This is a genomic window from Arthrobacter sp. PM3 (genome assembly GCF_003352915.1).
Taxonomy (GTDB): domain Bacteria; phylum Actinomycetota; class Actinomycetes; order Actinomycetales; family Micrococcaceae; genus Arthrobacter.
Map to the genome: position 1 here is coordinate 1,977,655 of NZ_CP022314.1, position 113,739 is coordinate 2,091,393.

A 113,739-nucleotide genomic window follows, 5' to 3' on the forward strand; every position below is an offset into this window, starting at 1 on the left:
CGCTCCACATGACGGAGTACATGGCGAGTTCGGCACCGGTCGGGCGGCGGCCCAGGACCTTGACGATTTCGTCGAACTCGTTCTGCTTCAGGCCGAGTTCGGCCCAGGGGAGTTCGGTGTCCGGGGTCTTGGCCGCGTTCTCGACGGTGTCGATGTTGAACTTCTTGGCCTCGGTGGTCGAGGCCGCTGAGGTCTCGGTCATTTGCTTGCTCCCACGATTTGGTTCAGGACAGAGGTGAAGAAGCCGAGCCCCTCGGTGCCGGAGCCGTCCTCCGGGCCGAAGCCGCTCTCCACGGCGTGCTCGGGGTGCGGCATGAGGCCCACGACGTTGCCGGCGGCGTTGGAGATGCCGGCGATGTCGCGGCGCGAGCCGTTCGGGTTGAAACCGACGTAGCGGAACACCACGCGGCCTTCAGCCTCCAGGGCATCCAGGGTCTTCTCGTCGGCGATGTACTGGCCGTCCTGGTTTTTCAGCGGCACAGTGATTTCCTGGCCGGCGGCGTAGTCGTTGGTCCACGCCGTGGTGTTGTTCTCGACCCGGAGGACCTGGTCGCGGCACAGGAATTTCAGGTGGTCGTTCTTGATCATCGAGCCGGGCAGCAGGTGCGACTCGGTCAGGATCTGGAAGCCGTTGCAGATGCCGAGCACGGGGAGCTTCGCGTCCGAGTTGGCGGCGTCGATCACCTTCGCCATGAGCGGCGCGAAGCGTGAGATGGCACCGGCACGGAGGTAGTCACCGTAGGAGAAGCCGCCGGGAACCACGACGGCGTCGACGTCGCCCAGGGTGGTGTCGGCGTGCCAGAGTGCCACCGGAGTGGCGCCGGCCAGGCGCACGGCGCGGGCCGCGTCGCGGTCATCCAGGGTGCCGGGGAAGGTGATGACGCCGATCTTCGCGCCGGCGAGCTTGGGGCTCGCCGCGACGGCAACAGCCTCGCCGATCAGGGGGAGTTCAGTCATCTCAGGCCTCAACGACCTCGACGTTGACGACGTCCTCGATGACCGGGTTGGATAGCAGCGTCTCCGCGGCGTCGCGGGCCTGGGCCAGGATTTCCTCGGTCACCTCGCCGTCGACCGTGAGTTCAAAACGCTTGCCTTGGCGGACAGAGCTGAAAGCGGTGAAACCCAGCCGGGGCAGCGCACCGACGATGGCCTTCCCCTGCGGGTCCAGAATCTCGGGCTTGGGCATGACGTCGACAACGATCCGGGGCATCCGGCAACTCCTGTGCGTGAGCATTGGGTAAGGGCGCAGCGGAGTGGTGCCGTCTCACGCCGGTCTGATGCCGTCAGCGACTTCGTAAATACGGGAAGAGGTCACAGGCAGGGGTGATCGGGCGCTCCGCGAGCTTGCATGGCCTATTCTACCGGCCCCGGAGCGTGCCGCCGCATTCGGCCCGGATGTGTGAACGCCCGGGGTTCCGGCAAGGGGATCCGCGGCAGCCGCCGGACCGGGCAGATAGCGCTGTCCAGGGCACCCGCAAGGGCCCCAGCGAGGGCCGGGACAGGGCCCCGGAGCGCGACGCCGGACAGGCGGCGCGGGCGGCGGGCTGCGGCCTATGGTCCGGCGCGGCCGCGGGTCAGTAGGATGTGCGCATGGCTGAGAAACCGAAATCCGTCCTGTTGCCTGTTGTTGCCGTCGCAGTGTTTGCCGGGCTGGGCCGGATGGTGGTGCAGAAGATCAGGGCCGACCGGGCCGCGAAACAGACAAAGGTCGCCGGGCCGCTGGATGAGAAGACGCGCGCCTGGATCTCCGAGGTGGTCCGGACCCCGCGCCAGTAGAGCCTGTGGATCCGTCGACGGAGCCGCCGCCACCTCCATCGACGCAGTTCAGGCGCGTCGTCGACGCATCATGTCGCGTTGCATGACAAATTTTAAATACCTCCTTGTGTTCTATGTCATATCAGGCTCTCGGTCTGTACTGTATGAATCGGCTGGTATCCGTCGGGGCAGCCCGGGCGATCGCCCGGTGCGGCCCCGCCAGTCCGCTGGGCCCGGTATCGAAGCCGGGCCGTTCCTTTACGAAAGGTTCAATCACTCGTGACATCACCAGGAAAGAGCTTCCTTCGAAGCGGGGGACTCCGGAGGGCAGCGGCGCTGACCCTGGGCTTGCCGGTTCTTCTGTCCACCATCGCAATCGCGCCCGCCCACGCGGCCCCGGCGCAGGGCGCGGCCACGGCCGGCGTCGCACAGAAGAATATTGATCCGAACAACTACAGGGACGGCCGCTACATTGTGGTCCTGGCAGAAAAGCCGTCCGCAACATACGACGGCGGGACTGCCGGACTGCCGGCCACCAAGCCGGCGCCGGGCAAGAAGCTGGACGCCAACAGGGCTGAAGTCAAGCAGTACAAGGCGCACCTGGAACAAAAGCAGTCCGAGGTGGCCGGCCAGCAGGGTGTCACCATGCAGCGCCAGTACACCGCCGCCATCAACGGGTTCAGCGCCAAACTGACGGCGGACCAGGCCCTCAAGCTGGCCAGGGACCCCTCCGTCCTGGTGGTGGCACCGGACACGCAGAACGCGCCGGACTACTCCAGCACCGATTTCCTGAAGCTGAGCGGCGCCAACGGCACGTGGAACACCAAGTTCGGCGGTCAGGACGCGGCCGGCAAGGGTGTCGTGGTGGGTGTCATCGACACCGGCTACACCCCCTCCAGCGCGTTCTTCGCCGGTGACGAGGTCAAGCCGCTCACCGGAGACCCCGTCGTCGGCGTGCCCTACCGCACCGCGGACGGCAAGATTGAAATGCTCAAGGCCGACGGCGAGCTCTTCAAGGGCGACTGCCAGGCCGGCACCGATTTTGACGGCACCGCCTGCAACTCCAAAGTCCTGAGCGCCCGCTACTTCGGCGACGCCTTTGCCGCCACCGTGCCGGAGTCCGACTGGGCTCCGGGCGAGCGGCTGTCGCCCGTCGACGCCGCCAGCCACGGCACGCACACCGCCAGCACCGCCGCCGGAAACGCCAATGTCGAGGCCGTCGTCGACGGCCGGAGCTTCGGCAAGACCAGCGGGGTGGCGCCCGCGGCGAAGCTGTCCATCTACAAGGTCTGCTGGGAGGACAACGACCCCAACAGCGGCGGCTGCTACTCCTCCGCGTCCATCGACGCCATCAACCAGGCCATCCTGGACGGCGTGGATGTCCTGAACTACTCGATCTCCGGCGCCACGGACACCACCACGGACCCCGTATCCCTGGCGTTCCTGTCCGCAGCCTCCGCCGGGATCTTCGTCGCCGCCTCCGCGGGCAACTCCGGCCCCACCGCCAGCACCGTGAACCATGGGGCGCCGTGGATGACGACGGTCGCCGCCAGCAGCTTCTCCCAGGAACTGCAGGGAACCGCCGAATTCTCCGACGGCAGCAAGTACCGCGGCGCCAGCATCATGAACACCCAGGTCTCCAACGCCGGCGTCGTGCTGGCGGCCAACGTCGGCGCGGCCGGCAGCACCAACCCGGCGCTGTGCGGCAACGGCTCGCTGGACCCGGCCAAGATTGCCGGCAAGGTGGTGGTCTGTGACCGCGGAGTCGTGGACCGAGTCGAAAAGAGCGCCGAGGTCAAACGCGGCGGCGGCGTCGGCATGATCCTGGTCAACCTGAGCAATTCCTCGCTGGACACGGACAAGCACTCGGTCCCCACGGTCCACGTGAACCCGCCCGCCACCGAGGCCATCAAGGCCAAGGTCGCCGCCAACCCGGCCATCACGGTGTCACTGGTCAACAAGGACACCACCGGGCTGCCCCTCGAGGCGCAGCCGCAGATTGCCGGCTTCTCCTCCCGGGGCCCGCTGCTGGCCACCGGCTCTGACCTGCTGAAGCCCGACGTCGCCGCTCCCGGCGTGGCCGTCCTGGCCGGTGTTTCACCGATCGGCACCGGCGGGGACGACTTCGGCTTCCTGTCGGGAACCTCCATGGCCTCCCCGCACGTGGCAGGCTTCGGCGCGCTGATCCTGGCCAAGAACCCGACGTGGTCCCCGGCGACGGTCAAGTCCGCGATGATGACCACCACCAGTGACGTCAAGAACGCCGACGGCTCGAAGAACACGGACGTCTTCGCCACCGGCGCAGGCCAGGTGGACCCGGCCCGTGTGCTTGATCCCGGCCTCGTCTACGACGCCAACATCGAGGACTACCTCTCGTTCATCCAGGGCACCGGCATCGATCTTGGCATTCCGGGCCTGGCCACCACCAAGCCGCGGGACATGAACCTGCCCTCCTTCGCCCTGGGCAACCTGGCCGGGAAGATCGAGGTCACCCGCACGGTGACCGCCCTGACGCCGGGCGTGTACAAGGCAAAGTTCGATGTTCCCGGCATCAAGGTCAGCGTGACCCCGGCCGCCCTGAACTTCAACGCCGCCGGCGAGAAGCGCACGTTCAAGGTCTCCTTCGAGAACCAGGGCGCGCCGCTGGGCAAGTTCGCGACCGGGTCCCTGACCTGGCAGGGCGCCAACAAGACCGTCACGTCCCCGATCGCGGTCCGCCCGCAGTCGGTCGTGGCCGCGCACGACGTCGCGTTCACGTCGAAGGGCGGCACCGGCTCGGGCGCCATCAAGGTCCTCTCCGGCACGAACTCGCCGGTCCAGATGACCCTCGACGGACTGTCGAAGGCGGATTCCACCGCCGTCGAACTGGTCCCGGGGCCGTTCACCGGTGCGGAGGACGCCTCTAACGTCATCAAGACCGTCAACGTTCCGGCCGGGGCGCCGCTGGCCAAGTTCTCGGTCATCTCCTCAGACCCGGGCGCCGACTTCGACATGTACGTCATGACCCCCGACGGCCCGCTGACGGTTGCGACGTCGTCGGCCAGTGAATCCGTGTCCATCCCCAACCCGACTGCGGGTGACTACACGATCTACGTGAACCTGTACGCCAGCCCGAACAATCGGCCCACGAAGGCCTCCGTTGACGCTGCCGTGCTGGGCAAGACGGCCGGGAAGTCCTCGCTGAACCCGAACCCGCTGAAGCTGGCCAACGGCAAGGCCGGCAGTGTCACGCTGAACTGGTCCGGACTGGAACCGGGTTCCTACATCGGCCGGGTGACCTTTGCCGGGGCCAGCGATCCCACGTTCGTCAGCGTGCTCGTGACTCCGGCTGGGGGCGTCGTGGTCCCGCCGACCGCCGAGGACCAGGACAGCAACCCCGGTCCCGGTGACAGCGAAGACGGCGGCAATGACAAGGGCAAGAAGGTGAAGAAGGAGAAGGGCAAGATCCAGAACGAAGATCTGGGCTTCTCCCCGGACAACGCCATCTAGGCGGCATCCGGCACCGGCAACGGCAATGGCCGGCGGTTCACACCGCCGGCCATTTGCCATTTAAGCCCCTGCCGGCACTCCGCGGCGCGGACCTAGACGGCGCCGGTGGAACCCGCGCTGCCGCCGAGCAGCGGCGCCATGGAGTGCCAGCGTGCGATCTCACAGCCGTCGGTCCGGCTGAACCGGCAGTTGACCTCGCGGCCCAAGTACGTGCCGGTCACGACGGCGGTCTGCGGGCCGCCGTACTGCTGCGTGCACAGCGGCGGCGGCCCGGGCTTGGGGAAGAAGATGGCCTCGCCGTGGCGCCGGACCGCGTCGAGCGCGGCGGCCGGATCGGGAACCGTGGAGGCGGGGGAGGAGGTGCCGTCGCCGGCCTGCAGCCGGAAGGTGTACTCCGGGCCGCCGGGAGTCTCGGTCAGGCGGATGGTGAGGTCGACGTCGTACTGCGGATCGGCGGTGCCCGTCATGTGGATCCCTTCGCGCTGTTGTCCGGAGGCAGGTTCCGGGCCGCGGCGGCCAGCAGGGGCGCCAGCTCCTGCAACAGGCGCTGCCGGAGCTCCTGCGACTCGGCCGCGAAGGCCCGCTGGTATTCAACGTACTCGGCTTTGCCCTCCGGCGTCTCGATCCGGATGGCTGGATAGCCCCATTCCGCGAGGTCGTAGGGCGAGGCCTGCATGTCCATGGCCCGGATCCGCCAGGACAGTTCGAAGCAGTCCATGACGAGCTCGCTGGGCAGCAGCGGAGAAAGTTTGTAGGCCCACTTGTAGACGTCCATGTTGGCGTGCAGGCAGCCGGGCTGCTCCATGGTCCGCTGGTTCTCCCGACTGGGGACCAGGCTGTTCAGCGGCACCGCGTCCGGGGTGTAGAACCGGAAGGCATCAAAGTGCGAGCACCGGATCCGGTTCTCCTCTACGACCTCGTCGGTGCGCCCGGCCCCCAGCCGCAGCTGCAGGTATTCGTGCCGGAGTTCGAACTTGTCCTGGCGGTAGACCATGGCCCACTCGTGCAGCCCGAAGCAGCCGAACTGGGCCGGCCGCGCCGCGGTCCCGGACAGGATGATGCCGGCGAACTGCAGTGCCTCCCGGCGGTCCCGGAGGAAGGCCTCGACGTCGACCGTCACCGCCGGCAGGTCCGCCGGCAGCCCGGCGGCGGCGCGTTCGCCGTCGTCGGCCGCGCGGTAGTACTTCCAGCCGGTCCGCGCCGCCGCCTCGGCGCCGGAGAGCACGACGCCGGCGCCCGGGTGCCAGCGCAGCAGCTGGCCCGGCTTCTGGGTGTAGTAGGTGAAGAGGAAGTCCTCCACCGGGTGCTTCCGCCCGGCCGAGCGGCGTTCAAGGTAGGGGTCGGCGTAGCGGCGGACACGCTGCTGATGGGCTGCCTGGCGCGGCAGCCACTCGTCCTGCGGGAGATGCAAGGTTCTAGCTCGCCCCTGCCGAGGAGCCCAGGACATCCTTGGCGGCGTTCCATGCGGCGATTTCACAGCCGTCCTTCTTGCTGTAGCTCGCCTGGACCGCCTTGCCGTCCACGACGCCGGTGATGGTCGCCGTTTCCGGGCCGCCGTACTGCTGGGTGCAGACCCGGTCCTTGCCGGCCGGGACGGGGGCGAGGATGGCCGGGTTCTTCTTGATGGCCGCGCAGGCCGCAGCCGGATTGGGATGCTGGCTTTCGGCTGCGGGTACCCCGTTTTGGCAGACCAGCGTGAAGCTGGTGGCCGGGCCGGTTTCGGTCGGCTTGATCATGATCGCGAGCTCGGCGTTGCCCTGGCCCGGTCCGGACGGCAAGGGCGTCGCGGACGGTGACGGTGCCGCCGCCGTCGTCTCGGTGTCCGGCGACGGCGACCCGCTCGGGACCCCGGGTGAGGTGCTCGTGGAGGTGGCCGACGTCGAACTTCCTGTGGGGGAGGGGGAGGGGCCGCCGTTCGGCGTGCAAGCGGCCAGTCCGGCCACGGCCATCAGCGCGGCCGTCAGAACTAGTGCCGGGTGGCCCGATTGCGTGCGCATCAGCAATCCTCCTCTGTTTCGCCCAGTCTACCGCCGGGGCGCATCTTCCGACCCGGGCCGTGTGGCCGCGATCAGGTCCATCATGGACGCGTGCAGCCGGCCGACCTCTTCGCGGGTCAGCCCCAGCCGCGCCATCATGATCCCAGGGACGGCGGTGGCCTGCTCCCGGAGGGCGGCTCCGCGCGGAGTCAGCCGGACATCCAGGGTGCGCTCGTTGCCCTCCATCCGCTGGCGCGTGATGAATCCGGCGGTCTCGAGCCGGCGCAGCAGCGGCGAGATGGTGGCCGGTTCCTGGGCCAGGGCGTCGCTGATGTCACGGACGGACCGCGGGCTGGCTTCCCAGAGGCACAGCATGACGAGGTACTGCGGGTGGGTCAGGCCGAGTTTGTCCAGGACGGGCTTGTAGGCGCCCACGACGCTTCGGGAGGCTACGGTCAGCGCGAAGCACAGCTGCTGTTCCAGGAGGAGGTCGTCCTGCGCAGCCCGGGAGTCCGGGGATTCCGGGGCTCCGTTTACCGGGCGTGCTGCCTGGGCTCCGGGAGTTTGTTCGGTCACATCGGCTCCTTCCAAAGGTTAGTGCACTAATGATTAGCGTACACTGGGATGAGTGTCTTGTTCCCCAGGAAAGGATAGCCATGGCCAAGGAGAATGCCGCCGAGAGGTTCATGCGGGCCACCGGGAAGCTGCGGGCCATTTTCGGCCCGGCCAACCGCAGTGAGCTCGGCCATGAGATGACGGAGCAGAACCGGCGGCTGCTGGCGATGCGGCAGGCCGAGACCGAGCAGTGGGAGACCGTCCACCGGCCCGACGGCAGCACCTATGTGGTGCCCCGCAACCCGGAGGACAAGTCGCTGCGCTAGCCGCGATGCCCCGCATTTCCGCCCGGGCCATTTGCCGCCGTCGGGCGTAAAATGAGGGCACTGACACACCGTTGTGCAGCATCCTGAACCACCCGCGACGAAGAAAGGGGGTGGGACAAGTGACACGTGCAGTAAAAGCTTTCATGGATAAGACCGACAAGCTTCGGCTCCTGTTCGGACCCGCGAACCGGGGCGACACCGCGGCGCCTGTGGTTCACCGCCATGACGATTTCGAGCACGCCTCGGAAGATGACCTGGCAGGCTTCGAAGTCGAGACGGACTCGCACGGGCACCACTACGCTGTCCGGAAGACGGACCTCGGGAAAGAGGCGGTCTGACGGCCGCGCCCCGGCCCCGGACGTGGCGAACCAACGGCACGAAAAAGGGAGCGGCTCACGCCGCTCCCTTTTTAGTGCCGTTTTTGGTGGCTGCCGCTTAGCGGCCGGTGCCGCCGTAGACAGTGGCCTCGTCCTCGCTGTCCAGGTCGAAGGCCTTGTGGATGGCGCGGACGGCGTCGTCGAGCAGGTCGGCGTGGGTGACCACCGAGATGCGGATCTCCGAGGTGGAGATCATGTTGATGTTGATGCCGGCCTCGGAGAGGGCCGCGAAGAAGCGCGCGGACACGCCCGGGTGCGAACGCATGCCGGCGCCGATCAGCGACAGCTTGCCGATCTTTTCGTTGTATTCGATACTCTCAAAGCCGATCCGGTCCTGCGCGGCGTGCAGCGCGGCCAGGGCCTCGGCACCCTCGACGATCGGGAGGGTGAAGGAGATGTCGGTCCGGCCCGTGCCGTGGGTGGAGACGTTCTGGACGATCATGTCGATGTTGGAGTGCGCATCCGCGATCACCTGGAAGATCGCCGCAGCCTTGCCGGGGATGTCCGGGACGCCGACCACCGTGACTTTGGCTTCGGAACGGTCGTGTGCAACACCGGAGATGATTGGCTGCTCCAAGGCAACTCCCTCTTGGGTCGTGATCTTGTCATCGGCGCCGGGCAGGACCCAGGTGCCTTCATTCTGGCTGAACGAGGAACGGACGTGCAACGGGACCCCGAAGCGGCGGGCGTACTCGACGCAGCGCAGGTGCAGGATTTTGGCGCCCGAGGCCGCCAGTTCCAGCATTTCCTCGCTGGAGATGCGGTCGATCTTCTTCGCGGACGGGACGACCCGCGGGTCGGCCGTGTAGACGCCGTCGACGTCGGTGAAGATCTCGCACACATCGGCGTCCAGTGCCGCCGCGAGGGCCACCGCCGTCGTGTCCGAACCGCCGCGGCCGAGCGTCGTGATCTCGTTGGTGGTGCGGCTCATGCCCTGGAAGCCGGCGACGATCGCGATGTGCCCCTTGTCCAGGGCGGTGCGGATGCGGTGCGGGTCGACGTCGATGATGCGGGCTTTGCCGTGGATGCCGTCGGTGATCATGCCGGCCTGGGAGCCGGTGAACGACTGGGCCGAGGCGCCGAACTTGTTGATGGCCATGGCCAGCAGCGCCATGGAGATGCGTTCGCCGGCAGAAAGGAGCATGTCCATTTCGCGGGCCGGGGCGGAATCGGTCACCTGGCCGGCGAGGTCGAGGAGCTCATCAGTGGTGTCACCCATGGCGGAGACGACCACCACCACTTCATCGCCGGCGTTGTGGGCATCCACAACCCGCCGGGCGACGCGCTTGATGCCTTCTGCGTCCGCCACCGAGGAGCCGCCAAACTTCTTCACGACAAGGTGCTTGGTGGTGGCGGCCGTGACGGGCAGCGTCTGCGGCTGCGATCCGGGCTGGACTTCGGTCGTGGGCAAACTCATTCGCGCACCCTCACTGGATCATCGGGGTTCTGGGCCAGGCAACCAAACGGCGCGACGGCGTAACTTCTCAGCCCAGTTTATCGCCGCGCACCCTGCACCGCTGAATTGTGACCGAATGGCAGACACCCCGCTGCTCCCTCCTCACGGGACATGCTCATTTTTGGCGGTGACGAGTGGGCATAGGGGTGCTATGTCCAGTGGTGGGGCCCGCCGCGGGGCATGTCCCGTGGGCTGGCTGGGACGGTCCGTGGGACATGCTCATTTTTGGCGGTGACGGGTGGGCATAGGGGTGCTATGTCCAGTGCTGGGGCCCGCCGCTGAGCATGTCCCGTGGGCTGGGCAGGGCCTCGATGCTAGTGCGGTGCGACCACGGCAAATTCCATGGTCCGGTCCTTCAGCTCAGCGCGTTCCGCCGTCCCTCGAAAGCCCTCCCCAGGGTGACTTCGTCGGCGTATTCCAGGTCCCCGCCGACCGGCAGACCGGACGCAAGCCGGGTGACGGCGACCCCGATCGACTTGAGCATCCGGGCCAGGTAGGTGGCCGTCGCCTCACCCTCGAGGTTGGGGTCGGTGGCGATGATGATTTCCTGGATGGCGCCGTCGTTGAGCCGGATGAGCAGTTCACGGATCCGGAGCTGTTCCGGCCCGACACCGGCGATCGGGTTAATCGCGCCCCCGAGGACGTGGTACCTGCCCCGGAACGACCGTGTGCGTTCCACCGCCAGCACGTCCTTGGACTCTTCCACGACACAGATCACGGAGGGATCCCGGCGCGGGTCACGGCAGATGTTGCACAGGTCCTGCTCCGTTACGTTTCCGCAGACACTGCAGAATTTGACCCGCTCCTTGACGGTGGTGATGGCGTCGACGAGCCGCTTCATGTCCTGCGGATCGGCCTCAAGGATGTGGAAGGCCAGCCGCTGGGCAGATTTAGGTCCGACGCCGGGTAGGCGCCCGAGCTCGTCGATCAGCTCTTGAACCGCACCTTCGTACACAATGTCCTCGTTCGTTTGGGGTGGGGCCGGGGCCAGCCGGCAGGAGGTGGGCTAGAAGCGTGGCGGCAGCGGGCTTCCGTCCAAGGACCGCTCTTCAACGAGTTTTCCGCCGAGAATGCGCTCGACGGCGGCCCGGCCGAAAACGCCCGACTCCTCGATCGTTTCGTCGTCGGCGCTCGGAACGTCCTGGACATAGGCGGCAGCCGCGGCAGCCGCCCGGGCGGGGGCTTTGGCCCGGCCGGCCTCGGCTTCCGGACTGTTGGACAGCCGCTGATACAGGCTCTGCCTGCCGGTCGTCGCGGCGGCTTCGGCAACCGCCGTCGCCTGAACCGCATTCGCCTGAACCGGGGGCGCTGCCGGGGCGGCAACGGCCGAAGACTGCGGGACAGCCCGCGCACCGGCCGGTGCCGCGGCAGGCTCAAGGCGGCCGACGTGCTCCGCCGCCGTCCCCGACGGGCCGGACACGACGCCGGCGTACTCCGGGATCTGGGCCGCGGCCGGCTCGTAGTGCACGGGTGCCGGCTGGGGCTCCGGCGCCGGCGGCGCAGGATCCGGCGTGCCGTACCGGCCGACGTTGGATTCCTTGCCGACCGTCCAGATGCCGGGCGACTCTTCGATGGCGCGCGCCCACGGGTCGGCGGGTGCGTCCGGGCCTTCGGGGGACCTGCGGGCGGCGGAACCGCCGTCGCCGGATCCTGCCGGGGCAGGGGACTTTCGCGCCGGGGCGGGGGCTGCTGGCTCGGCGCGCCGCGGGATGGGGGCCGGGGACGGGTCCCAGTCCATGGGCGGCTCTTCGTCCAGCGGCGGGGCATCCTCATCCAGGGGCGGGCCCCAGTCATCATCGGGGTAGGCGTAGGAACCTGTCTGTTCCGCAGGGCCGTCCGACGGTGTGGGCCGGGACGGTGCGGGTGGGGACACAAGCGGCTGGGGTGCCGCGGGCTGGCGTTCCGCGGTCTGCCCGCCCCGGGCCGGGGGCTCGGCGTCAAAGTCGGGGGCACGGTGCTCCACTGCGGGCGGGGCGCTGGTCGCCGGAGCTCCGGGTTCGGCGGAGGCGGGGGCGGGCGGCCTCACGGTCGAGGCGGCGTCCGGAACGTGCGCCCGGGCCGGGGCCTCGGGCGGGACTGCACCAGTGTGTGCCGCCGGCGGTGCGGCAGCGGCCGGAGCCAGCCCCCAGGCGACGTCGGCAGAGGACGCCGGGATTTCCCGGCTAGCGGGCGCTTTTGGGTTTGGCTCAGCGCTCGCTGCACTGCTGTTGCCGCCGGCGACGGCGCGGATCTGGCAGTCGATGCCGATCGTTTTGTGGATGGCCTGCCGGAGGTTGTCGGCGTGGTCGGCCCGCCCGAAGGCGCCCGCCAGCCCGGCCGTGGTGAATGCGAGCGTCAGGACGTGGTCCTCGAAGTGGCCGACCTGGGCGTTGGGCTCCACGAGCGCCCACGTGCTGCGCTTGATCTTGGTCAGCGTCTGCAGGATGTCGGGCCAGGCACGGCGCAGGACCTCGACGTCGGCTCCGGAACCCGACACCGGGGCGGGGGCGGCGGTGGCAGGGGTTGCGGCTGGAGCGACGGCGGCCGGGGCGGGCTCGGACCGCACGGGGGCGGACGGGGAAAGTTCGGGCGCAGCGGGTGCGGCCGGCTCGGCGGCCCGGGCCGCGGCCGGCGCGGGACCGGGCTCGCGCTTGCCGGCCGCCGGCTCGTCGACGGGCCAGTCGCTCGTGCTGAGCCGCGGCGCTGTCAGCGGTTCCCTGACGGGTTCGGCCTGCCGCGCCGGCTCGGCCTGCCGCGCCGGCTCGGGCTGCCGCGCAGGCTCGGGGGACGCAACCGGCTGCGGAGCCGGCGGCTGATCGGCCTGCGCCGGCGAGGGGTGGGCGGCCGCAGCGGCCCCGGCAGGGGGAGCTCCGACGTCGTTCCCGGCATAGTTAAGGCGCCGCTCGACGCGGTCGATCCGGGCGGCGATGCCGCGCTCGGTCTGTTCGGAGCTGGGCAGCAGGATGCGGGCGCACAGGAGCTCCAGGTGCAGGCGCGGCGAGGTGGCACCGGTCATGTCGGTGAGGGCGGTGTTGGTGACGTCCGCGGCGCGGGAGAGCTCGGCCGCGCCGAGGTTGTGGGCCTGGTTCTGCATCCGGGCGATCTGGTCCGCCGGCATGCCGCGCAGGATGGACTGGGCGCTCTCGGGCATCGCCTGGACGATGATGAGGTCGCGGAAGCGCTCCAGAAGGTCCTCGACAAAGCGGCGGGGGTCGTGGCCGGTCTGGATGACACGGTCCACGGCACGGAAGACTGTGGCGGCGTCGGACGCGGCGACGGCTTCGACGACGTCGTCCAGCAGGGACGCGTGCGTGTAGCCCAAGAGGGCGACCGCGAGCTCGTAGTCCAGGCCGTTCGGGCCGGCGCCGGCCATGAGCTGGTCCAGCACAGAGAGGGAGTCGCGGACCGAACCTCCGCCGGCGCGGATGACGAGCGAGAGCACGCCGGGGGCGACGGGGACGTTCTCCTGGGTGCAGAGCAGCTCCAGGTACGCCATCAGCGGCTCCGGCGGCACCAACCGGAAGGGGTAGTGGTGTGTGCGGGAACGGATGGTGCCGATCACCTTGTCCGGCTCCGTCGTGGCGAAGATGAACTTGATGTGCTCCGGCGGCTCTTCGACGATCTTGAGCAGGGCGTTGAAACCGGCCGAAGTGACCATGTGGGCTTCGTCGATGATGAAGATCTTGTACCGGTCCCGGACCGGGGCGTAGGTGGCGCGCTCGCGGAGGTCGCGGGCGTCGTCCACGCCGCCGTGGCTGGCGGCGTCGATCTCGATCACGTCGAGGGAGCCGGCGCCGCCGCGGGCGAGTTCGACACAGCTCGGGCACTTGCCGCAGGCGGTGTCCGTGGGGCCCTCGGCGCAGTTCAGGCACCGGGCCAGGATGCGGGCGGAGGTGGTTTTGCCGCAGCCGCGGGGGCCGGAAAAAAGGTACGCGTGGTTGACGCGGTTCTTGCGCAGGGCCGTCATGAGGGGCTGGGTGACGTGCTCCTGCCCGATGACGTCCGCGAAGGAATCGGGGCGGTATCTACGGTAGAGGGCAGTAGTAACAGTCACAGATAAACCCTACCAATCGGCACAGACATAAAAGACCCCTCATGCACCCGCCAGAGCCCGTTTACCCTTGCTACCTTCCGGTCCTGGGGGAGTTCAACAGGATGACGCCACATGAGGGGCCGTCAGCAAGTTTACCCGACGTTTGGGTGTGCCCCGAATCGGTCCGGTTCCCGCCTGCCCCCGGCGGGGGACATGCTCATTTTTCGCGGCGGCGGATGGGCAGATTGGGCCTATGTCCAGTCCTTGTGCGGAGCGTGGGGCATGTCCCCTGTGGGAGGGGTCCCGCGGGCGCGGGCATCGTGGAGCATGCTCATTTTTCGCGGGCACGGAGGGACAGATTGGGACTATGTCCAGTCCTTGTGCGGAGCGGGGGGCATGTCCCCCGGAGAAGCCCCGGTCCGGGGGGCGGAGGGGCCAATTGGGCGAAGCCGGAAAGTTCAGGTATTCTAGTATCTGCTTTTGATTCAGAAGCAACTGGAGAATTCGCCTAGCGGCCTATGGCGCACGCCTGGAACGCGTGTTGGGTTAACGCCCTCGGGGGTTCAAATCCCCCATTCTCCGCGGTTGGCCCCGGTCCTCGGACCGGGGCCTTTTTGCGTCCCGCCGGCACTGTCCTCCCGGCGCTGGCCTCCGGGGCTCTATGCCACGGCGGCCACCCTGCCCCGGCGGCCAGTGCAGCAAAGGCGGCCACCCTGCCCCGGCGGCCAGTGCAGCCACGGCGGCCACCCTGCCCCGGCGGCCAGTGCAGCAACGGCGGCCATGGCAAGCGTGGCGGCCCCCGTCACCCGGACGTCCCGCCCGGTTCAGGCCGCGTAGCCCAGGCGGCGCAGACGCGTCCGTGCCGCCTGTTCGCTGGGCCCCGTCCGGCCCAGGGCAAGATGCACGATGCCCAGGGTCACCCGGGTTGCCAGCCTCACCGGCAACCGGACCGGGCCCAGCCGCGCCGTCCGGAGGCCGAGCAGTTCGCGGTACCGGGGTTCGAGACTTGCCACGGCGGCCGCGAACAGCACCCGGTATCCGGGTCGGAGTGCCGGGTGGAGGGGCGGGTCCCGGATGAACGCCACTGTTTCGGCGACTCGCTCGTCATAGCGCAGTTCGCCGTCGCAGTACCAGCGGTCCAGTTGCTGCCGCATTTCTGCCTCGCTCAACGGCGGGGAGTCCACACCCATGAGCCGGCCGGCCTGCGCCCACTCGCGGACATAGGCGTCCGGTCCGCCCGGAATCGGCCGTCCCCACAGTTTGTGGGCGGAGAGGAAGGCATCGGTGAAGGCAATGTGGACCCAGCGCACCAGCTCGGGATCATTGGCCGCGTACTCGCGCCTGACGCCATGACCGTCCACGAATTCTCCCCGGACCCTCTCGTGGAGCCGCAGCACCCAGCCCGACGCGGCGCGGGCTGCCTCGGTGGAACCGTAGGAAACGGTGAAGATCCAGCGGATGGTGCCCGCCAGTCGGCCCAGCGGATCTTCGCGGAATCGGGAGTGATCATGCACCCCGGCCAGCGCTCCGGGATGGAGCGACTGCATCAGCAGGGCCCGGATTCCCGCCACGATGGTTGGCATGTCCCCGTGGACGGCCCAGACCGCCGAGCCCGGCAGGTGATAGCCGGCGTCGTCCCCCTCGGCCAGGCGCGGCACCCACTCCGGCACGGCGTCGCGCGTCCCGGTAAACGTCTGTTTGAGTTCGGACTGCCATTCCCTGAGGACATTGCGCATCCTCCATTCTTACCCGGCTCCCGGGTACCAGGCACCTGCAATTCCGGGGCGGACTACTGGGCCGTCACCGGTGCATTACTGGGGTCACCCCCGGTTCTCGCTCAAGGGCCGCAAAAGGGGCTCGACGGCGGTTCACAGGGCCGCCGGACTGTGGTCACATAGGGGGATGGGTCCGTGCGGATTGGGGTCTGGCGGACATGTATTGCTGGGAGTCACATCGTGGGAAAACACTGGGGAAACTCAACGAGTGAGCAGTCAACCGGGGCGCGGACCATAGCCGTGCGCTGCGTTTCTGGCGGTCTGTGCCTGTCCCTGGCCGTGCTGACGTTCGGCGGCTTTCAGGGCCTGAGCTCAAGCGCGGGCAGGAGTGCGGCCGAGGCGCGGCCCGCCAGCGGCGCCGTCGGACCGCAAACCCTGGATCCTCAAGCTTCGCCGGCACCGGCCGCAGCCTCCGTGACCGCCGGTGCCTTCACAGCCGATGCCCTGGCGCTCCTGGCTTTCAGCCGGACCACCGTCGACACGGCGACCAGGGACGGGGTCGGGGGAGAACTCAACGTCGCCTCGGCTAGCCTGCGCCGGCCCGCGGCGGGGTTCCTCATGGCCCCGCTGGAAACGTTGGTGCCCTCCTCTCCGTTCGGGCTGCGGACCAGTCCCTTGACGGGCCTGGCCGGTGAATTCCACTGGGGCCAGGACTTCGCCGCCGCCTGCGGAACCCGGGTCTACGCCGCCGACGCGGGTGTGGTGCGGGCCGTCGGGTGGCACCCGTGGGGCGGTGGCAACCGGGTGGAGATTGACCACGGCAATGGCCTGATCACCACGTACAACCACCTGGAGGCAAGTGCGGTCAAGAAGGGCGACTCCGTCCGGGTGGGGGAGGTCATTGCCCGGGTGGGCACCACCGGGTCCTCTACCGGCTGCCACCTTCATTTCGAAACGATTCTCAACGGTGCCCACACCGATCCGCGGAACTGGACCTTCATCCCCATCAAGCAGGTGGACCAGCTTGGTCCGATTGAAATGACCAGCTACGCGCCCGACGCCGGCAAGGCCTCGAACACGGGGATCGGCTGGGCGATTCCCGTCCGCGAGGATCTGACCCACGTGGTGGCCGGCGGTGTTCAGGAAAAGCCTGCGGCGGAGGCGGCCAAGCCCACCGCGAGCCCCTCGGCGGCAGCAACGGAAGCAGCCGCCGGCAAACCCCCGTCCACGGCCGAGCCAACGCCGACACCTACGCCCACGCCAACGCCGTCGGCAACGACCAAACCAAAGCCGACGCCGACGCCGACCCCCACGCCGACGGGTACGTCGTCGGCCAAGCCGACACCGACGGGAACGGCGACGCCGACGGGAACGGCGACACCGACGCCGACCCCCACCCCGACGGGTACAGCGTCGGCCAAGCCGACGCCGACACCTACGCCAACCGCCACCCCGACGCAGAAGACGACAGCCTCGGCCACGGGATCGGCGCCTGCCATGGTTGCGCCTCGCGCGACCTCCGCCACGGCGTCCGCCTCCGCGCGCGCTACCGAGGCCGCCAGCACGACGTCGGCACCCTTGGCCCCGGCTCCCGTCACCGTGCCGGCTGCGCCGACAGTCACCGCGACGACCAAAGCCAAAACCCCACCGACGGCCACTGCGACGCCCACCGCCACGCCGAGCCGTTAGCCGCGGCCGCTAGTCAATAGCCGAGACGACGCCGGCCCGGGCGCCGCGTCGTCACGGCCCCAACCGCCGGACAGCGGGTGCGAACCAATCCGCGGGCGCGTCGGTGCCGAAGCACGGGAGTGACCACTTCCGGACCCGGATTCGGACCACCGACGACTGCGAGGACTCAGCCATGGCCGCCCTGCACTCCATCCCCCTGACGCTCATTGACGGCACCGAAACCGACTTCGGCCGCTTCAAGGGGGAGGTGGTCCTGGTGGTGAACGTGGCATCACAATGCGGGTTTACGCCCCAGTACGCGGGGCTCGAGGCGCTGCACACCAAATTCCGGGACCAGGGATTCCAGGTCCTCGGCGTGCCGTGCAACCAGTTCGCGGGCCAGGAGCCCGGGGCCGACGTCGAGATTGCCGAATTCTGCCAGCGCAACTTCGGCGTCACGTTCCCGCTGACCGCCAAGGCCAACGTCCGGGGCAGGAACCAGCACCCGCTCTATGCCGAGCTCACCAAATTCAGGAACGGCATGCTGCCGGGCCTGGTGAAGTGGAACTTTGAGAAGTTCCTCGTGAACCGCGACGGCGCGGTCATCGCCAGGTTTTCCCCGACCGTGGCGCCGGACGCCCCGGAGATCATTGAGGCTGTCCAGGCCGCCCTGTCATGATTTGGCAGCGTTGCCGGCTTTAGTCCCCCTAGCCCCCTATCCCTCGGCATGCTCGCCGTCTAGACTGGCCGGACCCTCCAACATTCCGGGCATACCCACGGCAGAGCCATGTTTGGCACCCGCCGGACGGCAGTGCGGCCAAGGTATTCCTGCGGAGGGCGCATCAAAGAACTTCGTCAATCACATTGGGGGCCCGCCACGGGCCGTGAAAGCAGGAGGAAATCGATGACAGGGAACAAAGCCGTTGCCTACAAGGGGCCGGGCAAAGTCGAGCTGATCGACATTGACTACCCCACCTTTGAACTTAAGGACGGCCCGGGCGTCAACCCCGCCAACGTCGGCCGGCAGGTGCGCCATGGCGTAATCCTCAAAACCGTCGCCACGAATATCTGCGGCTCGGACCAGCACATGGTGCGGGGGCGCACCACGGCTCCCGCTGACCTGGTGCTGGGCCACGAGATCACCGGCGAGGTGGTCGAAGTGGGGCCCGATGTTGAATTCATCAAGGTGGGGGACATCTGCTCCGTCCCGTTCAACATCGCCTGCGGACGCTGCCGCAACTGCAAGGAGCGCAAGACCGGCATCTGCCTGAACGTGAACCCGGACCGGCCGGGCAGCGCCTACGGCTACGTGGACATGGGCGGCTGGGTGGGCGGCCAGGCCAACTATGTTCTGGTGCCCTATGCCGACTGGAACCTGCTGAAGTTCCCGGACAAGGACCAGGCCCTGGAAAAGATGATGGACCTGACCATGCTCTCGGACATCTTCCCGACCGGATTCCACGGCGCGGTTACCGCCGGCGTCGGCGTCGGCTCCACGGTGTACGTGGCCGGTGCAGGCCCGGTTGGTCTGGCCGCGGCGACCAGCGCCCAGCTCCTTGGGGCCGCCGTCGTAATTGTCGGTGACATGAACACGGACCGCCTGGCCCAGGCGCGCAGCTTCGGCTGCGAGACCATCGACCTGAACAAGGGCGGCCCGGCCGAGCAGATCGAGCAGATCCTCGGCGTCCCGGAAGTCGACTGCGGCGTGGACGCGGTGGGATTCGAGGCCAGGGGCCACGGTGCCGGAGCCCACGAGGCCCCGGCTACCGTCCTGAACTCCCTGATGGACGTCACGGCCGCCGGCGGTGCCCTGGGCATTCCCGGGCTCTACGTCACCGGTGACCCGGGCGGCGTGGACGAGGCCGCCAAGAAGGGCTCGCTCTCGCTGAGCCTCGGAACGGGCTGGGCAAAGTCGCTTAGTTTCACCACGGGGCAGTGTCCGGTCATGAAGTACAACCGGGGGCTGATGATGGCCATCCTCCATGACAAGGTGCACATCGCCAAGAACGTCAATGCCAAGGCCATCAGCCTGGAGGACGCACCGAAGGGTTACGCCGACTTCGACGCCGGTGCGGCCTCGAAGTTCGTGCTCAACCCGAACGGCTACCTGAGCTAGCCGCCGCCGGGAACCCGGCGGCCCCGGATTCCGGTGATCTACCGGGGTCCGGGGATTCCGCCGGGCGGACCGCCCCTTACATGCCGGACCAGGCATGTGAGGGGCGGCCCTCCGTTAAGCTGCGATTCCCCAATCTGCGTGACCGAGTTTTTACATTGTTTGCCTAATGTCTGGTTGGATAGTCCTTACTGAGAGGGACACTGGAGGGACCGCCTCCACCCAACCAAGAAGGCAGCAATGGAGCGCATCGAGGCCGAGCACCCCCGGCCACGTCATTTCCTACTTCATCTGAGCGACCCCCACCTGCTGGGAGGTCCGCAACCCTTGTACGGCGTCGTTGACAGCGAAGCCCTGCTCCGGCAGCTCTTCGAGGAGGTCCACGCCTCAGGTGCCCGCCCCGAAGCCGTGATTTTCACCGGCGACCTGGCCGACCTCGGCGAACCGGAAGCGTATGCCAAGCTTCGTGCCATCGTGGAGCCGGCGTGCAGGGCACTGGGGGCCAAGGTGATCTGGGCGATGGGCAATCACGACGACCGGGCCAACTTCCGGGCCGGGCTCCTGGACCAGCCGGATAACGACGCCCCGGTGGATCACAGCTACTTCGTCAACGGGCTGCGCATCATCACGCTCGACACGTCCGTGCCCGGCTTCCACCACGGCGAGCTGAGCCAGGGCCAGCTGGACTGGCTCGCGGCCGAACTCGCCACCCCGGCGCCGGACGGAACGATCCTGGCCCTGCACCACCCGCCGGTTCCGTCCGTGCTGGACCTGGCCGTGCTCGTGGAACTCAGGAATCAGTCCGCGCTCGCCGGGGTCCTGCGCAATTCCGACGTCCGCGCCATCCTGGGCGGCCATCTGCACTACTCGACCACGGCAACGTTTGCCGGCATCCCCGTCTCCGTGGCATCGGCCACGTGTTACACCCAGGACCTGAACGTTCCCGTCGGCGGCACCCGCGGCCGTGACGGCGGCCAGGCGTTCAACCTGGTCCACGTGTACGAGCACACAATCGTGCACTCCGTGGTGCTGCTCGGGGACACCCCCGCGGTCGGCGAGCTCGTCTCGGCGGAGGAGGTCCAGCGCCGGCTCTCCGCTGCCGGTATCTCCATCCCGGTGCAGGCCCGGCCCGAGGCGCCGTCCCGGACGGCGGCGCACCGCCGGTACACCACCCTGAACTAACCCACCCTTAACTGAGTCACCGCGCACAGAGCCGCCGCGCACTGAGCCGCCCTGAACGGCCGGGCCGCTGTCCGGCTACGTCTCCCAGGGCGCCTTGATGGGGTAGTACTTCTCCAGGAAAGCCGTGACCAGTTCGGCCCGTTCCTCCGCCGGGACCTCGGGGAAGCTGCCGTCGTTGAGGCAGAAGAAGTCCATGTTCCGCTTGGCCAGGAGCTTGGGCAGGTAGTTCAGCCCGGCCCGGGCCGTGGTGTCGACATACTTCACCTTGGCCGCGGTCTGGGTAACGGCCCGGCCGGTCAGCAGGGCGTAGTAGTGGTAGAAGGAGTTGGTCACGGAGATGTTGTCCGCGGCCCGGAACGTGCTCGCCGCTGTCTTGGCGAACTCGGCCGGGAACTCCTGCTCCATCTGTTCGACCACGCTGCGCCGCAGCGGAGCCGCCGTGTGCTCCAGGTGCCGGGTGGTGATGCGGCCGAACCGGTTCCACAGCAGCTTGCGGTTAACCCTGGCGGCGTTCTCGAAGCCGCTGCGTTCGGCGTCGTTGTCGCCCAGGCCGATCCGCGTCTCGGCCTCGATGAACTTCGTAATGCCGCCCGGCGTGAAGAACATGTCCGGCCCGACGGCCCGGCCGAAAAACATGTCGTCATTGGAATACAGGAAGTGCTCTGACAGCCCCTCGATGTGGTGCAGCTGGCACTCCACCGCCTGCGAATTGTGCGTCGGCAGCACCGAGGGGTCGGCGAAGAACTCTTCGCTGCGCACAATCGTGACGGCCGGGTGGTCAGCCAGCCAGGCCGGCGCGGGCGAGTCGGTGGCGATGAAGATCCGGCGGATCCACGGCGCGAACATGTACACCGAGCGCAGCGCGTACTTGAGCTCGTTGATCTGGCGGAAGCGGGCCTCGTGGTCGTCGCCCTCGCCCACGGTGACGCCGGCCATGCGGGCGCGGCGTGCCGCAATGTATTCGGGGGAGCTGCCGTCCACCCAGGAGAACACGAGATCGATGTCGAAGCTGATGTCGCTGGCATGGTCCGCGAACATGTTCTCGATAGTGGGCCACGTGTGGCCGTAGCGTTCCACCGTGCCGCGCACGGCATCCTGGGCGAGCATGGTGCGGCGCGTCAGGGAGTTCTCGATCGGCAGGATCAGCTGGTCGCCCTCGAAGCTCCACAGTTCCAGCTGGACACCGGCGGACGCGCCGAACTCGAAGCCGCCCTCCGGCTCCACACGGGGGCGGTACAGCCGGAAGATCCGGGCCTGGCGGTTCGGCGACAGCTCGCCGTCGGCCACGAGCACCGAGGACTTCTTCTTCGCGTCCACGCTCATGGAGTAGAACGGCTCGTTGCGGCACGCCTCCACGAGCGCGTCGCGGAGTTCCTTGCGGTGTTTCCAGTCCACGGCAATGACGGGCCGGTCATTGTTGCCGCGGACCAGCAGGTACCCCAGGCCCGCGCCGGCCAGGACAGAACGCAGGAACAGCAGGTCCTCGACCATGGCCTGATACGGCGTGCGGTCCTCGTTGATCAGCGCGTAGCGGCCGCGGTGGCGGACAACGTCCGGGCGGCTCCGGAATCTGGCGACGGCGGCTGCCGACGTGATCTCGGCATGGGCGTCCTCGGAGGCCTGGCTGCCATAGTAAATCTCGTCCTGGATCGCTGCGTCGGTGATGTCGGGTCTCCCGTTTCTTGGTATGCGCTGATGTCTACTTGCATGATAACGCGGCGCTCAAAATCGCCGCCGAATCCTGCCCGCACCCCGCATGTGTGGGCCCGCCGGCCGGGCCGGCGGAACCGGGGCTCAGCCGGCGACGGCGGCGCGCCAGTGGCGCAGGAAGGCGGCGCCGGCGTCGTCGTGGATCACGTCCTCGCCGAGTCCCAGATCGGCAGCGGTAAGAACATCGTAGGGTTTCACCGGGATGCCGTCCGCGGGCCGGACGTCCACGTGCTTCACGGCGTGATCGTTGTGGTGCAGCCAGTCGGCCATGGCGTAGTCGGTGCGGGAATCGCCCACCGTGCGCCAGGCCTGCGGCGTGATGCCCTGCGCGGCCAGCAGCTCCACCGCCCGGCTTGCGCCCAGATCCTTGCCCAGCCGCACCGACTCGATATCCGTGGAAATGATGGTCGGATCAACGCGGAAGTCGATCTGGTCATCCGAATCGGGCACGTGGTGGTCCAGCCGCACCACGCCGAGGCCGTGCCGGACCATGATGTCCATGGCGTCGGCGTCGAAGAGTTCCTGCTCGGCGAGGTAGTCCGCGCTGGCGACGGCGATGTGCTGCTCCACGGAGACCATGGCGCGCTTGGTTTCGTCGTAGAACATGTGGGCGGAGTAGTCCTCGGCGACCAGGCGGCGGACGTCGTTGCCGAACGCCTGCGGGATGGCGAGCTCGTGGTCGACATGGACCGGGCCGGGGCCTTCCGCCGTGAAGCTGAACCAGACGGCGCCCTTCTCGCAAATGGCGTGGACGACGACGCCGGCGGGCATGCCGGCGGCGATCATCGGCTCCATGACCTGCTCGCGGATGAACGCGTCCGACCGTCCGGTGTTGAAGATGACCGGGACGCCGCTGGCGGCGAGGGCCAGCAGGTCGGCGATGATCCCGGGCTGCACGTCGCGGGTGACCGGGCTGGCGACGGGACCGTCGACGTCGAGCAGCAGCGCGAGCACGGGAGAAGACGGCGACGGAACACGGGAAATCTCGGGTGAAGTCATACCGCTATTCTGTCAGCCGGAGCCAGGCTTTGCGCGGACAACGGCGAAGATCGGCGCCCCGGCCCCCGGATGTGACGGACACCGGCGCACCGTGCGACAAATGGTTACCTTTTGGCCACAACCGCACGCCGGCGGCGGTCTGCGATTCCTTTGGGCGTCCGAGTTCCCTAGGCTGGCATGGTGATATTCAAAGCTGTGGGCGAGGGACGCCCGTACCCCGACCATGGTTACAACACGCCCAAAGACTGGGCGGCCCTGCCGCCGCGCCCCGTGCGGCTGGACGAGCTCGTGACCACGAAACGCACCCTGGACCTTGACGCCCTGCTGGCCGAGGACTCCACCTTCTTCGGCGACCTCTTTCCCCACGTCGTGGAATACCGCGGCGTGCTGTACCTGGAAGACGGCCTGCACCGGGCAGTGCGCACCGCGCTGCACCAGCGCACCGCAATCCACGCCCGGGTCCTCGTGATAAATGGCTAAGAAGCCGGCCGACTCGACGGTCCTGCACGGGCACCGCGTCATCAGCGGCTCTGAACTGCGGGCCAACTTCGTGGACGAGGACGCCACGGAGGAGCACCCCGCCCGGCTGCGCCGCAGAATCCTGCACGGTGTGGTCCTGGTGGTGCTGGTGGGCCTGATCGTGGCGGCTATCGTGGTGGCCCTGGCCATCATGAACGGCCAGATCAAGGTCCCGACGTCGGAACGGAGCAAGGCGCCCGTGTCCCTGTGTCCGACGGCCGTGTACGACTACACGCCGCCGGAAAAGATCAACCTCAACGTCTACAACTCCACGAGCAAGCCTGGTCTGGCCCGGAGCGTGGCCAACGAGTTCGCCGCGCGCAAGTTCATCGTGGGTGCCGTGGGCAACACGACCACCAGTTATCGCGGTGTGGCGCTCGTCGTCTCCGGCGCCGCCGGCCAGTCGGCCGCCTTCAGCGTCCAGCGCAATCTGCCTGGCTCCGACTATGTCCAGGACAGCCGCACGGACCCGAGCGTGGATGTCATCCTGACCGGCGACTTCAAGGAACTGGTCAAACCCGAACTCGTGGACCAGACGCCGGGCCAGCTCAGCTGCCCCCGGGAGGACCGGCGCATCGTCGACGAGTCTACGATTCCCGTCAACCCGGAGGCAACGCCGGCCGCGCCGGCGGCGACGCCGCCCGCGCCCTAAGCGGCGGGTAACCCTCGACGCCGCCCGCGCCCTAAGCGTTGACGCGGACGGGCCGGCCGGCGTCGTCGAACCTGGCCCCGGCGCCGAGCTGGATGAACCGCACCGTGCGCGCCAGCCGCGCCCCGGCCTCGGCATCATGGCCGGATCCGTCGCCCCGGGCCGCGCTGGAGGAGAGCGTGCCGTGGATCAGCTGGGCGAGCTGGGCGATGTCCGACTCCGGCAGGTAGCCCTGGGCCATGCCGTCGCGCAGGATCCCCTGCAGGAGGACGCTGAGTTCGCCCACGTGGTCGGCGAGCTTGGCGAACGACGACGGCGAGAGCACCGCCCCCATGGCCGGCCCCGGCGGCAGGTGGCGGCGGCTGAGGTCCTCCACCTGGGCCCGGACGTAGAGCGCCAGCCGGTCCACCGGGTTCTCCAGCGCATCCAGCGATTCGCGCAGGTCCACCAGGAACCGCTCGGTCTCGTCCAGGGCGTAGGCGATGAGGAGTTCTTCGATGTCCGCGTAGTAGTTGTACACGGCGGTCCGGCCGATCCTGGCGTGGCGGGCGACGTCGGTCATGGTCAGGCCCGGCAGCCCGTGGGTGAAGAGGAGTTCCCCGAACGCGGTCAGAATGCGGCGCTGGGTCTCGGCGCGTTGTGCGGCGTTACTGGCGGCCGAAATCCTGGGCATACGGACACTTTAGCGTGATCTGTCACTAAATCGTGGAAGTGACGACGGCGCCACGGGCCGCGGCGTGCGTGCTGCCCACTCTGCGTGCCTGCCTACTCGTAGACGGTCGGGATCGCGGGCTCGCCGGGCTGCAGCCGGTCCACGGACCGGGGCAGCTCCGCCATGGACGCCGTATGCCGTTCCCTGGCCCGGGCCACCGCGGCCGGCCCGGTCCAGCCGGGCAGGACTTCGCCGTCCTTCATGAACTGCTGCAGGAGGGGCCGGGTGTTCCTGCCGGTGGCGGGCGGGTGGCCGACGCCGAGGACCTCGTGGGTGGCGGTGCCGCGCTCATCGAGGCGCCGGACCGCGAATTTGCGGCCGCCCACATTGATCTTGTCCTTGGAGGTCTTCGCCACGGCAACGGGTTCGCCGGCGTCGTTGGCCCGGCTGACCAGCTTGTAGACCATGCCGGCGGTGGGCGCCCCGGACCCGGTCACCAGTGCCGTGCCGATGCCGTACGAGTCGGCCGGGGCGGACCGGAGCGCGGCGACCGAATACTCGTCCAGGTCCGAGGTCACCACGATCCTGGTGTGCTCGTTGCCAAGGCTGTCCAGCAGGTCGCGGACCCACCGCGCCTGGGCCACGAGGTCGCCGGAATCCAGCCGGACCGCCCCGAGTTTTGCCCCGGCGAGGTCGACGGCGGTACGCACTGCCGCTTCGACGTCGTACGTGTCCACGAGCAGCGTGGTGTCCGGCCCCAGCGAGGCCAGCTGCGCCGCGAAGGCGTCCCGTTCGGAGTCATGGACCAGGGTGAAGGAATGGGCCGCGGTGCCGACGGTCCGCAGCCGGTAGCGCCGGCCGGCGGCGAGGTTGGACGTGCCGGCGAACCCGGCGATGACGGCGGCGCGGGCCGCGGCGGCGGCCGCTTCCTCATGCGTACGGCGCGACCCCATCTCAATGCACGGCCGGCCGGCGGCGGCACTGATCATCCGGGACGCCGCCGAGGCGATGGCGCTGTCATGATTCAGCACGGACAGGACATAGGTCTCCAGGACGCAGGCCTCGGCAAACGTCGACTCCACGATCAGCACCGGCGAGTGCGGGAAGTAGGCCTCGCCCTCCGGGTAGCCCCAGATGTCGCCGGAGAACCGGAATGCGGCCAGGTGCTCGAGGACGTCGTCGCGGACCACGCCGGTGCCGGCCAGGAAATCGAGGTCGTCCCGGTCGAAGCGGAAGCCGGCGATGCCCTCAAGGAGCCGGCCGGTGCCGGCCACGATCCCGTACCGGCGCCCTGCAGGCAGCCCGCGGGCAAAGGCCTGGAAGACGGACCTGCGCTGTGCCGCCCCGGAATGGAGAGCCGCCTGGAACATCGTCAGCTCATAGTGGTCGGTAAACAGGGAGGTCCGGCATCCGTCCGGCCCGGCCGAAGTGTCCATGCTTCACTCTAGGCCGGGCGGGCGGCAAAGGGGCCCCGGGCTCCGACGCCGACTTCGCGGGAAGCGACCGAACTCGCCGGAAGCTTCCGGCGATCCCCGGCGTTTCCGGCGAGTTCGACGACGGCCGGGTTCAGACGGGGCAGCTGTCGGGGCCGCACGTGCCGGCGGCGTCCGCGGCCGCGTTCTCGCCGGCGCCCACCATGACGAGCGGGTTGCTTTCCTGCCAGGCCTGCTCGAGGGCCGCGGTGAAGGTTTCCGCCGGCTGCGCGCCGGAGAGCCCGAACTTGCGGTCGATCACGAAGAACGGGACGCCGCTGATGCCCAGGGCCCGGGCCTCCGCGAAGTCGTTCCGGACGGCGTCGGCGTAGGCGTCCGTGCTGAACAGCTCCGCCAGGTCCGCGGCGTCGAGCCCGAGGTCCAGCCCCAGGGCGGTCAGGTATTCCTGGCTGCCGATGTCCTTGCCGTGTTCGAAGTGGTCGCTGAGCAGGCGTTCCTTGGCTGCGTCCTGCTTGCCGTGGGCGGCGGCGAGGTGGATCAGCCGGTGGGCTGTGAAGCTGTTGGCCACTACGACGGCGTCGAACCGGTAGTTCAGCCCCTCGTCTTTGGCCTGGGCCGCCACGTGCTCGAACATTTGCGAGACCTGCCCCGGGGCCAGGCCCTTGCGGGTGCTCAGGTAGTCCAGTTCGGTGCCGTCATAGTGTTCCGGGAGCGTGGGGTCCAGCTGGTAGCTGCGCCACTGCACCTGAACGGAATCGCGGTGCGGGAAGGCTGCGAGGGCGGTTTCGAAACGGCGTTTGCCGATGTAGCACCAGGGGCAGGCGACGTCGGACCAGATCTCAATCTTCATGCCGGCAACAACCGCGGTTCCGCCGGGTCCATTCCCCGGCCGGACTGTCGTTTTGCTCACGTCCCGGCGGAGGGCCGGGCTGCCGTCACCGCGGCGGGAAGGCGAGTTCCATGACGAAGTCGTGCTCCACGGTGCTGCCCAGCTGGAACGACTTGGTGCCGACCCGCTCAAAACCGCTCTTCTCATAGAAGCGGATGGCCTTGGCGTTCTGGCTGTTCACGCCGAGCCACACCCCGGCTGCGCCCCTGGCGGCCGCATGCTCCAGCGAGGCGCGCATCAGCCGGCCGGCGGCCCCCTGCCCGTGGTGCCCCGGGTGGACGTAGCACTTGCTGAGTTCCGTAGCGGGAACGGCGGAGAGCACGGAGACGACGTCGGGGTCGGCCGCCGGTTTGGCAATCAGCATCGTGTACCCGTTCAGCTGTCCGCCGTCGTCGAGCACCAGAATGGTGATGGACGGATCGGCCAGGTATTCGGCGAACCTGGCTTCGCTGAGCGTCCGTTCCAGGTGCGCGGCGATGTCCGCGGCGGACGACGACGGCGGGCAGGCCAGCGGGAAGGTGACGGCCGCGAGGTCCGCCAGCGGTCCGGCGTCGTCAGGTGTTGCGGTCCGGATCAGGTGCGTCATACCTAAAACCCTAGCCAGTGCACCCGGCGCTAACCCGAGCCCGGCCCGAGGTGGCGCCGGATGGCCTCGACCACCAGCCGGTGGTCGTCGTCGGAGGACAGCCCGGAGGCCGTCACGGCGGCGACGACGCCGGCGTTCCGGACCCGGACGGGGAAGGAACCGCCGGCCAGCGTGTAGTCGGCCGGCGCCAGCCAGCCGCCCTGCGTGGGGTCGAAGTTCTTGGCGGCGAACTCCGCGGCAAGCAGCGCCGTGCTGTGTTCGAAGCGCAGGGTGGTGGCCGCCTTGCGGCGGATCCATTCCTCCTGGTCGGCGGTGGCGCCGGGCAGGACACAGCGGAAGAGGACCAGGTTGTGCCGCCGGATATCAATGGCCACCGGATAAGCCGCTTCGATGGCCCGGGACGCGATGAGCGAGCCGAGGCGCCAAGCGTCCTGATGGTCAAAGGCCGGGAAGACCAGCTGGTCCTCGTGCTGCCGGAGTTCGGCGATGCGTGGCGAGTCGCTCATTACGCACCCGCCGTATCGGCCGCGTAGCTGAGCCCGATCTGCCGGCGGATCTCATCCATGGCAGCCATGATCGCGACCGTTTCCTCGGGTGGCAGGATGGTCCCCGCCGTTTCGCCGGCCGCAACCATCCGCTCGAGCTCGGCGGCCTGGTATTGCATGCCGCGGCTGTTCACGGGCTGCTCGAAGCGTTCCACCACGGTGCCATCCACGGCGAACACCGTGAAGGGGACGGGGTTGTACCACGTGTGTTCGATGTCGATCCAGCCCTTGGTGCCGATCACGAGTGCCCGGTTGGCGCTGGCGGCGTCGAGTTCGCAGTCGACCAGCGCCTGCGCGCCGTCCGCGTAGTCGAAGATTGCGGCCGTTTGGCGGTCGACGCCGGTGGCGGTCATGGACGCGCTTGCGCGGATCGCAGACGGGGTGCCCAGGATGTCGAACGCGAAGGAGATGGGGTAGATGCCAAGATCCAGCAGGGCTCCGCCGCCGAGCGCGGGGTCGTTGAGCCGGTGGGCGGGGTCGGTGGGGAGGCTCTGGTTGTGGCTGGCGACCACCTTGCGGACCTCTCCGATGGTCCCGGCTTCGATGATCTCGCGGATGCGGATCATGTGCGGCAGGAAGCGGGTCCACATGGCCTCGAGCGCTACGAGCCCCCTCGAAGACGCGAGGTTAACGATTTCCTGCGCTTCACGGGCGTTCATTGTGAACGACTTCTCCACCAGGACGTGTTTTCCCGCGTTGAGGGCCAGTGATGCATTCGCATGGTGGAAGGGGTGCGGGGTGGCGATGTACACGACGTCTACATCCGGATCGGCAACGAGCTCTTCATAGCTGCCGTGCGCCGTCGCGATGCCGTATTTTTCCGCGAAGGCTGTGCTCGATTCAAGGGACCGGGAACCCACGGCCTGCACCGTGAACCCGTTTTCGAGGAGGTCCTGGGTCTGCAGGCCGGCGATGAACCCGGTACCGAGGATTCCCCAGCGGATCGTTCCTTCAGAGGTGCCATTGTTGAGGGCCACGCGTTAGTCCTTTGCCGGGTTGGTGCGCGGGTACGCCACGAACGCGAAGCGCGTCGAGTCCGGCGACCAGCTGTTGACGTTCAGTGTGCCCTGCCCGCCGAACAGCGGCCAGGTGTGCACCGTGCGGGTCCAGTCGCCCGTTGAGACAAGCACGACGTCGACCGGCAGGTCCGCGGGGTGGCCCAGCGTGCCGGCGGGGAAACGGATGTAGCTGGCCAGCTGACCATCGGGGGACAGGTGCGGGAACCAGTCCACGGTGTCGCTGTCGAGGAGCTGTTCGAAGCCGGTCCCGTCGACGCGCAGGCGGCCGAGCTGGGCATGGCCCGGGGCAGAGGAGAAGGATTCCGTGTTCAGGTACAGCCATTTCCCATCGGGGGAATACTCCGGCCCGTCGCAGTGGCCGCGTCCGACGTCGACGGCGGCGGCAGCACCGCCGTCGGACGCTATGGTCATGAGCCTGCCGGGCTGCGTGAAGTCGCCGGCTTCGATGCCCACATAGGCCAGTTCCCGGCCGTCCGGGCTCACGCCGTGGAGGAAATGGAAGGAGCCGTCGTCCCCGGTGATGCGTTCGGCGTGGCCGCCGGACAGCGCAGCCCGGTAGATGTGGCCGTCGTTGGCGGAGAGGAAGATGGTTTCGCCGTCGGGTGCGAGGACGTGGTCGTTGTTGAGGTCCGGGACGCCGGTGAGCGGGATCTGGCTGATGCTCCGCCCGGCTAGCTCGAACCGCCAGAGCTTCCCGTCTCCGTTGAGGATCAGGGCCGCGCCGTCGGCGGTCCAGTTGGGTGCCTCCAGCAGCAGTTCATCGGTGCTGTAGACCAGTTCGGACTCGCCTGTCACCGATGCGATCCACACTTCGCAGCGCTGGCCCGGGCTCAGTGTCCGGTTCACTGCGTGTCCTCCGCGGATCCTGCCGGGAGTTCCTTGATCCGGATGTTCCGCCACCGGCATTGGGCTCCGACGCCCCAGCGGGCTTCGCCGAACATGGCGTCGTTGTCGTGCACTTCGAGGGCGATGTGCCCGCGGTCGCCGAGGACACCCAGGACATCCGCGGGGTTGTAGTTCGGCGAGTCCAGTGTGGCGGTGTCCAGTTCGGCGATCTTGAGGCCGTTGATCCACGTGGTGATCACCGGCAGGGCGCCGACGCAGCGGATGCGCAGTTCGTTCCAGTCGTCCCAGCGCCAGACGTTGAGGAAGTCCTCGACGTCGGCCGCGTGACTGAGGCGCCGGCGCTTCTCCTCCGTGACGGGTTCAGCGGACGTCGCAGGGTCGTCGGCAACCAGCCCCACCGGCCGGCCGCCGGCGTCCCGGGCGGCATCGACCGCGAACGGCACGGCCGAGAAGCTCGCCAGCCCGTTGCCGAAGAAGCCGCCGATACCGCCGGAGGGCCGGTGGTCCACAAGGACCTGGAAGCCCTCCCAGCTGTCCTTCTTCCGGCGGAGCATGACGCCGGTGTCCGCCGGCCAGTCCGGGCGCATTTCCAGCACGAGTTCGAAGTCGCCGAACGCCTGGTCGCTGACCAGGTAACCGCCGTACCCGCTGCCGGGGGCGTCCTGCTCGCCGACCAGGACGCCGTCCTCGACGAACCACCGGGCCGGGTGCTGTTCCGGGTCCACCGGGCGTTCCAGGCCGAGGCGGTCGAAATGCTCCAGCACAGACGGCCCGCCCGGATACAGCGTGCCGTAGACGCGCGGGGCGGCGTGCCAGCCGGCCAGGCTGGCGCCGTCGAACAGGGGGGTAAAACCGTCGGCGGAGGACGCGCCGGGCGTCGTGGCGGCGTCGTCCAGCGGCGGGCTCCCGGCGGTCCGGGTCGTGTGGGCCATGGCCGTCTCCTACTGTTTGAAGGCGGCGTCGAAGGAGGTGTTCGAGGCCGGGAAGTCGTACTTCTTGAGGTTGGCGAGGGCTTCGGGGGCGCCGTGGAGGCGGTCCATGCCGGCGTCTTCCCATTCGATCGAGATGGGCCCGGTGTAGCCGATCGCGGTGAGGGCGCGGAAGGACGCTTCCCAGGGGACGTCGCCGCGGCCGGCGGAGACGAAGTCCCAGCCGCGGCGGGGGTCGCCCCAGGGCAGGTGGGAGCCCAGGACGGTGTTCCGGCCGGTCTGGCGGACCTTGGTGTCCTTGCAGTCGACGTGGTAGATCCGGTCCTTGAAGTCCCAGATGAAGGAGACCGGGTCGATGCCCTGCCACATCATGTGGGAAGGGTCCCAGTTCAGGCCGAACGCTTCGCGGTGGCCGATCGCGTCGAGGGCGCGGACGGTGGTCCAGTAGTCGTAGGCGATCTCGGACGGGTGGACTTCGTGGGCGAAGCGGACGCCGCATTCGTCGAAGACGTCCAGGATGGGGTTCCAGCGGTCGGCGAAGTCCTGGTAGCCGGCGTCGATGACTTTTTCCGGGACGGGCGGGAACATCGCGACGTACTGCCAGATGGAGGAGCCGGTGAACCCGACGACGGTGTCTACGCCGAGGGCACGGGCGAGGCGGGCGGTGTGTTTCATTTCCTCGGCGGCGCGGCGCCGGACGCCTTCGGGGTCGCCGTCGCCCCAGACCTTGGCCCCGACGATCGCTTCGTGGCGGAAGTCGATGGGGTCATCGCAGACGGCCTGGCCTTTGAGGTGGTTGGAGATGGCCCAGACCTTGAGGTTGTATTTGTCGAGGATGGCGAGTTTGTTCTCGACGTAGCCGGGTTCGTCCCAGCGCCAGGCGTCCAGGTGGTCCCCGGAGACGGCGATTTCCAGGCCGTCGTAGCCCCAGCCGGAGGCGAGGCGGGCGACTTCCTCGAAGGGGAGGTCGGCCCACTGGCCGGTGAACAGGGTGTACGGGCGGGGCATGGTCAGGCTCCTTCGACAGCGGTCTGGGTAGTGGGGGCGGAGGGGGTCAGCTGGATGACGGAGCTTTTGGCGGCCGCGCTTTCCTCGACAGCGGCGAGGATCCGCTGGACGCTCAGGCCGTCCTCGAACGACGGCGAGGGCTGGGTGCCGTTCCGGATGGCGGTGAGGAAATCCCGGATTTCGTGGGTGAAGGTGTGTTCCCAGCCAAGGGTATGGCCCTGCGGCCACCACGCCTCGAGGTACGGGTGCTCGGGTTCGTTGACCAGGATCCGGCGGAAGCCCTGTTCCCGGACCGGGACGGTGGCGTCGAGGAAGCCGAGTTCGTTCAGGGCTTCGAGGTCGAACAGAATGGAGCCTTTGTCACCGTAGATCTCCAGCTTGAGCGAGTTCTTCTGCCCGGTGGCCACGCGGGAGACCTCCACCGAGGCGATGGCCCCGGAGGTGAGCGTGAGCGTGGCCCAGGCGGCGTCGTCGACCGTCACTTCTTCCAGCCCGGCGGCGCCGGGGCGGTGCGGGGTGAAGGTGTGCAGCCGGCCGGAGACTTCGGTGACCTGGTCGCCGAGGAGGAACAGGACCTGGTCGATGGCGTGGGAGGCGATGTCGCCCAGGGCTCCGGACCCGGCGGTGTCCTTGTTCAGCCGCCATGTCATGGGCGAGTCGGGGTCCACGAGCCAGTCCTGCAGGTAGGCGGCGCGGACGTGCCGGACGGTCCCGAGCCGGCCCTCGGCGATCAGTTCGCGGGCCAGGGCCAGGGCCGGGACGCGGCGGTAGTTGAAGCCGATCATCGACTGCACGCCTGCGCCCCGGGCGGTGCGGGCGGCGGCGGCCATGGCTTCGGCTTCGGCGAGGGTGTTGGCCAGGGGTTTCTCCACCAGGACGTGCTTGCCGGCGGCCAGGGCCGCGACGGCGATCTCGGCGTGCATCCAGCCGGGGGCGCAGATGTCGACGATGTGGATGTCGTCCCTGGCGATCACCGCGCGCCAGTCCGTGGCGGACTCGGCCCAGCCGTACTTCGCGGCCGCGTCGGCCACGGCGGCCGCGTCCCGGCCGACGAGGACCTTCTGCTCGAAGGCCGGGACGTCGAAGAAACTGGCCACGTTCCGCCACGCGTTCGAGTGGGCCTTGCCCATGAACGCATAGCCGATCATGGCCACGCCCAACGGGGAACCGGCCGGCGGGCCGGGGGTGGTTTCGGAGGAGGTCATGGCTGTTCCTAGAGGGTGGAAGCGGTGGGGTCCCAGTCCTCGGGGAGGGCTGCGGAGGCAGGGGCTGAGCTTTCCACGTCGATGAAGGTGCCGGAATCGATGGATTCGGAGATCGAGACCATGGTGTCCAGGACGTGGTAGGCGAGGTTGCCGGTGGCGCGGTGCGGGACGCCGGCGCGGATGGAACGTGCCATGTCCAGTACGCCCATGCCGCGGCCCTGGCTGGGGCCGGTGGCCGGGATGACGGTCCAGTCCTCGTCGCCGGCGCGCCAGAGCTTGATGTCGCCGTCGAAGTAGTTCGGATCCGGCAGCGAGAGGGTGGCCTCGGTGCCGGTGATCTCCACGAAGCCCATCCGCAGGCGCGGGGACTCGAACGAGAAGACGCTGTGGGAGGATGCGCCGGATTCGAACTGGGCCATGGCGGAGACGTGGGTGGGGACCTCGACGGTGAATTCCTCGCCGGCCTTGGGCCCGGAACCAATCACCCGGACCTCCTTGGCCTTGGACCCGGTGGCGGCCACCTTGCGGACCGACCCGAACGTCTGGACCAAGGCGGTCAGGTAATAAGGGCCCATGTCGAACAGGGGCCCGGCACCGTACTGGAACAGGAACGCGGGGTTGGGGTGCCAGGACTCCGGCCCGGGAGTCTGGAACGTGGTCATGGCGGTCAGCGGGGTGCCGATGTCGCCGCGTTCGATGATCCGCCGCGCGGTCTGCAGCCCGGCGCCCAGGAACGTGTCCGGGGCCGTGCCGAGGCGGATGCCCGCGGCGTCGGCCGTCTTCAGCAGGCCCAGGCCCGATTCGCGGTCCAGGGAGAACGGCTTTTCGGTCCAGACGTGCTTGCCGGCGTTGACGGCGGCCGTGGCCACCTCCACGTGGGCGGCGGGGATGGTCAGGTTGACGATGATCTCGACGTCGGGGTGGTTCAGCGCCTTCTCCACCCCGCCCCATTCCGGGATGCCGTATTCCTTCGCGCGTGCCTCGGCCGCGTCCTCGAAGAGGTCGGCGATGACGTGGACTTTCAGGTCCGGGAAGACGGTGAGGTTGTCCAGGTACTGCTTGCTGATGTTGCCGGCGCCGATGACGGCGACGCCCACCGGCCCGCGGCCGGTTCCCTGCGCGGCGCTCATGCGTTCACGGCCTGGGCGCTGGCGGAACCGGCCTGCAGGTAGGCCAGGGACTGGGTGATGCCGTCAAAGATGTCGCCGGAGTAGTCGTCGAACTCCACGACGCCGACTTCCAGGGAACCGGCCGCGTTGATGACGTCCCACACGGGGATGTTTCCCTGCCCTGCCGGTTGCTGGGCCTTGGTGTCCGTGCTGACAGGGCCGTCCTTGATGTGGATGAACTTGACCCGGTCACCCAGGCGCTGGAGCAACTGCACCGGGTCCTGGCCGCCGACGGCTGCCCAGTACGTGTCCACTTCCAGGACGAGCTCGGGGTCCAGGAGGGTCTCGAAGTATTCCAGCGCTGTCTGGCCGTCGATGCTGGACTCCAGTTCCCAGGCATGGTTGTGGTAGCCGACGCGGATGCCGTACCCGGCGCCCTTCCTGGCGGCGGCGTTCAGCTTCGCGGCCGTGGCCTGGATGTCCTCGGCGGACTGCCAGTGCTCGGCGGGAAGGTAGGGGTCGATGACCGTGCCGATGCCCAGCTCCCGGGCCGCGGCGAAGATCTCATCCTGGTCCGCACTCAGCAGCGGGGCGTGCCCGGACGGGGCGGTGAGCCCGTTCTCCTTCAGGGCCGCACCCAGCTCCTTGGCGGTGGCCACGAAGTTGTACGGCTCAACCTGGGTGAAGCCGATCCCGGCGACCTTTTTGATGGTGCCGGGCAGGTCCTCGGCGATGGCGTTGCGGAGCGTGTACAGCTGGAGCGAGTAAGACATGGGGTTCCTTTACGGGAGTGGGTGGTTCGAGGGTTCGGAGTTAGCGGCCGGCGAGGGATCCGCCGATGCCGCCGACGCTGAAGTACTTGTTGAGGGTGGCGAAGACGATGATGGGCGGGAGCATCATGATCACGGCGAGGGCCATGACCCCGGACCAGTCTGTCTGGTTCTGTTGGAAGAAGGACTGGACGCCCATGGGGAGGGTGAAGATTTCGTTGGAGCGCAGGAAGACGATGGCGACGAGGTAGTCGTTCCAGGCCAGGAGGAAGGCGAAGATCGCGGTGGAGAGCACGCCGGGCAGGCTGTTGCGCAGCACGACTTTGGTGAAGGAGCCGAAGACGGAGCAGCCGTCGATCCAGGCGGCCTCTTCGAGGCTGATCGGGATGGAGTCGAAGTAGGCGGCCATCATCCAGGTCGCTACGGTCATGGTGGAGCCGACGTAGATGATGGTCAGGCCCATGAGGTTGTCCACGAGGCCCATGTTCGCGAAGAGGATGAACAGGGGCACCACGGAGGTGATGATGGGCAGGGACTGCATGACGAACAACAGCAGCGAATAGCCGGAGACGGCCTTGGACCGGCCGCGGGAGAGGACGTAGCCGGCCGGTGCGGCAACGGCCACCGATACCACCACCGTGGCGAGGGTGGTGATGAGGCTGTTCTGCAGCCAGATGGCGGCGAGGGTCTGCGAGAAGACGTTGGAGATGTTCTCGAAGGTCAGGCCGGTGGCGGTGCTGTTGGGCGCGGGGGTCAGGGCGAGGATGACGGTGACCATGATGGGCACCAGGACGATCGCGGTGATGGCCAGGATGGCGGTGAAGCGCCACCAGCGTCCGCGCATGCCGGCGTCGGAGAGGGCCCTGCGGGGTCTGCCGGTCGTGGCGACGCCGAGGGCGGGGCCGGAGTCCGGGTGGGCGTGGAGGACTGTGCTCATTATTCGACGCTCGACTTTCGGATCTGGCGGTACAGGATGACCGAGATGACCACGAGGGTGATGGTCATGAGGAAGGCGATGGCGACGCCGGGCCCGGTGGCGAAGTCCTGGAAGACGGTGCGGTAGGCCAGGACCACCAGCGACGTTGTGGCATTAACCGGCCCGCCGCCGGTGAGCAGGTAGATGGTGGGGAAGTCATTGACGCAGAAGATCGTCATGAGGATCCAGGAGATGTAGGTGGACCGGGCGATCAGTGGCAGGGTGATCTGGCTGAACTGCTGGAACCGGGTGGCGCCGTCCATGCTGGCGGCCTCGTAGACGGTGGTGTCCACGGACGCCAGGGCTGCCGAAGTCATCATCATCATGAAGGGGAAGCTGACCCACACCTTGAACACCATAACGGTGACTTGGGCGAGGGCGGGGTCGGCCAGGAACAGCGGGGTGCCGAGGCCCAGGCTGCGGAAGATGGACGGGATGAGGCTGTCCGGGGTTGCCACGAGCCAGTTCCAGGCGGTGGAGGACACCACGATCGGCACCACCCACGGCAGCAGCAGCAGGACCTTGAACATGCCCCCCGCGGGGATCTTGGTGCGCAGCAGCAGGGCCAGGCCCAGGCCCACGGCCCAAGACCCGAAGACACCGACGATCGTGAACCACAGGGTGAACTGGGCGGCCTTCCAGAATGCCGGAGAGGACAGGACGGTGGCGAAGTTCTCGAGCCCGACGAAGTTCCCGGTCTCCAGCAGGTTGCCGTCGTGGGTGGCCTGGACGCCGGCGTAGACCAGCGGGTAGCCGTGGATGAGGACGAGGAGGATCACCGAGGGGATCAGGAGCCAGAAGAACGTCCGGGTGGCCTGTGCCGAGAGCTTGCTCTTGCGGTTCAGGTTCTTGGGGCTCTGGTCCTTGCGGTTCAGGGACCCGCCCCCGGGCCCGCCGGGGGCCAGGCCCCGGCGGGCCCGGGCCAGGCCGGACTGCGTGGTAGTGGTTGACATGGCCTGTCGCCTGCTACTTCTTCAGAACAGACTCGAGGCCGGACTGGAACGCCTGCAGGGCCGTCTTGGCGTCAGACTTGCCGGTAATGATCGTCTGGCTGAACTGGTTAAGCGCCTGTCCGCCGTCAAGCGCGGCAAGGTTGGCGTTCAGGGTGCTCCCCTGGGAGGCAAACGTCTTGGCGATGGGCTGCCAGTCCTTGACGATCTTGACGTTGTTGGGGTCGTCCGCGAACTCGGGAATCTCAGTAATCGACTTGAAGACCGGCAGCGCGGACATCAGCTTCTTCTGCCACAGCTGCTTGAGCTGGCCCAGGTAGTACACCAGGAACTCTTCGGAAGCGGCCTGGGACGGGGTATTGGTGTACATCATGATGTTGTTCGGGAAGACGATGGTGGCTTTGTCACCGTGCGGGCCGGTCAGCGGATCAGCGACGAGAAGATCTCCCGAGGTGTCGCCCACGCGCTGGGGAACATTTGCCTGGAAGAGGCCGAAACCTGCTTTGCCGTCCTTCCACTGCGCCGACATGTTGTCGGTGGTGTAGCTGACAGCAGCAGGATCGACAATGCCGTTGGACACCAGTTCAAGGACGAACTCCATGGCCTCGACGTTGCGGTCGTTGAGGAGGTCCAGCTCGCCGTTCTTGTTGAAGACGCCGCCGCCGTTGTTGACCATCATCATGATCATTGAGTGGTTGGCGTAGTTGTTTCCTGCGCCAGCGCCGGTGGTAAAGCCGAAGGCGCCGACCTTCTTCAGGGCTTTGCCAGCTTCCAGGAGGGACGGCCAGTCCGTAGGCAGTGCCACGTTGGCCTTTTCGAAGAGCGACTTGCGGTACCAGAAGACGCGCATGTCCAGCTGCCACGGCACGGCCACGTAACCCTTGTCGGACTTGAACGGGTCCAGCACGCCCGGCAGGAAGTCGTCGAACTGGCCGTTCTTCTTGAGCGCGTCAATGACCTTGTCCGCGTACGCGATCTGTCCCTGCTGCTCGAACTGGAACGCCTGGAAGCCGCCGCCGGTAGAGACGGCCGGGCCGGTCTTGGACGCGATGGCGGAGGAGAACGTCTGGTAGAAGTTGTTCCACTGGATGGTCTGGTAGGTGGCCTTGCTGTTGGTGGCCCCGGAAAAGCCTTCCGCGAGCTTCTTGGCGGCGTCGTTGTAGGCGGGGGTGGCCCACGGCATATCCCAGAACTTGATGGTGCCGCTGCCTCCGCCGGCCTGGGAAGCGGAGCCTCCACCGCAGGCGGCCAGGAGCGGTGCGCTGGCAGCGGCAGCGGCGAAGCCCAGGAATCCACGGCGGGAGAATGCGGTGGAGGTTACAGAGGACTTAATCGTCACGATAAATTCCTTTCACGACCGGTCGGCTGTGCGGACCGGTCTTCTCGACAGTGAGTTGATGCGGAAGTTCCTGCTGGTGGTGCTGGTGGTGCTGGTAACGCGGGTCAGTCTTGAAGGTCAGTGACCAGGGCGGTCAGGGCGGCGAAACGGTCAAGATCGGGCAGGGCGGCCCCGGAATCGATGGCCGCGCGAAGCCGCGTCCAGCTGTGCCGGTGGGCTGATTCGAAGATGCTGGGCAGCGTCGTGGCGCCGGCCGCCGTGACCGAGCGGATTTCCGCGGGCCAGGCCGCGGACGCGTCCGGCAGGGTGATGTCGGCCCGGCCGGGCCGGGTGAGGATGGAGACGGCCGCCGTTGCCGGGAGCGCCGAGGTGGTGATCCCGTGCAGGGCCGCGGGGGCGCCGCCGGGGAGCTGGCCGGCCAGGGTGTAGCCGCCGGCGTTGCGCTGGATGATCCGCAGCCCGGTCAGCTGCACGCCGCAGGCCGCCACGGCCCCCAGATGCCGGGTCAGCAGGACCTCGGGGACGGTGCCCGGGGCGGCGTAGGCCACGGAGTCGAGTAGCACGGCGTCGGCCAGGGCGTCGGCGATGACGTTCCGGGCGGCGTCCTGCGAGTCGCCGAGGGCCGGGTTTGGCGCCCAGGTGTGGTCAAGGACGACGGCGGCGCCGGCGCCGGCAGCCGCGGCGGCCAGGACGGCCGGGTCTTCGGCTACCGGATCGAGGACGACGACGCCGCGGACACCGCCGCGGATCGCGTCGGCGGCGCGGACGGTCCAGCCGGCGTGCCCGGCGATGGCGGCGACGTCCGGCGAGCCGGCGGCCGGGGCGAACGAGACGGGAAGCGAGGCCACGACGGCGGCGACGGTGCCGGCCGTCCCGGCGTCGGTCTGGACGAGAAGCGCGGTCATGCCCGGGTCTCCTGGGGGGCCTTTGCCCCGCGGGCGGCGCTGCCGGCGGAAGCGGCGGCAGCGGCGATCGCGAGGGCGAATTCGAGATCATGGATGAGGGTTTCGGCGTCGGGGGCCGTCTCGGTGCCGCGGGCGATGCCGGCGAGCCGGCGCCATTCGCCCTCGTAGCCGTTGTGGCCGTAGGGGCCCAGCACCGTGGTGCTGTGCTGCGTCCGGATCCGGGCCGTCGCCGAACCGGCATGCACGTAGGACGGGGTGAAATCGATGCTGAGGGCGGCGTCGTCGCCAATCGCCTCGAAGGTCCAGGACGGTTCCCACGTGCCGTTCATCGCGGCCCGGAGTTCGATCGTGGTGGCGCCGGCCCGGAGCGAGATGACGTAGCCGAACGGCTCCACGGTTTCGGCGTGGAGGACCGCAACGTCGGCGAAGTCCGGGGTGAACCTGCGGACCAGGGGGAGGTCGTGGATGGCCAGGCCCATGACCCCGCCGGTCAGCATGGCCCTGACAGCCTCGCCGTCGGTGGTGTCCCGCGCCGGCGGGGGAGTGCGGCCCACGATCTCGGTCGCGAAGTCCTCGAAGCGGGGGTTGGGCGGCAGGACGATCGAGGACCGGACGGTGTGGACCTGCGCCGGCAGGGTGCCCCAGGCGGCTTCCGCCGCGAGCCAGCCCGGATCAAAGGTGTGCATGGCGCCGACGATGATCGGCACCCCGGTTTCGGCGGAGACGGCGGAGATCGCGGCGGCTTCCTCGCCGTTCATGGCAAACGGCTTCTCGCACAGGACGGCTTTCTTGCCGGCGCGGCAGGCGGCGATCACCTGAGCGGCATGGAACTGGTGCGGGCTGCAGATCGCCACGATCTCCACCGCGGGATCGGCCAGCAGTTCCTCCATGCTGGTGCCGAAGCGCGCCCCGACCCGGGCAGCCACGGATTCGGCGACCGCCGGATCCACGTCCATGACGTGGCGTACTTCCAGGATGTCCCGCAGCCGGGCAAGCGAGGGCAGGTGGATTGCCTGCGTGACGGGACCCGCCCCCAGGATCCCCACTCCCACCGGTGCGGTCGCCTCGTGTTCTTGGCTGGACAAGTTCGTTCATACTCCTTCGTAGTCCCTGAACCGTCCAGCGACAGCGGGGCTGTTTGGGTCGGTGATGTGGCTCACACCCCAAGCTAGACACACTTTTGTCGAGCGTCAAGCAAAAGTTGAAAACTACGTTTCAATCTTTCCGCAGGGTGACATGCAGAAGAACTTCGTGCTATCACTTACACATGAGTGCACCCACCGGTACCGAGACCGCAGCCCCAGAGGCCGGCGGCAGCCTGTCCCGCGCCGGTGACCTCTTCCAGCTCCTCCGCGACGGCAAGGCCCGGACCCGCGCCGAACTGGCCCTCTCCACGGGTCTGGCCCGGTCGACCGTCGCCTCGCGCATCGACGCGCTGATGCTCTCCGGGCTTGTTGGCCCCGCGGGCGAGGCGAGCTCCAGCGGCGGCAGGCCGCCGTCGCGCTTTGCGTTCAACCCGGCCGCCCGCGTGGTCCTGGCGGTGGACGTCGGGGCCACGCACCTCATCATCGCCGTCACGGACCTCAGCGGAACGGTGCTCGCCGAGCGCCGGCTGGCGCAGGACGTCGCCGCCGGTCCCGTGGTGGTCCTGGACCGTGTCATCGAGGAGGGCCTGAAGCTCCTGGCCGAGGCCGGCCGCGCGACTGCCGACCTGGCCGGCGCCGGGATCGGGCTTCCGGGGCCGGTGGAGCACGCCACCGGCATGCCGGTGAAGCCGCCGATCATGCCCGGCTGGGACGGGTTCGACGTCGTCCGCCACGTCCAGCGGTCCTTCCCGGTTCCGGTCCTGGTGGATAACGACGTGAACATCATGGCGCTGGGCGAGCGTACGGCCCACTGGCCAGAGGACGAGAACTTCCTGTTCATCAAGGTGGCCACCGGCATCGGCGCGGGCATCATCAGCAGCGGCGAGCTCCAGCGCGGGGCCAACGGAACCGCCGGCGACCTCGGCCACGTCCGGGTCCCTCGCGGCGATGACGTGCTGTGCCGGTGCGGGAACTACGGCTGCCTCGAGGCCCTCGCATCGGGGCCCGCCGTCGCCAAGGCCCTGACGCAGCAAGGCCTGCCGGCGCACGACGGCGGAGATGTCCTGCGCCTTGTCGCCGAGGGGAACCTGCAGGCGATCCAGGCGCTGCGGCAGGCCGGCCGCGACCTCGGCGACGTCCTCTCCACGGTGGTCAACCTGCTGAACCCGTCGGTGATCGTGATCGGCGGAAGCCTCGGCCAGGCCGGGGAGCATCTGATGGCCGGGGTCCGGGAAGTGGTCTACCGGCGCTCGCTGCCGCTGGCCACGACCCACTTGCGGATCGGGTTGTCCCGGGCCGGGGACCAGGCGGCCATCCTCGGCGCCAGCCAGATGGTCACCCAGCACGTCCTCTCGCCCGCCGTGATTGAGGCGACCCTGCAGGCCACGGGCTAGGCTGTTCCTGTCGTCTCGGCCTCGCGCCAGCGTCACATTCCCGGGGTGCTGCAGTGGCCCGTGATAGCAATGGGACTGATGAAACCATATTTCTGCCCGGTTCCCGAGCCACGGCCCACCTCATGAGCGACCCCGCCCGGGCACCGCGCGGCTGGCTCCTCATGCTCGCGATCGGGCTTATCGCCCTGAACATGCGCGGCCCGCTCGTGGCCGTGGCCCCGGTGGTCGCGCAGATGCAGGCGGACCTCGGCTTCACGCCGGTGGAACTGGGATTCCTGACCGGCATCCCGGTCCTGTGCTTTGCCCTCGCCGCGCCGCTGGCCTCCCTGGCCGGCCGCAAGCTGGGCCCCGAATTCGCGATCACGCTGACCCTGCTCGGTGTGCTCCTGGGCGTCGTGGTCCGCTCGGCAGGCGGGGGCGCGCTCGTCATGCTGGGCACCGTGATCCTTGGCGTCGCCATCACGATCGGCAACATCGTGGTGCCGCTGATCATCCGCCGCGACTTCACCCCCGGCCGCCAAGGCGCGGCGATGGGCACCTACACCGCGGCGCTGAACATTGGGTCATTCCTGACCTCCATGGTGTCCGCGCCGCTGGCCGAACTGCTGGGTTGGCGGCCCGCGATTGCCGCGAGCGGGCTCTTCGCGGTGTCGGCCGGCGCCGTCTGGGTGATCGCCGTCGGCCGGCGGGCGGCGTTCATTCCGACGGCCGTCCCGGCGGCGGACCCGGGACGCCCGGGAGGCAAGCTCACCTCACGGTGGATCACCGCGGCCCTGACCTTCGGGTTCGCCGGGCAGGCGTTCTCCTACTACGGCGTCACCGCCTGGCTGCCGAGCCTGCTCGCGGACGAACTCGGCATGGCGCCCTCGGCCGCCGGAGCGGGGTCCTCGCTCTTCCAGATCCTGGCAATCGTCGGCGGACTCGGCGTCCCGCTGGCGGCCCGTTTCGCCAGTACGACGGCGGTCGGCCTCACCCTGGGGCTGCTGTGGCTCACCGTGCCCCTGGGCCTGCTGTTCGCGCCGGAACTGTGGTGGCTGTGGTGCTCGCTCGGCGGGGTGGCCCAGGGCGGCGGCATCACGCTGATCTTCCTCGCCATCATCCGGCTGGCCCGGGACCAGGCGTCTGCGGCCCGGATGTCCGCCGTCGTCCAGGGCACCGGGTACTCGTTCGGCGCGGTGGCGCCGACCCTCCTGGGCTACGTGCACGGGGTCACCGGCGCCTGGACCGGGCCGCTGCTGCTGATCCTCGGCTCCGTGGCCGCCTTCATCCTGGGCACCTCGCTCTCGCTGAGCCGCGTGCCCAAACCGCGCTAGGCGAGGATTTCGCCGGGGCCATACTCGACGGCGGCGCCGTCGGCGGGCTCTGGGATCGTAGGTGTCACGCCGACATTGGGTTCTCGTATTCCATGAACCACTCAGCATCCTCATCGGCCGTCAACAGCTCGGTTCCCCACAACTCAACGATGAGGTCCCGCTGCGCACCAGTCAACCGCCGAAGACGCCGACGGTGAAGCCCGAACATCGCAACCCTATCGGCCCGCGCAGACTCAAGTAGCGCCAGAAATTCACTGGACCGGCGCGGGTACTTGGTGAACAGCGTCACAGCCATCTTGTCGCTGTGCTCGTACAGCCCCTCCTTGCCTGTCACAACCAAATAGGCCCAGTAAAGGTAGAACTCCGTAGCCGTAGACAGCTCAACCTCGAGAATGTCTCCAAAAGCCGTACCAGCATGCCTGGACTCAAGGTCCGACATCATCTCCCGAACGGTGCCCGTGTCCATGAGGTAAGGAGTGATGGTAGGCATCGCGGCCCCTGAGAGCCCCGAAGCCCGATCCGCTGCCCCGAACAATCCGAAAGATGCTTCTATCAAGGCACGTTGAGCCTTGGAAGCGGGGCGCCGGATCGTCTTGATCGCGGTCTCGGTAAAGAAATCACTGACTAGGGTGCGGTGTATGAAGTGGTTTTTAGCGTCCAGCACAAGGTAGTAGCGGGAGGCCAGATTGGCCGCCACTACTAGCTTCAGGAGTTGCTGACCGTGCCAGCCCTGCGGGTCGTTATCGGGCAGTAGGTCGATTGCTGGCACATACTCGATCTTCGCCGCCAGCTCGGACGAGATCCTGGTCTCAACGTTGGATCTTAGGAACGCCTCGACCGCAGCATTGTCCTGACCGTTCAAGACAACGATGTACCGGCCAATATTCTCGTGGTCCAGAAGACGGTCCACCGAAATAATCTGAAGGACAGCAAGCCGCGCATCGCCCTCGAACGTCACAGTCACAAGGTCAACATCACTGGGTTCAAGGTGCACCGCCAAAGACTAACAGAGACTTATCCGCCTCTTCCGGGGTACGGCGAGGCGAGGCCTCCTGCAGTCAGCTCGGTGCGGAGACGCCCGACCAAGTAGGCACTCGCGCGCGCCCACGTAGGGGTCAAGTAGTGCCACGGACCGGGCACAGGCAGCCCCCTAAAAGTCGAGTAGGCGCCACTCGGGTGCCCTTGGACCCCCGCTCTTACGCTCCTGAGTACTGGGTTAGTCAAATCAATGTACTGATCAGAAACGGGTCTCAGCCATGCGTGATCAAACAAAACCACGGGGTTTCTACGCCCATTTTCCGGGCCGTCGGCGCCGTCAACGTATGGCTGGGGCGGCTCGCCTCCGGCACCACCGGCCTGGCAAAAGCCCCATAACTTCGTCCCCGCAACGCCTGCGGTCGCGGGGCGCCTGGGCAGCCTCAATAACAATGTCCCTCGCATTCGCAGGGCTGTGCACCAGCGGGATTGCCGCAGCCGACGTGGGCACGATCGCCAACGACTCCCTGCGGACGGGCTGGGATCGCGACGAGACCGTTCTCTCGCCGTCATCTGTGGCATCCTCGAACTTCGGTCGGCTATTCTCCGCCACCGTGGACGGGCAGGTTTACGCCCAGCCGTTGGTGGTCGGGGGCACCGTGGTTGCCGCGACTGAGAACAACGCGGTTTACGGGCTGGACAGCGAGACGGGCGCGGCCAAGTGGACGCGCAAGCTCGGGCCGGCGTGGCCAGCGTCCACCGTGAACTGCGGTGACCTGACGCCCAATATCGGAGTTACTTCCACCCCGGTCTATGACCCGGCATCGAAGAGCATCTTCCTGCTGGCGAAGACGAATGACGGAGCCAGTAAGCAGTTCCCGCACTGGTACATGCACAAACTGGATGTGGCGACCGGCGCGGAGAGGCCAGGGTTCCCCGTCACAATCCAAGGCTCCCCGACAAATGACCCCGGCCGTCCGTTCAACCCAATGACGGCGATGCAGCGCCCGGGGTTGCTGCTCTTGGACGGCGTGGTTTATGCAGGGTTCGCCAGCCACTGCGACTACACCCCCTTCGTCGGCTATGTCGTCGGCGTATCGACAGCCGGCAAGCAGACGACGATGTGGGCGACAGAGTCAGGGAACGCCAACGCGGAGGGCGGCATTTGGCAGTCCGGCGGGGGACTCGTCTCCGACGGCCCCGGTCAGATCCTGCTGGCGACCGGCAACGGCATCTCCCCGAGTCCCGGCCCGGGCTCGAAGCCTCCCACCACCCTGGCCGAGGCTGTGGTCCGGCTCCGGGTGGGCACCGACGGCAACCTGAAGCCAACGGACTTCTTCAGTCCGGCCGACAACGCCAGGCTGAACCGCAACGACGCCGACCTGGGAGCCGGAGCCCCCCTCGCGATTCCCGACGGCTACGGCACAGCGAGGTACCCCCATCTGATGGCGCAAGTCGGCAAAGACGGCCGGGTCTACCTGTTGGACCGGGACAACCTGGGCGGCATGGCGCAGGGGCCCGGTGGTACCGATGCCGTTCTCGACATAGCCGGTCCGTACAACGGGGTGTGGGGCAAGCCTGCGTTCTTTGGGAGCAGTAGCGGCGGCTATATCTACGTCGTAGAGAGCAACGGATACCTTCGGGCGTTCAAGTTGGTGACTAGCGCCGCGGGTAGCGTCAGCCTCGCCGCCGTCGGGACCTCCGCCGGAACATTCGGGTTCAGCTCCGGTTCGCCTGTGGTGACGTCATCCGGCAAAGACGGGTCCTCCGCCCTTGTCTGGGTGGTCTATGTCAGCGGAGGAACGGGCGCGGGTGCGGAACTGCGGGCCTACAAGGCAATCCCGGACAGCACGGGCCAGCTCAAAGAGGTTTTCAGCGCCCCCCTGGGGATCGGCGCCAAGTTCTCCTCGGTGGCAACCGATAAGGGCCGTGTGTACGTCGGCACCCGCGACGGGCACGTGCTCGGGTTCGGCGCCCCAACAACGGCGGCAGTAGGAGCTAAGGACACCGATCTGGGCTACACCAAGGTGGGTACCGCTGCAGCCGGAACCATTACAGTCACCGCATCCCGGACCGTGACGATTAGTTCCATCACCACAGGTGCACCGTTTAAGATTGGAACCTCGCTGACGCTGCCTCGGAAGGTGTCTAAAGGCGGAAGTCTCGCGGTCCCTGTGACGTTCTCGCCCGCAGCAGCCGGACAGGTTGACGGCACGCTGACCGTCAAGACCACGGACGGGGAGACCGTCCTCCTCGGCGTCCACGCCGTTGGTACGAAGGACGGCCTGGGCGCGACCCCGGCCCTGATCCAATACACCGATGTGCCAACGAAGACAACCAGCCGGCAGACGATCAACATCGTCAACACCGGCACAACCGCCGTCAAGCTCACCCGCGTCACCCTCCCAGTCGACGCGGCGCTGAAAGTGGATGCAAGCACGGTGCCGGTCGTGGGCCAGACGATCCAACCCCTCGGCTCAGTGCCGGTGTCCCTGACCTTCAGCCCTACAACGGCTAAGCCGGTGACCGACTCTCTAGCGGTCGTCAGCGACCGCGGCGGGGTGACCGTCAAAATTACCGCGACGGCGATCTCCGGAACAGCGCACCTGGAGGTGCCGCGCACTCTGGACTTTGGCGATGTCCCCGTCGGGACATCGGTTACCCGGGTTTTTCCGATCAAGAACACCGGAAACATCCCGATGACCATAACTAAGGCGAAAGCGCCGCAGGGGGTCTTCTCCACGGCAACTCCCATTTCCGAGGGCTTAAAGGTCCCTGCCGGTGAGACTGCCTACCAGACAGTGACCTTTGCGCCGTCGGCCGTTGGGCAAGCCGGGACGAGCGAGACCTTTTACCTGGTCACCGCCGATGACGGCCAGGCCGCCCAGAAAGTCATGCTCACAGGGAGGGGCACCGACGACCCCATCGCCGCCTACGGGTGGAAGATCAATGCCGGCCGCCCGGGGACGATCCTGGGCCGGATGCTGACCTCCGAGTACCCCGTGGCGGGAGGGAAGTGCCAGGACTACAACGGGGGCATGATCTGCTGGTCAGCCAAGACCGGGGCCCATGCAGTGCTCGGTGAGATCAGCAAACGCTACAGGGCCGCCGGCGGTCCGGCCGGCGTCCTGGGCTTCCCCATTTCCGACCAGAAAGCTTCACCGGACAAAGTAGGCCGTTACAGTGATTTCGCCGGCTCGGGCGGATCTTCGATCTACTACTCCCCGACCACCGGAGCGCACTTTGTTCTGGGCTCGATCCGGTCCAAATGGATGGCACTGGGTGCGGAGACCGGGCCGCTGGGGTATCCGACCACCGATGAGAAGCGCGCGCCCGACGGGAGGGGACGGTACAACCATTTCTCCGGTGCCGGCGGGGCATCGATCTACTGGACGCCAACTACAAAGGCGCACTCGGTGACAGGGGCGGTCCGAACCAAGTGGGCGTCGCTGGGCTGGGAGACGGGCCTGGGCTATCCGACCACCGACACGACGACTTCGGCCGACAAGGTGGGGAAGTACAACCACTTCTCAGGTAAGGATGGAAGCTCGATCTTCTGGTCACCTAAGACCGGCGCGCACTCCGTCATGGGATCAATACGAGCCAAGTGGGCGTCGCTGGGCTGGGAGACAGGTCTGCTGGGTTATCCGATCACGGATGAGAAGCGCGCGCCCGACGGGCGGGGGCGGTACAACCATTTCTCCGGTGCCGGCGGGGCATCGATCTACTGGACGAACCGTACCGGGGCGCACTCGGTGTACGGTGCGATCCGTTCGAAGTGGGCGTCGCTCGGCTGGGAGACGAGTCGGCTGGGGTACCCCACGAGGGACTCGTACACGGTATCCGTCGGCCGGGCAACGGATTTTCAGCGTGGACGGCTGACGTGGCATGCCGCTGCCAGGAAAGTCACCGGGTAGCTGAAGCGCCGGACAACAATTGAGGCCCATGTTTACCGAAAACATGGGCCTCAACCTTCATCCCGACGCCGTTGTCGAGCTGCAGGGTGTTCCGTTGCTGGGCTGCCACCCGGATCTCGGGCTGCCTGTTGCGAAGGGCGGGCAGCCCAGCGGACGGAGTTCTTTCGTTATGCCGCGACGAGCGCGGGGTCCTCGCTGGGGGTGTCGGCGCCGTCGCGCGCTTCATGCAGGAAGCGGTCGTAGGCCGGCAGCGTCAGGAACGCCGGGAACTCGTTGCTGAGCGTGACCTCCTCGAAGATGTCCCGCGCATCGGCGAAACGGTCCCCCTCGAAGCGCTCCAGCTTGGCGAATTCCTCGTCCAGCATGTCCTCCACCCACTCGCGGGTGACCACGTCGCCGTGGTCCGTGATGGCCCGGGAGAAGATCCACTGCCACAGCTGGGAGCGGGAGATCTCCGCTGTGGCGGCGTCCTCCATGAGGTTGTGGATGGCCACCGCGCCGTTGCCGCGCAGCCAGGACTCGATGTAGCGGATGCCCACCTCGATGTTGTTCCGCACGCCCTGCTCGGTGATGGTTCCCGTGGTCGATGAGAGGTCGATCAGGGCCCGGTCATCCGGGGTGACGTCCTCACGGAGGCGCTCGAGCTGGTTCGGATTCTCGCCCAGGACGGCGTCGAACACCTCGCGGCACACCGGAACGAGGTCAGGGTGCGCCACCCACGAGCCGTCAAAACCGTCGCCGGCCTCACGGGTCTTGTCGGCGCGGACCTTCTCGAAGGCGATGGCGTTGGCTTCGGCGTCCTTGCGGTTGGGGACAGCCGCGGCCATGCCGCCGATAGCCATGGCGCCGCGCTTGTGGCAGGCCCGGACCAGCTGTTCGGTGTAGGCGCGCATGAACGGCTGGGTCATGGTGACCTGGCCGCGGTCCGGCAGCACGAACCGGGGTCCGCGGGTGCGGAAGTTCTTGATCAGGGAGAAAATGTAGTCCCAGCGGCCGGCGTTCAGGCCCGCGGCGTGGTCGCGCAGTTCGTAGAGGATTTCTTCCATCTCGAACGCGGCCGTGATGGTCTCGATCAGCACTGTGGCGCGGATGGTGCCCTGCGGGATGTCCAGCAGGTCCTGGGCCAGGATGAAGATGTCGTTCCACAGCCGGGCCTCGAGGTGATTCTCGATCTTCGGCAGGTAGAAGTACGGTCCCTTGCCCTGGGCGATCAGTCGGCGGGCATTGTGGAAGAAGTACAGGCCGAAGTCCACGATCCCGCCGGCGATCGGGGCGCCATCAATGAGCATGTGCTTTTCCGGCAGGTGCCAGCCGCGGGGACGGACCACGATCGTGGGCAGTTCCCCGGCCGGGCGCAGCTTGTACTCCTTGCCTTCGGGGGACGTGAAGTCGATGCGCCGCTCCAGCGCGTCCGTGAGGTTCAGCTGGCCCTGGACCACGTTGCGCCAGGACGGGGTGGAGGAGTCTTCCATGTCGGCGAGCCACACCTTCGCGCCGGAGTTCAGCGCGTTGATGGTCATCTTCTTGTCCACCGGTCCGGTGATCTCGACACGGCGGTCCTCCAGGCCGGGGGCCGGGGGAGCGACGCGCCAGTTCGGGTCGTTGCGCACGGACTCGGTCTCCCGCAGGAACCGCGGGTCCTGGCCCTTGGTGATCTGGTGCCGGCGTTCCCGCCGTGCCTGCAGGAGCTCCTGCCGCCGTCCCGCCGTCGCCTTGTGCAGCTTGGCAACGAACGCCAGCGCATCCGGCGTCAGGACTTCGCTCTGCCGGCAAATCGGCTGAGCAGTCAAGGTAATCCCATTGATGGTGAAGTTGTCGGTGAAGCTGTTCATTTCGGTCTCCTTGGAGAATCAGACGGTTCGACGACGGCCGGCAGGACGGGATTGGGGCCGAAAAAGGCAATCCTCCGCGTGCTATTCCCCATCCCCGCCCTTGGTCCTCGCAGAGCTCGGACGGGCGGGGACAGGGCCCCTTTTACGCACGCTTCCGGATCGCCTTTCCCGGCCCCGGTGCGGTGGCGGCCGTCGTCGTGCCTTCCAGTGAGCGACGTGAACAGCTCACCTTAGGCGGGGAAGTTTCTAGTGGAACTGGCCCTCTTCTGTGGATCCCACGAGAGCCAAAGTGGATGCGTTCGGGTTGAGCGCGGTGGCGATGTCGTCGAAGTAGCCGGTGCCGACTTCGCGCTGGTGCTTGGTCGCGGTGTAGCCGCGGGACTCGGAGGCGAATTCCTTCTCCTGCAGCTCGACGTAGGCGCTCATGCCTTCCCGGGCGTAGCCGTGGGCGAGGTCGAACATCGAGTAGTTCAGGGCGTGGAAGCCGGCCAGGGTGATGAACTGGAACGTGAAGCCCATGGCGCCGAGTTCGCGCTGGAACTTCGCGATCGTGGCGTCGTCCAGGTGCTTGCGCCAGTTGAACGACGGCGAGCAGTTGTAGGAGAGCATCTGGTCCGGGAACTCGGCCTTGACGGATTCGGCGAACTTGCGCGCCAGCTCCAGGTCCGGGGTGCCGGTCTCCATCCAGATGAGGTCGGAGTACGGGGCGTAAGCCTTGGCGCGGGCGATGCACGGCTCGATCCCGTTGCGGACCTTGTAGAAGCCCTCGGCCGTGCGAACCGGCTGTCCGCCTTCGCGGAGGATAAATTCCTGGTCACGCTCGTCGACGTCGGAGGTGATCAGGGTGGCAGCCTCGGCGTCGGTGCGGGCGATGACAACCGTCGGCGTGCCGGCGACGTCCGCGGCGAGGCGGGCGGCGTTCAGGGTGCGGACGTGCTGCTGCGTGGGGATCAGGACCTTGCCGCCGAGGTGGCCACACTTCTTTTCCGAGGCGAGCTGGTCCTCCCAGTGCACGCCCGCGGCGCCGGCCTGGATCATGGATTTCATGAGCTCGTAGGCGTTCAGCGGGCCGCCGAAGCCGGCCTCGGCGTCGGCCACAATCGGGACCAGCCAGTCCTGAACCGTCTGGATGCCCTCGGAGAACTCGATCTGGTCGGCACGGAGCAGCGCGTTGTTGATGCGGCGGACCACGGTGGGAACCGAGTTGGCCGGGTACAGCGACTGGTCCGGGTAGGTGTGGCCGGAGTTGTTGGCGTCCGCGGCGACCTGCCAGCCGGAAAGGTAGATGGCGCGCAGGCCGGCCTTGACCTGCTGCACCGCCTGGTTGCCGGTCAGGGCGCCGAGGGCGTTGGTGTATTTGCCGGTCTTGTGCTCCTCGGTGAGCTGCTTCCACAGCTTTTCGGAACCGCGGCGGGCCAGCGTGTGTTCCTCGGAGACACGGCCGCGGAGCCGGACGACGTCGGCCGCTGAGTAATCGCGGGTGACACCTTCCCAGCGCTGGTTGGCGGCCCACTCGAGCTCCAGTGCGGCGGCCTGCTCTGTTGCGTCCTGGACGGTCGGCTGCTGGGTGGGCTCAAATGCTGCAGTCATCATTGTCTCCTTGGTGGGTCCGGGACTCGTGGTTTCCGGGAGCGGGCCTTGCGTCTCTGCAAATCCCGGCCGGTGATTCCCGGATAGTGAATCTTTCCGTGAGAACTACTTTTCTGCACTTTCCAAGAGGTTTCTAGACCAAATCTATGGAAAGAAATGCGGTTCTTCGCATATTCTCAATAAATGCATGCCGCCAGCTGGAACCGCCAAGTTTCGTCCCTGCCAACACCTGCCGCGCCGGAGGTGGACGTCATCAGCATGGGCCGCCGCGTCCGTCACCTGCGCAAGGCGGCGGGCCTGACGCTCGATGACCTGAGCGCCGCCGTCGGGACCGCCCCGAGCCAGCTGAGCCTGATTGAAAACGGCAAGCGCGAGCCCAAACTCGGCCTGCTCCAGCAGCTCGCCGGGGCCCTGGGCGTCAGCATCGACGAACTGCTCGGCGCGGAGCCGCCCAACCGCCGCGCGGCTCTGGAAATCGAACTGGAACGGTACCAGCGCAGCCCGCTCTACGAGTCGCTGAACCTGCCGAAAATCCGCATCAGCTCGCGGCTTCCGATGGATGTGCTCGAGTCCATGGTGGGGCTGCAGCACGAGCTTGAGCGCCGGCTCAACGAGCAGGTGGCGACGCCGGAGGAAGCCCGCCGCGCGAATGGCGAGTTGCGGGCCATGATGCGGGAGCGGAACAACTACTTCCCGGAGTATGAGGCCGAGGCCCAGAAGGTCCTGGCTTCGGTGGGGCACACCAGCGGACCGCTGTCCCACCACGTCATCGCGGACATCGCCGGGCACCTCGGTTTCAGCCTCCACCACGTGGGGGATCTGCCGCATTCCACCCGGTCGGTGACCGATCTTAAGAACCGCAGAATTTACCTCACGCAGAACCAGCGCACCGATCACGACCCCCGCTCGGTGCTGCTGCAGGCCCTGGGCCACTACGTCCTGGGCCACCAGACACCGTCGAACTACGGCGACTTCCTGATGCAGCGCGTGGCCACGAACTACTTTGCCGCCGCCCTGCTGCTGCCCGAGCAGGCGACCGTGGAGTTCCTGCAGCGGGCCAAGCAGGCCAAGGAAATCGCGGTCGAGGACATCCGGGACGCGTTCGCCGTGTCCTACGAGACCGCTGCCCACCGTTTCACCAACCTCGCCACCCAGCACCTGGACCTCCGCACGCACTTCCAGAAGACCCACAAGAGCGGCATCATCTACAAGGCCTACGAGAACGACGGCGTGACCTTCCCGCAGGACCATACCGGCGCCATCGAGGGCCAGCCGTCGTGCAAGAACTGGACGTCGCGGGTGGTGTTCGACGTCCCGGACAAGTTCAGCGCCTACAACCAGTACACGGACACCCCGGCCGGGACCTACTGGTGCACGGCCCGGACCGAGCGCTCCGCCAACGGGGAGTTCTCGCTCTCCGTGGGCGTGCCGTATGCGCACGTGAAGTGGTTCCGCGGCCGCGACACCACCGAGCGGTCCAAGTCCACCTGCCCGGACGAAAGCTGCTGTCGCCGGCCGCCGGCATCGCTGACCGCCGAATGGGCCGGCAACGCCTGGCCCTCGGCCCGGGCCCACTCGCACCTGCTGGCCGCCATGCCGCCGGGTGCCTTCCCCGGCGTGGACGAGACCGAGGTCTACTCCTTCCTGCAGGCCCACTCCGGCAGCTGACCCACCCCCGACGCTCCCTCACATCGGGTGGGGTATCGCTGGACCCTCCCTCACATCCTGCGTTTTTTGCGGTGACGCTCCCTCAGATCTGGCGGGTTTTTGGGTGACGCTCCCTCACATCGGGGGCTGTTGGTTGTCTTCCGGATCTGAGGGAGCGTCTGTCTGGGGGAGGCTCGGAGGTGAGCGGACTATATTGGCCAGTGTCAGCTCATCGACCCATCTTGCGGGAGCGTGCACCCATGGCCAAGGAACTTGCCACCCAGCTCATCGAACAACTCCGGGCTGCCGGCGTGCAGCGGATCTACGGGATCGTCGGGGACAGCCTCAACCCGATTGTGGACGCCGTCCGGAAGACCGGCGGCTCGCAGCAGGGCGGGATCGACTGGATCCATGTCCGGCATGAGGAGGCGGCCGCATTCGCCGCCGCGGCCGAGGCCCAGCTGACCGGCAAGCTCGCGGTCTGCGCCGGCTCCTGCGGACCCGGCAACCTGCACCTGATCAACGGGCTGTACGACGCCAACCGGTCCGGGGCCCCGGTGCTCGCCATCGCCTCGCACATCCCGAGCAAGCAGATCGGGAGCAGCTTCTTCCAGGAGACCCATCCGGACCGGCTTTTCAATGAATGCTCGGTCTACTCCGAACTCATCAGCACCGCGGAGCAGGCGCCCCGGGTCATGCACAGCGCCATTCAGCACGCCGTCGGGCTCCGGGGCGTCGCCGTCGTGACCCTTCCCGGTGATATCGCCGGCCTGGAGGCGACGGCCCCAACCCCGGCTCCCGCGGGCTTCCGGCCGGCGGCGCTGACCCCGGACCCGGCCAGCGTCCAGGACCTCGCGGACGCCATCAACGCAGCGGAGAAGGTGGCGATCTTTGCCGGGGCCGGCGTTGAGGGTGCGCACGATGAGGTGGTGGCGCTCGCCGGACTGATCGCGGCGCCGATCGGCCACTCGCTGCGCGGCAAGGACTTCATGCAGTACGACAACCCCTATGACATCGGCATGACGGGGCTGCTGGGCTACGGCGCCGCGGCCGAGGGGATCGAGGACGCGGACCTGCTGATCCTGCTGGGCACGGACTTCCCCTATGACCAGTTCCTCCCGGGCACCCGGACCGCCCAGGTGGACCGGGCCGCCGAGAACCTGGGCCGGCGGACCGACGTCGACGTTGCCGTGCATGGCGACGTCCTGCCCACCCTCGCCGCCCTCATGCCGCTGCTGAAGCCCAAGAAGAGCCGCCGCTTCCTCGACGCGATGCTCAAGAAGCACGACCGGCTTATGAATAAGGCCGTGGGCGCCTACACCCGCAAAGTCGGGACCAAACAGCCCATCCACCCGGAATATGCGGCGTCGCTGCTGGACCAGGTGGCGGCGGAAGACGCGATCTTCACCGCCGACACGGGCATGTGCAATGTCTGGACTGCGCGGTACATCAACCCGCTGGGCACGCGGCGGCTGATCGGCTCTTACCTGCACGGCTCCATGGCCAATGCCCTGCCGCACGCGATCGGCGCCCAGCTGGCCTATCCGGGCCGGCAGGTGGTCTCGGTCTCGGGCGACGGCGGCCTGTCCATGCTGCTGGGCGAGCTCATCACGGTAGCCGCGCACCGGCTTCCGGTCAACGTGGTGGTCTTCAACAACTCCACCCTGGGCATGGTGAAACTGGAAATGCTCGTGGACGGGCTCCCGGACTTCGGCGTGGACGTCCCGGACGTCAGGTACGCCGACGTCGCCCGGGCCCTCGGCTTCCATGCGGTGCGCGTGACGGACCCGTCCCGTATCGAGGAGGCCTACCGGGAAGCCTTCGCCCACCCCGGGCCGTCGCTCGTGGAGGTCATCACGGACCCCAAGGCGCTGTCCCTGCCGCCGAAGATCAAGGGCGCGCAGGTCCTTGGCTTCGCCACGGCCATGTCCAAGGTGGTCCTCAACCGCGGCGCCGGCGAGGCCGTCAGCATGGCCCGGAGCAACCTTCGCAACATCCCGCGGCGCTGATCTTTCCCCGGGTTCGCCGGAATGTCTCCGGGTCGCCGTAAGCTTCCTGGCGAACTGGACTCATTCCGGCGAACTGAACGCGCACGAGGCGCCCGGAGCCGGAAAGGAAGGACTACCGCATGGCTGAACTTGTGACGGTCGACGGCGTGGAGCGGGTCGCCGTGGACCGCTCCCGCTACTTCGCCGAGCTGGAGGCGTTCCGCGCCTCCGCCCGGAAGCTCGGGGAGGCGTTGCTGGCCGACGGCGGTGAAGGCTCCGAAAGCCCGGCAGGCAACGTGGTGTGCTCCGCCGGCGGCCTGCTGATCGGCCTGGCCATGCTACGGGCTGGTGCCTCCGGGGAGAGCGCCGCTGAACTGGACCGGGTGCTCGGACTCCCGGACAGGCACCGGGACGAGGCCATGAACGCGCTGTCGGCTGCCCTGGCAAAGTACGACGGCGACCCCGGCAAAGTGAACCCGAAGAAGCCGCCGCGGAAACCCGTCATGCACGCCGCCCAGGGCCTGTTCGTGGAGCAGGACGTACCCACCGGCGTCGGCTACGTGGACATGCTCGCCCGGCACTACGGCACCGGCGTGCATCCCGTGCACTTCGCCGACGCGGCAGCCACCAAGCTGGCCCTGGACGCATGGGTGAACCGGCACACGGGCGGCCGGATCACGGCTGCGCCGGGGGACACTGACCCCGGTACCACGTTCAGCCTCCTCAGCACGCTTTACTTCGCCGCGGCCTGGTGCTGGCCGTTCGATCCGTATGACACCTCGGACCGCACCTTCACGCTCAGCAGCGGGGAGGAGACCGAAGTGCCCACGATGCACCAGGAACTGACGCCGGCCTACGCGGAGGGCCCCGACTGGCGGGCAGTGGACATGCCCTACGCCAAAGGCTTCGTCATGCGGTTGGTACTCCCGGCTCCGGGACACGGGCCGGAGACGATCACCGCGGAGCACCTGGCGGACATCGCCGCGGCCCTGGACAGGGCGGCGGAAGTTTCCACGAAAATCTCCCTGCCCCGGTGGGATCACACGAGCAGTTTCGACCTCCGCAAAGTCCTGGTGGGCCTGGGGCTGGAAACCACGTTCACCACCACCCGGGATTTCGACGCCATCCAGCGCGGGCTCACGATCACCCGGGCCGTGCAGACTGCCAGCATCACGGTCGCGGAGAAGGGGACGGTGGCCGCGGCCGTGACCCGGATCGACGGCATGGCCACCGGTGTGCCGCTGGAGCCGGAGCAGAGGATCGACTTCGACCGGCCGTTCCGCTACGAGATCGTGCACACCGAAACCGGGCTGCCCCTGGTCTCGGGCATCGTGGCCGACCCCCGCCCATGACGCGACGCTCCCTCAGATTCTGCGAACAAAAACCGGACGCTCCCTCAGACTCTGCAAACAAAAAACCGGACGCCCTCTCAGCATGTGAAGGGGCGTCCGGATTAAAGCCGCGAGAAGTGAGGGAGCGTCGAGACAGGGACTGCGAAACGTGAGGGAGCGTCGAGACAGGGACGGCGAGACGTGAGGGAGGGTCGGAAGGGCCGGGGTTAGCGCGGGCCGCCCTGCCAGAGCGCGTCGAACGGTGCGCCCGACGCCACGCGGTTCCGGATCCCCGCCGTGACAAAGTCCTTCGCAGCGCGGGCGGCCTCCAGCGGCGCCGCGCCCTTCGCCAGTTCCGCGGTCACGGCGGCAGCCAGTGAACACCCGGCACCGGACACGGCCACCTCCCCCACCTTCGGGGCGGACAGGACTTCGAGGGTTTCGCCGTCGTAGTAGACGTCGACGGCGTCGGGGCCTTCCAGTCGCACGCCGCCCTTGGCTAGCACCGCGGCGCCGCTGAGCTCATGGATGCGGACCGCGGCGGCCTTGAGGGACTCGACGTCGGTGATCTCCAGCCCGGAGAGCGACTCGGCCTCGAAGTGGTTCGGCGTCACGAAGGTGGCCAGCGGCAGGATCTGCGCCTTGAGGGCCCGGTCGGTGTCCAGGGCGTGCCCCGGTTCCTGGCCCTTGCAGATCAGCACGGGATCCAGCACCACGTTCTTGAAGGCGGAGTCCGCCAGTGCCGCGGCCACGGTCGAGATCGTTGCGGGGCTGCCCAGCATGCCGATCTTCACGGTGTCCAGCACGGCCGGCGCGCCGGACGCGGCACCGTAGGCCGCCGTCGTCGCCTCCAGTTGGTCCGCGATGACGTGCTGGTTCACCGGGACGAAGCGGTGGTTCCAGTTGTCCTTGGGATCGAAGGAGACGATGCACGTCAGGTTCGCGATCCCGAAGACGCCGAGTTCCTGGAACGTCTTCAGGTCAGCCTGCGCGCCGGCGCCCCCGGTCGCTTCGGAGCCGGCGATGGTCAGCGCCACTGCGGGTGAAGAGCCGGGGGAGGAGGCGGTACCGGCGGCGGCCAGGGCAGCGGAGTCGAATGCGGTAGAAGTCATGGTCCCATCCTGCCATCCCGCCAAAACCTCCGGCATTGTGCGCTTGAACAGGCCTTTCATGAACAGTATGAACAAAACCCGAGTGTTCCGTATCACGCCGACTATGGTGGCGGACGGTGTTGCTTACCGGCGGCGCCGGATCCAGGAAGGTTCATTGATGAGCACCCAGCTGTCCGAAGCGGCCCAGACCCGAAAAGCCGTCGGCAACATCCTCAAAGGCTCGGCCGGCAACCTTGTCGAGTGGTACGACCTCTACGTCTATACAGTCTTCGCGGCCTACTTCCAGGCGCACTTCTTCAACTCCAAGGACGAGCTCCAGGCCGGCCTCGAGGCGATGGCCGTCTTCTCGACGTCGTTCCTGATGCGCCCGATCGGCGCCTGGTTCTTCGGCCGGTATGCCGACCGCCGGGGCCGCCGGGCCGCGCTGACGCTGAGCGTGACGATGATGTCCGCGGGCTCCTTCGCCATTGCCGTGCTCCCCACCCAGGACGTGATCGGGCTGTGGGCCATGATCCTGCTGGTCCTCATCCGCGTGATCCAGGGCTTCTCGGTGGGCGGCGAGTACGGCACCAGCGCCACCTACATGTCCGAGGCCGCCACGTCCGGACGCCGCGGGTTCTTCTCCAGCTTCCAGTACGTCACCCTGGTGGGCGGCCAGATGCTGGCCCTGCTGGTCCTCGTGATACTGCAGAATGCCATGCCCAAGGCCGACCTCACCGAGTGGGGCTGGCGTATCCCGTTCGCGGTCGGCGGCGTGGCCGCACTGGTGGTCCTCTGGCTGCGGCGCTCGATGGCGGAGACCGTCTCGGCCGAGCAGATCGAAGCCGCCAAGAGCCCCGCCGCGGCGGGCCAAGCCCAGCCGGGCACCATGAAGCTGCTGTTCACGAGCCACTGGAAGCCGCTCCTGATTTGCATCGGCATCACCCTCGGCGGCACGGTGGCGTTCTACACGTACACCAACTTCATCCTCAAATTCATGAACGATACCTCCGGCATCGCCAAGACCGACACCTCGGTGATCAACTTCTGGGCGCTGTTCATCTTCATGCTGCTGCAGCCGGTCTACGGCATCATCTCGGACAAGGTGGGCCGCAAGCCGCTGCTGCTCTGGTTCGGCATCACCGGCGTCCTGTTCACCTGGCCGCTGCTCTCCACCCTCGCCGGCACCAAGGATCCGTTCGCCGCGTTCCTGCTCATGATGGGCGGCCTGCTGATCGTCGGCGGCTACACCTCCATCAACGCCCTGGTGAAGGCAGAGCTGTTCCCGGCGTCCATCCGCGCCCTCGGTGTGGGCCTGGGCTACGCGATCGCCAACTCGCTCTTCGGCGGCACCGTCCCGCTGATCGGCGCGGCCCTCCAGAAAGCCGGCCAGGAGGAAGTGTTCTTCACCTACGTCACGGTGACGATCGGCATCTCCCTGCTGGTCTACATCTTCGCGCTGAAGAACAAGAAGTCCACGCACCTTGACCACGAGCAGGGCCACGCCTGGGCGCCGGTTGAGGGTGGAGGTGCGGCCGACGGCGACAGGGACCTCATCGACGCCCCTCGCCGCTGACGGACGACGGCGGAACTTGCGACGGCGGGACGCCGACTCCCGGAACATCGGGTCCGGGAGCCGGCGTCCCGTCGTCGTTGTTGGCTTACTGGGCGTTGTCCGCGAACCGCAGGTGCAGGACGGTGGCGGCGGTGCCGGCCAGGAACGTGCCCGCGAGCACCAGGTAGCTGCCCGCCGGCAGCGTGCCGACCGGGTCGGCGACCATGCCGATCAGCAGCGGGACGATCGAGTACGGGAACCACTCCGCCCAGCCGGTCTTCCCGAACAGATTGCCGAGGGCCAGCATCACCAGCGCGAAGGCGATGGGCGCCACTTCGCCGCGGCTCCACACGGCGATCCATGCGACCACCGGGGCGAGCAGGAGCGGGATCCCGGCAGCAAGCAGCACGCGTGCGACGCCGGCCGCGGCCAGCCCGGGGCTGAACCCGGGCAGCTGCAGCGCCGCTCCGATCACCAATGCCTCGGCCAGTACCAGTGCCACGAGGGCCATCCACCACGCGGCCGCAACGAGCAGCTTGGCGACGGCGAACCAGTGACGGCCCACCGGCAGCGCGAGCATGTTCTTGGCGGTGGCGTGGCTGTACTCCCGGCCGAAGAGGTAGGCGACGATGAACGCCAGCAGCAGCATTCCGCCGACGCCAAAAATCAGCGCGAGCATGTAGAAGTATGCGGGCCACGTCGCCTCGATTCCGGCGAGGTTCGCCTTGGCGCCCAGGAGCCCCAGTTCGGCCGCCCGCCCGGGTTCGCGCACGATCCACATGAACAGGGCGATGCCGGCCGGCATCAGCGCGAACACCGCCACGGTGGCCCACGTCGCCTTAGAGCGGCGGAGCTTCATGAATTCGGTGGCGAGCACCTGGCCGAACATCACGCGCCCCCGCTCATGGGGGCATCCCGAGTGGGGGCGTCGCCCGTGCGCGCCAGGAAGTAGCGCTCCAGGTCCAGTGTGAGCAGTGCCTGTTCGCGTTCCTCGGGGGTATAGGCGCCGGCGGCGAAAGCGCGTGCCTTCGCCGCGAGTTCGTCGCGCGATGACTCCTCGATCAGGCGGCCCTCGTGGACGATGCCGATCCGGTCGGCCAGGTGGGCGACCTCGGCCAGGATGTGGCTGGACATGAAAACGGTGATGCCGCGCTCGTCGGCCAGCGAGCGGAGCAGCATACGGATCTCGACGATCCCGGCAGGATCGAGCCCGTTGGCCGGTTCGTCGAGTACCAGCAGGTCGGGGGAGTGTAACAGCGCACGGGCCAGCGCGAGACGCTGTTTATTGCCGAGCGAGAGCTGACCGGCGCGCCGGTCGGCATACGCGGCCAGGCGCAGCAGCTCGATCGCATCGCCGACGGACCTCCCCGGCGAGCCGGTCAGGCGGCGCTGGAGGTCGAGGTTCTCGCGGACCGTGAGGTTGGGGTAGGCCGTCGCGGTCTCGACCAGGAAACCGATCCGCGCGAACACGCTGGTCACCCCTGGCTTGATGCGCCGGCCGAGGACGGTGACGTCCCCGCTGCTTGGACGGATGAGGCCAAGCAGCATCCGGATGGTGGTGGTCTTGCCTGCCCCGTTGCGCCCGAGGAACCCGTAGATCTCGCCCCGGCGGACGTCGAGGTCGAGAGAGTCGACGGCGGTGACGCCGCGGTAGCGCTTGACGAGGGCGCGGGTGGACACCGCGGTGTCAGGCATGGGTCACCTTCATGGCCCCATCCTGCCACCCCGCCCGGGTGGTTCACAGTGCACGGGCGGAGCCGCGGGGCATCCGTAACCGATCCGGTCCCGGGCCCCGAGAGTGCGAGAATGGAGGCCGGTCCGGCGGGAGTCCCGCCAGGGCCGTTCAGTGCTAATACAGCCGGCCGTACCGGGACGACGCAGGACTCCGGAGTGCCGAGCGAACCACTACGAATGGACTTCCCATGACTTCCGCCAAAACTTTCCCGGCAGCGGCCCCGCCGAAGTTCGCCTCGATCGGCTCCCCGTACTTCGGCATCATGCTCGCCGTCATGTCCGTGGTCCTGATCCTGTCCAACATCGGGGCGTCCAAGGGCGTGGCGATCGGCCCCATCATCACGGACGGCGGCTTCTTCCTCTTCCCGCTCGCCTACATCCTGGGTGATGTCATCAGCGAGGTCTACGGCTTCAAGGTGGCCCGCAAGGCGATCGTCACCGCGTTTGGGCTGTCCGTGTTCGCGTCCCTCTGCTACTGGGTCATCATTGCGCTCCCGGGGTTCGACGACGAGTACGGCGCCTCCAAGCAGGCCGCCCTCGAAGGGGCGCTGGGTCCTGTCCCGCAGATCGTGATGGCCTCGCTGCTGGCGTTCCTCGCCGGGCAGACCATCAACTCCTGGATCCTCGTGAAGATGAAGGCCCGGACCGGGGAACGGTCACTGTGGGCGCGCATCATGGGGTCCTCCGTGGTCGGTGAGTTTGTGGACACGCTGATCTTCTGCAGCATCGCCGCGTCCGTGATCGGCATTACCGATCTCGGGATGTTCGTGAACTACGTCCTGGTCGGGTTCCTCTACAAGACCCTCGTGGAATTCGCCTTCGTCCCGCTGACCTCGCTCGTGATCGGCTGGGTCAAGAAACGCGAACCGAGCTACGGGGCGTAGGGCCTGCACCGACGTCGCCGGAACCCTTCGACGTCGCCGGAAGCTCCCACCGACGTCGAAGGGTTCCGGCGAACTGGCTACACTGGCGCCTACCCGCGGCCGGGGGCGGCCCGGGCGGCGGCTAGGGTCCCGGAGCCCCAGCCAAGGCCCGGAGGATCCGGCTCTTGAACTCCTGCTCGCGGAAAAGGTCCTTCCACTCAACCCGGACGAACCGCCATCCGTCTTCATTCAGGGCTTTCTCGCGGCGCCGTTCTTCGTAGAGGACCTCGGCCGTGGGTTTGTAGTCGAAGTACTTGGTCTTCCCGTCGAACTCTAGGGCGACTCTTTCCTCCTTCCACGCCAGGTCCATCCGGTGCCTGCCGATGCGCGTCACGACCTCCACCTGTGGTTCGGGCCGTTTGATCTTCAGACGCAGGACCAGATCCCGGGCCAGCGTTTCCCCGGGGGACTCCGAGCGGGAATCCGCGGCGGCGAGGACCCTGCGGAACGTTCGGATCCCGCGGCGGCCTTCCATGGCATCGGCCATGGCCTGCAGGACGTCCGGGTCCGCGCCCAGCCGCAGCCCATGGTCCGTGAGGATCAGTGCCTGCCGGTAATTCAGCAGGGTGGCGCAGTCCGCGACCGTCCGCTCCAGCGTGGTCGTCCGGAGCCCACCTACCGACGTAACTTCGTCGTCGGTGAAGGGGCGCGTGTGGCACCGGACGTCCCTGCCGTGGCGCTCGCTGGACGGGCGCCCTTTTTGCAGGAGATGAACGGTGTTGTCCACGTCCCAGAGGTAGAGCCGGCGCAGGCGCGCTGCGGACGTGTGGCTGTAGAGGAAGCTGCCCGTCGACGTCGTCCGCGTTCCATGGGCATGCGCGAAGATCAGTTGCCGGCCCCGGGCAGGGGCTGACTGGGCGTTCCAAAGGCTGGCGCGGATGTAGCAGCCGTACCGCAGCCGGACGAGGGCGCCCGAATCCAGGAGGGAGCGGATGGCCCGGGGTCCATAGCCGAGGTCCAGCAACTGCTCGGTGCGCCAGAGGTTGCCCGTTGCGGGCAGAGAGGGTGAGTGGTTTTGGGGCATGCAGCCAGCTTCACGGGTTCTGGCCATCTCCGAAAGGCTGCGTCGTCGTTATGTGGATTACGGGGCGACGTCGGCTGCTGCCCGCGAGTTCGCCGGATCGCGTCGGGGCCGCCGGAAACTTCCGGCGACTGCGGGCGTTTCCGGCGAACCCGGCGACGGCGGGCCGGACGGACCGACGCTGTCAGCCCCGGGCGCGCGCCGTGGTGCCGCGGACGATCAGGGCCGGCTCGATCAGCTTGCGCTCGGGCCCGAGGGTGGGGTCCTGGATCCGTGCCAGCAGGGTGTTGGCGACGTCGGCTCCGACGAGGTCGCTGCGGTTGTCCACGGACGTGATGTCCAGGTAGCGGGACTTCGCCAGCTGGGAGTTGTCGTAGCCGATCACGGACAGGTCCTCCGGGACCGAGAGGCCGCGTGCCTTGGCTGCCGCGAGGGCGCCCAGGGCCATGGTGTCGTTGGCCGCGAACAGGGCCGTCGTGTCCGGGTGGTGGTCGAGCAGCCAGCACGCGGCTTCGTACCCGTCCTCCTCCGACGTACCGTGGGATTCACCGGCGATCACAACGTCGACGCCGGCCTCGATCATGCCGCTGCGGAAGCCTTCCCGCCGGTGGGCGGCAGCGCCGCCGGACCCCGAGAGGTGCCCGATCCGCGAGTGGCCCAGCCCCAGCAGGTGTTCGGCCGCCATCCGGCCGCCGCCGTCGTCGTCGTTCGTGATGAGGCCGGCGCCGACGGGAACGCCGTTCCGCCACCCGGCGACGACGGCGGGAACCCAGGTCCCGGCCATCATGGACTCGCTCGGCTCGGCGGCAATGACGAGACCCTCCACATGCATGGCCAGCAGGCCGTCGGTGGCTTCCGTGATGCGGTTCTCGCCGGGCCGGGAATCGGCGAGGGTGACCTGGTAACCATGCGGGGACAGGGTCGATTCCATACCGCGCAGCAGGTCCACGAACCAGAGGTTCCGGAAGTCGTCGATGACCAGGCCGATGCTCTTCGTCTGGCTGCTGGCAAGCGTGGTCGCCGCCCGGCTCGGGCGGTATCCCAGCTCCGACATCGCCGCCCGGACCGCCGCCCGGCGCTTCTCGCTGACCTTTGCCGGATTTTGCAGCACGAGTGAGACCAGGGACGGCGAGACACCTGCGCTTTTGGCGACGTCGTAGATCGTCGGACGGCGGGTTCGCGGGGTGTTGAGCGTCATCTGCAGGGCCTTTCGGGTCTCATTCGAGGATAACCGCCCGACCATTGACAGGACATATGCACATAGCTACTCTTCTTATCAGCGCACATTTTTGTAGCGCTCCAATTTCCCAGCGTCGGGCCGACGGCCCTGGCTGATTTTCGAAGGAGAAATCGATGGCTGACAGTTTAGGAGTCGCCGTAATCGGCGCCGGGATGGCAGGGAAGGCCCACGCGGCCGCGTACCGCACCGCGTCCGCGCTTTACAACCCGGTGCTTCCGCCCGTCCGGCTCGTGTCGATCGGCGACGTCAACGCCGAATTCGGCTCGCTCGCCGCGCGGCGGTTCGGCTACGAACGCAATGACACGTCCTGGCAGGCGATCGCCGAGGCCGACGACATCGACGTCGTCAGCGTCGTGATCGCCAACTCCCTCCACCGCGAAGTCGTCGAAGGCCTGCTGGCCGCCGGCAAGCACGTGCTGTGCGAGAAGCCCCTGAGTGACTCGATCGAGGACGCCCGCGCCATGGCCGAGGCGGCCCGGAACGCCTCCTCGATCGCCCGCATCGGCTTCACCTTCCGCCGCACCCCCGGCATCGCCTACATCCGCGACCTCATCCGCACCGGCGTCCTGGGCAACGTCCTGCACTTCAGCGGCCGCTACTGGACCGACTACGGCTTCAGCCCCTCGGCCCCGATGAGCTGGCGCTACAAGGGCGGCCCGGGCTCCGGCGCGCTGGCCGACGTCGGAAGCCACCTCACGTACGTCTCCGAGTTCCTCTGCGGTGACATCAAGTCCATCAGCGGCGGACACCTCAGCACCGTGATCGACAAGCGTCCCCTGCCGCTCGCCGCGGTCATGGGCCACGACCACGTCGCGGTCAGCGACACCTTCGAACCGGTCGCGAATGACGACTACGCGGCCTTCTCGGCCGAGTTCGAAAACGGCGCCGGCAGCTTTGAAGTCTCCCGCGTTGCGGCCGGGCACGCCAACAGCCTCCAGTTCGAGGTGTTCTGCGAGAAGGGTGCCGCCAAGTTCGACCAGCGCCGCCCGTCCGAGATCCAGCTGTTCCTCAACGAGGGCTCCGGCAACGAGAACGGCTACCGCCAGGTCATTCTGGGCCCGGGCCACCCCTACATCGCCGGCGGCCTGGCCATGGACGCCCCCGAGGTCGGCTTCGGCCAGAACGACGCGTTCGCTTACCAGGCGCGGGCGTTCCTGGAAGAGGTTGCCGGCCTCGGCGAAGCGGAATCGCTGCCCCGGTGCGCCACGTTCGATGAAGGCGTCCGCAACATGGAACTGCTCGGCGCCGTCACCGAATCCGCGCTCAACAACGGAAAGAAGATCACGCTATGAAACTCGGCGTCTACAACGCAATCCTGCACGACCGCCCGCTTCCGGAGGCCCTGAAGGTCATCGCCGACCTCGGGCTGACGGGAATCGAGATTAACACCGGCGGATTCCTGCCGGCCGTGCACGTCCCCACCATGGACCAGATCCTGGAAAGCGACGCCGCCCGCGATGACTACCTGGCGATGTTCGAAGGCACCGGCGTCTCGATCGCCGGCCTGAACTGCAACGGCAACCCGCTGCACCCCAAGCGCGAGATCGGCGAGAAGCACGCCGAGGACATCCGCCGCTCCATCCGGCTGGCGCACCGGCTCGGCCAGGACCGGGTGGTCACCATGTCCGGCCTGCCCGGCGGCGAACCCGGAGCCACCACGGTCAACTGGGTGGTCAACGCCTGGAACTCGGCCGCCCTGGATGTCCTGGACTACCAGTGGGGCATCGCCGCCGAGTTCTGGAAGGAAACCGACCGCCTTGCCGCCGACCACGGCGTCAAGGTTGCCCTGGAACTGCACCCGCAGAACATCGTGTTCAACACCGCCGACGTCTACAAGCTGATCGAGCTCACCGGCGCCACCCATGTCGGCGTCGAACTGGACGCCTCGCACCTGTTCTGGCAGCAGATGGACCCGGTCGCCGTGGTCCGCGCACTCGGTCCGCTGGTCTTCCAGGCCGCCGCGAAGGACGTCCGCGTCAACACGGAGAACGCCGCGCTCTACGGTGTGCTGGACAACAGTTTCCGCCGGCTCTCCCCGGAGGAAAACCGCACCAACCTTGGCGGCGACGAGTGGGCCAACGAATGGCCCAAGAAGTCGGCCTGGGACTTCGTGGCCCTCGGCAAGGGGCATGACACGGCCTTTTGGACCGAGTTCCTCCGCGCGCTCTACGAAGTGGACCCCAACATGCTGGTCAACATCGAGCACGAGGACGTCTCCCTGGGCCGGATCGAAGGCCTCCAGGTGGCGGCCAAGGTCCTGCGGGACGCCGACGCGGCCCTCACGGCGTCGCTGCACACCACGGCCTGACGGGCGGCAAACCCCGAGGTCGCCGGAACGCTTCGGGGTCGCCGGAAGCTCCCTGTGTGTCAGGCTGTTGTGTGACAGGTTTGCTGTCGCCTTGGCCGGGCATGCGGGGCGGGGAAAGGTCCGTCATGGATGTTGTTATCCCTGTCCGTGTCTCGAATCGGAGCCACTTCACTCTCGCGCAGAAGCACGCGATTCTGGATGAGTACGACAAATGCCTCGAGCGTGGTTCCCGGGCCGCGTTCAGCAGGGCGGCAGGCATCACCGAAGGCACTATCCGGCTCTGGGTCCGGCAGCGCGAGGCCGGGGAGCTGAGATCCAGATCCGCGTCAGGAAGCGAGGACCAGCGATTGAACGCAGGCGATAAACAACGGCTTAAACAGGTCTTGAAGGAGAACGAGATCCTCAAGGCCAAGCTGGCCCGGTCCGAGGCTGCGGTGGACATTCTGGGAAAAGCTTCCGCGCTCTTGGACGCGATGGCCAAGAGCGCGGCGGCAGCGGACCCGACACCGGAGGAACCGGGGCCGGGCCGGCCGGAATGGTTGATGCCAAAGTCTGGAAAGACATCGCCCTGACCTTCGCCGGGAAACTGATCACGGCCGGCTGGTCAGCGGTGAAGGCCTGCGCCCTGCTGGGCCTTCACCGCACCACCTGGTACCGGCACCTGAATCCTCCGGCCCGGGCCGGGATCACCGTGCCGCACACCGACCGGGCCTACCCCAACCGGATCAGCGACGCCGAAGCCGAGGAGTTCATGGGCCTGCTCAATTCCGAGGACTACGGGAACCTCTCGGTCACCCAGGCCTATTACCGGATGCTGGACGCGGGGCACTGCTCGTTCTCGATCGCGGCGGCCCACCGGATCGTCGCCGCACACGGACAGAACGGAGACCGCCGCGACCAGCGCAGGGCCACCGGCCCGGCCAGGCCCAAACCCGTCCTGGCCGCCACGGCCCCGAACCAGCTCTGGAGCTGGGACATCACGATGCTCCACGGCCCCGGCAAACACACCTACAGGCTCTACGCCATCATGGACGTCTTCTCCCGCAAGGTCGTCGGGCACCGGGTCGAACACACCGAAACGGCCGCCCTCGCCGCGGCCCTGATCAGGGACGCGGTCGCCGGGAACCGGCACCGCCCCGCCGTGCTGCACGCCGACAACGGCGCCCCGATGCGGGCCGGCACCACCCTGGACCTCGCCCGCACCCTGGGCATCGAACTCTCCTACTCCCGCCCCCGGGTTTCCGATGACAACCCCTACTCGGAATCCCTGTTCAAGACCGTCAAATACGACCTCGACTTCCCCCAACGGTTCCAGGACCTGGCACACGCCCGGGACCACATGGCGGCGTTCTTCGCGGACTACAACGCACACCACCGCCACAGCGGCCTGAACTACCACACCCCCGACACCGTCCACCACGGAACCGTCGAGCAGGCACGCCGCCAACGGCAAGCAACCCTCGACGCCTGCTACACACGAAACCCGCACAGGTACCGCCGCAAACCCACCGCCCCCGGCGCCCCCGGCATCAACCACAAAAAACCCACCCAGCTGTCACAAACAGCTTGATAAATACCGACTTTCCGGCGATCGGGCACGCTTCCGGCGACCTCGGCGGCGGGGCACGCCGGTCACCGCGAACACCCATAGAGGGAGGACGATTGCACATGCGCATCGGAATTGTGGGCTATGGAGTCGGCGGAAGGTACTTCCATGCCCCATTCATCGACGCGGCCGACGGCGTCGAACTCGCCGGAGTCGTGGCGCGTTCGCCGGAACGGCGCGCGGAGGTGGCCGCGGACTTTCCGGGGCTGCCGGTCTTCGGCAGCCTCGCGGAGATGCTCGACTCCGGTGTGGACGCCGTGACCATCACCACCCCGCCGCACACACGCCGCGAGCTCGTGCTGGAAGCCATCGCCGGCGGCGTCCATGTCGTGGCGGACAAGCCCTTCGGCCCCGATGCGGCCTCCGCGCGGGAGCTTGCCGCGGCGGCGGACCGCGCCGGCGTCGTGCTGAACGTCTACCACAACCGCCGGCGCGACGCCGATTTCCTCACGCTGGCCGGCGTCCTTGCCTCGGGGCAACTCGGGCAACTCTGGCGGGTCCACTCGATCATGGACCAGGACGGCGCCGACACCCTGGAGACCGGCGCCACCGGCGGGCTCCTGCGCGACCTCGGCAGCCACCTCGTGGACCAGATGCTGTGGCTGATGGGCCCGGCAACCCATGTCTACGGCACGCTCGACTGGACAGACAGCTTCGGCGAGACTACCGACTGCGGCTTCTTCCTGACCCTGACGCACTCGTCCGGAGCCGTCTCCACGGTCTCGGCCAGCAAGCTCAACCACTCCACCACGCGTGAACTGCGGGCCTACGGCAGCGAGGGCAGCTACATCGCCTCAGGCGCCGACGTCCAGGCCGAGGCAATCTTTGCGGGCCGCCGGCCGGCCCGCGAGCCTGCCACGTGGGGGATTGATGTTCCGGAGAACTGGGGAACCCTCGCAGTGTCCGGCGGCCGTTCCCGGGTGGCCTCGGAGCAGGGCAACTACGCAGGGTTCTACACGGAGTTCGCCCGCGCGGTCCGCGATGGCGGGCCGGGGCCCGTACCCGCCGCCGAGGGAGTGCGGACTCTTGAGGTCCTCGACGCCGCACGGCTCAGCGCGCTGAAGAACAGGGTCGTGGAGCTCTAAAGGCGGACGCGCAGCCGCGGCGTGACGGGCCGCCGTCGTACGCAGAAGCCACGGGATCGCCGGAAAGCTGCCGGATCGCCGGAAAGCTGCCGGATCGCCGGAACTTTTCGGCGAACGGGCACGGTTCCGGCGACCTCCGCGCGTACCCCGCACGGTTCCGGCGAATTCGACGGCGGGCCGGGCGGGGCAGCGGAGGACTGCAGGCCGGGCGGGGCGGCGGAGGACTGCGGGTCGAAGGCGGGGCGCCCCTAGGAGTAGTAGCGGCCCAGCGTTTCGGCCTTGAAGTCGAAGAACGTGCCGGCCTCGATGGCCCGGCGCGCGTCGTCGACCATCTTCACCACGAAGCGCTCGTTGTGGATGGAGATCAGGGTGGCCGAGACCATCTCCTTGGCCTTGAACAGGTGGTGGATGTAGGCCCGCGAGTAGTTCAGGCAGGCGTAGCAGTCGCAGCCTTCCTGCAACGGGCCGAAGTCGCGCTTGTACTTGGCGCCGGAGAGGTTGTATCGGCCGGTGGGGTGGTAGAAGGCCGAGTTGCGGGCCACCCGGGTGGGGGAAACGCAGTCGAAGGTGTCCGCGCCGTTCTCGATCGCGGTGAAAATGTCATCCGGCTCGGAGATGCCCAGCAGGTGCCGCGGCTTGTTCTCCGGCAGTTCCTCGTTGCACCAGCGCACGATCGTGCCGAGGTTCTCCTTTTCCAGGGCCCCGCCGATGCCGAAGCCGTCGAAGTTCATCGCACCGAGGTCCCGGCAGGCCTTGCGCCGCAGGTCCTCGTACTGGGCACCCTGGATCACCCCGAACAGGGCCTGGTAGGGCTTGCCGACGCGCTCGGACGTCAGCCGGAAGTGCTCGGTGAGGCACCGTTCGGCCCAGCGCCGGGTCCGTTCCAGGGATTCCTCCTGGTAGCCGCGGGAGTTCTGCAGCGTGGTGAGCTCGTCGAACGCGAACATGATGTCCGCGCCGATCCGGTGCTGGACATTCATGGAAATCTCGGGGCTGAAGCGGTGCCGGTCGCCGTTGAGGTGGCTCTTGAACCACACGCCGTCCTCGTCCACGTGGGCCAGGCGTTCCTTGCCGGGCGCGACGGCGTCGTCCGGGCCGGAATGGTCCACCGATTTCATGTCGATGACCTTCTTGAATCCCGAGCCCAGGCTCATGACCTGGAATCCGCCGGAGTCGGTGAACGTCGGCCCGCGCCAGTTCATGAAGGCGCCCAGCCCGCCGGCCTCATCCAGGATGTCCGCCCCCGGCTGCAGGTACAGGTGGTACGCGTTGGCGAGCACGGCCTGCGCACCGAGCTCGGCGATCGATTCGGGCAGCACGGACTTGACCGTGGCCTTGGTGCCGACGGCGATGAACGCCGGGGTCTGGATCTCGCCGTGCGGGGTGGCGATGGTGCCGGTGCGGCCCAGGAACTCCCCGCCGTTGGCGGCGGTCTGGGCGGCCGACGGCGGGGACGCCTCGCTCAGGCGCTTGCCCACACGGAAAGAAAATTCGGACTGCCGGGCAGGCCGGGGCGGCAAGGAATTGGAGTCAGGATTGGCTGGCACGGTTCCAGTGTGCCAGCTAACGCTGCCCTGGCCTTAGTGGACGGGATCCGATGTGGGGTAGTTCTCAGCCCGCCACTTGTCCCAGTGGCTGCGGATCGACTCCAGCTGGTGCGCCCCGAGGTCGTACGTGGACACGATCGCGAGGGATCCGCCGTCGGGCCTGACATCTTCGATGGCGGGCTGGTCCGCGACGATCAGCAGGCCTTCCCCGTGCTCGGCGTAGTGGTGGACGGTCAGGCCGACCTGGTGGTTGCTGCGGAACCAGACCCTGCCGGTGATTTCCTCGCCGGTGGGCAGGGTGAGCGAATACGGTTCGCCCGGCGCCGGGACGTCGCTGAGCCCCAGCTTGTCAATCGCGGAGCCGCCGGTGCCGGGCACCGAGAAGAAGTAGGTCCGCCGCTTGCCGTGGGGGTGCCGTTCCAGGGCGAAGCGCAGCTGGTGCAGGAAGGTCAGCCAGCCCTGGGTGATGTCCTCGTCCCAGGCCGCCCATTCGGAATTATGGTCGACCGCCGCCCGAGTGACGCTCACTTCCGTGCCGGTGGGGACAGGTTTCAAGGTGAAGACATCTCCGCCGTCGACCACCAAGGACGTGTGGTCCGCTCCCTCGACCACATTCGGGCCGAAATAGATTTCATTGATCTCAGCCTCTTGGTCATCGGCGTTCCAGCCGTGCCATTGGGCGATGAGGGCGGGTTCGCGCAGCATGGTCCAAACTTGCTGCGCGTCCGAATTGATCACAACGCTCAGATTGTTCGTCATGGGCTGAATCTACAACGCCGGGCCGCGAACGGGTAGGGTCGATCGGTTAGGCCCGGACGGAGTCCAGTTCGTTGCCGATCCGGCGCTCGAGCTCGGCCTCGCCGATGGTTTCCGAGCCGCCGTGCGCGCGCAGGAACAGCAGCGCCTCGAGCCGCAGCAGCCGCCACTCGCGTTCCGCGTCCGTGTTCGCGTTGTCGATTGAGCGGAAGATTTCCTTGTCGTACAGGTTGGGCTCGTTGAGCGAGCGCTGGCGCACTTTGGCATTGATCCTGGCCTTGAACGGGTCCGTTTCCATGGCCTCCGGCGAGCGGAGGAATTTCTCGTAGACCGCGGCGCGTTCTTCCTGGCCCTGTTGCCGGCAAATGTAGCTCGAGAGCGCCAGCGACGCCTCCACGGCGGCCCAGCGGCCCGGGTTGCCGTCGAAGGGAAGGACGTTGAGCAGGTCCGCGACCGCCAGGGCATTATCGGCGTCCTTGAGGAGCACGAAGAGCTCATGGGCGAGGTCGCTGAGGTCCTTCAGGCAGCTGCCCGACTTGGTGTTGATTCCCTTGGCCAGCCGTTCGCTGAGCAGGAGCACGCCGGCGGCCCCGGGGTGGGCGGCGGCGGCCGCCTCCACCACGGATTCCGGGGTGCCGTCGGGGGAGGGGATGAGGGCCAGGTCCGCTGCGCTGGGCCCGCTCACCGCCGGCGGCGCGGGCGGCAGGGGAGGAACGACGGCGGCAGGGGCCGCGGCCACGCCGCTTGGTTCAGCTGCGTCCCCGGCATCCGCAGGGGCACCGGCCTCATCGCCATCTGCGGTGGTCCGGACCGTGGAGCCCGCCGCGATCCGGAGAACGCCGCCCCCGGTGAGGGTCGCCAGGACCACGGCAGGGGTGCCGAAGTCGTCGGTTTCGACGTCCACCTGGTGGACTTCGGCGGCGCGGTTTCCGTCCGGAAGGAGCAGATGGTTACCGGCCCGCAGAGATCCAGCCTGCTGCTCGTTGTAGGTCCGGGAGGCTGGGGGGTGGGTCATCGGGAGTCCTTAAAGTTCTCTTGCGGTCCGCCCTACAGTCTACAAAATCCGGTGGGTGAAGTCGGGGACGCGGCTGTTTCCCCAGGCTCCCCGGGCCCGGCCCGGGCGGCCCCGACGGCTAGTGGCCGACGCCCGCGAAGGCCAGCGCCTGCCGGATCAGGGCGCCTCGGCCGCCGCTGAATTCCAGCTGCACCTCCGCGCTCATGACCTCCTGCGGGGTCATCCAGGTCAGTTCCAGGGCGTCCTGCCGCGGGGAGCATTCGCCGGTGACGGGAATGATGTAGGCCAGGGCAACGGCGTGCTGGCGGTCGTCGGTGAAGCCGGTGTGGGACGGCGACGGGAAGTACTCGGCCACGGTGAACGGCACCGGGCTGACGGGCAACTGCGGGAAGGCCAGCGGGCCCAGGTCCTTCTCCATATGGCGGAGCAGTGCCGCGCGGATGGTCTCGCGGTAGAGCACCCGGCCGGAAACCAGGGACCGGACCATGGTGCCGTCGGCGTCGGCCTGCAGAAGGGTGCCGACCTCGTTCACGAACCCGAGGGGATCCAGCCGGACCGGAACGGCCTCGACGTAGACCATCGGCAGTCGGCCGCGCGCTTCGAACAAGTCGTCGTCGGAAAGCCAGCCGGGGTTCGGGTCAGGGGTGCGCACATTCATGCTTAAGTTCTACCCCATCCCCGCCCGTGCGGCCTGCCGCTGCGTCACAGGGCGGCCGGGTCCGTGCCTCCACGCAGGGGAGCAGCAGTGCCGGGCGGCGCCGTCCGGCGGGTCAGGCGCCCGCCGGTTTCGCCGAAATCCAGAGCGTTGCCCCATTGGGGTTCCCGGGCAGGTCGGCGGCATCGGGGTTGGCCACGTGCAGGGTCCGTCCGAACGCTTCGTCGGTGATACTGACCGTGTGGCCCGCGGCCGCGAGCCGGTCCCGCAGGGCGGAGAGGTCGCCGGTGTATTCGAAGCCCAGGCCGGCCCGGGGTGCGCCGCTGGCGGGCCGCACCATCAGCACCCCGCCGTTCTTCGCGGTGAAGTCAGCGGTCTCGTCGTCGTCCGGGGCCGGGCGCAGCCGGGCCCCCATGTGCCGCAGGGTTTGCGCTGCCGTGTCCGCATCCGGGGTGAACCAGACTTCGACGACGGTGAGGTCCGGGTCGGCGTCCGCGCTCGGCGCGCCGGGGGCGGCCTTGTCCGCGTAGAAACCGAACCCGTCCCCGCCCGTGATCCGGCACGTCTCGCCGTGCCGGGCCTGGACCAGTTCCGCCGGGGCGGTCCCGGCCTCCACGCCGGCGGCGTTGGTGCGGCGGGCGAATTCGGCCAGGTCGCCGACCTCGACGCCGAAATCCGTCTTCCCGTCCGGCGCGCTGTGGCTCCCTCCCTCGCCGGCGGCGCCCTCGCCCGCGGCGACGGGGCGGTGCAACGCGAGCCGGCCGGAGCCGGCGTCGAACTCCTGCCAGCCGCCGTCGTCGACTGTCCGCACCATGCCCAGGGCGGTCAGCAGCCGCGCCCACTGGTCGATTCGGGAGGTGTAGTGGATCGGGCGGACGCGCAGCATGGGATCTCCTCAAGAGGGCGAAATTGGGCTCCAATTGACATGGTGCCACCAAAGCACCCGTCCGGTCAGCCCTGCAGTGCAGAATGGGCCCATGGCCGTTGAACTTGAGGAACTGCTGGTCAAGGATGCCGCCGAGTGGCGTGCCTGGCTGGAGGAGCACCACGCGGACAGCCCCGGGGTGTGGCTCGTGCTGCACAAGAAGGGCGGCTCCGTGACGGAGCTGGACTACGAGGCCGCGCTGCAGGAGGCGCTGTGCTTCGGCTGGATCGACGGACAGGGCCGGCGGCGGGACGGGGAAAGCTCGTTCCAGCGGATGACCCGGCGGGGACCGAAGAGCGTGTGGTCCGCGCGGAACGTGGAACGGGTTGAACGCCTGGAATCCGCGGGACGGATGGCACCGGCCGGGCGGGCCGCCGTCGCCAGTGCCAAGGCGGACGGGCGCTGGGAAGCCGCCTATTCGGGAGCCGCCACGGCGGAGGTCCCGGAGGACCTCGCGGCGGCGATTGCGGCCCATCCACGGGCGCAGGCGATGTTCGAGGTCCTGACGTCCGTGAACCGGTTTGCCCTGATCTACCGCACCAACGGGGTCAAGCAGGCCGCCACCCGGGAGAAGAAGATCGCCGGGTTCGTGGAGATGCTCGCAAGGTATGAGACGCCGTACCCGCAGGCCAGGCGGCCCCGGGAACCGTAGCGGCACCGGCAGGCCATGGCGGTTCCCGGGGAACTCCCAGCTACCGCCCGGGCTACGGGAAGTCGCCGCTGGCAGGATGGGGCGATGCTCCTGGCCCAGCGTGCTCCGCAACCCTCCGCCCGCCTGCCGTTGCCGTCCCAGCGGCGGCTCTTCTTCGTGGCCGCGGGCCTGCTGATTGCCGGGGAGACGATCTTCTGGACCGTGCTCGCCGCGGTGCAGTCCAACAGCGGCGTGGCCGCCCTGGACGGCCCCGTGCACGACGGGCTCGTCGCGTCGCGGACCCCGCCCGCCACTGCCTTCCTGACGGCCGTGACCACGGTGACGGCGCCGCTGTGGATGACCGTGATCGGCTGCGCGGTGGCGCTGGCCTGGGCGGTCCCGAAACGGGAACTCTGGCGTCCCGCCCTGCTGGTCGGCGCCATGGCAGCCACCTTTGCCGTGTCCACCCTGATCAAGCATGATGTGGGCCGCGGCCGGCCCGCCGCCGGCGGTTTCATGCTGGGCCCCGACGACGCCCTGTCATTTCCCTCCGGCCACACCTTCGGCGCTGGCGTGTTCCTGTGCGTTCTGGGCTACTTCTTCGCGGCGGCCCGCGGCACGGGGACGGGCAAACGGACGACGTCGGTGCTCGCCTTCGCGGCAGCGGCGGCGGGGACGCTGGTGGTCGCCTGGAGCCGGCTGTACCTGGGGTATCACTGGCTGACGGACGTCCTCGCGTCGATGGGCCTCGCGCTCGCCGTCACCGGGGTCGTGATCCTGGCCGACGGGCTGCGCAACGCCAGAGCGGTGCGGCCGGAAGCGCCGGCCCCGGCGGCCGCGGGCCCGTCAGAGCCCGACGCCCATCGCCTGGGCGATCACCACGGCCGAGGCTGAGGACCACGCCTGCGGGTGGCATGAGGCCGGATAGGGGACCGCGACCGCCGAGTCCTCGGCCCGGACCCCGGCGAACACCTCCGGCAGCCGGTGCCCGAAAGAGGCTGCCGCCGCGAGCAGGCCATCGGCAAGGGTCCGTGCCTCGGCGATGAATCCGTCGGCCAGCAGGCCGCGGATCGCGATGGCGGTGTCGTGGCTCCAGACCGAGCCGCAGTGGTAGCTGAAGGGCCAGAATCCGGCCGCGTCCCGGGAAATCGTGTGCACCCCGTAGCCGGAGAACAGCTCCGGGCTCACCAGCCGGTCCGCCACGATCCGGGCCTCGGCCGGGTCCAGGATGCCCGTGCCCAGCAGGTGCCCCATGTTTGAACCGGGGACATCGAGCGGGACCCCGTGCCCGTCCAGGGCCATGGCCGGGAACGGTCCGGAGTGGTCCTCAACCCAGAAATGTTCGCGGAACCGCGTCCGCAGGGCGGCGGCGAAGTCCCGCAGCGCCTGGCCGCCGTGTTCCCCGTAGGCGTCGAACAGTTCCGCCGTTTCCAGGGCCGCCTGGTACGCGTAGCCCTGCACCTCTGACAGGGCGATCGGCCCCTCGGCCTGCCGGCCGTCACGGAACTGCATGGCGTCCCGGGAGTCCTTCCAGCCCTGGTTGCTCAGGCCGTGACCCGTGGCGTCCCGGTAGCTGAGGAACCCGCCGTTGCCCGACCTACTGGCGGCCGCGTCAGCCCCCTCGCTGGACGCTCCGCCGGCGGCGAGCAGCCAGTCCGCGGCGCGCGCCGCGTTCGGCAGCAGCGACCGGACCGCGGCGTCGTCCCGGCCGCCCCGCCAGAGTTCCCCGAGCAGGCACAGCCACAGCGGGGTGGAGTCCACGGCCCCGTAGTAGACCGGGGGCAGCCGCAGGCCCTGGCTTTCCAGCACGAGTTCCTTGGACCGCAGTTCGTGCAGGATCTTGCCAGGTTCCTCGGCGGCCGCGGGGTCAGTCCGGGTGCCCTGGAAGGCCGCCAGCGCCCGTAGCGTGCCCGCGGCCAGCCCGGTGCCCGGTCCCGCCTCCAGGGGCAGGAGCAGCCGTGCCGCCCACAGGGAGTCCCGCCCGAACAGGGTAAAGTACCAGGGCGCCCCGGCGGCGATGAAGGGGGCATGCGGAAGCTGGCGGGTGGCCAGCCGGAGCCCGGCCACTTCATCGATGGAGTTGTCCAGCAGCAGGCCCAGGGCCCCGGCTGGTCCGGTCCGCGGCGGCCGGGAGGCGAGCGGGCGGGCCGCCACTACGGCGTCGTCATCATCGGTGAGGACGGCCTGCCATTCGGCCTCGAACGGCCGGCCCCGGCCCAGGCTGCCGCGCCAGGCGAGCCGCCCGCCGGGGGTCACGGCGCCGGGGGCCGCGACGGCCAGGGCTTTACTGCCCTCCTGCCAGCGCAGCGAGGACTGGTCGGCCGCGGCCGGCCCGGACGTGTCGCGGAAGCGGCTGAGCCGGATCTGGGCCATGTCGGTGAAATCTGCGGCCAGTTCGACGTCGATTTCGGCGTCGAGGGAATCCAGCGACGTGCGCAGCTGCAGGGTGTGCCGCACCAGCCCGGGAGTTACCGTCCACGTCTGCAGGAGTTCGACGGCGGGATCCTCCGTGGGGCCGGGGATGCCGCGGACCAGGCCCCGGACGCGCACGACGCCGCCGGGCTCGGTCTCCACCGTGGCCGGTTCGGGTTCCAGGCCGTTGACGCGCACGAGCGCCCGGCACAGGAAGCGGGTATCGCCGTGGAGGAGCCCGGTGAACCCGGCCGGTTCCGCGGCGTGACCGGTGCCGGGAGACCGCGTCGGGCCGGCGAGGCGGCCGTCCGGATCGAGCCACAGCTGGGTGGGGGCGGCAACGGAGCAGTGCTGGCGGTGCAGGCCGGGCTGAACAGTCATGCGCCCACCCTATGCCGGGCGTCCGGCCGCCTCAACGCGGGAGCGGTCCTAGGGGGCCGGTTCCTCGTCCACCGGGAACGCGACGGCCTCGCCCACCACGCGCAGCCGCAGTTCCGTGCCGGGGCGGGCGATGGACGCGTTCCAGTGCCGGATGGTGATGATTTCGCCGCCGCCGGGGTAGCGGTGGTCCCGGACGGCTCCGGCCGCGAGCACCGGCGGAACCGGGAGCTGGAGCCGGACGGTGGTCTCGGGGCCGAAGTAGTCGGTGTCCACCACGGTTCCGCGGATGGGGCCGTCCTCGGAAATGCGGATCTGCTCGGGCCGCAACATCAGCTGGACCCTGCCCTGGGCCGGCGGCCGGCGCACGGGAATCCCGCCGAGCGAGCACGTGGCCAGGGAGCCTTCCATCCAGGCGTCCAGGATGACGGCGTCGCCGAGGAACTCGGCGGTGGCGCGGTCCGCCGGGCGCGTGTACACCACGAACGGGTTGCCGATCTGGGCCAGCCGGCCGCCGCGCATCACGGCCACCTGGTCGGCGAAGGACAAGGCCTCCGCCTGGTCGTGCGTGACGAGGATCGTGGTGACGCCGGCGTCCTTGAGGACCTGGCCCACGGCACGGCGGGTGGCGACCCGCAGGCCGGCGTCCAGGGCGGAGAACGGCTCATCGAGCAGCATGAGTTCGGGTTCGCGGGCCAGCGCCCGGGCCAGCGCGACACGCTGCTGCTGGCCGCCGGAGAGCTGATGCGGGCGGCGCTTGGCCATGGCCGCGTCCAGCGAAACCATTTCCAGCAGTTCGCCCACCCGCGCCTTGACGCCGCGGTGCCCGCCCGGGAGCTTGCCGGCGTCCAGGCCGAAGGAGATGTTCTGCCCGACGGTCAGGTGGGGGAACAAGGCGCCGTCCTGGGCGACGTAGCCGACGTGCCGTTTGTGGGCCGGGACCCAGGCGTTCTCGCCGGCCACCTTGCGGCCGTTGAGCGAGATGCTGCCGGTGTCCGGGTGTTCGAACCCGGCGATCAGCCGCAGGAGCGTGGTCTTGCCGGACCCGGAGGGCCCCACGATCGCCGTCGTCCCGCCCTTGGCCACCGAGAGGTTGACGCCCTTGAGCACGGCCTGGGACCCGAAGTTCTTGGTGACGGCGTCGATCTCCAGGTGGCTGTTGGTGCTGGGTGCCACGGACGCCGCGACCCGCGGCTCGGGCAGGCGGGAGGGGGCCTCGCGGGGAGGGGAAAAATCGGTCACTGTCCGGCCACTTTCTTGGACTGCTGGAAAAGGAGGTAGGTCATGGGCGCCGAGATCACGATCATCAGCAGCGCATACGGTGCCGCGCCGGCGTAGTCGATCTCGCTGCTCTTGCTCCAGAACTCGGTGGCGAGCGTGCGGGTGCCGTTGGGGGAGAGCAGCAGCGTCGCCGTGAGCTCGTTGACGATCCCCAGGAACACCAGGGCCGCGCCGCCGGCCGCGGCCGGGGCGGTCAGCCGCAGCGTGACGCGGAGGAATGCCGCCAGCGGCGGCTTGCCGAGCGCCTGCGCGGCCTCGTCGAGTTCTTTCGGTGCCTGGGACAGCCCGGAGCGGATGTTCACCAGGGCCCGCGGCAGGAACAGCAGCACGTAGGCCGCAATCAGGAGCGCCGAGGTCTGGTACATGTTCGGCAACAGGCGGATGCTCACGGTCACGAACGCCAGGCCCACCACGATCCCCGGCATGGAGCTGGTGATGTAGTTGGACAGTTCCAGGGACTTGCTGAACCAGCCGGGCCGGCGCACGGCCAGGTACGCCATGGGGAACGCGACAATCGTGGTGACGAGGGCCCCCGCGAGGCCGTAGACGAGGGTCTGCAGCAGGGCGGGCATGAACTCCTCGGCGGACCAGATCTCCGGTCCGCCGGCGATGATCCAGCGCAGCACGAACGTCAGGGGCAGGCCGAAGGCCAGGCCGGTGAGGGCGAGCAGGGACAGCTGGGCGGGGAACTGGTAGCCGCGCAGCGGCAGACGCAGGGCCCGGGCCTGGGCGCCGGAGCCGATCCGGGCGTACCGGGCGCTGCCGCGGCTGCGGACCTCCACGAGCAGCAGGATCAGGCACAGGAACACCAGGACACTGGCGAGCATGTTCCCCGCGGTCCCGTTGAACGTGGACTGGTACTGCACCATGATCGCCGTAGTGAAGGTGTCGAAGCGGATCATCGCGAAGGCGCCGTATTCGGCCAGCAGGTGCAGGGCGACCAGCAGGCCGCCGCCGGTCATCGCGATGCGCAGCTGCGGCAGCACCACGCGGAAGAAGGCACGCCAGGCGCCCAGGCCCAGGGACGCGGCGGACTGTTCGATTGCCGGGTCCAGCCGGCTGAGGGTCGCGGCGGCCGGGATGTAGACGAGCGGGAAGTAGGACAGGGTGGCGATCAGGACGCCGGACCAGAGCCCGCCGAGGGACGGCACCGCGGAGACCCAGGCGTAGCTGTTGACGAACGCGGGGATCGCCAGCGGGGCGGCGAGCAGGACGGCCCAGATTTTCCGGCCCTTCAGGGTGGTGCGTTCCACGAGCCAGGCGCCGCCGACGCCGAGGACCAGGCACAGCGGCACCGTCACCACGGTCAGCAGCACCGTGTTGAGCAGCAGTTCGCCCACCCGGGGACGGACGATCAGGGCCACGGCGGTGTCCCACCCGGTGGCGGCCGTCATGGCGATCACGTAGATCAGCGGCACCAGGGAGAACAGTGCGATCAGGACCGCGATGATGGAGACGACAGAGACGCCGAAAGGCGGGCGGGGGCGCTTGCCCCTGCCCGCCGTCGTCGTGTCAGCCGTGGTCCCGCCGGAGGGACCAGGGACAGCCAGCTTGCTAGACACTGCCGTTACAGCAGTCCTGCCTGGGTCATCAGTTCGGTGACCTTGGCGGAATTGAGCTTGGCCGGATCCACGGTGGGTGCCTGGAGGTCCTTGAGCGGCACCAGCTTGTCGTTGGACGGGACGTCCGAACCGACGGCGTATTCGAAGGAGGTGCCCTTCTGCAGCACTTCCTGGCCCTTCTTGCCGGTGATGAACTTCAGGAAGGCCTGGGCGGCTTCAGCGTTCTTGGAGGACTTCAGCACACCGCCGCCGGAGATGGACACGAACGCGCCCGGGTCCTGGTTCTTGAAGTAGAACGGCGTGACATTCTTGGAGTTCTCGCCGGTCTTGGCCTGGTCGCCGTAGTAGTAATAGTGGTAGATCAGGGCGGCGTCCACCTCGCCGGCGTTGACGGCCTTCATGGCCGTGCTGTTGCCCTTGTAGGCCTTGTAGTTTTCTTTCATGCCCTTGAGCCATTCCTGGGTGGCGGCTTCGCCCTTGAGTTCCAGCAGGGCCGAGACGATCGCCTGGAAGTCGGCGCCCGACGGCGAGGCAGCCCAGCGGCCCTTCCACTCGGGGTTGGCCAGGTCCAGCATGGACTTGGGCAGCTTGTCCGCGCTGATCTTGTTCTTGTCATAGACCAGGACGGTGGAGCGGGCCGCGATGCCCGTCCACTTGTTGGTGGAGGGGCGGAATTCGGCCGGGACCTGGTCCACGGTGGCCTTGTCCACGTCCGCGAAGAGGCCGGCGTTCTCCACCTGGGCCATCGCGGGCGAGTTCTCGGTGAGGAAGACATCCGCCGGGGAGGCCTGGCCTTCCTGGACGATCTGGTTGGACATCTCGGTGTCATCGCCCTGGCGCATGGTGACCTTGATGCCGGTCTCCGCCGTGAAGGCGTCCACCCATTCCTTGGTCAGGGATTCGTGCTGGGCGTTATAGACCGTGATCTCGCCGGCGGAGGAGCCGCTGGCGGCGCTGCTGCCGGCCGGGGAGGAGGAACCGGAGCCGCAGGCGGCCAGGCCCAGGGCGGCAGTGGCGGCCAGGGCGATGCCCGCCAGTGCGTTGGTGCGGATCTTCATGGGGCTACTTTCTGCAAGGAAGTCGTCGTAGGTGCCCCACCCCCGTGAGCGGGGAAGTTAGGGCATGCTCACTAAGAACGACTGTAGGTTAGCCAAACCTAAGCAACCAACCTGAGGTGCCGTTAAGTGATCAGGATCACATGAATTACGAAACTGTTGCGTGACGTAATTGGGCCGGTTAGGAAGCCGGTGCCGGGGCGGCGGCGATCGCCGCGGCCGCCTCCAGGACCATCCAGGCCTGCAGCTGGGTGGACAGTTCGACGGCGGCGCCCTCCGGGTAGCTGCGGCGTGCCGGCGCCTCGGTCCGGTCCGAGAAGACCAGGTGGCTGCCGCCGCGGGCCAGGAGGTCCTGCGGCGGAAGGATCCGCCGGCCTTCCCAGAGTGCCTCGGCGGTGTCGTTCACGAGGGCCGCCGCCGTGGCCCGGGTGCTGTCCGGCAGGCGCGCGTCGAGGGCGGCGAGGGCGAGGTAGCGGGTCAGAATGCCGGTGAAGAGGCCGCCGTCGCCGGTGCCCTCGCAGCGCAGAACGGCGGCGCTGCGGCCAAGGAGCGGCGCCTCCTGCGTGAGGCTGCGTGCCACGGCGTCCACGAGGGCGGCCGCGCGCTCGAGGTTCGCCCCGCCCCCGAGTTCCAGCAGCGCGCCGAGGATCGGGCCCTGGTTGTAGGTGTAGATGGTCTCCTCCAGCAGGACATCGCCGGCGCCTGAAATCCGCAGGCCGTCCCCGTACAGGCCCTGCCCGGGTTCGTAGAGGCGCGCGTCCAGCCAGTCGACGAGGGCCTGGGCCTTCGCCGCGTGGCCCGTCCGCGCGTAGTACAGGGCCACCGGCGCGGTGGCCGGCGTGTTCTTGAAATCGCGCTTCTTGCTCCAGAACGTGCCGCCGCCGAGGTCGTCCGTGGACCCGGCGTCGAACTGCAGCGTCAGGCTCTGCAGGACCTTGGCGTTGCGCTCCCTGCCGGCGCGGTTGCGGCTGTCTTCGGCGAGTTTGTCCAGCCGCAGCGTCGCCAGGGCCAGCCAGGCCATGTCGTCGTAGTAGTCGTTGACCACCGTCAGGAAATTGCGCAGCCGGATGCCGGTGACCAGCCGGGAGGCGAGCCGGCCGGCGCTGGGCCGGTTTTCGCCGTCGAACTTGCCGCCGGGATGCCCCGGCGTCCCCAACTCCCGGCGCCCGGCGTCCACGAGGCAGTCCAGGTAGTGCGCCTGCCACCAGTAGTGCCAGGGGCGGGAGAGGCTTTTGAGCCGGCGCGAGGGCCGGAGGACCGCGGCGATGTGGGTTCCCGGCAGGAAGAAGAGCCGCTGCCCGAAGAGCCTGGTCACCGAGCGGGCGGCCTCGTCGGCGCGGAAGGACCAGTTGGGGGCGGAAGCGTCGGGTCGGGTCATGGTTTCACCCTAATGGCGCCGGGCGCCCGGGCGGCGATCGTGACGGCGGCGTGACGGGGGCCGGGCAAAGGTGCGGAAGGCCGGCATTCCAGTTAACATTCACTAACTAATGTTCGGGGTGAGGCTGCCCGTGCAGCCCGCGTCACGGCTCTGCCGCCGGGGTTCGGTTCCACATCAAGGAGGATGGATGGACATCAAGGGTACGGTCGCGCTGATTACGGGCGGGGCCTCGGGTCTCGGCGCCGCTACGGCCAGGCGCCTGTTTGATGCCGGCGCGTCGGTGGTCCTGGTGGACCTGCCGGGGTCCGCAGGGGAGGCTCTGGCCGCCGAGCTAACCGCGTCGGCGTCGGCCGGGGAAGGCGCCGGCGGCCGCACGGCAGTCTTCACCCCCGCCGACGTCACCGACGAAGCGCAGGTGCAGGCCGCCGTCGACGCCGCCACCGCGCTCGGCCCGCTGCGCATCGTGGTCAACTGCGCAGGCATCGCCACCCCCGGCAAAGTCCTGGGCCGCGACGGCGTGCTGCCCCTGGAGACCTTCAACCGCGTCATCCAGATCAACCTCGTGGGCACCTTCAACGTCATCCGGCTGGCCGCGGCCGCGATGGCCGCCACCGAACCGGCCGTTACGGAACTCGGCGGGCCCGAACGCGGCGTCATCATCAACACCGCGTCCGTGGCCGCCTTCGACGGCCAGATCGGCCAGCCCGCCTACGCTGCCTCCAAGGGCGCCGTGGCCGCCATGACGCTGCCGATCGCCCGGGAACTTGCCCGCTCGCTGATCCGGGTGGTGACCATTGCCCCCGGGATCTTCGAGACCCCCATGATGGCCGGGCTGCCGCAGGAGGCGCAGGACTCGCTGGGCCGGCAGGTGCCGCACCCCTCACGGCTGGGCCGGGCCGCCGAATACGCCAACCTCGCCGCGCACATTGTGGACAACGCCATGCTCAACGGCGAGACCATCCGGCTCGACGGCGCCATCCGCATGGGACCGAAATGACCAGGACCGAAATGACCGGGACCGCCGTGGCCGGGCTGCCGGCGGCGGACTTCTTCGACTACGAATCCCTGCTCAGCGCCGCGGAACAAGCCAAGCTGGCCCAGCTGCGGGAGTTCCTGGCCGCCGAGGTCGCACCCTTCGCATGCGACTGGTGGAACAACGCCGAATTCCCGGCGCACATCCTGCCCAAGCTGGCGGCCCTGGAGCTCAGCGCGCCGGTCCAGCGGGGATACAGCAACCTGTTCGCCGGCATCGTCATCGCCGAGATGACCCGGGTGGACACCTCGCTGGCCACTTTCTTCCTGGTCCACCACGACCTCTTCGTGGAGTCGCTCTACGGCTTCGGCTCGGACGAGCAGAAAGCCCGCCTGCTCGCGGACGCCGCGAACCTGCGCACCACCGGCGCCTTCGCGCTCACCGAGCCGGACCATGGCTCGGATGTGGCCGGCGGCATGGAAACCCGGGCGCGCCGCGTCCCCGGCGGAGCGGCCGACGGCGGCGATGCCTGGGTGCTCAACGGCGCCAAACGCTGGATCGGCAACGGGACGTTCTGCGATTACATGCTGGTCTGGGCCCGTGACGAGGCCGACGGCGGCATCCGCGGCTTCATCGTCGACGCCACCCTGCCCGGGGTCAGCCGGAGTCGGATCGAGCACAAGATTGCCCTGCGCACCGTGCAGAACGCGGACATCGTCTTCACCGACGTCCTGGTGGCGGAAGCGGACCGGTTCGCCGGCATCAGCAGCTTCGAGGACACCAACGAGCTTCTGCGCGGCTCCCGGATCATGGTGGCCTGGCAGGCGGTGGGGCAGCAGTTGGCGGCGTTCGACGTCGCCCGGCAGCACGCCGTCGAACGCCGGCAGTTCGGCCGCCCGCTGGCGAAGTTCCAGCTGGTCCAGCAGCAGCTGGTGACCATGCTGGGCAACGCCGTGGCCAGCATCGGCATGATGGTCCGGGTCGCCCAGCTGCAGGACCGGGGCGCCGCGGACATGCCCCAGGTGGCGCTCGCGAAGTCCTACGTCAGCGCCCGGATGCGGGAGACCGTGGCGATGGGCCGGTCTCTGCTGGGCGGCAACGGGATTGTCACCGACTACCGGATGGCCAAGATCTTCGCCGACGCCGAGGCGATCTACACCTACGAGGGTTCGTTCGAGATCAACACGCTGATTGCCGGACGCGCCGTCACCGGGGTGTCCGCGATCGTCTAAGAAGACGGTCTAAAAGAGGCCAGGTTCCTTCTCCCCGGCCTCGATCCGGTAGTCCAGGCTGTTGTTCTTCACCGGCATCGGGCAGGTGCCGTACGGGGTGAAGGCGCTGGGGTAGTTGATGGCCCGGTTGAAGTCCAGGATCACGGTCTTGTTTCCCATGGAATCGACGCGGGGCCGCGCGGTGGAAACCTTGCGCCACTCATCGGTCGATTCGCCGTTCGTCTCGTCGTGGAACGTCACCGTCAGTGCTCCGAGCTTCTCCTCCTCGGCCTGCAGCCGGAACTCGTGCTCCGAGCCGGGAAGGCCGAAGACCAGCTCGCCGACCGAGCGGTGGATACCGTCCACCAGCGGGTTGGCGGTGCCGATCGGCACGTCCACGGGCTCGGGATACGGCTCGAACCGCGCCTCGACCACCAGGTCCGGGCGGAAGTCGAAGGTGGGCACGCCGTCGAACCCGGTAAACACCGGCGACCGCGAATCCCGAGTGCGGATCGCGTACCGGCCCGCCCGCATGGCGAGTTCCACCAGCACCTGGCGGCCGTCGTCGCCGCCGTACCGGACCCACATGAGCGATTCCTCGTCGGCGAGCACGGCGCTGACGGTCCCGTCCACGGGCTCGTCCGTGGCCACGAGGCTCAGCCCCTCGGACGCGGCGGCAGTGAGAAACGCCGTCGTCCCGTCCGTCGACCAAAGCCCGGGGGCCAGTTCGACGGCGGCCGGGCGGCTCTCCAGCCACTGGAAGGACGTCAGTGTCAGCCAGCCGTAGTCGCTGGCCAGGGCCGCGTTGCGGTTGCTCCGGAATCGCTGCCAGCGGGCGAGCTGCGGGTCGGGGGCCGGGTCGGGGGCTCCGGTGGTCATGGTGTCCTCCTGAGGCTGGCGGCCACGAGCTCGGCCGCGGCGTCGCCGGCAGCGCTGGCGGCGGCCGGGTCGCCGTCGAGCACGCCGCTGGCCAGGCCGCCGTCGAGCAGCAGGGTCAGGCTGCGGGCGAGCCGGTCAGGGTCCTGGGCGCCGGCGCGCTCGGCGAGGCCGCGAATCCAGGCGCGGACCTCCTGCTTGTGGGCCACGGTCCGGTCGTGGATCCGCGTGCCGGCAGCCGACTCGGCGGCCGCGTTGATGAAGGCGCAGCCGCGGTAGCCGTCACGGCGGCATGCGGTGGTCAGGGCGTCGAACAGGCCCACGAGCTGGGCCGCCGGATCCGGCCCCGCGGCTTCGGCGGCGGCGTGAAGCTGACCCGTCCACACGCCGTCGACCTTTTCCAGGTACGCCAGAATGAGGTCGTCCTTGGCCGGAAAATACTTATAGAACGTCGCTTTCGCGACGCCGGACTCGGCGATGATCGTGTCGATGCCGGCGGCCCGGAGCCCCTGTGCGTAGAACAGCCGGAAGGCGGTGGCCAGGATTTTCTCCCTGGCCTGCCCGGCGGGGGTGCGGGCCGGCGGTGCGGTGGAAGCTGGCGACGTCATCTCACAATCGTACACAGACAAGTCTGTCTATGCCGGGGTGCTGGTCCCGTCCCGCTGTCCGGGCCGGGCGGGGGGGCGCACGGCCTAATTGCGGGCGGCCAAGCCCTGCACCAGCAGCCGCCAGACCTCCACCAGTTCGGTCCCGATGGCGGGATCCGACCAGTCAGGCGCATGCAGCGGATGGTGGAACCGTGCCGTGGCGTGCAGGACGGCAAGGCCCGCGGCTGCCGAATCCGTGGCCGCAAAATCGCCGCTGCTGATGCCGTCGGCGATGATCCGGGTCAGCTGCGCGGCCAGGTGCTCCACGTGGGCGGCGACGACTTCCCGCGCCTCGGTGGTCAGCTGGCTGAAGGTGGCGAACAGTTCGGGATCGTTCAGCGCCATGCCCTGCTTGATGGCCGCGAGCCGCTGCAGCCAGCGGAGCAGACGTTCCGCGGCGGGACCGTCCGTGTCCCGGTCGGGGTCCAGCGGCGCGACGAGGCGCTCCAGCCAGCGCCTGGCCACCGCATCCCGCAGCGCCACTTTCGTGGGGAAGTGCCGGTACACGCTGCCGTGGCTGACACCGAGGGCCTTCGCGACGTCCACTACCGTGGCCTTACCCGGACCAAAGCGCCGCAGCACGTCTTCGGCGGCGTCGAGGATGCGCTCTTCCGTCAGTACGACGGCGGCAGGGGTCACCGGCGTTCGCTGTCGAGCATGGCCATCTGGCCCGCGTCGTAACGCGTGCCCGCGGCGGCCCCGGCAGGGACGGCGGCCTCGATGGCTGCCAGGTCCTCAGCGGACAGGGCCAGACCGGCCGCTGCCAGGGACTCGGTAAGCCGGTCGCGGCGGCGGGCGCCGACCAGCGGGACGATGTCCTCGCCGCGGGACAGCACCCAGGCGATGGCAAGCTGGGCGACAGTTGCGCCCTTGCCGTCCGCAATGGCTCGCAGCCGTTCGACAAGTTCGAGGTTGCGCTGCAGGTTCTCGCCGGAGAAGCGGGGCAGGTGGGCCCGGAAGTCGCGCCGGTTCCCGGCTCCGGAGGGGGGCCAGTGGCCCGAAACCAGGCCGCGGGACAGTACGCCGTAGGCGGTAATGCCGACGCCGAGTTCACGGGCCGCCGGGAGGATGTCCTGCTCGATGCCGCGCGAGACGAGGGAATATTCGATCTGGAGGTCGGAGACCGGGTGGACGGCGGTGGCCCGGTGCAGGGTGTCGGCGCCCACCTCGGAGAGCCCGATGTGGCGGATGAGGCCCTGCTGCACGAGTCCGGCGAGGGCGCCCATGGTCTCCTCGATCGGGACGGCCGGGTCGAGGCGGGCGGGCCGGTAGATGTCGATGTAGTCGGTGCCGAGGCGCCGCAGGGTGTAGGCCAGGAAGTTCTTGATGGCCGCGGGCCGGGTGTCCACGCCGTTCCAGGCGCCCCGGGCGTCGCGCAGGACGCCGAATTTCACGCTGATCTGCGCGTTCTCGCGGCGCCGGCCGCGGATCGCGTCACGCAGCAGCAGTTCATTGTGGCCCATGCCGTAGAAGTCCCCGGTGTCCAGCAGGGTCACGCCGGCGTCGAGCGCGGCCTGGATCGTGGCGGTGCTCTCAGCGTCGTCGGCCGGGCCGTAAAGATCGGACATGCCCATCAGGCCAAGGCCGATGGGTGCGGCAATGGGGCCCGTGGAACCCAGAGTGCGGGTGGCGCTGAGTGTGGAAGTTGTCATGGAAGCAGGTTACAGCCATCAGATGACAGATTTCAAATTTTGTCAGTCGTTCGATATCGCAGGGTCGGCGCGCCCGGCTCTGCCGTAGACACATCAGTCCTACGCGGGCGAGTGCACGGCCACGGAAGCTCGTTCAACGGCGGGGCACGCGATTTTGAGAGCGGCGTCGGTCGGTGCCTGGTCCAAGCCCAGTAACAGGCGTACTCCGGCGGCCCCCAGTTCGTAGTGGGGCAGTGACACTGTGGACAAGGGAGGCCGAAGGTGGGCTGCGATGACCTCCTGGTTGTCGAAACCCACCACGGCGATGTCGTCCGGGATGGAAAGCCCCTGTTCCCGCAGGCCGTCGTAAAGTCCCATGGCCATTCGGTCGTTGTAGCAGTACACGGCGGTGACGTCGCGCTTGAGAAGCTCTTCGGTGGCGCCGTATCCGCCTTCCTGGTCCGGATAGGCCTCCATGACCAAGTGGGGGTCAAAGGGGATCCCGGCAGCCCTGAGCGCTTCCTTGTACCCCTGGAGCCGTCCGTCCTTGGCCGGGGCGGGGATCGTGGCGTTAATGAACGCGATGCGCCGGTGGCCGCCGCGGAGCAGGATTTCCGTTGCGGACTGCCCGCCCTGTGCTTCGTCGGGTATCACGGCGCGGGCCGCCCCCGGCTCAGGGGAAAAGCAGTTGACCAGGACGAAGTCCGCTTCGCGCAGCGTTTCGGGGATGTCGGTGGGTCGGTGGAACCATGTCGAGTACAGGATGCCGCGCACCTTATATTCGAGCATCATGGCAATCGCGTCCTTTTCGAGGTCGCGGTTGCCCTCAGTGTTGGCGATCAGCAGGGCGTACCCGTGTTTCCAGGCTTCGTCCTGGGCTCCGTGGATGATCTGGCCGGCGAAGGGGGTGGTGGCGACACCATCTGCGACCAGCCCGATGAACCGTGAGGTGCCGCTGACCAGTGTCTTGGCCATTGCGTTGGGACGGTAGCCGAGCTGCCGGATGGCGTCGTGGACGCGTTGGCGTGTCTCATCGGCGATGCGTGCATTCTTCTTTTTGTTGATCACGAGCGAGACCGTGGCAGTGGAGACGCCCGCTGCTTCAGCAACTTCGCGGAGGGTAACAGGATGTGCGCGGCCCGTTCTGACAGGAACGTCGGGGGTGGCCGCGGTGCCTGAATTTTTCTCCTGCGAAATCATCTGTCCTCCATCAGGAGTATAACCGCCTGCCATCACCGTCATCCCTTCGTCGCCCCGCTTTCCAAGCCCTGGATCATGGCCTTGTTCAGGACAAGGAAGACCAGCAACAGGGGCGTGATGGTGACGCACACTGCGGCAAACGTTGCAGTCCAATCGACTTTGCCCATGGCGCCGATGTAGTTCTGCAAGCCCAGGGGAATGGTCTTCAACTCCTCGGAAAGGACGAACGTGTTGGCGAAAATGAAGTCGTTCCAGATGAAGATGCTGTTGACCAGGACCACGGTGACCACGGTGTTCAGTGACAGCGGCAGCGTGATCAGTCCGAAGATCCGGTACGGCCCGGCGCCGTCCAGGGAAGCGGCTTCATAGGTTTCCCGGGGGATGTATTCGAAGAAGGAGGAGAACAGGTATACGGACATGGGCAGGGCGAAACCGGCCAGAGGGATGATCATCGACTGGTAGGTGTCCAGCAGGTTTACTGCTGAGTAGTCGATGAACAGCGGCACCAGGGCGATCTGGACGGGAACGATGATGCCGATCAGGAACAGGCCGCGGACAAATTTGCTCAGACGGAAACCAAGGACCTGGATGGCGTAGGCGGCCATCATGCCGAACAGGACGATCACCACGTTCGCGCCCATGGTGACGATGAAGCTGTTCAGGATGTTCCGGCCGAGGTCACCTGTCTCGAACGCTCGTGCGTAGTTCTCCCATGTCAGGGAACCAGGAAGGGCGAAAGGGTCACCGGTCGCGAAGTCCTGCTCGGTGCGCAGGCTGGTCAGGAACAGCCAGGCGAGAGGGTAGACCTGGACGATCACGATCAGCGAGATCAGTACCCGCGACAGGGTCCGGTGCAGGCTGGGCTTCCGGCGCCGCCTGTTTATGGTCGGCACGGGGGACAGGGTGGGCGGCGGCGTCGCCGGGGCTGTCTGGACGATCATGAATCTGCCTTCCGCTTGAGCATGAACAGGATGAGGCCGACGGCGGCAAGGCATTCGATCACGATGAACACGGAGACAGTGCTGGCGTACCCGAAATCGGTGCTGGTGAACGCTGTTTTGTACATGTAGGTTGTGAGCAGTTCGGAGGATTGCCCGGGACCGCCGCTGGTCATGAGGTAGGGGATGTCGAAGCCGCGCAGGCCGTAGGTGGTCGCCATGATGGTGGTGGTGATCCAGACGGGCCGGATGTACGGGAAGCGGATTTTCGTGAAGAGCGTCCACTGTGAGGCGCCGTCCAGGACCGCGGCTTCTTCCAGTTCTTTGGGCACCGCGATCAGGGCGGCGTAAATGATGAGCATGTACAGCCCCGTGAACCTCCAGCCTTCGGGGGCGGAAACGGCGGCCAGCACGGTGTTGACGTCGGACAACCACGCCCGTTCGAAGGTGCCGAGACCCACCCAGTGCAGTAGCTGGTTGAGCAGGCCGACGGGATCAATGGAGTAGATCCGCACGAAGAGGAACGCGATCGCCACCGTGGAGATGACGGCCGGCAGGAGATAGAGGGTCTTGATGAGCTCCCGTCCCCGGCGCAGGGATGTGAGGAGGCTGGCGACCACCAGCGCGCCGCCGAGCTGCAGGACCAGGCAGATGGCCAGGTAGATGAGCGCGTTGGCAAACGAGCGCCAGAAGATGTCATCGGCAGTGAGCATGCGGACGTAGTTTTCAAACCCGATGAACTCCATGTCGCTGATGCCGTTCCAGGAGAAGAAGCTCAGGAACAGGGACTGAAGAATCGGGAACAGGACAGCTGCGCAGTACAGCAGCAGGGGCGGGAGCAGGAAGACCAGGACGGACGTCTTTGACCTGTTGGGGAGCATGGCTGGGCCTTTCGGGCGGGGACCTGGCGGCCCCCGCCGCTGCGGTTTACTTGAAGAACTTAGGGGCGTTCTGCTTGATGGTCTCGTCCATCGTGCTCGTGAATTGCTCCGGCGTGATGTTCCCTTGGACCAGGAGCACGAGTTCCTGCTGGAGCCTGCCGTTGGTGGTGGGGTCCAGCTGGGTGTCCCACGGCATGGCCTGCTTGCTCCCAAGGTCGTTGGCCGTGTCCAGGGCCTTCTTGTACAGCGGCGTGGCGTTCGCCGGGACCGCTGTCTGCACGTTCGTCGTGGGGGAGAGGGCGCCGGTGGCCGCGTACTCGGCCGGATACTTCGCCAACGCGAATTTCAGGAAGTCGCTGACCAGCGGATCGTAGGTCTTGGCGTTCACGGCCATTCCGATGCCGGACGGGGAGACGAACTCGTTGGCCGACGTGACTGCGCCATGAGTCGTTGGCAGGGTGAAGAAGTCGATGTTGTCCCGGGCTGCGGGATTCAGTTTGTCCGTGGCCAGGCTGGGCAGCTCCCACGTGCCGATGTTGTACATGGCCGCCTGGCCGGAGGTGAACTGGTTCTGCGCATCCGAGTAGCCCTGCGCGGAGAAGCCGTCCTGGAAGCATTTGGCCTTGCCGAGCTCGGCCATCCATTGGACGGTCTTCTGTCCGGCAGGATCGGCGAACTTCGCGTCGCCCTTCTTCAGCTTCTGGACGAGCTCCGGTCCGGCTTCCCGGAACGGCTGGTAGGCCACGTAGCGTTCCAGCGGCCACTGGTCCTGGCCGTCGATGGCGATCGGGGTGATCCCCGCCTTGCGCAGCGCGGTGCACATCGCCGGGATGTCATCGAGCGATTTCGGCACCGTGACGCCTGCTTTTTCCAGCAGCGCTTTGTTGTACCAGATGAATTCCAGCTCGAACTGGAACGGAATCATGTAGAGCGAGCCGTCGTCGAAGCGCTGGTAATCCAGGGCGCCGGGCCGGTAGGTGTCGTAGGTGCCCAGGGACTTCAGGAGCTTCCCGGCGTCGACCATTTTGCCCTGTTTTGCCAATTGCTGGGCGAAAGGCGTGGCGTCTGTGTCGAACAGCTCGGGGAGCTTGTTGGCGGCCGCCAGCGTCTCGAGCTTTTGGATGTAGGAGGGCCGGTCCGGGGTTGTGATGAGGTTCAGGGCGAAGCCCGGATGGTCCTTGGCGTAGTCACCGGCGAGCTTCTTCATGATGTTGATGACTGCCCCGTCAGCGGGACGGGACAGCAGCCAGGAAATTTCACGGGGCTTGATCTCCCCGGCGGGGCTGACATTGGCTGGGTCGCTGGACCCTCCTGCGCCGGCGCAGGCCGTCAAGGCCAAGGCTGCGGCGGCGGCGACGGCAGCAGCACGAAATAGTCTTCTCATTGCGGCAATCTCCCTTGATTGGTTCGGAGTTCGGAGTTCGGAGTTCGGGGTTGGGGCGGGGTTATTCAGTTGTCGGCGCGCTTACGTATCTCAAGTTCGGTGACGGTGACGGATCCTTCGCCGGCGAAGACGCCGATCCGTCCCGCGGGCAGGTCGTAGAGCCGGGTGCTGAGAGCTACCTGCTGGTCGACGACGGCGACGCACAGATCGCCGTCGACGACGACCTCCAGGGTGTGTTCGCCCGGGGCAAGGCTGCAAGGACGTTCCAGTTCGATCTCGAACGGGATGTCGCCGGACACGTGCCATTGGGCGTCTCCGGTGATGGTGCGTGGCCAGCGGTCGAAAACCAGCCGGCCGCGTTTCGGTTCCAGACGCAGGACGTAGGATTTGTCGCCGTCGTGGCTGGAGCGCAGCAACAGCCCGCATTCGGTGGTGTGGGGGCTGATCTGCAGCACAGCCTTGGCATAGAACCGGTCGGGCAGTTCTTCCTCGGAGATAACGGCGGCGTACCCGTCCGGCACGTCCAGCCGTGCCGGCAATCCGCCCGTCAGGGATACCGTGACGTCGTCCCAGAAGCTGTCCACGAGTTCATCGGCAAACCCGAATCCCAGTGTCCCGTCCGGGTTCTGGCGGGCTTCCAGGACGGACATCGTGCCGGCCCACTGCCAGGGCCCGCCGTCGGTGTTGCCTTCCTTGCTGGCGATCCATCCGAAGAAGAAGCGGCGCCCATCGCGTTCTGCCGTCTTGGATGCGTAGAAGGCGCGGCCGTCGATGCTGTCCAGGTCCGGCACGGTCCAGGGCCCGTCGGGGCTCCTGGCCATGCGGTATCGGGTAGTGAACGATTCGGAGAACTCGGAATACACCATGTACCACCAGTCACCCCAGGCGAAGACGTCGGGGCATTCATGGGTGATGTAGCGGCGCGGATCCCAGAAGGGCTCGGTGTGCTTCCAGGTCATCAGGTCACTGGACACGCACTGGGCGATGACGCCGCGGCGCCGTTCCGGCCCGTCGGAATGCCGTGCCGCCAGCAGCATCCTCCACTGGTCCTTGCTTTCATCCCGGAACACGAAGGGATCCCGCCAGTCCCCGGGCTCGTAGCCGTCCGGGGCACCGAACGTGAGTTCCGGATGCTTCGTCCAGGTCTGCATGCCGTCAGTGCTCGAGGCGTGCATGACCAGCTGCAGGGGCGTCCCGTCGGGGCCGAGGTTCCGGGGGTTCTGACCTGTGTAGAACAGGTGGTGGATGCCGGCGTCGTCGACGGCGATACTGCCGGTGTAGGCATTGAAGTCCGGCTCGGTTTCGCTGCCGTGGTGCAGGGAAACGCCATGGTCCTGGAATTGCGTGAGGTCCTTGGTGGTGACGAGGTTCCATGCGGTACCGGGTTTCGGATCCGAGCGGTCTTCGTGAAGGTAGAAGAGCCAAAACTCGCCGTCCTTCTCGAACGGGATGAGGTCCCCGACCCATCCGTCGTCGGGCTGGAAGAAGACTGAGCGTTTCATCTGCGCTGATGTCCCATCTGCTAAAGCGTTTGATCACCTGAAGCTAGCGTGGACAGCCCCGAGGATCAAGCGTTTTAGCAAAGATTTCTTTTTTGCTTCTACTGCGGCACACCGCTGTGATTAAACGCTTGACCAGGGGCGGGGAATCCCACTATCGTCCTGCCTATCGGTGAATCCCCCGCCCCTCGGCGTCGAGCGGCGAGGCATTGTCCCGATCACCGGCAGATGGGGTTCCGGCCGCTGGAACGCCCGGTGTTGCCGCCCGCGAGTGCGCCGTGCCCCCGCCGATACGCCTCGACTACCCCTACGTCCAGCCGGCTAAGGCGCCCGCCGGACCTTGAGAGGAAACAAATCCATGACGCACAACATCTCGCGGCGCACTGTCCTGCACGGTGCGGGCCTTGGGGCTGTTGCCCTTTTCGCCCATGGCGGCATGCCCGCCGCAGCGCATGCCCAGTCATCCCTGCGGGCCGTCTACCATATGACACCGCCCTCCGGCTGGCTGTGCGACCCGCAGCGCCCCGTGTTCACCCGCGGCGCCTTCCAGCTGTACTACCTGCACTCCGGGCAGAATAACGGCCAGGGCGGGTGGGACCACGCGACCACCAGCGATGGCGTGTCATTCGTCCACCACGGGGTGGTGATGCCCTTGCAGCCCGATTTCCCGGTGTGGTCGGGGTCGGCCGTCGTTGACACCGCCAACACCGCCGGCTTCGGCGCCGGGGCGGTGATCGCACTCGCGACGCAGCCGACCGACGGGGTCCGCAAGTATCAGGAGCAGTACCTCTACTGGTCGACCGACGGCGGCTACACCTTCACCGCACTCGCGGACCCGGTGATCCTCAATGCCGACGGCCGCACGGCCACGGAACCCGCCGAGATCGAAAACGCCGAGTGGTTCCGCGATCCCAAAATCCACTGGGATGCGGTCCGCGGCGAGTGGGTATGCGTGATCGGGCGGGCGCGCTATGCAGCCCTTTACACATCGCCGAACCTGCGGGACTGGCAGTGGGCGTCAAACTTCGACTACCCAAACCATGCGCTCGGCGGGATCGAGTGTCCCGATCTGTTTGAGATGGCCGCCGGCGACGGCACCCGGCATTGGGTGCTCGGAGCGAGCATGGATGCCTACAGTGTCGGCCTGCCGATGACGTATGCCTACTGGACGGGCACTTGGAACGGTGTGGCGTTCATCGCCGACAGCCTCACCCCGCAGTGGCTCGACTGGGGCTGGGACTGGTACGCCGCTGTGACATGGCCATCGGCCGAGGCGCCGGAGACCAAGCGGCTTGCAATCGCCTGGATGAACAACTGGAAGTATGCGGCCCGCGACGTGCCCACCGATGCATCCGACGGGTACAACGGGCAGAACTCGATCGTGCGGGAACTGCGGCTCGAGCGCCAGGCGGGCGGCTGGTATAGCTTGCTCAGTACCCCTGTCGAGGCGCTTTCACGCTACGTCACCACGACCACCGCACTCCCTGACCGCACGGTCAACGGCAGCTCCGTGCTGCCGTGGAGCGGGCGCGCCTACGAGCTCGAACTCGACATCTCATGGGATGCGGCCACGAACGTTGGGGTTTCGGTCGGCCGCTCCTCGGACGGACAGCGCCATACGAACGTTGGCAAGTACGGTGACGAGCTGTACGTCGACCGCGGCCCTTCGGACCAGGGCGGCTACTCGCTCGCGCCGTACACGCGTGCTGCCGCGCCCATCGATGCCAATGCGCGATCTGTGCACCTGCGCATCTTCGTCGACACGCAAAGCGTCGAGGTGTTCGTGAACGCAGGGCACACGGTGCTTTCGCAGCAGGTCCATTTCGCCGACGGCGACACCGGCATCTCGTTCTACGCCGTCGGCGGCCCGGCGGACTTCACCGGAATTACCGTCCGCGGGCTCGGCGGCACCAGTTAGCCGCTCCTTGCCGTAGACAGGTCTGTCTGATAGCGTCATGCCCACACGTAGACAAACCTGTCTACTCCACTGACTTGAAAGAGGACGCCATGAAGATTGCAGTACTGGGAACCGGCATGGTGGGGCGTGCCATCGCCGGCGCGCTGGCAGGCCTGGGGCACGACGTCGTGATCGGCACGCGGGATCCGCAGGCGACGCTCGCCCGGACCGAGCCTGACATGATGGGTGCCCCGCCCTTCAGCCAGTGGCACGTGGCCAACTCCGGGGTCGGCGTCGCCGATTTCGCCGACGCCGCGGCGAATGCGGAGCTGATCGTCAATGCCACCAACGGCGCCGGCTCGCTGCCGGCCCTCACCGCGGCGGGCGCCGGCAATCTCGCCGGTAAGGTCATCATGGACGTCGCCAACCCGCTCGACTTCTCGCAGGGCATGCCGCCGTCGCTGAACCCGGTGAACACGGACAGCCTCGGCGAGCAGATCCAGCGGGCCTTTCCCGAGGCCAAAGTGGTCAAGACGCTCAACACGATGAACGCCAGCGTGATGGTCGATCCGGCCCGGGTGGCCGGCGGTGACCACTCCGTCTTCGTTTCGGGAAACGACGCCGATGCCAAGGCGGCCGTGACCGGGATCCTCAAGGCGTTCGGCCACCGCGACGTGATCGACCTCGGCGACATCACGAGCGCCCGCGGGGCGGAAATGCTCCTGCCGGTCTGGCTGCGGATCTGGGGTGCGCTGGGCACGGGCGACTTCAACTTCAAGATCGCCCGGTAGTCCGTTCGGCGGCCTGACCGGTGCGGCCTGACACTATCTGAGACGGAATTCCGGCAGGGGGTGCCTGCGGGTAACATCCCATGGGAAGAAGTAATCAGGCTCACAGTATCCAGCGCAGTGTACGAGCCACGTCGAACCCTCGAAAGATAGTTTCCATGGCTGACACTGCAATGCATTCCGACACCGATCTTGCGGCCGAACTCCGGGCTGACGTCCGCCGCGTGTCCACCCTCCTGGGCGAATCCCTGGTCCGCCAGCACGGGCCGGAACTCCTTGACCTCGTCGAGCAGGTGCGCCTGCTGACCAAGGAATCCAAGGAAGCCGCCCGTGGCGGAGCCGACGCCACCGGCCCGTGGAGCTCGTACGACGTCGTCGCCCAGGTCCGTGAACTGCTCGGCTCCCTGCCGCTCGAGCAGGCCACGGACCTGGTGCGCGCCTTCGCGTTCTACTTCCACCTGGCCAACGCCGCCGAGCAGGTGCACCGGGTCCGCGGGCTGCGCACCCGCCAGGAAAAAGACGGCTGGCTCGCCAAGGCCGTCGTCGAGATCGCGGACCAGGCCGGCAGTTCCGTGCTGCAGGACGTCGTCAACGAACTCGACGTCCGTCCCATCTTCACCGCGCACCCCACCGAGGCGTCCCGCCGCTCTGTCCTAGATAAGATCCGCCGGCTCTCGGACATCCTCGCCGAGTCCACGGAGGAGGGCACGTCCGCGCGCCGCCGCCAGGACCGCCACCTGTCCGAGGTCATCGACCAGATGTGGCAGACGGACGAGCTCCGCCAGGTCCGGCCCACGCCCGTGGATGAGGCCCGGAACGCCATCTACTACCTCACCGGCATTCTCAGCGACGCCATGCCGGAAATGCTCTCGGACCTGTCCGAGCTCCTCGCCGAGCACGGCGTCACCCTGGCCGCCCAGAAGGCCCCGATCCGCTTCGGCTCCTGGATCGGCGGCGACCGGGACGGCAACCCCAACGTCACCGCCGCCGTCACCCGCGAGATCCTCCAGATCCAGAACCAGCACGCCGTGCGGATCAGCATCGGCCTGATCGACGGGCTCATCTCCATCCTGTCCAACTCGACCGCACTGGCCGGGGCGGACCAGGAGCTCCTGGACTCGATCGACGTCGACCTCAAGAACCTGCCCGGCCTGGACCGCCGCGTCCTCGAGCTGAACGCCCAGGAGCCGTACCGGCTCAAGCTGACCTGCATCAAGGCCAAGCTGATCAATACCGGCAAGCGGGTCGCCGCCGGCTCCGCGCACGAGCCCGGCCGCGACTACACCGCCACCGCGGAGCTCCTGGCCGAACTCGGCTTGCTGGAGCGGTCCCTGCGCAACCACCACGCCGCGCTTGCCGCCGACGGCGCCCTGGCCCGGGCACGCCGCGCCATCGCCTCGTTCGGGCTGCACCTGGCCACCCTCGACATCCGCGAGCACGCGGACTACCACCATGACGCCGTCGGCCAGCTCATGGACCGCCTCGGCGGGCCCGGCGTCCGGTACGCCGAGCTCAGCCGCGCCGAGCGGCACGAGGTCCTGGGCTCCGAACTCGCGTCCCGCCGCCCGCTCTCGGGCCACCCGATCAAGCTCGACGGCGTCGCTGACGGCACGTACGACGTCTTCCGGGAGATCCGGCGCGCCCTGCGCACCTACGGCCCCGACGTGATCGAGACCTACATCATTTCCATGACCCGCGGCGCGGACGACGTCCTAGCCGCTGCGGTGCTGGCCCGCGAGGCCGGCCTGGTGAACCTCTTCGGCGAGGCGCCCTACGCCAAGATCGGCTTCGCGCCGCTGCTGGAGACCGTGGAGGAGCTGCGGGCCTCGGCCGAGATCGTGGACCGGCTGCTCTCCGACTCGTCCTACCGCGAGCTGGTCCGGCTGCGCGGCGACGTGCAGGAAATCATGCTCGGATACTCGGACTCCAATAAGGAATCCGGCGTCATGACCAGCCAGTGGGAGATCTACAAGACCCAGCGCAAGCTCCGCGACGTGGCCGCCAAGCACGGCGTCCGGGTCCGCCTCTTCCACGGCCGCGGCGGCTCGGTGGGCCGCGGCGGCGGACCGACCTACGACGCCATCATGGCGCAGCCCAACGGCGTGCTCGAGGGCGAAATCAAGTTCACCGAGCAAGGCGAGGTCATCTCGGACAAGTACTCCCTGCCGGAGCTGGCCCGCGAAAACCTCGAGCTCTCCCTCGCGGCCGTGCTGCAGGGATCGGCGCTGCACCGCACGCCGCGCACCTCGGAGGACCAGCGCGTGCGCTATGGCGACGTCATGGAAACCGTCTCCGACGCCGCGTTTGCCCGCTACCGCTCGCTCATTGACGATCCCGACCTGCCCGCCTACTTCATGGCTTCCACACCGGTGGAGCAGTTGGGGTCCCTGAACATCGGATCGCGCCCGTCCAAGCGGCCCGATTCCGGTGCCGGGCTGGAGGGCCTGCGGGCCATCCCGTGGGTGTTCGGCTGGACGCAGTCGCGGCAGATCGTTCCGGGCTGGTTCGGTGTGGGCTCCGGGCTCAAGGCCGCGCGCGAGGCCGGACACTCGGCCCAGCTCAAGGAGATGATCGAGGGCTGGCACTTCTTCCGCTCCGTGCTCTCCAACGTGGAAATGACCCTTGCTAAGACGGACATGGACATCGCCGGCTACTACGTCTCCACTCTGGTCCCGGAGGAACTGCACCACCTGTTCCGCGCCATCCGCGCCGAGTACGACCTCACCGTCGCGGAAATCCAGAACCTCACCGGCGAGCACGTGATCCTCGACGCCCAGCCCACCCTGAAGCGCTCCCTCGAAATCCGCGACCAGTACCTGGACCCGATCAGCTACCTGCAGGTGGAACTGCTGCGCCGCGTCCGGGCCGAGGCCGGGGCGAGCATCTCCGGCGCCGAGATCGACGAACGGCTCCAGCGCGCCATGCTGATCACCGTCAACGGCGTCGCCGCCGGGCTGCGGAACACCGGGTAGCCTCCCCGGCCCCGGCTCCTCCCTCACGTATGGCAGGTTTCTTCCGGATCCTCCCTCAGGTCTGGCGGGTTTTCTCCGGACGCTCCCTCAGGTCTGGCGGGTGTTTTCCGGATCCTCCCTCAGGTCTGGCGGGTTTACTCCGGACGCTCCCTCAGAACGTGAGGGAGGGTCTGCGTGAATCCCGCAGAACGTGAGGGAGGGTCCGCGGGATTCCGGCAGGACCTGCGGGAGGGTCTTAGGGCGGGCGGAGGGGGCTCCGGTGGCGGATAGGGTGGTTCCATGCCGTCGTTCCAGACCAGACTCAAGATCACCGGACTCAAGCCCGGCAGCCCGCCCGAAGCGGTCATGGCCGCGGCCATCGAGGCGCTCGGCACGCGGCACCACGTCGAAGCGCATCAGCTGGAGCTCGCCGGCGGCGTGCCGCAGCTGAACCTGCGCTTCCTGGTCGACGCCACCGCCTACGCCGCTGAGAACAGCCAGGCGCTCGAATCGGCAGCGATGATGCGTGACGCCGTCGAACGCGTTGCGCTGACCGGAACCCTGACGGTGCTGCGCCGCAGCCGCGGCCGCTGGGCGCCCGTCTAGAAACCGGGCGGCTAGAAGTCCAGTTCCTCGTCGGGGTCGCCCGGGCCGGACGCCACGGGGGAGCGGCTGCCCCGGCGCCGCGTCACGATCACGCCTACCACCGCGCCGATCACCAGCCCCACGGCGACGCCGATCAGCGAGCTCGCCCAGAAGGGAAGCCGGGTGGCCGAACCCGTGAAATAGCCCAGCGCCACGGACCAGCTTGCCCACAGCAGGCCGCCGAGGGCCGCGCAGAGGCTGAAGCCGCGGGTCGAGACGTTGGCGATGCCCGCTGCGGCCGTCGTGGCCAGCCGCCCGCCCGGGATGAACCGGAGGCCGATGATCGCCCCGTAAGTGGAGGACCGGCCCGCCTTCGCGATCGCCGCGTGCACGGCCGCGTGGAACCGCAGGCCCCATTTCCAGCGGTCCAGCACGTGGCTCAGCCGCCGCTTGAACAGTTCGAAGACCAGCATGTCGCCCAGCCAGGACGCCAGGGCGGTCAAGAGCACCACGGCGAAGGCGTTGATCCGGCCTTCGGCGGAGAGGGCCCCGCCGGTGATGACGAGCATTTCGGAGGGCAGCGGCGGGAAGATGGCGTCGCCGATCACCAGGGGGAAGATCCAGAAATAGATCGCGGCACCCCAGCTGTCCGCGTTGCCCAAGTCCATGGGCACAAGGTACCGCACTTCCGGCCGCTAGCGGGCTTCGCTGAGGTCCAGCCCGCTGCGGTACTCCACGGGCCTGCCGGTGATGGGGTCAACGAAGCGGATTCCGCGGGCCAGGAGCTGCAGCGGCTTGGCGTAATCGTCGGGTGCCTTGTCCAGCAGCTCCGGGTAGAACGCGTCGTTGACGATCCCCAGGCCCAGCGAGGCCATGTGCACGCGGAGCTGGTGGGTCTTACCCGAGTGAGGCTCGAGCCGGTACAGGGCACGGCGCGGGCCGCCGGCGGCGTCCGCGTCGAAGGTCCGCAGCCGGTCGATCCGGGTTTCGGCGTTGGGTTCGCCGTCGACCACTTCCGCCAGCAGGTAGCTGCGGGACTTGGTCATCCGGTTCCGCACTACCACGGGGAACTCGACGGCGGGATGGCCCGGGGCCGGCTCCGCGGCGGACACGCACTCGTATTCCTTCTGCACCTGACGCTTTTCGAACAGGACCTGGTACTTGCCGCGGGTCGCGGGGTTCGTGGAGAGCAGGAGGACCCCGGCCGTCATCCGGTCGAGGCGGTGCATGGGGATCAGGTCCGGGAGGTCCAGTTGGTTCCGGAGCCGGACCAGGGCCGACTCCTGGATGTACGTCCCGCCGGGCGTGGTGGGCAGGAAGTGCGGCTTGTCCACCACCAGCAGGTGCTCGTCCTGGTGCAGGATGGACAACTCCACCGGGATGCGGGTCTCCGGCGGCAGGGTGCGGTAGTACCAGATGAAAGTGTGGTCCTGCAGCGGCGTGCTGCGGTCCAGGGCGACCCCGGCCTCGCCGACGATCTCGCCGGCGTCGAACCGGTCCTCAATGCCCTGCGGATCGATGTGCCCCCAGCGGTGCATCATGTAGTCCAGCGCCGTCTCCCAGGGCCCCTCGTCCGGCAGGCGCAGGCGGGTGGCGTTGACGCCGTCGCGCACGGGAAGGGGGGATTGCATCACCGCACCATTCTACGTGGCTGCCCCGCCCGCCCCGCCTGCCCCTCACTCCGGGTTCGCCGGAGAGCTTCGAACTCGCCGGAACGTTCCGGCGATCCCGCACGTTTCCGGCGAACTCAGGGCTCCGACCAGAAAAAAGTTCTTGACAAATAAAATTGTCGGTAGCAAAATGGAGCCATGTTGGACATCGGAGTGATCGAAGACCCGGCCGCGGCGGAGGCCTCGCTGGACCCCATCCGGACCCGGATCCTGCGCGAGCTCGCCCAGCCCGGTTCAGCGACTCAGCTCGCCGCCAAGGTGGGTCTGCCCCGGCAGAAGGTGAACTACCACCTCAAGGCCCTCGAACGGCATGGTCTCGTCGAGCTCGTTGAAGAGCGGCGCCGCGGCAACGTCACCGAGCGCATTTTGCAGGCGACGGCGGCGTCGTACTTGATCTCCCCGGCGGCGCTGGAATCCGTGGCGCCTGATCCGCAGCGGTTCGCTGACCGTTTCTCGGCGTTCTGGCTGCTGGCGCTTGCCGCCCGCATGGTCAGGGAGATCGGGCAGCTGATCGCCGGAGCGGCCGCGGCACGGCAGAAACTCGCCACCTTCGCCATCGACGGCGAGATCACCTTCCGTTCAGCGGCGGACCGGGCCGCCTTTGCCGAGGAGCTTGGCATCGCCGTGACCCGGCTCGTGGACAAGTATCACGACGGCGGCGCGGACCTCCCGCCCGGAGCCTCGGGAGCGGGACGCAAACACCGGCTCGTCGTCGCTCTCCACCCGTCGCTGAAGGTGCCGGCCGCCCAGGCGACGCCCGCAGCGCCGGAAGCACCAGACCGGCCAGCAGTAGGACAGTAGGCAACAGACCAGCAAAGCAAGGAGCAGGACAATGACTGACAAGCGTGAATTCGAAATCACCTACGACACCGAGCTGCCCGGCACCCCCGAGCGCGTCTGGGAAGCGGTCACCAAGGACACCCCGGCCTGGATGTTCCCCACGGACCAGTGGCCGGCAGTCCGGACCGTGGACGAGTACCCCTCCCATCTGGTCTCCCGGATGGACGGCCCGGACGGCTGGTTCAACCAGCTCGAACACGTCCTGGAGCCGCTCGACGGTGGTCGGGCGCGGCTGCACTACGTCCACAGCGGCATCTTCGCGGACAACTGGGACGGGCAGTACGACGGCGCCAGCAAGCACACCGTCTTCTACCTGCACACCCTGGGCCAGTACCTGAAATACTTCGACGGCCAGCCGGTGGTCTTCACGGACATCCAGGCGCCCGCCGCGTCGCAGGCTCCGGACGGCTTTGCCCGGCTCCGGAAGGCGATGGGCGTCGAGAACGCGGTCCAGGGGGATGCCGTGGAACTGGAGCTCGACGGCGTCGGACGGCTTAGCGGCGAAGTGGACTTCGCCAACGAGAACTTCCTCGGGCTGCGCACCAAAGACGCGATGTACCGCTTCTTTGGCCGCAATGCTTTTGGGGCGCCCGTGGGCATGACCGTGCACGACTTCAGCGGCAGCGGGGACTCGGGTGCGACGGCGGAGGCCTGGGCCGGGTTCCTGGCGACGGCCTACGCGTAGCGCAAGCCTCCCCGCCGACGCGCACCCCGGCCAGCGACGCGCAACCTGACTGGCGACGCGCAAATCCCCCCGGCGCTGCCCGAATATGGGTGCGACGGGGGATTTGCGCGTCGCGGGAGGGAACGCGCGTCGGCGGAGATTAGGCGATGGCCGCGGCCGGCGGGGCGGGCAGGTCGCGCCGCAGCTGGGGAGTGCGCTCGAGCCGGTCCTGCGCGGCCCGCAGCGCCAGGACCGCCGTCTCCAGCTGCCCGGGCGGCAGGGTGAACGGCACGCGAAGGTGCCTTTCGAAGGCCCCGCCGACGCCGAACCGCGGCCCCGCGGCAAGCCGGATCCCGACGTCGGGCGCCACCACGGCGAGGGCGGTGCTGATGGGTGCCGGGAGGCGGCACCAGACGGACAGGCCGCCGTCGGGCCGTTCCACTTCCCAGCCCGGCAGGTGTTCGCCCAGCAGGTCCAGCAGCGTGTCCCGGTTTTCGCGCAGTGCCGCGAGCCGGGCCGGGAGCGGCTCCGGCATGGCGTTGACCAGATGCGCCGCGGCCAGCTGTTCGACCACCGGGCCGCCAAGGTCCAGGGTGGTGCGGGCGGCGGCGAAGCGCTGGATCAGGGATTCGCCGGCGCGGATCCAGCCCGTGCGCAGCCCGGCCCAGTGTGACTTGCTGAGGGAGCCGATGGAGACCACCGCCGGGCTGAAGGCGGCCATCGGGGTGGAGCCGGCGCCGTCGAGGTCCAGCTCGCGCAGTGTCTCGTCCGCCACCAGGACGGTGCCCGCGGCCGCGGCGGCCCGCACCAGCCGCCGCCGCTGGGCATCGGGCATGAGCCGGCCGGTGGGGTTGTGGAAGTCCGGCACCACATAGGCCATGGCGGGCCGCTGCTGCAGGAGCGCCGCTTCCATGGCTTCGAGGTCCCAGCCGCCCCGGCCGGCGGAGCGTCCGGCCGGCATGGCGACCGGGACCGGCCGGCAGCCGGCGGCCCGGATAGCGTCGAGGGCGTTGGGATAGCTCGGATGCTCCACGAGGACCTTGGTGCCCGAGCGGCCGGCGAAGGTGCGGAGCACGATGTTCAGCGCATGCTGCGCGCCCGAGGTGACCAGGATCTGCGCGGCCGTCGTGGGAACCCCCGCGGCGGTGTAGCGCGCCGCGAGGGCTTCGCGGAGCGGGCCGACGCCCAGGGCGTCGTAGCCGAAACCCGGCAGGAGCGCGGGGAGTTCCGTCAGTGCCGCGGCGAAGGCCCGGTGCACCACTTCGCCGCTGGCGGGCAGGGAGGCATAGGCGAGGTCCAGGATTCCGTCCGGCACGGCAAGTCCCGGAGCTCCGCTGAGCCGCAAGGTCCCGTCAGGCCCGCCGGCGTGGGCCGGCCCCTGGCTCGGGATGCAGCTGCGGCTCCGGCTGCCCTGGCCGCTGCTGAGGAACCCCTGCTCGCGCAGCAGGGCATACGCCGCGGTCACCGTGGTGCGGCTGATGCCCAGGGTCGCGGCCAGCGCGCGCTCGCTGGGCAGCGCGGTGTCCAGGGCCAGACGGCCGTCGAGGATGAGCAGGCGGACGACGTCGGCCAGCTCGCGGTAGGCGGGCGCGGCACCAACGCTCCACTTGCCCAGGAGGCGGGCCATGGACCCCGGGGTCAGAGAACCGGACATAGGGCCAGTATTTCAAACTGGCTATGGATTGCAAGGCCAGTTCTCCCGGAGGATGGATGTCATGTTGACCCGCAGATTCCTCCAGCTCCTGATCGGCCTCGCCATGTACGGCGTTTCCCTCTCCATGTTCATCCGGGCCGGTCTCGGAACGGCGCCGTGGGATGTGCTGCACCAGGGCCTGACCGCCAGGACCGGGCTGAGCCTAGGCACGGTGGTGATCATCGTCAGCTTCCTGGTGCTGCTGCTGTGGATCCCGCTGCGGCAGTGGCCAGGCGTCGGAACCCTGTGCAACGCGGTGCTGGTGGGTGTCTTCGCGGACCTCGGGCTGGCGGTCATCCCGGCGTTCTCGCATCTGGGCGGCCAGATCGGACTTCTGGTCGGGGCGGTGCTGCTCAACGGGGTGGCCTCGGCCTGCTACATCGGGGCCCGGTTGGGTCCGGGGGCGCGGGACGGCCTCATGACCGGTCTCGCCCGCCGAACGGGCTGGCCGGTCCGGGTGTGCCGCACCGGCATCGAAGTGGTGGTTCTCGGGGCCGGCTGGCTCCTGGGCGGTTCGGTGGGCGCGGGCACGGTGCTGTACGCCCTGGCGATCGGGCCGCTGGTGCAGCTGATGCTGCCGTGGTTCACGGTGCCCGGGGCGCGTCCTGCTGCGGCAAACGCCGACGTCCCGGAAGCGGCTGCCGTCACCGGCGCCGCTGCACCGGCTTCGTCGCCGGCGGCCTGATTTCCGGCGGCCTGACTGCGGGCGGCGTGGCTGCGGGCGGCTGGCAGGTCGGGCAGAGGTAGATGACCCGTTCCTCCGGGACGGTGCCCGGACGGGTGCCGGGGCCGCGGTCTTTCCCGAGGACCCCGCGGCGGATGGGGGTGCCGCATTTGAGGCACGGCTGGTGTTCGCGGCCGTACACCCAGTAGCCGGGACGTCCGGCCGTGCGGCCCACCGGAACGCCCTGCGCGTTCAGCACGGTGGTCCGGCGGCCCGGGCCCAGGTTGGCCGAGAGCAGGATCTGGGCGTCCGTGATCATGGCGGCAAGATCCGGGACCGCGGAGACGGGCGCCGCCGGATGGACCCCGGAGAGGAAGCAGGCCTCGCAGCGGTAGATGTTCCCGATCCCCGCCAGCTTGGTCTGGTCCAGCAGGGCCACGCCGATCGGAATGTCCGGAGCCGCGAGCAGCCGGCGTTCGGCCTCGGCGGCGTCCCAGTCCGGGCCCAGCAGGTCCGGGCCGAGATGCCCCACAACCGCGTCTTCCTGGTCGGTGCGGACCACCTCGAGGATGCCCAGGGAGAACCCGACGGCGTCGGCCGTGGCGGTGCGCAGCACGCACCGGGCCGTGAAGCCGGGCTTCCGCCAGCGGCCTCCGGACGGGTAGACCTGCCAGCTGCCCTCCATCTTCAGNTGCGAGTGAATGGTCAGCCGGTCCCGCGGCGTCGGGCCCTGTACCCGCATGAGGAGGTGCTTGCCCCGGGGCACCACTTCCTCTACGGTCCAGCCGCCAAGTTTCAGGGTGGCGAAGCGGGGGACCCGGAAATCTGAGGAGACCAGCTCCTTTCCGGCCAGGGCCGCGTGCAGCTGCGCCGCGGCGCGGAAGACGGAGTCGCCCTCAGGCACGGATCCTCAGTCCCTTCGGGGTGGAATAGGCGCCGGCCTGGGCGAGGGCCGCCGCCACCGGGGTGTCCAGGATGCCGTGGCCGTTGACCTTCTCCATGATGAGTTTGTCCACGGCCCCGCGGGTCACCACGCCCACCAGGGCGGCACCGGCGGCGGCCAGGACCTCGGCGTCGTCGCTGAATGCGAGCAGGGTCTTGCCGCCGCGCTCCACGTACAGGGCCAGCGCGCCGTCCACCAGCACCACCAGCGCGCCTGCCTTGCGCCCGGGTCGGTGGCCGGTGCCGGCGTCGACGTTGAGCGCGGGCCACGGGAGTGCGGCCCCGTACGGGTTGGCGGGGTCGGTCGCGGCGAGGGCCAGCGCCACGGGTTCGCCCTTGTGGAGCTGGGCGTCCTCGACATAGGACCGCAGCCGGTCCACGGTGGCCGGCACGGCGAATTGCGCCGCGCCGAGGTGCTCGATGAAGTAGCCGCGGCGGCACCGGCCGGCTTCCTCAAGCCGGGCCAGCACCTTGTACATCAGGCCGAAGCCGCCGAGGATGTTTTCGGCCATGACCGAGCCGCGCGTGACGACGCCGTAGCGGTCCAGGAGCAGTTCCGCGGTGGCCCGGGCATGGATGGTGGGGTCCAGTTCCGGGGACGGCAGCGCAGACCAGCGGCCCGCGGCGAGCGGGGGAGCGGGCGCCGCCCCGGTCCCGGTCCCGGAGCCGTACCGGCCGCCGGTCAGTCCGGGCGAGCCGAGCAGGCCGGTGCCGTGGGCGCGTCCGAGCCGGCTGAGCCGGGGTGCCCGGGCCCGCGGGGCGCGGCTGACCTGCCGGTGCGCCGTGTGCCCGCCGGCGATGAGGGCCCGGACGGGGGCGAAGGTGTCGCCGGTGATCCGGCCCGCCCAGGCGAGGTCCCACAGCGCGGCCACCACGTCCTGGTCGCTCAGCACGGCGTCCATGCCGCCCGCCACCTCGGTGAGCTGCCGGAAGAAATAGCCGCCGCCGTTGGCCTGCAGGTGCTCCAGGAGCCGCCGCTGCGCGTCGCCGGGTTCGAAATCGGCGTCGGGGTTCAGCGTCAATTCGGCCGAATCGGCGAGGTGGAGGCTGATCCAGCCGTCGTTGCCGGGCAGCGAACCGGCACCGGACCAGAGGACTTCGCCGGCGGCCATCAGTTCGTCCAGCATGGCCGGCTGGTAGTTGGAGACCCGGCCGGCCAGGACCAGCGGCTCCCAGGCCGAGGCCGGAATTGGCACGCCGGAGAGCTGGTCGATGGCCGTGACGATGCCGTCCAGGCCGCGCAGGGCGGACTGCCCGCGGCCGCCGGGGGTCCGCACGTTCTGCCAGGCGGGCAGGAACCGGCCGTAGGCGGTGGCGTCCACCGGCTCCACTTCCGCCCGGAGCGCGGCGAGGGACCGGCGGCGCAGCTTGCGCAGGACCTCGGCGTCGCACCATTCGCTGCCGCTTCCCGCAGGCACGACTGCAGTCGGGGTCCCGGCTGCGTGGGACTCCCCGGCTCCGGCCGGCGTGCTGTCTTCCGCGGGCCCCGGCGCTCTTCCCGGTGCCACAACGTGCGGGCGGAACTCGCCTTCCACCACGCGGCCGTCCGCGGCGAGGCGCTTCAACGCCGTGCCGACGACGGCGACGCCCAGTCCCAGCCGCGCCGCGGCCTCGGCGGCGGTGAAGGGCCCGTGCGTGCGGGCGTAGCGCGAGACGAGGTCGCCGAGCGGGTCCGCGACCGGCTCGATGAAGGCCAGGGGCACGCCCATGGGCAGCGGCACGCCGAGGGCATCGCGGAGCCGGGCGGCGTCTTCAACCGCAGCGAAGCGTTCGACGCCGGCGATGTTGACCTTAATTGCCCGGTTGGCCCGCTGCAGGGCGGCCAGGTGCGCGGCGGCAGCGGCGGGGTCGGGCAGTTCAGCGGCGGCGGGATCCGCGTCCGGTGCCGGTTCCGCCGCCGTCACAGATGCCGCCGCCGGCACAGATGCCTCGGCCGGCACCTCCAGGCGGGCGGCGACTTCGTCCGGGGTGAGGGGACCCAGCAGGCGCAGGAGGTCCGCGACACCTTCCAGGCCGCGCATCCTGCGGTCCGGAGCCAGCCGCTGCAGCTCGCGTTCGGTGGCGTCGATGACTTTCGCGTCGAGCAATTCGCGCAGTTCCACCCGGCCCAGGAGTTCGTTGAGCAGGGTCGAATCGAGGGCCAGGGCGGCGGCGCGGCGCTCCGCCAGGGGCGAATCGCCCTCGTAGAGGAACTGGGCCACGTAGCCGAAGAGCAGGGACTTCGCGAACGGTGAGGGCTGCTGGGTGGTGGTCTGCACGATCCGGAGTTCGCGGCGTTCCACCGAGGCGGCGATGTCCTTCAGCGCCGGGAGGTCGTAGACGTCCTGGAGGCACTCGCGCACCGTCTCCAGGACAATCGGGAACGCCGGGTACTTCCGGGCCACATCCAGCAACTGCGCGGAGCGCTGCCGCTGCTGCCACAGCGGCTGCCGCTTGCCCGGGTTCTGCCGCGGCAGGAGCAAGGCCCGGGCGGCGCACTCGCGGAACCGGGAGGCGAAGAGGGCGCTGCCGCCGACCTCCGCCGTCACGATCTGTTCAAGTTCCTCGGGATCGAAGAGGAACAGCTCCGCGCCCGGCGGCTCATCCTCCATCATGGGGACCCGCAGCACGATGCCGTCGTCGGCGGCCATGGCCGAGCCGTCCAGCCCGTAGCGCTGGTGCAGGCGCTGGCCCACGGCCAGGGCCCACGGCGCGTGCACCGGCAGGCCGAAGGGGCTGTGCAGCACCACCCGCCAGTCGCCAAGCTCGTCGTGGAAACGCTCCACCACGAGGGTGGTGTCGCTGGGGACCACCTCGGTGGCGAGCCGTTGCTCGGCGAGGTACTGGATGAGGTTGTTCGCCGCGTAGTCGTCCAGCCCGCTGGCCTTGCAGCGCTCGGCGGCGGGTCCGACGTCGGACGCCGCGAGTTCGCGCATGAACGCTCCAAGGGCGCGGCCCAAGTCCACGGGCCGGCCCAGCGAATCGCCCTTCCAGAACGGGAGCTTGCCGGGCTGGCCGAACGCCGGCGAGACCAGGACACGGTCGTGGGTGATGTCCTCGATTTTCCAGCTGGTCGCTCCGAGGGCGAAGACGTCGCCGACCCGGGACTCGTACACCATTTCCTCGTCGAGTTCGCCCACACGGCGCCCGCCCTTGGCGGCCGCCGCGGCCGGGCTGGCAGCCCTGCCGTCCGCGCCGGTCCCGCCGGAGGAACCGGTGCCCTCGGCCTCCGTGCCGATGATGTAGACACCGAACAGCCCGCGGTCCGGGATGGTCCCGCCGGAGGTGACGGCGAGCCGCTGTGCCCCGGGCCGGCCCTCGAGGGTCCCGGCGTTCCGGTCCCAGATGACCCGGGGCCGCAGTTCGGCGAATTCGTCCGAGGGGTAGCGCCCGGCCAGCAGGTCCAAGGTGGCCTCGAACGCCGAACGGGGGAGCGAGGCGAACGGCGCGGACCGCCGGACCGTGGCGAACCATTCCTCGACGTCGATGGCCCCCAGCGCCGCGGCGGCGACCGTCTGCTGGGCCAGGATGTCCAGTGGGTTGGCCGGCACGCTGAGGCGCTCGATCTTGCCGTCCAGCATCCGCTCCACGGTGATGGCCGTGTGGACCAGGTCCGCCCGGTGCTTGGGGAACAGGACGCCCTGGGAGATTTCCCCGACCTGGTGCCCGGCGCGGCCCACCCGCTGCAGGCCGCTGGCCACGGAGGGCGGCGACTCGACCTGCACCACGAGGTCCACGGCGCCCATGTCGATGCCCAGCTCCAGGGAGGACGTGGCCACCACGCAGCGCAGCCGCCCGGACTTGAGGTCGTCCTCGATCAGGGCGCGCTGGTCCTTGGACACGGAGCCGTGGTGGGCGCGGGCCAGCACGGGGTCGGCGCCGGCCGTGCTGCCGGCCTGGGCCATCATGTGGGCCGGCGTGGCGGTGGACGCGGGCACAGCGGCCGGGCCGGCGTCGAAGTCCGGGGCCCCGGCACCAAACTCGGTCCAGACGCCACCGGCGGCCACGAGCTGGCGCTCTGCGTAGATCTCGTTGAGCCGGGCGGTCAGCCGTTCGGCGAGCCGGCGGGAGTTGGCGAACACGATGGTGGACTGGTTGGCCAGCACCAGGTCCACGATCTTCTCCTCCACATGCGGCCAGATGGAGGCCTGCGGCTGGAGCCCGGAGGCAGGACCGGAATCGAAGGCCCCGGCGGCGCCCTGGAGATCGGACATGTCCTCCACCGGGACGGAGACGGTCAGGTCCCAGTTCTTCCGCGACGGCGGGGCAACGATCTCCACCGGGGCCGAGCCGGCGAGGAACTGCGCCACGAGCTCCTTGGGCTCCACGGTGGCCGACAGCCCGATCCGCTGGGCGGGTTTGGGCAGCAGCGCGTCGAGCCGTTCCAGGGACACCGCCAGGTGCGCCCCGCGCTTGGTGCCGGCGACGGCGTGGACCTCGTCGAGGATGATCGTGTCCACCTCGCTGAGGGTTTCCCGCGCCTTGGACGTCAGCATCAGGAAGAGGGATTCCGGGGTGGTGATGAGGATGTCCGGCGGGTGGCTGAGCAGCGAGCGCCGGTCCGCCGCCGTCGTGTCCCCGGACCGGACGCCCACGGTGATGAGCGGCGCGGGCAGGTCCAGGCGTTTGGCGGTCTGGGTGATGCCGATCAGCGGCGCGCGGAGGTTGCGTTCGACGTCGACGCCGAGGGCCTTGAGCGGGGAAATGTACAGGACGCGGGTCTTCCGGGCGGCCTTCTTCCGGCGTCCGCCCTTCTCCGCCGTCCCGGTCGCCGGCTCCAGACCGGGGAGGGCCTCGGGTTCCGCGGCGCCGGAGATGAGCAGCCGGTCCAGGGCCCACAGGAACGCCGCGAGAGTCTTGCCGGACCCGGTGGGAGCAACGACCAGGGCGTGCGAACCCGAGGAGATGGCGTTCCAGGCACCGTTCTGGGCCGGCGTGGGCCCGGAAAAAGCACCCAGGAACCACTCCCGGGTCGGCCGGCTGAACCGGTCCATGGCCTCCGCCGCGAGTGTGCCGCCGGCGAGTTCCTGCCCTGTCATTCCTCCATCATGCCTTACCCCGCTGACACTCTTGGCCGGATCCGGCGCCGGGGCGGGGCGCCGGTGCGGGCCGCACGGGCCCGGTGCTACTTCGGCTGGAAGGCCCCGATGGTCAGCAGGTTGATTTCGGTGTTGCTGCAAGCATCCAGCGGCTGGGCGAGGAACAGGGACGCCGTGTCCTCGGGCGGGTAGACCCGGAATCCCGCGGCCGGGGTACGGGTGCAGTCCCCGAAGTTGGCGGCCTGGGTGTAACGCAGAGTGGCGACGCCGGCCTGGCCCGGGGCGAGCACCACATCGGTGACCGGAGTGGAATCGTCGCGGGTCGCGGCGGCGCCGATCGGGTCACCGTCGGGTCCGTCGGTCAGGGAGACCCCCGCGTAGCCCTTGAGCAGGCAGGGCGCGGCGCCGGAATTGGTCAGGATCAGCTTCATGTAGATGCTGCCCGCCGCGCCGCCCCCAGTGGAGTCGGTGGTGGCCTTCAGGCCCGAGGCCTGGCACAGCGCGGTCCCGGTCTGGGTGGCTTGCGACGACGCCGGGGCGGCCGCGGTGTCCGTTGCCTCGCCCGAGGCCGGGGGCGAGCTCGTTTCGCTGGCGGACGGTGTCGCCGACGTGGTGGCCGCCTGAGTCTGTGCCGCGCCGCCCCCGCAGCCGCTGAGCAGGAGGGCCGCCGCAGCAGCCGTTGTCACAACCAGTGCATGCTTGATTCGCTGAGACCTCATGGCACCACCTTTATGCCCGGCGCTGCGTTAGTCAACGATGCCACGACGGCGGCTCCCGATTGATGCCCGGATTGTGATTTCCGGGCATCAATCGAGGTCAGGACGGTGTCAGGCGTTACCGGGTGGCCGTGCCGCTGCCGTTCTTCGCGCGGCTGCGGAGGAAAGCGGCTCCGCCCAGGACCAGGCCGGCGAGCCCCGCGGCCAGTCCGGCCCAGCTCCTGGCGCCGGCTCCGCCGTCGTCTACGGACGCCACCTGGGTGGTGTCCGCCGCCGGTTCAACCGCTCCGTGGGCGCCGTGACCGTCAGCGCCGGCCACCGCCGCGGTGACCGTCACCGACGGCGCGGGAGCCTTCAGGGATTCCTCATCCTGGCCTTCCTGGGGGATCTGGGACCAGTCCGTCTGCCCCTGCTCGCAGGTCTGCAGCGTGGGGAAGTAGAGGGTCTTCCCGGCGGTGTCGGGCAGCTTCACGGAGAGCACCAGGGCGTCCCGGAGTTCCGGGTCCAGCGGGGCCTTGGCCGTGTAGACGATCTGGCTGGTCCGCTTGGTGATCGTTGTTCCGTTGTCCAGCTTCTTGGGCTCGGGCAGCTGCTCCGTGACCTTCTGTACCGTCCAGTTCGGGTTCACCGTGGGCTGGGCGTCGTTGAGCTCAGCCGGCAGGGTGATGGTCATTTTGGTGGTCCCTGACTTATCGCAACCGTGCGGGATCCCGAAGGTCAGGAGGGCGTACGAGTTCGCGGCAGTCTTGTCCGGCGTGGCTTCGACGTGCGCGGACGCGGCCGGAAGCCCCGCGAGCATCAACGCCGCCGTTCCGCCGGCCACGGCCGTGACGGAGAGGACGCGGCGGAGGGCAGGGACATGCAGAGTGGTTTTCAAGGTAAGGGTGCCTTTCAGGCAGGTACGCGGCACTCAGGGCAGCGCAAAAGTGAAGGTGGGCGCGGCGGACGGTAGTGTCCAGGGCCGTGCGGCTCAGCGCACGGCAGGTCCGGCCGCGGCCGGAGGGATGTCAGGGAAGGACGACGGCGGCGGGCGGCCCGCGGCGGCTGTCGGGCCGGAGGTTCCGCCAGGGGAGCGGCGCGGAGTCCGCCGGCCAGCAGACGGGCTTCGTTGCGGCGCCGGCGTCGGGCGTCACCGGGGTGGGGAGCTGGATGAGCGGCCGGAGCCAGGCGGCGAGGGCC

Annotated in this window: 99 protein-coding genes, 1 tRNA gene and 1 other RNA gene (2 of these 101 cut by a window edge); 35 read left to right on the plus strand and 66 right to left on the minus strand. The window is 68.4% G+C overall.

Annotation, left to right across the window (positions count from 1 at the left end; translation table 11 throughout):
- The 3 genes in view from purL to purS are tightly spaced (at most 1 nt apart) and all read right to left on the minus strand, a layout consistent with a single transcriptional unit that may run on beyond the window.
- Positions 1-202 carry the 5' end (the start) of a phosphoribosylformylglycinamidine synthase subunit PurL gene (gene purL, locus CFN17_RS09195; RefSeq protein WP_208751095.1) on the minus strand. The gene continues 2,126 nt to the left of window position 1, outside the view, so only the first 202 of its 2,328 coding nucleotides appear in the window; its start codon is at positions 200-202; the stop codon falls past the left edge of the window.
- Positions 199-957: a phosphoribosylformylglycinamidine synthase subunit PurQ gene (purQ, locus tag CFN17_RS09200; protein ID WP_208751096.1), complete on the minus strand. Its 759-nt coding sequence runs from the start codon at positions 955-957 to the stop codon at positions 199-201. Before purQ ends, purL begins: the two co-directional genes overlap by 4 nt.
- A 1-nt stretch (position 958) precedes the next feature.
- The gene (gene purS / locus CFN17_RS09205) at positions 959-1,210 is read right to left on the minus strand and encodes a phosphoribosylformylglycinamidine synthase subunit PurS (RefSeq protein ID WP_018776110.1); all 252 of its coding nucleotides are present in this window, start codon (positions 1,208-1,210) and stop codon (positions 959-961) included.
- Positions 1,211-1,590: 380 nt separating this feature from the next.
- Here purS and CFN17_RS09210 point away from each other — a divergent pair, with 380 nt between their 5' ends.
- Together CFN17_RS09210 and CFN17_RS09215 are read left to right on the plus strand one after the other, a co-directional pair.
- Complete coding sequence (locus CFN17_RS09210; RefSeq protein ID WP_208751097.1) at positions 1,591-1,776, plus strand: hypothetical protein; 186 nt, start codon at positions 1,591-1,593, stop codon at positions 1,774-1,776.
- 315 nt (positions 1,777-2,091) lie between these two features.
- Complete coding sequence (locus tag CFN17_RS09215; RefSeq protein ID WP_208751412.1) at positions 2,092-5,244, plus strand: S8 family peptidase; 3,153 nt, start codon at positions 2,092-2,094, stop codon at positions 5,242-5,244.
- A 92-nt stretch (positions 5,245-5,336) separates the two neighbouring features.
- Here the strand turns inward: CFN17_RS09215 and CFN17_RS09220 are convergent, their stop codons facing one another.
- Genes CFN17_RS09220 through CFN17_RS09235 form a run of 4 tightly spaced genes read right to left on the minus strand, consistent with a single transcriptional unit; the run spans position 5,337 to position 7,703 of the window.
- Positions 5,337-5,711, minus strand: coding sequence for a serine protease inhibitor (locus CFN17_RS09220; RefSeq protein WP_208751098.1), 375 nt, complete (start codon positions 5,709-5,711; stop codon positions 5,337-5,339).
- Entirely contained in the window at positions 5,708-6,691 is a 984-nt protein-coding gene (locus tag CFN17_RS09225) for a 3-methyladenine DNA glycosylase (RefSeq protein ID WP_261792423.1), read from the minus strand. The genes CFN17_RS09220 and CFN17_RS09225 overlap by 4 nt, the downstream gene beginning before the upstream one ends.
- Positions 6,660-7,241 (minus strand): SSI family serine proteinase inhibitor, encoded by a 582-nt coding sequence (locus CFN17_RS09230; RefSeq protein WP_208751100.1) that lies wholly within the window; start codon positions 7,239-7,241, stop codon positions 6,660-6,662. Before CFN17_RS09230 ends, CFN17_RS09225 begins: the two co-directional genes overlap by 32 nt.
- 27 nt (positions 7,242-7,268) lie before the next feature.
- On the minus strand, positions 7,269-7,703 hold the full coding sequence (locus CFN17_RS09235) for a MarR family winged helix-turn-helix transcriptional regulator (RefSeq protein WP_208751413.1): 435 nt from the start codon (positions 7,701-7,703) through the stop codon (positions 7,269-7,271).
- A gap of 173 nt (positions 7,704-7,876) precedes the next feature.
- On the opposite strand from CFN17_RS09235, the gene CFN17_RS09240 reads away from it, so the two are divergent.
- Together CFN17_RS09240 and CFN17_RS09245 are read left to right on the plus strand one after the other, a co-directional pair.
- Positions 7,877-8,101, plus strand: coding sequence for a hypothetical protein (locus tag CFN17_RS09240; protein WP_208751101.1), 225 nt, complete (start codon positions 7,877-7,879; stop codon positions 8,099-8,101).
- 143 nt (positions 8,102-8,244) lie between these two features.
- Positions 8,245-8,439, plus strand: a complete 195-nt coding sequence (locus CFN17_RS09245) for a hypothetical protein (RefSeq protein WP_208751102.1) — start codon at positions 8,245-8,247, stop codon at positions 8,437-8,439.
- 97 nt (positions 8,440-8,536) lie between these two features.
- On the opposite strand, the gene CFN17_RS09250 is transcribed toward CFN17_RS09245, so the two are convergent.
- The 4 genes from CFN17_RS09250 to ffs form a co-directional block, all read right to left on the minus strand.
- Entirely contained in the window at positions 8,537-9,895 is a 1,359-nt protein-coding gene (locus tag CFN17_RS09250; RefSeq protein ID WP_208751103.1) for an aspartate kinase, read from the minus strand.
- Positions 9,896-10,289: 394 nt separating this feature from the next.
- Positions 10,290-10,889, minus strand: coding sequence for a recombination mediator RecR (gene recR, locus CFN17_RS09255; protein ID WP_208751104.1), 600 nt, complete (start codon positions 10,887-10,889; stop codon positions 10,290-10,292).
- A 51-nt stretch (positions 10,890-10,940) separates the two neighbouring features.
- A complete protein-coding gene (locus CFN17_RS09260) occupies positions 10,941-13,967 on the minus strand; it encodes a DNA polymerase III subunit gamma and tau (protein ID WP_208751105.1) in 3,027 nt (1,008 codons plus the stop codon).
- Positions 13,968-13,994: 27 nt separating this feature from the next.
- Positions 13,995-14,091, minus strand: an RNA gene (gene ffs, locus CFN17_RS09265) — signal recognition particle sRNA small type.
- 352 nt (positions 14,092-14,443) lie between these two features.
- On the opposite strand from ffs, the gene CFN17_RS09270 reads away from it, so the two are divergent.
- Positions 14,444-14,528, plus strand: a tRNA-Ser gene (locus CFN17_RS09270).
- A gap of 242 nt (positions 14,529-14,770) precedes the next feature.
- On the opposite strand, the gene CFN17_RS09275 is transcribed toward CFN17_RS09270, so the two are convergent.
- Positions 14,771-15,682 carry an oxygenase MpaB family protein gene (locus CFN17_RS09275; protein ID WP_208751106.1) on the minus strand — a complete coding sequence of 304 codons (912 nt, stop codon included), beginning with the start codon at positions 15,680-15,682 and terminating at the stop codon, positions 14,771-14,773.
- 279 nt (positions 15,683-15,961) lie between these two features.
- Between CFN17_RS09275 and CFN17_RS09280 the strand changes: the two genes are divergently transcribed.
- From CFN17_RS09280 to CFN17_RS09295, 4 genes are all read left to right on the plus strand, one after another.
- The gene (locus CFN17_RS09280; RefSeq protein ID WP_261792424.1) at positions 15,962-17,350 is read left to right on the plus strand and encodes a M23 family metallopeptidase; all 1,389 of its coding nucleotides are present in this window, start codon (positions 15,962-15,964) and stop codon (positions 17,348-17,350) included.
- Positions 17,351-17,522: 172 nt separating this feature from the next.
- The gene (locus CFN17_RS09285) at positions 17,523-18,008 is read left to right on the plus strand and encodes a glutathione peroxidase (RefSeq protein ID WP_261792425.1); all 486 of its coding nucleotides are present in this window, start codon (positions 17,523-17,525) and stop codon (positions 18,006-18,008) included.
- A gap of 225 nt (positions 18,009-18,233) precedes the next feature.
- Positions 18,234-19,445 (plus strand): formaldehyde dehydrogenase, glutathione-independent, encoded by a 1,212-nt coding sequence (gene fdhA / locus CFN17_RS09290; RefSeq protein ID WP_208751108.1) that lies wholly within the window; start codon positions 18,234-18,236, stop codon positions 19,443-19,445.
- 237 nt (positions 19,446-19,682) lie between these two features.
- A complete protein-coding gene (locus CFN17_RS09295; protein WP_208751109.1) occupies positions 19,683-20,624 on the plus strand; it encodes a phosphodiesterase in 942 nt (313 codons plus the stop codon).
- A 75-nt stretch (positions 20,625-20,699) separates the two neighbouring features.
- Here the strand turns inward: CFN17_RS09295 and CFN17_RS09300 are convergent, their stop codons facing one another.
- Both CFN17_RS09300 and CFN17_RS09305 read right to left on the minus strand, forming a co-directional pair.
- A complete protein-coding gene (locus tag CFN17_RS09300) occupies positions 20,700-22,115 on the minus strand; it encodes a stealth family protein (RefSeq protein WP_395926743.1) in 1,416 nt (471 codons plus the stop codon).
- Between the two features lie 303 nt (positions 22,116-22,418).
- Positions 22,419-23,333 carry a hypothetical protein gene (locus CFN17_RS09305; RefSeq protein WP_208751110.1) on the minus strand — a complete coding sequence of 305 codons (915 nt, stop codon included), beginning with the start codon at positions 23,331-23,333 and terminating at the stop codon, positions 22,419-22,421.
- 180 nt (positions 23,334-23,513) lie between these two features.
- On the opposite strand from CFN17_RS09305, the gene CFN17_RS09310 reads away from it, so the two are divergent.
- Positions 23,514-23,813 carry a type II toxin-antitoxin system VapB family antitoxin gene (locus tag CFN17_RS09310; RefSeq protein ID WP_208751416.1) on the plus strand — a complete coding sequence of 100 codons (300 nt, stop codon included), beginning with the start codon at positions 23,514-23,516 and terminating at the stop codon, positions 23,811-23,813.
- The gene (locus CFN17_RS09315; RefSeq protein ID WP_208751111.1) at positions 23,806-24,504 is read left to right on the plus strand and encodes a LytR C-terminal domain-containing protein; all 699 of its coding nucleotides are present in this window, start codon (positions 23,806-23,808) and stop codon (positions 24,502-24,504) included. The genes CFN17_RS09310 and CFN17_RS09315 overlap by 8 nt, the downstream gene beginning before the upstream one ends.
- 31 nt (positions 24,505-24,535) lie before the next feature.
- Here the strand turns inward: CFN17_RS09315 and CFN17_RS09320 are convergent, their stop codons facing one another.
- The 17 genes from CFN17_RS09320 to CFN17_RS09400 all read right to left on the minus strand — a co-directional run bounded on the left by CFN17_RS09320 (position 24,536) and on the right by CFN17_RS09400 (position 40,747).
- Complete coding sequence (locus CFN17_RS09320) at positions 24,536-25,174, minus strand: TetR/AcrR family transcriptional regulator (protein ID WP_208751112.1); 639 nt, start codon at positions 25,172-25,174, stop codon at positions 24,536-24,538.
- 92 nt (positions 25,175-25,266) lie between these two features.
- The gene (locus tag CFN17_RS09325) at positions 25,267-26,589 is read right to left on the minus strand and encodes a nicotinate phosphoribosyltransferase (RefSeq protein WP_208751113.1); all 1,323 of its coding nucleotides are present in this window, start codon (positions 26,587-26,589) and stop codon (positions 25,267-25,269) included.
- Between the two features lie 130 nt (positions 26,590-26,719).
- Positions 26,720-27,436 (minus strand): DsbA family oxidoreductase, encoded by a 717-nt coding sequence (locus CFN17_RS09330; protein ID WP_208751114.1) that lies wholly within the window; start codon positions 27,434-27,436, stop codon positions 26,720-26,722.
- A gap of 85 nt (positions 27,437-27,521) precedes the next feature.
- A complete protein-coding gene (locus tag CFN17_RS09335) occupies positions 27,522-28,061 on the minus strand; it encodes a GNAT family N-acetyltransferase (RefSeq protein WP_208751115.1) in 540 nt (179 codons plus the stop codon).
- Between the two features lie 29 nt (positions 28,062-28,090).
- A complete protein-coding gene (locus tag CFN17_RS09340) occupies positions 28,091-28,567 on the minus strand; it encodes a heme-degrading domain-containing protein (protein WP_208751116.1) in 477 nt (158 codons plus the stop codon).
- Positions 28,567-29,583 carry a Gfo/Idh/MocA family protein gene (locus CFN17_RS09345; protein ID WP_208751117.1) on the minus strand — a complete coding sequence of 339 codons (1,017 nt, stop codon included), beginning with the start codon at positions 29,581-29,583 and terminating at the stop codon, positions 28,567-28,569. Before CFN17_RS09345 ends, CFN17_RS09340 begins: the two co-directional genes overlap by 1 nt.
- 3 nt (positions 29,584-29,586) lie before the next feature.
- On the minus strand, positions 29,587-30,471 hold the full coding sequence (locus tag CFN17_RS09350; RefSeq protein WP_208751118.1) for a biopolymer transporter Tol: 885 nt from the start codon (positions 30,469-30,471) through the stop codon (positions 29,587-29,589).
- Positions 30,468-31,403: a DUF1080 domain-containing protein gene (locus CFN17_RS09355; protein ID WP_208751119.1), complete on the minus strand. Its 936-nt coding sequence runs from the start codon at positions 31,401-31,403 to the stop codon at positions 30,468-30,470. The genes CFN17_RS09350 and CFN17_RS09355 overlap by 4 nt, the downstream gene beginning before the upstream one ends.
- 9 nt (positions 31,404-31,412) lie before the next feature.
- Complete coding sequence (locus tag CFN17_RS09360; RefSeq protein ID WP_208751120.1) at positions 31,413-32,408, minus strand: sugar phosphate isomerase/epimerase; 996 nt, start codon at positions 32,406-32,408, stop codon at positions 31,413-31,415.
- A 2-nt stretch (positions 32,409-32,410) separates the two neighbouring features.
- Entirely contained in the window at positions 32,411-33,613 is a 1,203-nt protein-coding gene (locus tag CFN17_RS09365; protein ID WP_208751121.1) for a Gfo/Idh/MocA family protein, read from the minus strand.
- An 8-nt stretch (positions 33,614-33,621) separates the two neighbouring features.
- Complete coding sequence (locus tag CFN17_RS09370) at positions 33,622-34,743, minus strand: Gfo/Idh/MocA family protein (RefSeq protein ID WP_208751122.1); 1,122 nt, start codon at positions 34,741-34,743, stop codon at positions 33,622-33,624.
- Positions 34,740-35,495 carry a sugar phosphate isomerase/epimerase gene (locus CFN17_RS09375; RefSeq protein WP_208751123.1) on the minus strand — a complete coding sequence of 252 codons (756 nt, stop codon included), beginning with the start codon at positions 35,493-35,495 and terminating at the stop codon, positions 34,740-34,742. The genes CFN17_RS09370 and CFN17_RS09375 overlap by 4 nt, the downstream gene beginning before the upstream one ends.
- Positions 35,496-35,535: 40 nt before the next feature.
- Complete coding sequence (locus CFN17_RS09380; RefSeq protein WP_208751124.1) at positions 35,536-36,429, minus strand: carbohydrate ABC transporter permease; 894 nt, start codon at positions 36,427-36,429, stop codon at positions 35,536-35,538.
- Positions 36,429-37,421, minus strand: a complete 993-nt coding sequence (locus tag CFN17_RS09385; protein ID WP_208751125.1) for a carbohydrate ABC transporter permease — start codon at positions 37,419-37,421, stop codon at positions 36,429-36,431. The genes CFN17_RS09380 and CFN17_RS09385 overlap by 1 nt, the downstream gene beginning before the upstream one ends.
- Positions 37,422-37,434: 13 nt before the next feature.
- A complete protein-coding gene (locus tag CFN17_RS09390; RefSeq protein ID WP_208751126.1) occupies positions 37,435-38,757 on the minus strand; it encodes an ABC transporter substrate-binding protein in 1,323 nt (440 codons plus the stop codon).
- Positions 38,758-38,861: 104 nt separating this feature from the next.
- Positions 38,862-39,662, minus strand: a complete 801-nt coding sequence (locus CFN17_RS09395; protein ID WP_208751127.1) for a hypothetical protein — start codon at positions 39,660-39,662, stop codon at positions 38,862-38,864.
- Positions 39,659-40,747 (minus strand): Gfo/Idh/MocA family protein, encoded by a 1,089-nt coding sequence (locus CFN17_RS09400; protein WP_208751128.1) that lies wholly within the window; start codon positions 40,745-40,747, stop codon positions 39,659-39,661. The genes CFN17_RS09395 and CFN17_RS09400 overlap by 4 nt, the downstream gene beginning before the upstream one ends.
- A 182-nt stretch (positions 40,748-40,929) precedes the next feature.
- On the opposite strand from CFN17_RS09400, the gene CFN17_RS09405 reads away from it, so the two are divergent.
- Both CFN17_RS09405 and CFN17_RS09410 read left to right on the plus strand, forming a co-directional pair.
- Complete coding sequence (locus CFN17_RS09405) at positions 40,930-42,141, plus strand: ROK family transcriptional regulator (RefSeq protein ID WP_208751129.1); 1,212 nt, start codon at positions 40,930-40,932, stop codon at positions 42,139-42,141.
- A gap of 122 nt (positions 42,142-42,263) precedes the next feature.
- Entirely contained in the window at positions 42,264-43,454 is a 1,191-nt protein-coding gene (locus tag CFN17_RS09410; RefSeq protein WP_208751130.1) for a CynX/NimT family MFS transporter, read from the plus strand.
- A gap of 64 nt (positions 43,455-43,518) precedes the next feature.
- On the opposite strand, the gene CFN17_RS09415 is transcribed toward CFN17_RS09410, so the two are convergent.
- Positions 43,519-44,448: a DUF6492 family protein gene (locus tag CFN17_RS09415; protein ID WP_208751131.1), complete on the minus strand. Its 930-nt coding sequence runs from the start codon at positions 44,446-44,448 to the stop codon at positions 43,519-43,521.
- A 433-nt stretch (positions 44,449-44,881) separates the two neighbouring features.
- Here CFN17_RS09415 and CFN17_RS09420 point away from each other — a divergent pair, with 433 nt between their 5' ends.
- The gene (locus CFN17_RS09420) at positions 44,882-48,346 is read left to right on the plus strand and encodes a choice-of-anchor D domain-containing protein (protein ID WP_208751132.1); all 3,465 of its coding nucleotides are present in this window, start codon (positions 44,882-44,884) and stop codon (positions 48,344-48,346) included.
- Between the two features lie 167 nt (positions 48,347-48,513).
- On the opposite strand, the gene aceB is transcribed toward CFN17_RS09420, so the two are convergent.
- Together aceB and aceA are read right to left on the minus strand one after the other, a co-directional pair.
- Complete coding sequence (gene aceB, locus CFN17_RS09425; protein ID WP_208751133.1) at positions 48,514-50,178, minus strand: malate synthase A; 1,665 nt, start codon at positions 50,176-50,178, stop codon at positions 48,514-48,516.
- Positions 50,179-50,424: 246 nt separating this feature from the next.
- Positions 50,425-51,768, minus strand: a complete 1,344-nt coding sequence (gene aceA, locus CFN17_RS09430) for an isocitrate lyase (protein ID WP_208751134.1) — start codon at positions 51,766-51,768, stop codon at positions 50,425-50,427.
- Between the two features lie 183 nt (positions 51,769-51,951).
- Between aceA and CFN17_RS09435 the strand changes: the two genes are divergently transcribed.
- The 3 genes from CFN17_RS09435 (at position 51,952) to CFN17_RS09445 (ending at position 56,755) form a co-directional block, all read left to right on the plus strand.
- On the plus strand, positions 51,952-53,436 hold the full coding sequence (locus CFN17_RS09435) for a helix-turn-helix transcriptional regulator (RefSeq protein WP_208751135.1): 1,485 nt from the start codon (positions 51,952-51,954) through the stop codon (positions 53,434-53,436).
- Positions 53,437-53,675: 239 nt separating this feature from the next.
- Positions 53,676-55,424, plus strand: coding sequence for a pyruvate dehydrogenase (locus tag CFN17_RS09440; RefSeq protein WP_208751136.1), 1,749 nt, complete (start codon positions 53,676-53,678; stop codon positions 55,422-55,424).
- Positions 55,425-55,543: 119 nt separating this feature from the next.
- Positions 55,544-56,755: a serpin family protein gene (locus CFN17_RS09445; RefSeq protein WP_208751137.1), complete on the plus strand. Its 1,212-nt coding sequence runs from the start codon at positions 55,544-55,546 to the stop codon at positions 56,753-56,755.
- 206 nt (positions 56,756-56,961) lie between these two features.
- Here the strand turns inward: CFN17_RS09445 and CFN17_RS09450 are convergent, their stop codons facing one another.
- Positions 56,962-57,846 (minus strand): hydroxymethylpyrimidine/phosphomethylpyrimidine kinase, encoded by an 885-nt coding sequence (locus CFN17_RS09450; RefSeq protein ID WP_208751138.1) that lies wholly within the window; start codon positions 57,844-57,846, stop codon positions 56,962-56,964.
- Positions 57,847-58,003: 157 nt separating this feature from the next.
- Between CFN17_RS09450 and CFN17_RS09455 the strand changes: the two genes are divergently transcribed.
- Positions 58,004-59,401: an MFS transporter gene (locus tag CFN17_RS09455; RefSeq protein WP_208751139.1), complete on the plus strand. Its 1,398-nt coding sequence runs from the start codon at positions 58,004-58,006 to the stop codon at positions 59,399-59,401.
- Between the two features lie 85 nt (positions 59,402-59,486).
- Here the strand turns inward: CFN17_RS09455 and CFN17_RS09460 are convergent, their stop codons facing one another.
- Entirely contained in the window at positions 59,487-60,269 is a 783-nt protein-coding gene (locus CFN17_RS09460; protein ID WP_261792455.1) for an ABC transporter permease, read from the minus strand.
- A complete protein-coding gene (locus CFN17_RS09465; RefSeq protein ID WP_208751141.1) occupies positions 60,269-61,075 on the minus strand; it encodes an ABC transporter ATP-binding protein in 807 nt (268 codons plus the stop codon). Before CFN17_RS09465 ends, CFN17_RS09460 begins: the two co-directional genes overlap by 1 nt.
- A gap of 227 nt (positions 61,076-61,302) precedes the next feature.
- On the opposite strand from CFN17_RS09465, the gene CFN17_RS09470 reads away from it, so the two are divergent.
- Positions 61,303-61,998 (plus strand): queuosine precursor transporter, encoded by a 696-nt coding sequence (locus CFN17_RS09470; RefSeq protein ID WP_208751142.1) that lies wholly within the window; start codon positions 61,303-61,305, stop codon positions 61,996-61,998.
- 121 nt (positions 61,999-62,119) lie between these two features.
- Here CFN17_RS09470 and CFN17_RS09475 read toward each other — a convergent pair whose 3' ends face one another.
- Together CFN17_RS09475 and CFN17_RS09480 are read right to left on the minus strand one after the other, a co-directional pair.
- Positions 62,120-63,061: a type IV toxin-antitoxin system AbiEi family antitoxin domain-containing protein gene (locus CFN17_RS09475; RefSeq protein WP_208751143.1), complete on the minus strand. Its 942-nt coding sequence runs from the start codon at positions 63,059-63,061 to the stop codon at positions 62,120-62,122.
- Positions 63,062-63,242: 181 nt separating this feature from the next.
- Positions 63,243-64,256, minus strand: a complete 1,014-nt coding sequence (locus tag CFN17_RS09480) for a LacI family DNA-binding transcriptional regulator (protein ID WP_208751144.1) — start codon at positions 64,254-64,256, stop codon at positions 63,243-63,245.
- A gap of 155 nt (positions 64,257-64,411) precedes the next feature.
- Here CFN17_RS09480 and CFN17_RS09485 point away from each other — a divergent pair, with 155 nt between their 5' ends.
- The 5 genes from CFN17_RS09485 to CFN17_RS09505 all read left to right on the plus strand — a co-directional run bounded on the left by CFN17_RS09485 (position 64,412) and on the right by CFN17_RS09505 (position 69,297).
- Positions 64,412-65,590: a Gfo/Idh/MocA family protein gene (locus tag CFN17_RS09485; protein WP_208751145.1), complete on the plus strand. Its 1,179-nt coding sequence runs from the start codon at positions 64,412-64,414 to the stop codon at positions 65,588-65,590.
- Positions 65,587-66,606 carry a sugar phosphate isomerase/epimerase gene (locus CFN17_RS09490; protein ID WP_208751146.1) on the plus strand — a complete coding sequence of 340 codons (1,020 nt, stop codon included), beginning with the start codon at positions 65,587-65,589 and terminating at the stop codon, positions 66,604-66,606. Before CFN17_RS09485 ends, CFN17_RS09490 begins: the two co-directional genes overlap by 4 nt.
- Before the next feature lie 125 nt (positions 66,607-66,731).
- A complete protein-coding gene (locus CFN17_RS09495; protein WP_208751147.1) occupies positions 66,732-67,178 on the plus strand; it encodes a hypothetical protein in 447 nt (148 codons plus the stop codon).
- Positions 67,142-68,176, plus strand: coding sequence for an IS3 family transposase (locus tag CFN17_RS09500; RefSeq protein ID WP_208751148.1), 1,035 nt, complete (start codon positions 67,142-67,144; stop codon positions 68,174-68,176). The genes CFN17_RS09495 and CFN17_RS09500 overlap by 37 nt, the downstream gene beginning before the upstream one ends.
- Positions 68,177-68,274: 98 nt before the next feature.
- The gene (locus CFN17_RS09505) at positions 68,275-69,297 is read left to right on the plus strand and encodes a Gfo/Idh/MocA family protein (protein WP_208751149.1); all 1,023 of its coding nucleotides are present in this window, start codon (positions 68,275-68,277) and stop codon (positions 69,295-69,297) included.
- A gap of 248 nt (positions 69,298-69,545) precedes the next feature.
- Here the strand turns inward: CFN17_RS09505 and tgt are convergent, their stop codons facing one another.
- From tgt to CFN17_RS09530, 5 genes are all read right to left on the minus strand, one after another.
- Positions 69,546-70,844, minus strand: a complete 1,299-nt coding sequence (gene tgt / locus CFN17_RS09510) for a tRNA guanosine(34) transglycosylase Tgt (protein ID WP_208751150.1) — start codon at positions 70,842-70,844, stop codon at positions 69,546-69,548.
- A gap of 33 nt (positions 70,845-70,877) precedes the next feature.
- Complete coding sequence (locus tag CFN17_RS09515; RefSeq protein ID WP_208751151.1) at positions 70,878-71,603, minus strand: SRPBCC domain-containing protein; 726 nt, start codon at positions 71,601-71,603, stop codon at positions 70,878-70,880.
- 46 nt (positions 71,604-71,649) lie between these two features.
- Positions 71,650-72,615: a DUF6707 family protein gene (locus tag CFN17_RS09520; RefSeq protein ID WP_208751152.1), complete on the minus strand. Its 966-nt coding sequence runs from the start codon at positions 72,613-72,615 to the stop codon at positions 71,650-71,652.
- A 118-nt stretch (positions 72,616-72,733) separates the two neighbouring features.
- Entirely contained in the window at positions 72,734-73,273 is a 540-nt protein-coding gene (locus tag CFN17_RS09525; protein WP_208751153.1) for an NUDIX hydrolase family protein, read from the minus strand.
- Between the two features lie 112 nt (positions 73,274-73,385).
- Positions 73,386-74,156 carry a VOC family protein gene (locus CFN17_RS09530; RefSeq protein ID WP_208751154.1) on the minus strand — a complete coding sequence of 257 codons (771 nt, stop codon included), beginning with the start codon at positions 74,154-74,156 and terminating at the stop codon, positions 73,386-73,388.
- Positions 74,157-74,247: 91 nt separating this feature from the next.
- Between CFN17_RS09530 and CFN17_RS09535 the strand changes: the two genes are divergently transcribed.
- Together CFN17_RS09535 and CFN17_RS09540 are read left to right on the plus strand one after the other, a co-directional pair.
- On the plus strand, positions 74,248-74,847 hold the full coding sequence (locus CFN17_RS09535) for a YdeI family protein (RefSeq protein WP_208751155.1): 600 nt from the start codon (positions 74,248-74,250) through the stop codon (positions 74,845-74,847).
- 84 nt (positions 74,848-74,931) lie between these two features.
- Positions 74,932-75,720, plus strand: a complete 789-nt coding sequence (locus tag CFN17_RS09540) for a phosphatase PAP2 family protein (RefSeq protein WP_208751156.1) — start codon at positions 74,932-74,934, stop codon at positions 75,718-75,720.
- Here CFN17_RS09540 and CFN17_RS09545 read toward each other — a convergent pair.
- The 5 genes from CFN17_RS09545 to CFN17_RS09565 form a co-directional block, all read right to left on the minus strand.
- Positions 75,673-77,619 carry a glycogen debranching N-terminal domain-containing protein gene (locus CFN17_RS09545; RefSeq protein ID WP_208751157.1) on the minus strand — a complete coding sequence of 649 codons (1,947 nt, stop codon included), beginning with the start codon at positions 77,617-77,619 and terminating at the stop codon, positions 75,673-75,675. The genes CFN17_RS09540 and CFN17_RS09545 overlap by 48 nt on opposite strands.
- Positions 77,620-77,667: 48 nt before the next feature.
- Positions 77,668-78,858: an ABC transporter ATP-binding protein gene (locus CFN17_RS09550; RefSeq protein ID WP_261792426.1), complete on the minus strand. Its 1,191-nt coding sequence runs from the start codon at positions 78,856-78,858 to the stop codon at positions 77,668-77,670.
- Positions 78,855-80,459 (minus strand): iron ABC transporter permease, encoded by a 1,605-nt coding sequence (locus CFN17_RS09555; protein ID WP_208751158.1) that lies wholly within the window; start codon positions 80,457-80,459, stop codon positions 78,855-78,857. The genes CFN17_RS09550 and CFN17_RS09555 overlap by 4 nt, the downstream gene beginning before the upstream one ends.
- 5 nt (positions 80,460-80,464) lie before the next feature.
- Entirely contained in the window at positions 80,465-81,517 is a 1,053-nt protein-coding gene (locus CFN17_RS09560) for an iron ABC transporter substrate-binding protein (protein WP_208751159.1), read from the minus strand.
- Positions 81,518-81,695: 178 nt separating this feature from the next.
- Positions 81,696-82,892 (minus strand): glycoside hydrolase family 76 protein, encoded by a 1,197-nt coding sequence (locus tag CFN17_RS09565; RefSeq protein WP_208751160.1) that lies wholly within the window; start codon positions 82,890-82,892, stop codon positions 81,696-81,698.
- Between the two features lie 187 nt (positions 82,893-83,079).
- Between CFN17_RS09565 and CFN17_RS09570 the strand changes: the two genes are divergently transcribed.
- A complete protein-coding gene (locus CFN17_RS09570) occupies positions 83,080-83,889 on the plus strand; it encodes an SDR family NAD(P)-dependent oxidoreductase (protein WP_208751161.1) in 810 nt (269 codons plus the stop codon).
- Entirely contained in the window at positions 83,886-85,097 is a 1,212-nt protein-coding gene (locus CFN17_RS09575) for an acyl-CoA dehydrogenase family protein (protein WP_261792427.1), read from the plus strand. The genes CFN17_RS09570 and CFN17_RS09575 overlap by 4 nt, the downstream gene beginning before the upstream one ends.
- A gap of 9 nt (positions 85,098-85,106) precedes the next feature.
- On the opposite strand, the gene CFN17_RS09580 is transcribed toward CFN17_RS09575, so the two are convergent.
- The 9 genes from CFN17_RS09580 to CFN17_RS09620 form a co-directional block, all read right to left on the minus strand.
- Complete coding sequence (locus tag CFN17_RS09580) at positions 85,107-85,955, minus strand: DUF1684 domain-containing protein (RefSeq protein WP_208751162.1); 849 nt, start codon at positions 85,953-85,955, stop codon at positions 85,107-85,109.
- Complete coding sequence (locus tag CFN17_RS09585; protein ID WP_208751163.1) at positions 85,952-86,560, minus strand: TetR/AcrR family transcriptional regulator; 609 nt, start codon at positions 86,558-86,560, stop codon at positions 85,952-85,954. The genes CFN17_RS09580 and CFN17_RS09585 overlap by 4 nt, the downstream gene beginning before the upstream one ends.
- 84 nt (positions 86,561-86,644) lie before the next feature.
- Positions 86,645-87,238, minus strand: a complete 594-nt coding sequence (locus CFN17_RS09590) for a TetR family transcriptional regulator (RefSeq protein ID WP_208751164.1) — start codon at positions 87,236-87,238, stop codon at positions 86,645-86,647.
- Positions 87,235-88,251 (minus strand): aldo/keto reductase, encoded by a 1,017-nt coding sequence (locus tag CFN17_RS09595; RefSeq protein WP_208751165.1) that lies wholly within the window; start codon positions 88,249-88,251, stop codon positions 87,235-87,237. The genes CFN17_RS09590 and CFN17_RS09595 overlap by 4 nt, the downstream gene beginning before the upstream one ends.
- A gap of 99 nt (positions 88,252-88,350) precedes the next feature.
- Entirely contained in the window at positions 88,351-89,430 is a 1,080-nt protein-coding gene (locus CFN17_RS09600) for a LacI family DNA-binding transcriptional regulator (RefSeq protein ID WP_208751166.1), read from the minus strand.
- A gap of 38 nt (positions 89,431-89,468) precedes the next feature.
- Positions 89,469-90,371 carry a carbohydrate ABC transporter permease gene (locus CFN17_RS09605; RefSeq protein ID WP_208751167.1) on the minus strand — a complete coding sequence of 301 codons (903 nt, stop codon included), beginning with the start codon at positions 90,369-90,371 and terminating at the stop codon, positions 89,469-89,471.
- Positions 90,368-91,249, minus strand: a complete 882-nt coding sequence (locus CFN17_RS09610) for a carbohydrate ABC transporter permease (protein WP_208751168.1) — start codon at positions 91,247-91,249, stop codon at positions 90,368-90,370. The genes CFN17_RS09605 and CFN17_RS09610 overlap by 4 nt, the downstream gene beginning before the upstream one ends.
- A 46-nt stretch (positions 91,250-91,295) precedes the next feature.
- Positions 91,296-92,633 (minus strand): ABC transporter substrate-binding protein, encoded by a 1,338-nt coding sequence (locus tag CFN17_RS09615; RefSeq protein ID WP_208751169.1) that lies wholly within the window; start codon positions 92,631-92,633, stop codon positions 91,296-91,298.
- Between the two features lie 65 nt (positions 92,634-92,698).
- The gene (locus CFN17_RS09620; protein ID WP_208751170.1) at positions 92,699-94,135 is read right to left on the minus strand and encodes a GH32 C-terminal domain-containing protein; all 1,437 of its coding nucleotides are present in this window, start codon (positions 94,133-94,135) and stop codon (positions 92,699-92,701) included.
- A 355-nt stretch (positions 94,136-94,490) separates the two neighbouring features.
- Between CFN17_RS09620 and CFN17_RS09625 the strand changes: the two genes are divergently transcribed.
- The 4 genes from CFN17_RS09625 to CFN17_RS09640 all read left to right on the plus strand — a co-directional run bounded on the left by CFN17_RS09625 (position 94,491) and on the right by CFN17_RS09640 (position 100,374).
- Positions 94,491-96,050 carry a glycoside hydrolase family 32 protein gene (locus tag CFN17_RS09625; protein ID WP_208751171.1) on the plus strand — a complete coding sequence of 520 codons (1,560 nt, stop codon included), beginning with the start codon at positions 94,491-94,493 and terminating at the stop codon, positions 96,048-96,050.
- An 89-nt stretch (positions 96,051-96,139) separates the two neighbouring features.
- A complete protein-coding gene (locus tag CFN17_RS09630) occupies positions 96,140-96,820 on the plus strand; it encodes an NADPH-dependent F420 reductase (protein WP_208751172.1) in 681 nt (226 codons plus the stop codon).
- Positions 96,821-96,975: 155 nt separating this feature from the next.
- On the plus strand, positions 96,976-99,789 hold the full coding sequence (gene ppc, locus CFN17_RS09635; protein ID WP_208751173.1) for a phosphoenolpyruvate carboxylase: 2,814 nt from the start codon (positions 96,976-96,978) through the stop codon (positions 99,787-99,789).
- 279 nt (positions 99,790-100,068) lie between these two features.
- Positions 100,069-100,374 carry a hypothetical protein gene (locus CFN17_RS09640; protein WP_208751174.1) on the plus strand — a complete coding sequence of 102 codons (306 nt, stop codon included), beginning with the start codon at positions 100,069-100,071 and terminating at the stop codon, positions 100,372-100,374.
- Positions 100,375-100,385: 11 nt separating this feature from the next.
- On the opposite strand, the gene CFN17_RS09645 is transcribed toward CFN17_RS09640, so the two are convergent.
- Both CFN17_RS09645 and CFN17_RS09650 read right to left on the minus strand, forming a co-directional pair.
- Entirely contained in the window at positions 100,386-101,021 is a 636-nt protein-coding gene (locus CFN17_RS09645) for a DedA family protein (protein ID WP_208751175.1), read from the minus strand.
- Positions 101,022-101,048: 27 nt separating this feature from the next.
- A complete protein-coding gene (locus tag CFN17_RS09650) occupies positions 101,049-101,984 on the minus strand; it encodes an RluA family pseudouridine synthase (protein ID WP_208751419.1) in 936 nt (311 codons plus the stop codon).
- A 177-nt stretch (positions 101,985-102,161) separates the two neighbouring features.
- Here CFN17_RS09650 and CFN17_RS09655 point away from each other — a divergent pair, with 177 nt between their 5' ends.
- Positions 102,162-102,824, plus strand: coding sequence for a helix-turn-helix domain-containing protein (locus tag CFN17_RS09655; RefSeq protein ID WP_208751176.1), 663 nt, complete (start codon positions 102,162-102,164; stop codon positions 102,822-102,824).
- A 31-nt stretch (positions 102,825-102,855) separates the two neighbouring features.
- A complete protein-coding gene (locus CFN17_RS09660) occupies positions 102,856-103,548 on the plus strand; it encodes an SRPBCC domain-containing protein (RefSeq protein WP_208751177.1) in 693 nt (230 codons plus the stop codon).
- Positions 103,549-103,687: 139 nt separating this feature from the next.
- Here the strand turns inward: CFN17_RS09660 and CFN17_RS09665 are convergent, their stop codons facing one another.
- Positions 103,688-105,181 carry a PLP-dependent aminotransferase family protein gene (locus tag CFN17_RS09665; RefSeq protein ID WP_208751178.1) on the minus strand — a complete coding sequence of 498 codons (1,494 nt, stop codon included), beginning with the start codon at positions 105,179-105,181 and terminating at the stop codon, positions 103,688-103,690.
- A gap of 61 nt (positions 105,182-105,242) precedes the next feature.
- Here CFN17_RS09665 and CFN17_RS09670 point away from each other — a divergent pair, with 61 nt between their 5' ends.
- Positions 105,243-105,905 (plus strand): YitT family protein, encoded by a 663-nt coding sequence (locus CFN17_RS09670; protein ID WP_208751179.1) that lies wholly within the window; start codon positions 105,243-105,245, stop codon positions 105,903-105,905.
- Here CFN17_RS09670 and CFN17_RS09675 read toward each other — a convergent pair.
- The 5 genes from CFN17_RS09675 to CFN17_RS09695 form a co-directional block, all read right to left on the minus strand.
- Positions 105,865-106,788 (minus strand): DNA-formamidopyrimidine glycosylase family protein, encoded by a 924-nt coding sequence (locus CFN17_RS09675; RefSeq protein WP_261792428.1) that lies wholly within the window; start codon positions 106,786-106,788, stop codon positions 105,865-105,867. The genes CFN17_RS09670 and CFN17_RS09675 overlap by 41 nt on opposite strands.
- Entirely contained in the window at positions 106,781-111,844 is a 5,064-nt protein-coding gene (locus CFN17_RS09680) for a DEAD/DEAH box helicase (protein ID WP_208751180.1), read from the minus strand. The genes CFN17_RS09675 and CFN17_RS09680 overlap by 8 nt, the downstream gene beginning before the upstream one ends.
- An 86-nt stretch (positions 111,845-111,930) precedes the next feature.
- Positions 111,931-112,563: a DUF4232 domain-containing protein gene (locus tag CFN17_RS09685; protein ID WP_208751181.1), complete on the minus strand. Its 633-nt coding sequence runs from the start codon at positions 112,561-112,563 to the stop codon at positions 111,931-111,933.
- A gap of 115 nt (positions 112,564-112,678) precedes the next feature.
- Entirely contained in the window at positions 112,679-113,359 is a 681-nt protein-coding gene (locus tag CFN17_RS09690) for a YcnI family protein (protein WP_208751420.1), read from the minus strand.
- A 208-nt stretch (positions 113,360-113,567) separates the two neighbouring features.
- Positions 113,568-113,739 carry the 3' portion of a hypothetical protein gene (locus tag CFN17_RS09695; protein ID WP_208751182.1) on the minus strand. The gene runs 446 nt beyond the window's last position, so 172 of the gene's 618 nt are visible here — the last part of the coding sequence; its start codon lies beyond the right edge, outside the window; the stop codon is at positions 113,568-113,570.

Coding starts and splice junctions, on each gene's coding strand:
- CFN17_RS09600 (WP_208751166.1), bottom strand. CDS start 89,430: ATGATTTCGCAGGAGAAAAATTCAGGCACCGCGGCCACCCCCGACGTT.
- CFN17_RS09545 (WP_208751157.1), bottom strand. CDS start 77,619: ATGACTGTTCAGCCCGGCCTGCACCGCCAGCACTGCTCCGTTGCCGCC.
- CFN17_RS09650 (WP_208751419.1), bottom strand. CDS start 101,984: ATGCAATCCCCCCTTCCCGTGCGCGACGGCGTCAACGCCACCCGCCTG.
- CFN17_RS09680 (WP_208751180.1), bottom strand. CDS start 111,844: ATGACAGGGCAGGAACTCGCCGGCGGCACACTCGCGGCGGAGGCCATG.
- CFN17_RS09460 (WP_261792455.1), bottom strand. CDS start 60,269: ATGTTCGGCCAGGTGCTCGCCACCGAATTCATGAAGCTCCGCCGCTCT.
- CFN17_RS09470 (WP_208751142.1), top strand. CDS start 61,303: ATGACTTCCGCCAAAACTTTCCCGGCAGCGGCCCCGCCGAAGTTCGCC.
- CFN17_RS09210 (WP_208751097.1), top strand. CDS start 1,591: ATGGCTGAGAAACCGAAATCCGTCCTGTTGCCTGTTGTTGCCGTCGCA.
- CFN17_RS09325 (WP_208751113.1), bottom strand. CDS start 26,589: ATGGACACTTCGGCCGGGCCGGACGGATGCCGGACCTCCCTGTTTACC.
- CFN17_RS09560 (WP_208751159.1), bottom strand. CDS start 81,517: ATGAAGATCCGCACCAACGCACTGGCGGGCATCGCCCTGGCCGCCACT.
- CFN17_RS09300 (WP_395926743.1), bottom strand. CDS start 22,115: ATGGTCGAGGACCTGCTGTTCCTGCGTTCTGTCCTGGCCGGCGCGGGC.
- CFN17_RS09370 (WP_208751122.1), bottom strand. CDS start 34,743: ATGAGCGCCGCGCAGGGAACCGGCCGCGGGCCGGTGGGCGTCGCCGTC.
- CFN17_RS09520 (WP_208751152.1), bottom strand. CDS start 72,615: ATGACCCACCCCCCAGCCTCCCGGACCTACAACGAGCAGCAGGCTGGA.
- CFN17_RS09295 (WP_208751109.1), top strand. CDS start 19,683: ATGGAGCGCATCGAGGCCGAGCACCCCCGGCCACGTCATTTCCTACTT.
- CFN17_RS09690 (WP_208751420.1), bottom strand. CDS start 113,359: ATGCTCGCGGGGCTTCCGGCCGCGTCCGCGCACGTCGAAGCCACGCCG.
- CFN17_RS09515 (WP_208751151.1), bottom strand. CDS start 71,603: ATGACGAACAATCTGAGCGTTGTGATCAATTCGGACGCGCAGCAAGTT.
- CFN17_RS09475 (WP_208751143.1), bottom strand. CDS start 63,061: ATGCCCCAAAACCACTCACCCTCTCTGCCCGCAACGGGCAACCTCTGG.
- purS (WP_018776110.1), bottom strand. CDS start 1,210: ATGCCCCGGATCGTTGTCGACGTCATGCCCAAGCCCGAGATTCTGGAC.
- CFN17_RS09660 (WP_208751177.1), top strand. CDS start 102,856: ATGACTGACAAGCGTGAATTCGAAATCACCTACGACACCGAGCTGCCC.
- CFN17_RS09395 (WP_208751127.1), bottom strand. CDS start 39,662: ATGACCGCGCTTCTCGTCCAGACCGACGCCGGGACGGCCGGCACCGTC.
- CFN17_RS09605 (WP_208751167.1), bottom strand. CDS start 90,371: ATGATCGTCCAGACAGCCCCGGCGACGCCGCCGCCCACCCTGTCCCCC.
- CFN17_RS09315 (WP_208751111.1), top strand. CDS start 23,806: ATGGCTAAGAAGCCGGCCGACTCGACGGTCCTGCACGGGCACCGCGTC.
- CFN17_RS09410 (WP_208751130.1), top strand. CDS start 42,264: ATGAGCGACCCCGCCCGGGCACCGCGCGGCTGGCTCCTCATGCTCGCG.
- CFN17_RS09250 (WP_208751103.1), bottom strand. CDS start 9,895: ATGAGTTTGCCCACGACCGAAGTCCAGCCCGGATCGCAGCCGCAGACG.
- CFN17_RS09245 (WP_208751102.1), top strand. CDS start 8,245: ATGGATAAGACCGACAAGCTTCGGCTCCTGTTCGGACCCGCGAACCGG.
- CFN17_RS09465 (WP_208751141.1), bottom strand. CDS start 61,075: ATGCCTGACACCGCGGTGTCCACCCGCGCCCTCGTCAAGCGCTACCGC.
- CFN17_RS09630 (WP_208751172.1), top strand. CDS start 96,140: ATGAAGATTGCAGTACTGGGAACCGGCATGGTGGGGCGTGCCATCGCC.
- CFN17_RS09670 (WP_208751179.1), top strand. CDS start 105,243: ATGTTGACCCGCAGATTCCTCCAGCTCCTGATCGGCCTCGCCATGTAC.
- CFN17_RS09445 (WP_208751137.1), top strand. CDS start 55,544: ATGGCTGAACTTGTGACGGTCGACGGCGTGGAGCGGGTCGCCGTGGAC.
- CFN17_RS09230 (WP_208751100.1), bottom strand. CDS start 7,241: ATGCGCACGCAATCGGGCCACCCGGCACTAGTTCTGACGGCCGCGCTG.
- purQ (WP_208751096.1), bottom strand. CDS start 957: ATGACTGAACTCCCCCTGATCGGCGAGGCTGTTGCCGTCGCGGCGAGC.
- CFN17_RS09420 (WP_208751132.1), top strand. CDS start 44,882: ATGTCCCTCGCATTCGCAGGGCTGTGCACCAGCGGGATTGCCGCAGCC.
- CFN17_RS09355 (WP_208751119.1), bottom strand. CDS start 31,403: ATGGCCCACACGACCCGGACCGCCGGGAGCCCGCCGCTGGACGACGCC.
- CFN17_RS09285 (WP_261792425.1), top strand. CDS start 17,523: ATGGCCGCCCTGCACTCCATCCCCCTGACGCTCATTGACGGCACCGAA.
- aceB (WP_208751133.1), bottom strand. CDS start 50,178: ATGAACAGCTTCACCGACAACTTCACCATCAATGGGATTACCTTGACT.
- CFN17_RS09450 (WP_208751138.1), bottom strand. CDS start 57,846: ATGACTTCTACCGCATTCGACTCCGCTGCCCTGGCCGCCGCCGGTACC.
- CFN17_RS09220 (WP_208751098.1), bottom strand. CDS start 5,711: ATGACGGGCACCGCCGATCCGCAGTACGACGTCGACCTCACCATCCGC.
- CFN17_RS09595 (WP_208751165.1), bottom strand. CDS start 88,251: ATGACAACTTCCACACTCAGCGCCACCCGCACTCTGGGTTCCACGGGC.
- CFN17_RS09480 (WP_208751144.1), bottom strand. CDS start 64,256: ATGACGCTCAACACCCCGCGAACCCGCCGTCCGACGATCTACGACGTC.
- CFN17_RS09530 (WP_208751154.1), bottom strand. CDS start 74,156: ATGCTGCGCGTCCGCCCGATCCACTACACCTCCCGAATCGACCAGTGG.
- CFN17_RS09335 (WP_208751115.1), bottom strand. CDS start 28,061: ATGACGCACCTGATCCGGACCGCAACACCTGACGACGCCGGACCGCTG.
- CFN17_RS09565 (WP_208751160.1), bottom strand. CDS start 82,892: ATGACCCGACCCGACGCTTCCGCCCCCAACTGGTCCTTCCGCGCCGAC.
- CFN17_RS09375 (WP_208751123.1), bottom strand. CDS start 35,495: ATGTCTTACTCGCTCCAGCTGTACACGCTCCGCAACGCCATCGCCGAG.
- CFN17_RS09405 (WP_208751129.1), top strand. CDS start 40,930: ATGAGTGCACCCACCGGTACCGAGACCGCAGCCCCAGAGGCCGGCGGC.
- CFN17_RS09305 (WP_208751110.1), bottom strand. CDS start 23,333: ATGACTTCACCCGAGATTTCCCGTGTTCCGTCGCCGTCTTCTCCCGTG.
- CFN17_RS09225 (WP_261792423.1), bottom strand. CDS start 6,691: ATGTCCTGGGCTCCTCGGCAGGGGCGAGCTAGAACCTTGCATCTCCCG.
- CFN17_RS09360 (WP_208751120.1), bottom strand. CDS start 32,408: ATGCCCCGCCCGTACACCCTGTTCACCGGCCAGTGGGCCGACCTCCCC.
- CFN17_RS09365 (WP_208751121.1), bottom strand. CDS start 33,613: ATGACCTCCTCCGAAACCACCCCCGGCCCGCCGGCCGGTTCCCCGTTG.
- CFN17_RS09330 (WP_208751114.1), bottom strand. CDS start 27,436: ATGAAGATTGAGATCTGGTCCGACGTCGCCTGCCCCTGGTGCTACATC.
- CFN17_RS09585 (WP_208751163.1), bottom strand. CDS start 86,560: ATGACGTCGCCAGCTTCCACCGCACCGCCGGCCCGCACCCCCGCCGGG.
- CFN17_RS09525 (WP_208751153.1), bottom strand. CDS start 73,273: ATGAATGTGCGCACCCCTGACCCGAACCCCGGCTGGCTTTCCGACGAC.
- CFN17_RS09580 (WP_208751162.1), bottom strand. CDS start 85,955: ATGACCACCGGAGCCCCCGACCCGGCCCCCGACCCGCAGCTCGCCCGC.
- fdhA (WP_208751108.1), top strand. CDS start 18,234: ATGACAGGGAACAAAGCCGTTGCCTACAAGGGGCCGGGCAAAGTCGAG.
- CFN17_RS09655 (WP_208751176.1), top strand. CDS start 102,162: ATGTTGGACATCGGAGTGATCGAAGACCCGGCCGCGGCGGAGGCCTCG.
- CFN17_RS09380 (WP_208751124.1), bottom strand. CDS start 36,429: ATGAGCACAGTCCTCCACGCCCACCCGGACTCCGGCCCCGCCCTCGGC.
- CFN17_RS09665 (WP_208751178.1), bottom strand. CDS start 105,181: ATGTCCGGTTCTCTGACCCCGGGGTCCATGGCCCGCCTCCTGGGCAAG.
- CFN17_RS09610 (WP_208751168.1), bottom strand. CDS start 91,249: ATGCTCCCCAACAGGTCAAAGACGTCCGTCCTGGTCTTCCTGCTCCCG.
- CFN17_RS09495 (WP_208751147.1), top strand. CDS start 66,732: ATGGATGTTGTTATCCCTGTCCGTGTCTCGAATCGGAGCCACTTCACT.
- CFN17_RS09575 (WP_261792427.1), top strand. CDS start 83,886: ATGACCAGGACCGAAATGACCGGGACCGCCGTGGCCGGGCTGCCGGCG.
- CFN17_RS09615 (WP_208751169.1), bottom strand. CDS start 92,633: ATGAGAAGACTATTTCGTGCTGCTGCCGTCGCCGCCGCCGCAGCCTTG.
- CFN17_RS09500 (WP_208751148.1), top strand. CDS start 67,142: ATGGTTGATGCCAAAGTCTGGAAAGACATCGCCCTGACCTTCGCCGGG.
- CFN17_RS09640 (WP_208751174.1), top strand. CDS start 100,069: ATGCCGTCGTTCCAGACCAGACTCAAGATCACCGGACTCAAGCCCGGC.
- CFN17_RS09540 (WP_208751156.1), top strand. CDS start 74,932: ATGCTCCTGGCCCAGCGTGCTCCGCAACCCTCCGCCCGCCTGCCGTTG.
- CFN17_RS09485 (WP_208751145.1), top strand. CDS start 64,412: ATGGCTGACAGTTTAGGAGTCGCCGTAATCGGCGCCGGGATGGCAGGG.
- CFN17_RS09535 (WP_208751155.1), top strand. CDS start 74,248: ATGGCCGTTGAACTTGAGGAACTGCTGGTCAAGGATGCCGCCGAGTGG.
- aceA (WP_208751134.1), bottom strand. CDS start 51,768: ATGACTGCAGCATTTGAGCCCACCCAGCAGCCGACCGTCCAGGACGCA.
- CFN17_RS09275 (WP_208751106.1), bottom strand. CDS start 15,682: ATGCGCAATGTCCTCAGGGAATGGCAGTCCGAACTCAAACAGACGTTT.
- CFN17_RS09505 (WP_208751149.1), top strand. CDS start 68,275: ATGCGCATCGGAATTGTGGGCTATGGAGTCGGCGGAAGGTACTTCCAT.
- ppc (WP_208751173.1), top strand. CDS start 96,976: ATGGCTGACACTGCAATGCATTCCGACACCGATCTTGCGGCCGAACTC.
- CFN17_RS09340 (WP_208751116.1), bottom strand. CDS start 28,567: ATGAGCGACTCGCCACGCATCGCCGAACTCCGGCAGCACGAGGACCAG.
- CFN17_RS09385 (WP_208751125.1), bottom strand. CDS start 37,421: ATGTCAACCACTACCACGCAGTCCGGCCTGGCCCGGGCCCGCCGGGGC.
- CFN17_RS09570 (WP_208751161.1), top strand. CDS start 83,080: ATGGACATCAAGGGTACGGTCGCGCTGATTACGGGCGGGGCCTCGGGT.
- CFN17_RS09240 (WP_208751101.1), top strand. CDS start 7,877: ATGGCCAAGGAGAATGCCGCCGAGAGGTTCATGCGGGCCACCGGGAAG.
- CFN17_RS09320 (WP_208751112.1), bottom strand. CDS start 25,174: ATGCCCAGGATTTCGGCCGCCAGTAACGCCGCACAACGCGCCGAGACC.
- CFN17_RS09490 (WP_208751146.1), top strand. CDS start 65,587: ATGAAACTCGGCGTCTACAACGCAATCCTGCACGACCGCCCGCTTCCG.
- CFN17_RS09440 (WP_208751136.1), top strand. CDS start 53,676: ATGGCCAAGGAACTTGCCACCCAGCTCATCGAACAACTCCGGGCTGCC.
- CFN17_RS09685 (WP_208751181.1), bottom strand. CDS start 112,563: ATGAGGTCTCAGCGAATCAAGCATGCACTGGTTGTGACAACGGCTGCT.
- CFN17_RS09625 (WP_208751171.1), top strand. CDS start 94,491: ATGACGCACAACATCTCGCGGCGCACTGTCCTGCACGGTGCGGGCCTT.
- CFN17_RS09645 (WP_208751175.1), bottom strand. CDS start 101,021: ATGGACTTGGGCAACGCGGACAGCTGGGGTGCCGCGATCTATTTCTGG.
- CFN17_RS09455 (WP_208751139.1), top strand. CDS start 58,004: ATGAGCACCCAGCTGTCCGAAGCGGCCCAGACCCGAAAAGCCGTCGGC.
- CFN17_RS09435 (WP_208751135.1), top strand. CDS start 51,952: ATGCATGCCGCCAGCTGGAACCGCCAAGTTTCGTCCCTGCCAACACCT.
- CFN17_RS09620 (WP_208751170.1), bottom strand. CDS start 94,135: ATGAAACGCTCAGTCTTCTTCCAGCCCGACGACGGATGGGTCGGGGAC.